78 protein-coding genes and 1 other annotated feature (1 of these 79 only partly in view) are annotated in these 108,905 nt (G+C 40.6%); of the genes, 19 read left to right on the top strand and 59 right to left on the bottom strand.

What is annotated here, in order from left to right:
- The 37 genes from LJD61_RS06375 to LJD61_RS06205 all read right to left on the bottom strand — a co-directional run.
- Positions 1-189 (bottom strand): hypothetical protein (locus LJD61_RS06375; RefSeq protein WP_255226687.1); only part of this gene is annotated, 189 nt, incomplete at its 3' end.
- Between the two features lie 238 nt (positions 190-427).
- Complete coding sequence (locus LJD61_RS06370) at positions 428-4,201, bottom strand: S8 family serine peptidase (protein WP_255226686.1); 3,774 nt, start codon at positions 4,199-4,201, stop codon at positions 428-430.
- 191 nt (positions 4,202-4,392) lie between these two features.
- Positions 4,393-5,520, bottom strand: a complete 1,128-nt coding sequence (locus LJD61_RS06365) for a DegT/DnrJ/EryC1/StrS family aminotransferase (protein WP_255226685.1) — start codon at positions 5,518-5,520, stop codon at positions 4,393-4,395.
- Positions 5,520-6,173, bottom strand: a complete 654-nt coding sequence (locus LJD61_RS06360) for an acetyltransferase (RefSeq protein ID WP_255226684.1) — start codon at positions 6,171-6,173, stop codon at positions 5,520-5,522. Before LJD61_RS06360 ends, LJD61_RS06365 begins: the two co-directional genes overlap by 1 nt.
- Entirely contained in the window at positions 6,173-6,793 is a 621-nt protein-coding gene (locus LJD61_RS06355; RefSeq protein ID WP_255226683.1) for a sugar transferase, read from the bottom strand. The genes LJD61_RS06360 and LJD61_RS06355 overlap by 1 nt, the downstream gene beginning before the upstream one ends.
- A 27-nt stretch (positions 6,794-6,820) precedes the next feature.
- A complete protein-coding gene (locus tag LJD61_RS06350; protein WP_255226682.1) occupies positions 6,821-8,041 on the bottom strand; it encodes a glycosyltransferase family 4 protein in 1,221 nt (406 codons plus the stop codon).
- The gene (gene asnB, locus LJD61_RS06345) at positions 8,019-9,869 is read right to left on the bottom strand and encodes an asparagine synthase (glutamine-hydrolyzing) (RefSeq protein WP_255226681.1); all 1,851 of its coding nucleotides are present in this window, start codon (positions 9,867-9,869) and stop codon (positions 8,019-8,021) included. The genes LJD61_RS06350 and asnB (LJD61_RS06345) overlap by 23 nt, the downstream gene beginning before the upstream one ends.
- An 18-nt stretch (positions 9,870-9,887) precedes the next feature.
- Positions 9,888-11,102 (bottom strand): glycosyltransferase, encoded by a 1,215-nt coding sequence (locus LJD61_RS06340; protein WP_255226680.1) that lies wholly within the window; start codon positions 11,100-11,102, stop codon positions 9,888-9,890.
- A 13-nt stretch (positions 11,103-11,115) separates the two neighbouring features.
- Positions 11,116-12,996 carry an asparagine synthase (glutamine-hydrolyzing) gene (gene asnB, locus LJD61_RS06335; protein WP_255226679.1) on the bottom strand — a complete coding sequence of 627 codons (1,881 nt, stop codon included), beginning with the start codon at positions 12,994-12,996 and terminating at the stop codon, positions 11,116-11,118.
- A gap of 57 nt (positions 12,997-13,053) precedes the next feature.
- Positions 13,054-16,212, bottom strand: a complete 3,159-nt coding sequence (locus tag LJD61_RS06330) for a 6-bladed beta-propeller (RefSeq protein WP_255226678.1) — start codon at positions 16,210-16,212, stop codon at positions 13,054-13,056.
- 29 nt (positions 16,213-16,241) lie between these two features.
- Positions 16,242-19,517 carry a D-glucuronyl C5-epimerase family protein gene (locus tag LJD61_RS06325; protein WP_255226677.1) on the bottom strand — a complete coding sequence of 1,092 codons (3,276 nt, stop codon included), beginning with the start codon at positions 19,515-19,517 and terminating at the stop codon, positions 16,242-16,244.
- A 32-nt stretch (positions 19,518-19,549) separates the two neighbouring features.
- The gene (locus tag LJD61_RS06320; protein ID WP_255226676.1) at positions 19,550-21,010 is read right to left on the bottom strand and encodes a glycosyltransferase family 4 protein; all 1,461 of its coding nucleotides are present in this window, start codon (positions 21,008-21,010) and stop codon (positions 19,550-19,552) included.
- Positions 21,007-23,238 (bottom strand): methyltransferase domain-containing protein, encoded by a 2,232-nt coding sequence (locus LJD61_RS06315; RefSeq protein ID WP_255226675.1) that lies wholly within the window; start codon positions 23,236-23,238, stop codon positions 21,007-21,009. The genes LJD61_RS06320 and LJD61_RS06315 overlap by 4 nt, the downstream gene beginning before the upstream one ends.
- Complete coding sequence (locus LJD61_RS06310; RefSeq protein ID WP_255226674.1) at positions 23,228-25,087, bottom strand: ABC transporter ATP-binding protein; 1,860 nt, start codon at positions 25,085-25,087, stop codon at positions 23,228-23,230. Before LJD61_RS06310 ends, LJD61_RS06315 begins: the two co-directional genes overlap by 11 nt.
- Positions 25,080-25,868 carry an ABC transporter permease gene (locus LJD61_RS06305; protein WP_255226673.1) on the bottom strand — a complete coding sequence of 263 codons (789 nt, stop codon included), beginning with the start codon at positions 25,866-25,868 and terminating at the stop codon, positions 25,080-25,082. The genes LJD61_RS06310 and LJD61_RS06305 overlap by 8 nt, the downstream gene beginning before the upstream one ends.
- Before the next feature lie 26 nt (positions 25,869-25,894).
- Positions 25,895-26,980, bottom strand: coding sequence for a non-hydrolyzing UDP-N-acetylglucosamine 2-epimerase (gene wecB / locus LJD61_RS06300; RefSeq protein WP_255226672.1), 1,086 nt, complete (start codon positions 26,978-26,980; stop codon positions 25,895-25,897).
- Positions 26,981-26,998: 18 nt separating this feature from the next.
- Positions 26,999-27,739, bottom strand: a complete 741-nt coding sequence (locus tag LJD61_RS06295) for an acyltransferase (RefSeq protein WP_255226671.1) — start codon at positions 27,737-27,739, stop codon at positions 26,999-27,001.
- Positions 27,740-27,754: 15 nt separating this feature from the next.
- Positions 27,755-28,849, bottom strand: coding sequence for a Gfo/Idh/MocA family protein (locus tag LJD61_RS06290; RefSeq protein ID WP_255226670.1), 1,095 nt, complete (start codon positions 28,847-28,849; stop codon positions 27,755-27,757).
- Between the two features lie 10 nt (positions 28,850-28,859).
- The gene (locus tag LJD61_RS06285; RefSeq protein ID WP_255226669.1) at positions 28,860-30,176 is read right to left on the bottom strand and encodes a nucleotide sugar dehydrogenase; all 1,317 of its coding nucleotides are present in this window, start codon (positions 30,174-30,176) and stop codon (positions 28,860-28,862) included.
- 27 nt (positions 30,177-30,203) lie between these two features.
- Complete coding sequence (locus LJD61_RS06280) at positions 30,204-31,298, bottom strand: DegT/DnrJ/EryC1/StrS family aminotransferase (RefSeq protein WP_255226693.1); 1,095 nt, start codon at positions 31,296-31,298, stop codon at positions 30,204-30,206.
- A gap of 33 nt (positions 31,299-31,331) precedes the next feature.
- Positions 31,332-31,838 carry a winged helix-turn-helix transcriptional regulator gene (locus tag LJD61_RS06275; RefSeq protein WP_255226668.1) on the bottom strand — a complete coding sequence of 169 codons (507 nt, stop codon included), beginning with the start codon at positions 31,836-31,838 and terminating at the stop codon, positions 31,332-31,334.
- A gap of 94 nt (positions 31,839-31,932) precedes the next feature.
- Complete coding sequence (locus LJD61_RS06270) at positions 31,933-33,795, bottom strand: polysaccharide biosynthesis protein (protein WP_255226667.1); 1,863 nt, start codon at positions 33,793-33,795, stop codon at positions 31,933-31,935.
- Positions 33,796-33,886: 91 nt separating this feature from the next.
- Positions 33,887-36,349, bottom strand: coding sequence for an O-antigen ligase family protein (locus tag LJD61_RS06265; RefSeq protein WP_255226666.1), 2,463 nt, complete (start codon positions 36,347-36,349; stop codon positions 33,887-33,889).
- Between the two features lie 246 nt (positions 36,350-36,595).
- Positions 36,596-38,188 carry an IS66 family transposase gene (gene tnpC, locus LJD61_RS06260; protein WP_255226665.1) on the bottom strand — a complete coding sequence of 531 codons (1,593 nt, stop codon included), beginning with the start codon at positions 38,186-38,188 and terminating at the stop codon, positions 36,596-36,598.
- A gap of 75 nt (positions 38,189-38,263) precedes the next feature.
- On the bottom strand, positions 38,264-38,620 hold the full coding sequence (gene tnpB / locus LJD61_RS20700) for an IS66 family insertion sequence element accessory protein TnpB (protein ID WP_408614915.1): 357 nt from the start codon (positions 38,618-38,620) through the stop codon (positions 38,264-38,266).
- A complete protein-coding gene (tnpA, locus tag LJD61_RS06255; protein WP_255226664.1) occupies positions 38,617-38,931 on the bottom strand; it encodes an IS66 family insertion sequence element accessory protein TnpA in 315 nt (104 codons plus the stop codon). The genes tnpB and tnpA overlap by 4 nt, the downstream gene beginning before the upstream one ends.
- Before the next feature lie 215 nt (positions 38,932-39,146).
- Complete coding sequence (locus tag LJD61_RS06250) at positions 39,147-42,983, bottom strand: Ig-like domain-containing protein (protein ID WP_255226663.1); 3,837 nt, start codon at positions 42,981-42,983, stop codon at positions 39,147-39,149.
- A 406-nt stretch (positions 42,984-43,389) separates the two neighbouring features.
- Positions 43,390-43,863, bottom strand: coding sequence for a four helix bundle protein (locus LJD61_RS06245; RefSeq protein ID WP_255226662.1), 474 nt, complete (start codon positions 43,861-43,863; stop codon positions 43,390-43,392).
- A 40-nt stretch (positions 43,864-43,903) separates the two neighbouring features.
- Positions 43,904-44,137: a type II toxin-antitoxin system HicB family antitoxin gene (locus LJD61_RS06240; protein ID WP_255226661.1), complete on the bottom strand. Its 234-nt coding sequence runs from the start codon at positions 44,135-44,137 to the stop codon at positions 43,904-43,906.
- 15 nt (positions 44,138-44,152) lie between these two features.
- Positions 44,153-44,590 (bottom strand): hypothetical protein, encoded by a 438-nt coding sequence (locus tag LJD61_RS06235; protein ID WP_255226660.1) that lies wholly within the window; start codon positions 44,588-44,590, stop codon positions 44,153-44,155.
- Between the two features lie 134 nt (positions 44,591-44,724).
- Entirely contained in the window at positions 44,725-46,329 is a 1,605-nt protein-coding gene (locus tag LJD61_RS06230) for a CTP synthase (RefSeq protein WP_255226659.1), read from the bottom strand.
- 373 nt (positions 46,330-46,702) lie between these two features.
- Positions 46,703-48,100 carry a S41 family peptidase gene (locus tag LJD61_RS06225; protein ID WP_255226658.1) on the bottom strand — a complete coding sequence of 466 codons (1,398 nt, stop codon included), beginning with the start codon at positions 48,098-48,100 and terminating at the stop codon, positions 46,703-46,705.
- A gap of 623 nt (positions 48,101-48,723) precedes the next feature.
- Positions 48,724-50,178 (bottom strand): S-layer homology domain-containing protein, encoded by a 1,455-nt coding sequence (locus LJD61_RS06220; protein WP_255226657.1) that lies wholly within the window; start codon positions 50,176-50,178, stop codon positions 48,724-48,726.
- A 190-nt stretch (positions 50,179-50,368) separates the two neighbouring features.
- Positions 50,369-53,347 (bottom strand): S-layer homology domain-containing protein, encoded by a 2,979-nt coding sequence (locus LJD61_RS06215; protein ID WP_255226656.1) that lies wholly within the window; start codon positions 53,345-53,347, stop codon positions 50,369-50,371.
- Positions 53,348-53,582: 235 nt separating this feature from the next.
- Complete coding sequence (locus tag LJD61_RS20695) at positions 53,583-53,699, bottom strand: GxxExxY protein (protein WP_408614932.1); 117 nt, start codon at positions 53,697-53,699, stop codon at positions 53,583-53,585.
- A gap of 31 nt (positions 53,700-53,730) precedes the next feature.
- A complete protein-coding gene (locus tag LJD61_RS06210) occupies positions 53,731-53,949 on the bottom strand; it encodes a GxxExxY protein (RefSeq protein WP_255226655.1) in 219 nt (72 codons plus the stop codon).
- A 59-nt stretch (positions 53,950-54,008) separates the two neighbouring features.
- The gene (locus tag LJD61_RS06205; protein WP_255226654.1) at positions 54,009-60,263 is read right to left on the bottom strand and encodes an IPT/TIG domain-containing protein; all 6,255 of its coding nucleotides are present in this window, start codon (positions 60,261-60,263) and stop codon (positions 54,009-54,011) included.
- A 267-nt stretch (positions 60,264-60,530) separates the two neighbouring features.
- Between LJD61_RS06205 and LJD61_RS06200 the strand changes: the two genes are divergently transcribed.
- The 9 genes from LJD61_RS06200 (at position 60,531) to LJD61_RS06160 (ending at position 71,014) form a co-directional block, all read left to right on the top strand.
- Positions 60,531-60,629: a putative holin-like toxin gene (locus LJD61_RS06200; RefSeq protein ID WP_255226653.1), complete on the top strand. Its 99-nt coding sequence runs from the start codon at positions 60,531-60,533 to the stop codon at positions 60,627-60,629.
- A 308-nt stretch (positions 60,630-60,937) separates the two neighbouring features.
- Positions 60,938-61,447, top strand: a complete 510-nt coding sequence (locus LJD61_RS06195) for a DUF6036 family nucleotidyltransferase (RefSeq protein WP_255226652.1) — start codon at positions 60,938-60,940, stop codon at positions 61,445-61,447.
- Entirely contained in the window at positions 61,440-61,784 is a 345-nt protein-coding gene (locus tag LJD61_RS06190) for a hypothetical protein (RefSeq protein ID WP_255226651.1), read from the top strand. The genes LJD61_RS06195 and LJD61_RS06190 overlap by 8 nt, the downstream gene beginning before the upstream one ends.
- Positions 61,785-61,812: 28 nt before the next feature.
- Positions 61,813-62,883: an SGNH/GDSL hydrolase family protein gene (locus LJD61_RS06185; RefSeq protein WP_255226650.1), complete on the top strand. Its 1,071-nt coding sequence runs from the start codon at positions 61,813-61,815 to the stop codon at positions 62,881-62,883.
- A gap of 187 nt (positions 62,884-63,070) precedes the next feature.
- The gene (locus LJD61_RS06180) at positions 63,071-64,360 is read left to right on the top strand and encodes an MBOAT family O-acyltransferase (protein ID WP_255226649.1); all 1,290 of its coding nucleotides are present in this window, start codon (positions 63,071-63,073) and stop codon (positions 64,358-64,360) included.
- Positions 64,361-65,408: 1,048 nt separating this feature from the next.
- Complete coding sequence (locus LJD61_RS06175; protein WP_255226648.1) at positions 65,409-65,651, top strand: acyl carrier protein; 243 nt, start codon at positions 65,409-65,411, stop codon at positions 65,649-65,651.
- Positions 65,652-65,657: 6 nt separating this feature from the next.
- A complete protein-coding gene (locus tag LJD61_RS06170; RefSeq protein ID WP_255226647.1) occupies positions 65,658-67,178 on the top strand; it encodes an AMP-binding protein in 1,521 nt (506 codons plus the stop codon).
- 775 nt (positions 67,179-67,953) lie between these two features.
- The gene (locus tag LJD61_RS06165) at positions 67,954-69,159 is read left to right on the top strand and encodes a PKD domain-containing protein (protein ID WP_255226646.1); all 1,206 of its coding nucleotides are present in this window, start codon (positions 67,954-67,956) and stop codon (positions 69,157-69,159) included.
- Between the two features lie 51 nt (positions 69,160-69,210).
- Positions 69,211-69,429, top strand: a binding site (T-box leader).
- A 43-nt stretch (positions 69,430-69,472) separates the two neighbouring features.
- The gene (locus LJD61_RS06160; RefSeq protein WP_255226645.1) at positions 69,473-71,014 is read left to right on the top strand and encodes a sodium-dependent transporter; all 1,542 of its coding nucleotides are present in this window, start codon (positions 69,473-69,475) and stop codon (positions 71,012-71,014) included.
- A 174-nt stretch (positions 71,015-71,188) separates the two neighbouring features.
- On the opposite strand, the gene LJD61_RS06155 is transcribed toward LJD61_RS06160, so the two are convergent.
- The 6 genes from LJD61_RS06155 to LJD61_RS06130 all read right to left on the bottom strand — a co-directional run bounded on the left by LJD61_RS06155 (position 71,189) and on the right by LJD61_RS06130 (position 78,414).
- Positions 71,189-72,610, bottom strand: a complete 1,422-nt coding sequence (locus LJD61_RS06155) for a carbon starvation CstA family protein (protein ID WP_255226644.1) — start codon at positions 72,608-72,610, stop codon at positions 71,189-71,191.
- Positions 72,611-72,737: 127 nt separating this feature from the next.
- On the bottom strand, positions 72,738-73,478 hold the full coding sequence (locus LJD61_RS06150) for a LytR/AlgR family response regulator transcription factor (protein ID WP_255226643.1): 741 nt from the start codon (positions 73,476-73,478) through the stop codon (positions 72,738-72,740).
- A gap of 2 nt (positions 73,479-73,480) precedes the next feature.
- Entirely contained in the window at positions 73,481-75,151 is a 1,671-nt protein-coding gene (locus tag LJD61_RS06145) for a sensor histidine kinase (RefSeq protein ID WP_255226642.1), read from the bottom strand.
- Positions 75,152-75,187: 36 nt separating this feature from the next.
- Positions 75,188-76,204, bottom strand: coding sequence for an alpha-hydroxy-acid oxidizing protein (locus LJD61_RS06140; protein ID WP_255226641.1), 1,017 nt, complete (start codon positions 76,202-76,204; stop codon positions 75,188-75,190).
- 91 nt (positions 76,205-76,295) lie between these two features.
- Complete coding sequence (locus LJD61_RS06135; RefSeq protein WP_255226640.1) at positions 76,296-77,729, bottom strand: sensor histidine kinase; 1,434 nt, start codon at positions 77,727-77,729, stop codon at positions 76,296-76,298.
- Positions 77,719-78,414 (bottom strand): response regulator transcription factor, encoded by a 696-nt coding sequence (locus LJD61_RS06130; RefSeq protein ID WP_255226639.1) that lies wholly within the window; start codon positions 78,412-78,414, stop codon positions 77,719-77,721. Before LJD61_RS06130 ends, LJD61_RS06135 begins: the two co-directional genes overlap by 11 nt.
- Positions 78,415-78,744: 330 nt before the next feature.
- Here LJD61_RS06130 and LJD61_RS06125 point away from each other — a divergent pair, with 330 nt between their 5' ends.
- Positions 78,745-79,182 carry a DUF2680 domain-containing protein gene (locus LJD61_RS06125; protein WP_255226638.1) on the top strand — a complete coding sequence of 146 codons (438 nt, stop codon included), beginning with the start codon at positions 78,745-78,747 and terminating at the stop codon, positions 79,180-79,182.
- A 92-nt stretch (positions 79,183-79,274) separates the two neighbouring features.
- On the opposite strand, the gene LJD61_RS06120 is transcribed toward LJD61_RS06125, so the two are convergent.
- The 10 genes from LJD61_RS06120 to LJD61_RS06075 form a co-directional block, all read right to left on the bottom strand.
- Positions 79,275-80,861 carry a PucR family transcriptional regulator gene (locus LJD61_RS06120; protein WP_255226637.1) on the bottom strand — a complete coding sequence of 529 codons (1,587 nt, stop codon included), beginning with the start codon at positions 80,859-80,861 and terminating at the stop codon, positions 79,275-79,277.
- 63 nt (positions 80,862-80,924) lie between these two features.
- A complete protein-coding gene (locus LJD61_RS06115; protein WP_255226636.1) occupies positions 80,925-81,680 on the bottom strand; it encodes a hypothetical protein in 756 nt (251 codons plus the stop codon).
- 90 nt (positions 81,681-81,770) lie between these two features.
- Positions 81,771-83,177: a uracil-xanthine permease family protein gene (locus LJD61_RS06110; RefSeq protein ID WP_255226635.1), complete on the bottom strand. Its 1,407-nt coding sequence runs from the start codon at positions 83,175-83,177 to the stop codon at positions 81,771-81,773.
- Positions 83,178-83,200: 23 nt separating this feature from the next.
- Entirely contained in the window at positions 83,201-84,088 is an 888-nt protein-coding gene (locus LJD61_RS06105) for a carbon-nitrogen hydrolase family protein (RefSeq protein ID WP_255226634.1), read from the bottom strand.
- A gap of 463 nt (positions 84,089-84,551) precedes the next feature.
- On the bottom strand, positions 84,552-85,340 hold the full coding sequence (locus LJD61_RS06100) for a cyclase family protein (RefSeq protein WP_255226633.1): 789 nt from the start codon (positions 85,338-85,340) through the stop codon (positions 84,552-84,554).
- Positions 85,341-85,493: 153 nt separating this feature from the next.
- A complete protein-coding gene (locus LJD61_RS06095; RefSeq protein ID WP_255226632.1) occupies positions 85,494-86,738 on the bottom strand; it encodes a YlbE family protein in 1,245 nt (414 codons plus the stop codon).
- Between the two features lie 41 nt (positions 86,739-86,779).
- The gene (locus tag LJD61_RS06090) at positions 86,780-86,953 is read right to left on the bottom strand and encodes a fdrA domain protein (protein WP_255226631.1); all 174 of its coding nucleotides are present in this window, start codon (positions 86,951-86,953) and stop codon (positions 86,780-86,782) included.
- Between the two features lie 145 nt (positions 86,954-87,098).
- On the bottom strand, positions 87,099-88,652 hold the full coding sequence (gene fdrA, locus LJD61_RS06085; RefSeq protein ID WP_255226630.1) for an acyl-CoA synthetase FdrA: 1,554 nt from the start codon (positions 88,650-88,652) through the stop codon (positions 87,099-87,101).
- A 459-nt stretch (positions 88,653-89,111) separates the two neighbouring features.
- Entirely contained in the window at positions 89,112-89,513 is a 402-nt protein-coding gene (gene mce / locus LJD61_RS06080) for a methylmalonyl-CoA epimerase (RefSeq protein WP_255226629.1), read from the bottom strand.
- A gap of 248 nt (positions 89,514-89,761) precedes the next feature.
- Positions 89,762-90,949, bottom strand: coding sequence for a CaiB/BaiF CoA transferase family protein (locus LJD61_RS06075; protein WP_255226628.1), 1,188 nt, complete (start codon positions 90,947-90,949; stop codon positions 89,762-89,764).
- A 484-nt stretch (positions 90,950-91,433) separates the two neighbouring features.
- On the opposite strand from LJD61_RS06075, the gene LJD61_RS06070 reads away from it, so the two are divergent.
- Positions 91,434-93,038 carry a SulP family inorganic anion transporter gene (locus LJD61_RS06070; RefSeq protein ID WP_255226627.1) on the top strand — a complete coding sequence of 535 codons (1,605 nt, stop codon included), beginning with the start codon at positions 91,434-91,436 and terminating at the stop codon, positions 93,036-93,038.
- A gap of 36 nt (positions 93,039-93,074) precedes the next feature.
- Here LJD61_RS06070 and LJD61_RS06065 read toward each other — a convergent pair whose 3' ends face one another.
- Positions 93,075-93,500 carry a tetratricopeptide repeat protein gene (locus tag LJD61_RS06065; RefSeq protein WP_255226626.1) on the bottom strand — a complete coding sequence of 142 codons (426 nt, stop codon included), beginning with the start codon at positions 93,498-93,500 and terminating at the stop codon, positions 93,075-93,077.
- Between the two features lie 223 nt (positions 93,501-93,723).
- Between LJD61_RS06065 and LJD61_RS06060 the strand changes: the two genes are divergently transcribed.
- From LJD61_RS06060 to LJD61_RS06035, 6 genes are all read left to right on the top strand, one after another.
- Positions 93,724-94,797, top strand: a complete 1,074-nt coding sequence (locus tag LJD61_RS06060; RefSeq protein ID WP_255226625.1) for a hypothetical protein — start codon at positions 93,724-93,726, stop codon at positions 94,795-94,797.
- Positions 94,798-94,822: 25 nt separating this feature from the next.
- Entirely contained in the window at positions 94,823-96,406 is a 1,584-nt protein-coding gene (locus LJD61_RS06055; RefSeq protein ID WP_255226624.1) for an ABC transporter substrate-binding protein, read from the top strand.
- Positions 96,407-96,473: 67 nt separating this feature from the next.
- Positions 96,474-97,427, top strand: a complete 954-nt coding sequence (locus LJD61_RS06050; RefSeq protein WP_255226623.1) for an ABC transporter permease — start codon at positions 96,474-96,476, stop codon at positions 97,425-97,427.
- Positions 97,428-97,444: 17 nt separating this feature from the next.
- Complete coding sequence (locus LJD61_RS06045) at positions 97,445-98,425, top strand: ABC transporter permease (protein ID WP_255226622.1); 981 nt, start codon at positions 97,445-97,447, stop codon at positions 98,423-98,425.
- Positions 98,426-98,441: 16 nt separating this feature from the next.
- The gene (locus LJD61_RS06040; RefSeq protein WP_255226621.1) at positions 98,442-99,422 is read left to right on the top strand and encodes an ABC transporter ATP-binding protein; all 981 of its coding nucleotides are present in this window, start codon (positions 98,442-98,444) and stop codon (positions 99,420-99,422) included.
- Positions 99,423-99,435: 13 nt separating this feature from the next.
- Positions 99,436-100,401, top strand: a complete 966-nt coding sequence (locus LJD61_RS06035; RefSeq protein WP_255226620.1) for an ABC transporter ATP-binding protein — start codon at positions 99,436-99,438, stop codon at positions 100,399-100,401.
- Positions 100,402-100,434: 33 nt separating this feature from the next.
- Here the strand turns inward: LJD61_RS06035 and LJD61_RS06030 are convergent, their stop codons facing one another.
- Positions 100,435-102,009, bottom strand: coding sequence for a ClC family H(+)/Cl(-) exchange transporter (locus LJD61_RS06030; RefSeq protein ID WP_255226619.1), 1,575 nt, complete (start codon positions 102,007-102,009; stop codon positions 100,435-100,437).
- Positions 102,010-102,226: 217 nt separating this feature from the next.
- Here LJD61_RS06030 and LJD61_RS06025 point away from each other — a divergent pair, with 217 nt between their 5' ends.
- Entirely contained in the window at positions 102,227-104,140 is a 1,914-nt protein-coding gene (locus LJD61_RS06025) for an aldehyde ferredoxin oxidoreductase family protein (protein WP_255226618.1), read from the top strand.
- Positions 104,133-104,381 (top strand): MoaD/ThiS family protein, encoded by a 249-nt coding sequence (locus LJD61_RS06020; RefSeq protein WP_255226617.1) that lies wholly within the window; start codon positions 104,133-104,135, stop codon positions 104,379-104,381. The genes LJD61_RS06025 and LJD61_RS06020 overlap by 8 nt, the downstream gene beginning before the upstream one ends.
- Positions 104,382-104,501: 120 nt before the next feature.
- On the opposite strand, the gene kamE is transcribed toward LJD61_RS06020, so the two are convergent.
- The 4 genes from kamE to kamC form a co-directional block, all read right to left on the bottom strand.
- Positions 104,502-105,284, bottom strand: a complete 783-nt coding sequence (gene kamE / locus LJD61_RS06015) for a lysine 5,6-aminomutase subunit beta (RefSeq protein ID WP_255226616.1) — start codon at positions 105,282-105,284, stop codon at positions 104,502-104,504.
- Between the two features lie 18 nt (positions 105,285-105,302).
- Positions 105,303-106,979: a lysine 5,6-aminomutase subunit alpha gene (gene kamD, locus LJD61_RS06010; protein WP_255226615.1), complete on the bottom strand. Its 1,677-nt coding sequence runs from the start codon at positions 106,977-106,979 to the stop codon at positions 105,303-105,305.
- Between the two features lie 410 nt (positions 106,980-107,389).
- Positions 107,390-107,674 (bottom strand): GIY-YIG nuclease family protein, encoded by a 285-nt coding sequence (locus tag LJD61_RS06005; RefSeq protein WP_255226614.1) that lies wholly within the window; start codon positions 107,672-107,674, stop codon positions 107,390-107,392.
- A 265-nt stretch (positions 107,675-107,939) separates the two neighbouring features.
- Positions 107,940-108,905, bottom strand: the 3' portion of a protein-coding gene (kamC, locus tag LJD61_RS06000; protein ID WP_255226613.1) for a lysine 5,6-aminomutase reactivase ATPase KamC. Its footprint extends 648 nt past the window's final position; 966 of the gene's 1,614 nt are visible here — the last part of the coding sequence; its start codon lies off the right edge, out of view; its stop codon occupies positions 107,940-107,942.

Raw genomic sequence — 108,905 nt, 5'->3', positions numbered from 1 at the left:
TATGTTCTCATCCGGAGTAAATTTATCATTCTCTTCTTTAATAAATGAAATATAATCGTTAAGAAAGTCTTTGTCGATAAGCTTTTCTGCCCAGTGCCCGGAGAGACTTGTATCAATATCAGCAAAAATTAGAGGGCACATCGTAAATATGACTGCAATGACCAATATGGGTATTAAAGCCTTTTTCATCATAATATCACCATATTAACATAATTTTATATATTTATAATGTATTTTTCTATTTATAGTAACCTTTTTCTTATTTTACATTATTTTCATAGCTTATTCAAGTTATACTTGTCGATTTGAATAAATAAATTTTTTTTCCCTCAATCGCTGCAGAGCTTAATGAAAAAAATCCATAAAGCAATGTCATATAGCAGAAGATATAAGCATGAGGGAGCGGCAACCCGCTCCCTCATGTTCTTTACTCTATTGAAATTACCTTAAACATTCTGCCTCTTTGATAAATATTGAAGCCGCTCTGGAAATACCCTTTAACTTTTATTTCCTTTCCAACCATATTGCCCAGCATTTTATCTGTTGCCCTGTCCTTTTCATCCGCAATCAATACATATATGCCTTCACTGGTCTCAAGCTCATAATGCCTGCCCTCTATATCGCTGATTACAAGCTTGCCGCTTGCCATAGAAGGCAAATCAATTAGCCCCATGCTTTCCATTATTCTTCTCACCATCACTGCGGCCTCAGCCCTGGTCACATATTTTTTGCCGCTGAAGTTGCCTTCGCCGTCACCTGTCATTATGCCTTTTTCATATGCTGCGGCAACATCCTTGGCAGCCCAGGCAGATATCTGCTCTTTATCCTTAAAGGCCGTTTCCGAAACATCAAACTCTGGTTTTATGTTTATCATCCTGGCTATCATGGCTGCCATCTCTTCCCTGCTCACAGGCTTCTCAGGCCTGAAGGTGCCATCAGATAGCCCTGTTATTATCCCTTCCTGCACTGCTGCTCCTATATAGAGACGATCTTCACCTATTACGGATACATCCTTAAAGGATACCGAGGCTGCATCTGAAAGCCTTATATTCCTATGGGGCGCTTGCATTAGCACCTTTACCAGCATCTTGACAAGCTCTTCCCTGGTAATATATTCATCGGGCTCAAACTTATCATTCCTGCCCTCTGCAATATGCTTGAAAATCAAAATGTCAATGTCATCCTTGGCCCAGTGATTTTTGCTATCCTCAAAATCTTTGGTGTAGGCCATCACTGCATATTTGCTGAAATGATCGGTCATGAAGGTTATGGTATTATTGAATGAGTCATATACACCACCTGCATAATCCCATCGCTTGGCCTTTTCATCAAATCTGTATACACCTAATTTATTTCTCCCGTATTTATCAACATCTTTGCTATCCAGCTTTATGCTCACTTTGATCTTTTTATTGAAGCTCTCTATTTTTTTATTCTTGCTGCCATCCTTAGCCGATGCTGTAAAATCAAACATCTTTCCGTCTATAGCAGCAAGCTCTTTGGCGCCAAGGAGCTTCTTTACTTCTTCGGAGCTTAACTTTAGGGCTTTGATATTAAAAATAGATGTTTTGCTTGATAAATAATCCTTCAGTTCATCCGTTTCAAAGGCAGCCGGAGGTATATCGAATATAACGTCATTTCCTCTTATATTAAGCCTCTTCTGCAGTTTGGTCAGCTTTGACAAGATATCAAAGGATATAGAAGCAGACTGGATATCACTGCTGCCATGGGCCTTTACATCCACTATATCCGATGAATTGTTTAGCTGCTTAGCAATATCCTCATCCAAACTGTCGGTCGGCTTAGCTTCAGTCGCAGCGGTGCTGACGCTGCTCCCGCCACCTCCTCCACCGCCGCCTCCGCCGGAACTTCTGCCACCAGAACCGCCAGAACCACCACTACCGCTGCCATTGCTGTTTCCGCCCGGCGTTGGAGTTGCAGCAGATGTATCAACAATAATCTCGGATGCTGATGCATTTCCCCATTTATCAATTGCCTTTATCTTATATGTATATCTAGTATCACTTGCCAATCCACTATCTGTGAAGCTATTATCTTTAGTCTTTAAGAACTCGGCATAGCTTCCGCTCCCCGTCTTTCTCTCTATGATATATTTCTCAAAGTCTCCTGCTTTAACTCCACCCCATGTAAGTGTTACGCTTGAACCTGATTTAGAAGCTTTGAGATTTGAAGGCTTTTGAGGTGCTATGGCCTTCAACGCTGCAAAAGCGTCTGCCATTCCTCCGGCAACTGTTTTACCTTCTAAGCTTTTCAATGGTTTTACCGTATCCATTATGGCAGCTTTGATCTGAGCCGGTGTCAGATCAGGATTCTTGCTCAACAGCAATGTGGCTATACCCGATACATGCGGAGCTGCCATGGAGGTGCCTTGCATGTAAGAGTAGGGGTGCACCACAGGCACATACTCCATAACTGGCTTTACATATTCGCTTGTATGAATAATAATATCTCTCCACTGGTTCTCTATGATATCATAAGACTTGCCTTGAAATGGTTCATCATTCCATTTTACTTCCTCATTGATGCCAAATTCCATACAATCGTCAATTTTCAAATATTCCTTAAATAATCTGCTGTCTTCTATGCCTAATAAAGCGTCTTCTCCTATCAATATGAACTTTTTATTATCCTCTAAGTATCGTATTATATTGCTCTGATCATTCTCGGTAAGCGTTGTTATACCTTGCTTGGGGTTTCCGAATGCTTTACCTGTGAGCCATATAACAGCACCATATGCTTTCATATCCTCATAGAGCGGCCCATCAGCATATTTCATTACATCATTGCTTTCAGTTATATTTAAAAAGCCTAATCTATGCAAAATATCTAAATAGACTTTACATGTATCAAGACCTTCCATATCGGTTTCATCATCATCTACTACCAATATCTTATCGTTTACATTAAGGTCCATCACTCTATTGCTAACTACTTTTTCGATGAAATCTAATTTATCATTCTCTACTATAAAATCACTGATATCAAAGGAAGAATAAAAAGCTTTATATCCATATACTGCATCGGTAACAGTTATTGCCGCGGTACCTCCTATGCTGGGCATAGTGCTTAAAATTCCCCACCCAGGTGCCCCTATGTCAACCGATAAAGAGCCATAGTTAGAAAAATCAGCCTTGTTGCCTCGATTATCCACTGCCCCTACAGATATAATATTTTCGCATTCAGAAGAAGCAGGATAGACAGGCTTATTGTCATTATCGTTATTATTATTCCCTGCAGCAAAAACGAATAATAGTCCTGATTCTTTTATAGCATTTTCTAATGCTTCATCCTTAGATTTTCCTGGATCTCCGCCCCAAGAACAATTTACTATATCAGCACCATTTGCTGCAGCATACTTTATTGCAGCAACCGCATCTGATGTATAACCCAATCCATTTGGTCCCAAAAATTTAAGAGGCATTATCTTTACATTGGGAGCAACCCCTATTACACCTATGTCATTTGCCGATGCAGCAATGGTTCCGGCCACATGGGTACCATGAGTATCTCCATCTCGTTCATCGAACACTGTTTTATCACCATTATAAAAGTCCCAGCCATTGACATCATCTATATACCCATTGCCATCATCATCTATGCCATTACCGGGAATTTCATCAGTATTAACCCAAATATTATCCTTCAAATCCGGGTGATCAATATATATTCCCTCATCAATTACCGCGACAACAATATCGTCTCTGCCCGTAGTTATATCCCAGGCTTCCGGAGCCTTTATATCAATACCCTCTTCTCCTGCTTGTCCAAGTATCGTCTGGCCCCTATTATTAAATCCCCAAAGCTCATTATAGCGACTGTCACTGGGAACTATTAAAGGTTTATATATGTAGTTAGGCTGTGCATATTCCACTAAACCGCTTTTCATAAGCGATTTTACTGCGCTATCTACACTCATGCCTTTTCTCAGCTCATAGACTTCAATTCCATCATTCTCAAAAGATTTTTTTAGTCTTAGTCCTTTGCCAGATGAAAAAGAACTCATCTGGCCAGCTTGTACATCATCTTTGAATTTTACAATGATCTCTCCATCTTTATAAGGCCTGCTGCTTTTTTTGTCATATCCGGCTCTATCCGCAACAACAAAACTGGAAAGCAATATTGAAAATACAAAGATTAATACAATAAACAAGCTTAACTCTCTTTTTCTTTTTGCCAGCATGTCCCATGCCCCCTTAAAATTGTGTACTAAAATAATATCATTTTCTAACATTCTACCGTAATTGCCAAATTGCTACAACTATATTGCAAAAAGCACCATATTAATACAAATATGGTGTTACCTATGAATTGTGTGTCCTAATTAATAGCTCATAAGGCTAAAATTAATACTCTCTAAGTATTTCATTTTAGCTATACATTACGTTTTATAGACTTCTTTACGCCCTCAGATAAAACATCTGCAACGTAATCTATCTCCAAATCTCCCAAATCATTATAAAAAGGTAATGCTATGCAGCTTCTTCCGGCCGCAGCTGTGTTGGGATAATCCTCTTCCTTATAGCCAAACGATTCAACCATATATGGTTGAACATGTATAGGTGTAAAATAAGGACGGCAAGCAATGCCATTGGCTTTAAGATATTCCATTACATTATCTCTATCAATGCTTTCATCTAACCTTATAACATAAACAAACCAGCTCATCACAGTAGTATGTTCAGATGTATATGGAAGCTTAACACCCGGAATCCCCTTTAGCTTTTCATTATATTTATTAGCAACCTTATTTCTTCGTATAATAATATCATCCAGCCTATCCATTTGTACTGATCCAATAGCGGCATTTATTTCACTCATCCTATAGTTATAGCCTAACCTCTCATGATGAAGCCAGAATCCTGTTATCGCCCTTCCCTGAGATCTGTAGCTTCTACATAGCTCAGCTATATTATCATCATTAGTGACAATCATACCGCCTTCGCCCGTAGTAATCTGCTTATTAGGGTAAAATGCAAAACAAGCCGCATCAGCTAATGAGCCCGACTTAATGCCGCCATACTCAGATCCGATAGCTTCGCAAGAATCTTCTATGAGAATTAGATTATGCCTATCAGCTATCTCTCTTAACTTCTTCATATTCATTGGCTGTCCAAAGACATCAACAGCGAGTATAGCTTTTGTCCTTTCAGAAATATGCTCTTCCACTTTATTTATATCCATTTCAAGGCTCTTAGGATCAATATCTACGAATACAGGCTTTGCTTTCTCAAATAAAAAGCAATTTGTAGATGCAACAAAACTAAATGGAGTAGTTATAATCTCATCGCCTTCACCTATCCCAAAAGATCTAATTATCAGATGCAAAGCACTAGTACCGCTATTGACTCCTATGGCATGTTTAACTCCTACGTAATCAGCGACTTTTCTTTCAAACTCTTCAATTTTAGGACCTATGCTGAGCCATCCTGACTTCATCACTTCCACAACTGCATCAATTTCAGCTTGAGTTATATCCGGTCTAGCCAATTGCACTTTCATCATATGTACTCCAATCTATTTTTAATTGGCTTTGCTGGGCTCCCTACAGCAACGCAGTTAGCCGGTATGTCATTTATAACAGTAGCATTAGCTCCTATTACTGACCACTCGCCTATTCTTTTATTTTGTATAACTGTAGTTTTTGTACCCAACACAGCTCCTTCTCCTATTGTAACAAATCCTGACAAATTTACATTCCAATACAATGAAGCATAGTCTTTTATAGTAACATCATGGCCTATGCCGCATTGAGGATTCAATTGAACATGATTTCCTATCTTTATATTGCTGGTAATAACACAATTTGCTTGAATAATCACGCCTTTACCAAACTCAACATATTTAGATATAACGGCGCTAGGGTGGATTAAATTAGGATACACTACATCAGAATTTTGTATTTTATCAAGGATTTTCTTTTTTATCAGTCCATCTGAAATAGTACAGATTGCATATACTTCAGCCTTGTATTCATTAAGTATATTAATTCCACCCAATACAGTATGACCATGTATAGTCTTGCCATGTATAGACATGTTATCATCGACAAAGCCAATAATATTCCACTCATGATTCTTGCTGTTAATATCATCTATAAGGCATATTGTTTCACGCCCAACTCCGCCAGCACCTATTATGATAATATCCTTCATCACATTCCAACTCCATTATCATTGTATCCTTGAAACTTCTCCATTGTAGCATGGTTTTCAGATGATATGCCATCTCTTCTGAAAACCTTAATAACAGTCATAATCAATATCTTAAAATCAAGCCATAAACTCCAATTGTCAACATACCAAACATCCAGCTTAAACTTTTCCTCCCAGGATATTGCATTTCGTCCATTAACTTGAGCCCAGCCTGTAATACCAGGTCTCACTTCATGCCTTCTTGCCTGCTCAAGTGTATATTTATCTAAATATTCAACAAGCAGAGGTCTTGGGCCTACAAGGCTCATATCTCCTCTTAACACATTAAAAAATTCTGGAAGCTCATCTAGGCTTGTACTCCTTAGAAACTTACCAACAGATGTCAACCGTTCAGCATCAGAAAGCAGATTTCCATTCCTATCATTTGAATTTAACATGGTTCTAAACTTATATATATCAAATATTTTCCCATATAAACCTGGTCTGCTCTGCTTAAATAATATCGGAAAGCCAAAACTGAAAGCAACTACTATTGCCACAATGAAATATACAGGCAATAATAACATAATCAGCGTAAATGATGCGACTATATCAAAAAACCTTTTGAACTTTGACTTCATAAAAATGCTCCTCAGTATATATTAAAATTAATTAATGCATTCTTCTAATTTATCCACTAATATATCTATTGAATGGTACCTTTTAACATAAGCCAGCCCATTTCCCCCTATTTTTTCTCTCTCATCTTTAGGCATTTTATATAAGCTTATAATTGCCTCAGCCATAGCTTCCGGGTTTTCCGGAGGAATAGATATTCCTGCAGCTGCTTCAGAAACTATATCATTTCCACACTTACAGGCAAATACTATAGGTTTGCCAGAACATAGGTAGTCAAATAGTTTATTAGAGCTAATACCATATTTGAAAACATCTACACTCTTAAGATTGAAAATTTGAATATCGGAACTTATAAGCAAATTTGGTATATACTTTTTGTCTATATGCTCAATAAAATTTATATTGTTTATTTCTAATTCTTCAACTAGCTGTTGGATTTTGTGTTTCTCAGGCCCATCCCCTACCAGATAAATCCGAATATCTTTATAACCTTTATCACAGATTATTTTTGATGCATATATTAAATTATCCAGCTTGTTTGCCGGACCAACTGAACCGGCATATATACAGTTAAAAAGTGTTTTATCTACTATATTAAGATTGTTGCTCAAATCCTGAGCGTTTTTACTAAACTGCTCTATATTTATACCATTTGGTATGTATACTATTTTGTCTTTGCTGATATTATATTTTGATATATATTCATGTGCTAACGGCAATAAAACAATTATCTTTTGAGCTTTTTTATATACAAATCTCTCTATAAATCTAAAGAATACAGCTACCGGATGATTGTTTGAAATAGCACCCATATCAATTAAAGTTTGAGGCCATAAATCTCTGATTTCGCAAATAAATTTAGCACCGGTAAATTTCGATACAAAATATGCTGCTGCACATGCAAATAGATGAACCGAAGAACCGATAACAACATCAGGTTTCTCCATTTTTTTATAAATTCTCAAAGTGCCTATAAAATATGACACCATATTTAGAAATCTTTTAAATCCATTGCCCTCATACCTAGGGCTTGTCCTTAGAAACACGAACCTGACTCCATCTATATCCTCTATAGAATAGCTTCTCTCATCAATTATATAATCCTTTTTGTTAAAGTGATTATATGATGAAGCAAATATCGTAACACCATAACCTCTATCAATGAGCTCAAGGGCGAAATCATAATGTCTGGTACCTCCTCCCTGGCCTGGAGGGACAGCGTAATGATTAAAAATCCATAATCTTTTCATGTTGATCTACTCCATTAAAAAAACATCTCATCCATAATTCAAGGCTTATCCATCTCCACAGATGATTATAGTTGTTACTATTAATAATATCATAAAAGTCCTTATAAACTAAAGATGGATTGATATATTTGCTTGATAAGAACTCTTCTTGATTAAATATGCTTCTAAAGAACGCTGCTTGCTCTAATAACCACGTCTTCTCGGCAGTAGCAAAGCCCATTTTGTCCTTTCTAAGCCTTATGCTATCCGGAAGTGTACCTTTCATGACATCCCTGAGTATTGATTTTGACCATCCGTGCTGCAGCTTATATTTATTGGGAATCTGCTTTGCAAACTCTACAATCCTATAGTCCAAAAATGGTAGTCGTGTCTCAATAGAAAAAGCCATAGAATTTTTATCTTCATATCTCAAAAGGGCTGGTAGGGAAGTTCTTGTCAAATCCATATACATTGCCTCTTCTAAGGATTTTGGTGAAATCATACTTATTTTTTGAGAACTGCAACTGCTAATAAAATCACTATTATAATAGTTTAAAATACCTGCATTATTACTTTTAAGACCAAAAATTTTCTTTATCTTGTTCAAATCAGCCTTAGCATTATAGGATAAATTTGTTTGATCTATGCCCTTTATTATTTGAATTAGAATTTCACTAAAGTTTCTTTGAGTATATAGCTCTTTTATATAATAGAGTCTATACTTCCTATACCCTCCAAATATTTCATCAGCGCCCTGTCCATCTAATATAACCTTTACACCTTCATCTTTTGCCTTCCTCATCAAGCACCATTGTGCAAAAACACTTGTGCTTAAAAATGGTTCTTCTTGATGGTAAACAAGGTTATAAATATCTTTTATCAACCCTGATGAATCAGGAAATAAATAATTTCCGTTTATATTTTGTCTTCTCAATACTTCTTCAATATATTTTCTTTCATCATAAGCCTTATCCTCTGAGCACGATGAAAAAGTATTGACAACACTGCCTTCCAATATATCACTCATAGTACATACTATAGACGATGAATCAATACCCCCGCTTAAACAGCTGCCAATAGGTACATCAGATCTAAGCCGCAGCTCCACAGAGCTTTTAAAAAGCTTTGAAAGCTTATTCTTGCAGTCTGCATAATTCATCGCATTCTCTTCTCTTATGCTATCTATATCCCAGTATTTAATCATATCAATTTTTTTATCATAGCTTACTGTGGCATAATGGCCCGGTTTTAGTTTATAAACACCTGAAAAAAATGTTTTATCATCATAATCTACATATCCATTGATAAGATACTCATAAATGACTTCATCATCCGGCTTAACTTTATATTTCATATACTCTAAAATAGCTTTAATCTCGGATGCAAAAACAAAAACCTCATCATCTTTAAAATAATAAAAGGGCTTTACTCCCAGTCTATCCCTTGCGCAGAAAAGCACTTTGTCACAACTATCCCATATTGCAAAGGAAAACATACCATTTAACTTGCTTAAAAAGCCTTCTTTCCATTCAATATAAGCGTTCAGCAGCACTTCAGTATCAGAATCCGACTTAAACGTATATCCTAAAGACTCCAGATCGCTCCTTAATTCCTTATAGTTAAATATCTCCCCATTGTAAACAATAGCATATCTGCCATCTTGTGAAACCATAGGCTGCTGTGCATCCAGCGATAAGTCTATGATTGAAAGCCTCACATGCCCTAATCCAACCATATCTTCGTCAAAATATTTTCCGCTTCCATCGGGTCCTCTATGTTTAAGCTTGTTAATCATTCTCTCAATAACTTCTTCATCTTTTTTGCCGATCATTCCGCAAATACCGCACATATAAATCACCCATCCACTTTACTTTTCCAGTAGAGTATTGTATAGCCCCAGCAGCTTTTTTTCTTCATAATCCCATGAATATTTATACTTGTTATTTTTCATATTAGCTCTATATTTTTCAAGCAGCTCACTTCTGGCAAATATTTCATCTAATTTCTCTGCTACTATATCAGGTTTAGTAAAATCAACTGTTATTCCAAAGCCTTCTCCTTCAACTATTCTTTCAAGTTCAGGCAACTTATTTGCAATTATCGGAAGCTCCGCTGAAATAAACTCGAAAAGCTTATTAGGAGTACAGTAATAATTATTTAAACAATCTCCTGCATATGGTATAACTCCAATATCAGCAGATTGAGTATATGCTAAAAGCTTATCCTGACCAACTTCATCAATAAAATATACCTTATCATTCAAATTTAGTCTTCTTACTAAACTAATAAGATTACCTCGATAATCACCACTACCCAGCAATACCAATACTGCATTACTTTTTAGATGCTTCATGGAGTACACAAGTTTTTCAATATTCCGTCCTCCAACTATACCTCCCTGGTATAATATTATCCTGGTTTTATATTCTAGTCCCAGTATATCATGTATAATTTTTGATGAAACTTTACTTATATCAGAATATCCGTCAAGCTTATTCATAACAACTACTGCGCTTACTCCATAGGTACTGCTCAAATAGTCCGCAGCAGAATCATTTACTGTAATTATTGCATCAGCACTTTTTATATACTCCATCTCAAGCTTATGCCACTTTCGCTTTTCCATGTAACCAAAGCCTTGCTCACAGTATATCTCATGTGAGTCATATACCACCAAAGAATTATTGATCTTAGCAGCTTTGACGGCTGAAGTAAGCGAAGGCAAATCATGAGCATGGTATATATCAGCCTTCTCCATGACAGCTAATTCCAGTAGGTGACTTTCAAAGTATCTTTCGACATCAATGAAACAGCCATTTACTATATTTCTACTAAAAAACATAAGCTTTGGATGCGAAAACAAAAACTTCTTTAGATGAGAGTACACTTTTCTTAGTATATCGAACCCATTAGATTTTAAATTACTGTTATATCTAAGCACCTTTATGCCCTCATAAGAATCAAGGCCTTCCCAAGGGAAAGCCACGATACTTACTTCAAAACCGTTATCAGATAAAGTTTTCGCTTCTTGTATTATCCTTCTGTCAATCTTCCTATCATGGGTTATCATCGTAATCTTCATTTTTATCTCCATACTAGTCAATAAATGTTCTAAACCAAAGCTCAAGGCATAAAAGCCCCCATGTTACACGGCTAAACTTGCCTTCTCTTCTTACCAAACCTTCAATTTTCTCTGTATTAAATAAGCCTCTGCTTTTAGTCCTATCACTAAGAAGAATATCTTCTACATAATCCTTCAATGAATCTTGATACCATTCAACCAAAGGTACTGGGAAACCCATCTTGTCCTTACGATTTAAAACCTCAGAAGGTATTATGTTCTTAATTGACTCCTTAAACAGAGCCTTGCTCTTTCCGCCTTTAAACTTTATAACCGGCGGTATTGTTGCCAAAAGCTCTGCAATTCTATAATCAAGTAAGGGTAATCTTGATTCTAAGCCGACTGCCATGCTTGTCCTATCCTCAACATTTAGCATTGCCGGCAAGGAACCCTTCATATCAAAATATGTCATTCTGTTAATATATGAATGTACATCTTCTTTATCAAATATAGACTTAAACTCTTCATAAGGTGAATAGCTATAGCTACTCAATACTTCCTGATTAAATATATCCTTCATTCCTGCGCTTCTATCTACCAGCCTATAGTAACGCTCAGCCTGAGAACCAAATAAACCGTCCTTCCAGAAATACTGCAGCATAGGTTTATATGAATGAAGAAGGGGTAAATTCGGCACTATAGAATTCAGGTCAACAGCGTATTTATCCTTATCAGCAGTCTCCCATATAGCACCCCTGATGCATTCCTCCAGGTAAGCCACCAGATATCTGGCATATCCCATGAATATTTCGTCACCGCCCTGACCACCTAAAACAACCTTAACATGCTGACTTGCAAGTTTCGAAACAAAATACTGAGGGAATACCCCAGGGCCTGCACCTGGTTCATCCAAGTAATATATAATATCAGAGAGCACATTTTTAAAATCATCTGCATTAGGAATTATCTCATGATACTCTGTATTAGCAAACTTAGATACGATCTTGGCATATTCAGTCTCATTATACTCCCTGCCTTCGTTAAAAGCACCTGTAAAAGTTTTTAGTCCACCTTCTAGAAGGCTTGAGGCAATACAAACGATAGTACTGGAATCAAGCCCGCCGCTCAGATGGCTGCCAAGGGGCACATCACTTCTTAATCTGATCTTTGTGGCGTCGCTCAAAAGGAACATAAGATTGTCCACAAAGTAATCCTCTGTATGATATGTATCATAATTAAACTTAAGATCCCAATACTGTTGAATTGTGACTTTCATTCCCTGATTTAAATCTAATTTGAGCCAATGTCCCGGATTTAACTTCTTTATACCTTTAAAAAGGGTCTTCTCTCCCAAGGTAAATTGAAATACGATATAGTCTTTAATCCCGTCATAATTTACTTCTTTATCTACAAGGCCTGTAGCCAATATTGCCTTTATCTCAGAAGCAAATATAAACTTGTCCGAATCAGTATAATAATAAAAAGGCTTTACTCCAAATCTATCTCTTGCAGCAAATATTTCTCTTTTTCGCCTATCCCATATAACAAAGGCAAACATACCGTTAAACTTATCTACACACTTTTCACCATATTCCTCATAAGCATGTATAATTACTTCCGTATCAGAGTATGTCTTTATCTTGTGCCCTCTTTGCAAAAGCTCCTGCCTCAGCTCAAGGTAATTATATACTGCTCCATTGAAGGTAATCCATACTGTCCCATCCTCATTGCACATAGGCTGATGTCCCCCTTGAGGGTCTATAATGCTAAGTCTTTTATGAGCAAGACCTACATTGCCATCTATATGATATCCTTCACCATCTGGGCCACGATGGGCTATGGAGAGGAGCATTTTATCTAAAGTTAATTTTTCAATATTTATATTTTTGTTAATCAGTCCTGCTATTCCGCACATAATAACCCCTCCTAAAAACGCTGAAAACTAATTTATTTTTTGACCTAAATGCTATCTTTACTTAAATTGCTCATTAACTCTTTTTATATTGACTATGCTATTAAATCTATCAATAAACTTACTTGTAATTATTGAAATAGTGATACTGTCTTTATCTAGCATCTCACCCCAATACTTGTTCTTACCGATAACTTTTATTGGATTTTCATATATATAGTTAAATGTTTTAATTCCGTTTTCATATAAATCTTGCCCATATTCTTCACATTCAGAAAGAAAAACTAAAGACCAAATAAATGGTTGGATATCACATAAAATATTCTCTCCCACATTGTATTCAGTATAAAATCTATTTCCATTATCTAATATCTTTAATGTTCCGCCATCTTCTTTCATATTTCCTATCACATTAAGTGATTTCATAGCTATATCCATGTAATTTGATGACATTTCTTTATTAACATATCTTGCAGCTTTTATTAGTACTGCTGCAGAACTGGCTTGTGAAGTGCTTGAAATAAAAGGCTTTGTTGCATCTTGCCTGTTAATTTCTATATTGTTTAGCCAATATGCTTTATCTTCTTTGACAATCGCATTATCGTACAACCACTTAGCATGGTTCATGAAATCCTGTTTTTCATTTTCATCTCCAGTTTCTTGCCATTTATAATATGATAGTAAAGCTTTGTGCCCTACACCAGTTACCCAAATGTGCGCCCCATATCCCGGAGGTACAGGCACTTGAAAATTAACGAAAGAAAAATTGAAATCATATTTTACTATACTATTTTGATCTTTATAATAATCCCAATAGGTTTTAGCTTTGTCACTTGTCCCTCTATACATCTCTAAAAAAAATGATTTTGTACCTTTATAAGTATTAATTGATTCTATAGTTATCATTTTCTCTTCCAACTGCACATTATTAGTCAACATGCCTTGCTTATTAATAATGGCGCAAAGGTTCTCTATTATTACAACTGAACTTGGTGTACATACATATAAATTTCCTAATTTATCAATTTCTAAACGCTTTGGCTTAATGATATTTTTGTACATCTTGTTGGTCAAACATCCAATATATCTATAATTGGAATCAAATATTTGTAACCTATCTTTTTCAGGCTCGCTTACAACTAAGAATTCACCATCCTTGCTATAAGAAATATCATACGGTTTATAGAACCCAATGGGGGATATGATATTATGAGCTGTATTAGTCTGTAGATTTACCTTAAATACAGAGTTATTAAACATATCACATATTACTAGATTGTCGTCATTTGTAAAAACAATACTTGTCGGCATAGAACGCATACTTGTCTCACCAGATAATTTTATTAACTTTTGTACATCACCATATGGTGATGTTATAACTACATTCCCCGGCAAAGTATTGGCCATGGCAATTTTATCCTCACTAATATCAAAATCTTGAAGTCTATAAGTAAATGTGTTGATTGGATTTGTGGGATCAAACTGATGTGTAGTTAATCCCATATATAAATCCATTAATCCGCTTTTATTATAATAATTCAAGCTCCCAGGCTCATCCAATACAACTATTTGATTATTCTTTAATTTGAAGCTCCAAGGGTATATTAAATCTTTAACCACTTGACTTAATTTATTTTGCCGTACATTATATTTATCAACCACTCCGCTATTACTTTTTAGCATATATAGATTAGATTCATCATCTATTTCCAAATCATCTACACTCAATTTTAGTTCTTTTGTTTTGATCCCAGAAATCTCATTAACTATGTCATGTTCTTGCTCATCCAATGCCAGTTCTTCGCCAGCTCTAACAATTGAATACATATAGTCTCCATCAGCATGAAATCTTTGTATTCTATGATTATGTGTATCTCCAACGACAATAGTTCCATCAGTATCCACTGCCACGGCATAAGGGTAATAGAACTGACCTTTTCCTATTCCAAACTCTCCGATACTCTTTTTAAAACCGCCTTCTTTGTCAAATATCTTTATCTGGTGAGCTACTGCGTCAGCTACGTAAACTCTACCACCTGAAACCCAAACAGTAGTTGGGTATTTTAAGTTGTCTTCTTTTTCAATGCTATATCCAAAACTTCTAAGATAATTACCATTTAAATCATACACTATTACAGACGGAACTCCATATAATTCGGTTACATATACCTCATCATTATTAATAAATAAACCGTGAGGGCGAACTAATTTATCCTTAAAAGAATTATTCCATGATTTAACTAATTCTCCAGTACTATTAAACTTCAAAATATACCCATTACCATAAGATGCAACATAAATATTCCCTGCATTATCACAAGATATACCTTCCGGGTCACTCATTAGAGTATTTGTGAACTCACCTAGATAACTATAGTTTTTTGAATCAAGGATGACTATCCTATTATTTCTATAATCAGCTACATATAATTTATTCTTGCATTCAACAATAGCCGCAGGAAGTCTAAAGCTTACATTCTGATTCATCTTTAAATTAGTTAATATTCCCTCAGTAAGTTTTGAAATCCCTGTAGAGAGGTCAACCAAGAATAGCCCTCCCTCTGAATTATAGCAGAAGGCATTCGGGTTAAATATATCTTCATTTATATTATACTTATTTATCAAATCATATCTCCAACTGCTTTTTTTAGCCTTAAATAGTCCAGTGTATGCTAAATCCTCGTATGCTTCAACATAATATATGTTTTTAAAAAACATGTCACTTTTATATACTTCGTGCCCTTTACGCCCTGAAAACGTATCATTAATCGGATTTTCAAAAGAATGATTTAAATCACTTATAGATTTATTATATACCCACCCATTTAAAGGATCAGCCAGTAACCATCTATCACCCACCTTAACTTCTACCATAGCATGATTAAGAGCAAGTCCATTACCAAAAGTTGACTTAACATCTAAAACTCTGAATGGAATATTATTTTGATCAAGATAATATGCAAACCATAGAGCAGTATGACTGCAATTGCCTTTTTTACCGTCTATTACATCCCTTATTGTCATGTCCGAAAACAATGGTTCTGCTGAATATTCTTGAAGTCTATTAAAAATATCCTCTTCTAAAATATATATTAATCTGTCAATAATACTATCTGTATCCTTTTCTCTATAATCTATATCAGAATATATTTGGGTTGATATAATGAAAAATGACAAAAGTAATATTAGTAAAAATAAGCATGTCCTTCTCAATTTCAAAGTTTTCCCTCCTTATAAAATACCATCTCTTATAGCAGTACATTAATTTTTATTTGCCTTAGTAATATTCTGTTCTGCCCATTAGTTTTATTAATTATAAATTTAATTTTCTCACCACTAATATTATTGGGCAGAATAATTTTCTGGTATTGGCCATTTTGATTAACTATATCTTCTTTATATTTAACTTTATCATCTTTTTCTGTGATTTCAATTGTATAGCTAACACCATAGTTTGATTCACTTTCCCATATTAACTCGATCTCTTTAATTTCCTTTTTATTTGATATCTCTAATATGAAAAATTGCGGGAGAATCCCTTCAATTCCTGCAGTATAATCATCATTAGGATTCCCATCAAGTGAGTTTTCGATTTCAAACCCATCATACATTGGAGAGCTATTAATTACTTTTACTTGGCTGGAAATATCTATTAATTTAAGTGAATCGCTTTCTTCAATTACAGGCTTCTTATTTTTATATTGTGATAAATAATACTCCCATTTTTCAGTATATTGTTCAAAGTACCAATCCTTAGTTATATCAGCAATCAATTTAAGTTGATCAACATGAAATTTTTGATAATCTGAACCCATATACCAGCCTAAATCTTGAGGTCTAATAGTTATTGCAGCGGTTTTCCATTTCCCGTCTCCTACACATTCAACAATTGCATTTCTAAGTGGAATAAATTCTAGATTATTACCCTCAGAAATTGATTGAGCCTTTATAGAAAATGTTCCCTTAACATCATCCTTATAATTTATCAATAATTTATGACTTGGTACATCAAAATAATCATCAAACTTCTGCTCTGGTAAAACTCCAAAAAAATATACATTATGTCTTGTAGCGTTCTTTATTGGCTCTTTATTAACCTTGTATCCATTAATAAACCTTCGTGCAGTCTTACCATCAACATTCTCTACTGAAGACCATTCACTACCTGATATTCTCGGATATCCAGCAAAATCATTTGAAGATCCAACATCAACCCTAGTAGCAGTATTCGTTTGTGGGTTTAATAATTCTATGGTGTCAATAGCGGGAGATTTTTCTCCCGAAATCCAATCTATCTGAAACAATATCTCCTTTTTAGGATTATGATCATACTTTGACCAATATCCGGTATCATAAGTATAAAGGTATTTTTTTAAGCTTTTCAAGCCGTCTTCATAAACATCTCCTATAATACTATCATTTAAATACTCATACACATTGTTTAAAGTTACAAGACTTGTCAAATGAGCATTCAAAATATGAGTGTTGTTAGGCACTTCTTCAAACCATATATTATTATTCTTATCAAGTGAGGATATTCCTCCAACTGACGTTGGGTATTTATAAGCATATGCAGCTTTCTTTACAGTTTCCTTATCATTAATTTTCATATATGCATCTATTATATATTTTTGAGAAAATGCGGATTGCCATCCAGGCTTCTGATACACGTCATTATACGCATTTTCAAAGGAAAACCTCCATGTATATCCATCCTTTATTATCACTTTATTTTTATTAAGCCAATTATACGCTGATTCATTACTTATGGTATTAACATTTTCATTAGTTATCCAATTATACTCTCTCCTATAATTTTGACTAAAATTGTTAAGTAAGCTTTTATCCATAAAAAAGTTGTCTGAAAAATATTTAGATCCTTCAATTGCTTGAATAGCTATAGTGTATGGAGAATATCCTGGCTCTCCGCATTCACTTTTCCCATCCCACATACCATTAATAAATTTTGTTCTTTTACCTGCTAAATGCTGACGAACAGCACCTTCTTTATCAAGTGAAAATAAAGGTATGGACGGTGTCTGTTTTAGGACTTCTTGAACATTATTTTTAACATACTTTATCTTTGTTAAATCTATAGAATTCATATTAAAATAAGCAGTAGATATATTATACCACGCACTAAGTTCATCATAGTACTTCGTTAATTCCTTTAAATATAAAACATGCTTATCAGAATAAAAACTTCCAGTCCAAAATCCCAAATCAGATGGTCTTATTGGAATTTTCCATTGTCTCCACTTACCGGAACCTGTCAATAGTAAATCTCCATCCCGTAAATCTCTAAATGCAGTTCCTTCGCAAATTGAACGCATTTGAACTGAAAGATTACCTTGTATTTCATCTTTATACTCTATCGTCAGCTCAAGCCAGTCTTCTCTTAGGTTATCAGTCCACTCCATAGGCAACTTTAAATAAAAGTAAGTATATGGCGAATGCATTTCTCCATCATTTCCTTCAGCAACCGATACAGGAACTACAGGTTTTAACCTTCTTACCGTCCTTCCATCTATTTCTTCTATCTGTCCCCAATCATTACCTGCTATTCTGAGTTCTCCTTCTGGGTCACTATTTCCTACATCTAGTATGGCTTCCTTGCCGCTTATTGGATCTCTATGAGTAATTTTATCTATCGGAATATCTGCAAGCTTGTATCCATATGGATTTGTAAATCTAAAAAGAAGCTCATTCTTCTTAGGGTTAAGGTCATACCTTAACCAATATCCGTTATCATATTTAGGCAGCCATCTATTTAAAGTTTCAGCTCCTTTAGATGCCCACTCGTCAATGATCTTATTATTGCTGGCAATAGCCAATTTCTTAAGTGCTATTACAGCTCGCATATGTCCATTTAACACATGAGTAGGATTTTCAGCAGGAACTGGTATCTCCTCGAACCATATATCGTTACCTTTCTGAAATAGCAATCCACCGTCATTAATGTCTCTATATAAAACTTTTGATGCTTTCTCAGCTATCTCTAAATGCCTTATATCTTTATCAGTATCATAAGCTGCCACAAGAGCTTCAATCCCCACTGCCTGTGCAAAAGCACTATACCAAGGTGCTTTGATATTCACATCGTTATATGTGCTGTCAAATTTGTATAGCCATACATAATCACCATTCGAATTCTTTTCTAAATTCTCCTCTAACCACTTTATGCATGCTTGAAACTTAGTTAAGTCCTTATCAACTTCTTTATCATAAAAAGATTCATTACCCGAGTATTGTAATGCATACATGCCTACCCATCCAGGATGTCTTACTTCTCCTACTCCCTTTATTTTTAATATAGGAACTCCGTTTTTATCAACTGAATGCTCAGCATTATTAACATCTGTTTGATTCATAGCTATGTCGTCTTTTACAATCCCCCCCTTAATTACACTATTTGCATCGGAACAAGCTGCAAGCGTAATGGATATAAGTATTACTGAAATCAAAATAAATGCAATTTCATACTTTCTAATTTTATTATTTCTTATATTATAAAAACCAAACATATTAACATCCCTCATAACTATATTTATGTATATTACATTGTAGATACTTTTTCAAATTGATTGAAATCTTTTATGTATTTGCAGTATTCATCTATAAGTTTCTGTTTTTCAGCTTCCCAACAAACTAAATCCGATAATTTATTTAAGTTATATCTATACTTCTTCAAATCTATTTCATCACTAAAGATTGAGTCTATAGCCCTTGCTATGTTTCGAGGATTAGAAAAATCTTCTACCTTCCCTATTTCATTATCTTCCAGTACCTTTTTTATGAAAGGTAAATCATTAGCCAATATTGGCAATCTCGCTTGGATATACTCATATAACTTATTTGGTGAGCAATAATATGTATTTTTATCTACTGCAGGATATGGAATAATACCTGCATCTGCCGAACATGTATATCTTAATAATTCCTGCTGAGGTACAGCATCCATGAATATAACTTTTTTATCAAGCTTACTCCTTCTTGCTATATTTTTTAAAACTTCTCCAAAACTTCCAAAGCCTAACATCACAAGTACTACGTCAGTGTTCATTACATACTTCATACTCTTAACTAAATTTTCAAGGTTTCTTTTTGCTAAAAAGCCACCTTGAAACAAAAGAATTTTTTTATTCTCACCAATACCCAATTTCTTTCTTAAAATATCATTATCTTTGCATGTCTCATATTCATTCCACCTATCTATAGCATTTTGTATAACCAGAGGCTTGTCTATATTCTTTTTATATTTATTCCCATATTTCTCTATCATACAATTCCCTAAAAGTTCATTTGGAACAATCCAAAAATTAACATTAGGTAATATCTCCGCTTCAACTTTTTCTAACTGTTTGGCATACTTTTTCATAAGAGTGCATTGTTCTGTATAATTCTCATGTGCATCGTATATTAATGGAATACCTTTTTCTTGAGCTATTATAGAGGCAGCTTTAAGTGATGGCAAATCATTGGCTATTATTATATCAGCATCTTCTTTGATACCAGCATTGAAGAAAGCCATATCAAAGTTTGGAAAAAAGTTAATTTTTAAAAGCCTAACAAAAAATAAAGCTATTCTGTATATGAAATTTACTAATTGTTGCATAAATACAATAGTCTTTGTGCTAACAAAATTCATAATCTTAATGTTTAATGAAACAACTTTATTATTCATATGCTTTATAGGTTTAAGACTGCTTGTCTCATCAATATATATAGCACTTTTGTTATAATATGTATTTAATGCTTTGTTTCTTTTAACCGCTAAACTATTGATATCTGCATGAAATTTCTTATATAGCTTGACCAACAAATTATCATAATTTATATCTTTTGAATCTATTCTTTTTACTCTTATATTATCAGAAATATATCCTGACAAAAAATTATCTCCTTGATAAGGTACCCCAACTATTGTAACCTTATGCCCAAACTCCACTAAAGCATTAGCCTGAAGCACAATCCGTCTGTCAATGTCAGTATCGGGAGTTAAAATTAAAACATTCATGCTTGCTCTCCCTTCTTAAAAATAAAGTCACATAACTTTCTATTATTTAGCTTTTCAATTGTTTCCTTCATTCTTTTGATATCACTATCTTTTTCTTTTATTTGATATATAAAATCTGACATTCTTAAGTCAAGTTCTGCAATTTTATCTTTTAGATCTTTTATTTCAACACGGCTTAAACTTAATTCTTCATTAAGCGTAGCTATTCTATCCCTATATTCCTTTGAAACAATCTCATAATTGCTATTAATTCTATTTAAATCATCCAACATTTTTATCATAGCATGTAACTCGGATTGCATTTTTTCTTTTTCTTCAAATTCTTTTAAAATAATCTCATAATTGCTATTAATTTTATTTAAATCTTTTAGCATTCTTATCATAATTTGTAACTCGGATTGTATTTTCTCTTTTTCTTCAAGCTCCTTATTTCTCAATTCATGCAACAAGTCAATAATAGTTTTGGATTTATCATTTATGCTTGATGCTAAAACTCTATTACCTATGAGACCCTTATTGCATACCTCTTTAAGTAAGTTATAGTCAAAATTATTCTGAAAAAGTTTATAGACCTTAGATTTCATATCATTATTATATATCTTGCTAGCGTTTATGGCTTCATTAAAATACGGATCATTAAATACCCATTTATATATATGTGTTTCAAATAAGCCATCATCTATTTTATATTTATCAAGATTTACTACAATATTTTCAAATAATAAGCCAAACCCTTTTGCATCATTTATGCCTTCTACATGTATAATAGTATCACTTAACATTGCTTCATTTAGCTCTAATTCATAAAACTTATACATATCATCAGCAAATTCTTTATCGCATAATTCATTTAATGTATTTTCAAGAATGTAACTTCCATCAATGAGTATCTTATCTATATAATAAGTGGGCTCAATCTCTTCATTATAACAAACAAGATCAAATATATATCCTTCATCTAAACAATCAATGTTAGGTGGAACACTGAATACAGATGTTTTCCACATGGAATCATTTTTGCATTCAAGGTCACCCAAGCGTATATAAGAATCATTTTTATCATAAACTTGAAGAGTAAGCGGTACTTCAGAACAATCTTTGTAGGATATTGTAATATTGAAACCGTCCTTTGTAAACTCAGGAATGATAAAAACAGCATGATTAGGCGATTCATTTTTTTTAATATACCGCCTAGCTAATCTGTCATCTATTAGCTGGATGCTTCCCCAATTTATATTTTCATTATCAATTATATAGGGATGAATACTAAATTTCTTAGTATCTAACCTGCTATTATAATTAGAACCAATAGCTATATCATAGCAACCCTTGTGCATTAATCTAGCTTTACTATCAATTTTCTCATTTTCTCTTTTATCAGTTTTTATGTAAAAAAACAACTTATCTTTATCAAATCCATCATTCCAACCGCTATGGCAATTCTTTGCTTTAAATAGTAATAGCATCTCATTTCTTGTTGGCATGTAATTAGAGTTCATTCTAAGGTTTTCATTAAAACATTCTTTTCTTAATTTATCTAATCCCCCTATTGCCTCAATTCCTTGCTTAACAGTTTCAGATGAGCTGCATAAAGGGCATACTGCTCTATCCCAGATATGAAAATTATTATTCGCTATACGATCAACTTTATCCACCGCATCACAATAAAATGGCCAAGAATCACCGCTGAATCCTATGCTACATAAACTAAATTTTTTTGTTCCGATTTCATCTACAATTTTCTTTATATCCAATGAACGCAAATGCCAATTTATATGGTATTCGCAACCACATTCTGAGCATTTTGCTTTTGCAAGCTCTAAGTCCTCCATATATGGGGCAGCTATCATTATGTATTTTCTTGCAACTCTTTGCATCTCATTCAATCCATTACGGTATATGTCAATTGACAAATGTTCAATCGTATCAGTCGAAAGAAGCAAATCAAAAGCATCATCATCAAAAGGCAGTTTATCTATTGAACCTACCTTCGTGTCTCTATCCACATATTTTAGAGCTTCGTCGCTTATATCCAACCCACACACATGCTTATCATTGGGTAGCTGATTAGTAATTACTCCATTACCACAACCCACATCTAAAATTGATTCAATATCTTCAGGAAGCATACTTAAAACTTTGTCTAAGAGAAGCTTTTGCTCAGGAGCAGCATCACCGCTCCATAATTCTGAAGCATTATAGTATTTTAATGTATTATCATTCAACATATCTTATATTCCACCTTACTGGATGATTTATTAGGCCTAACTCTGTATTAATACCAAAAGGCTGTTCAATTTTTAGTTTGTACTTTCTATCATGCAAATCATAGGCTTCCGGTTCTGCCGCATCAAGAAGATTAAGCTCTTTAAAAATTGCTATTGATATTATGTATTCACCTCTGCCAATCAAAAGAGGATCAAATATGACATCAACAGATCCTCTGCCATTTAACTTGTCAATAATAAAATTATCTTTATTAGAAATAAGTTGTGATATACATGTGCCATCGTATTTATATAAAGCAACTACGAAAACAGGGTTAATAATATTTTGAGACGCAATATACGATATTCTACATATCATCTTTTCACCAGTTATAAAAGTATATTTAGGAATTTCATTTTCATCCATAAATTTAACATCACCTATTATTATTTCTCCGCTTCCATATATATCATTAGTATTTCTATCAATTTTATCAAGACTCTTTTCTTTTATTATATTATTATTCTTAACATTGACTGTTTTATGACTTTCTTCTTTTACTACCTCTTTGTTTTTATAGCCTAAATAAATAGAATCAATACTGCATTTGCTTTTTTTCCATTTGCCATCATTTATATTCTGTAGCTCACCTATTTTCACATAGGATTGCCCATTATATAATTCTAGTATTACTTTTTCGTTTGTAACATCTTTATATCCAATTTCAATTTCATAGTTTGATTTGTCTAAAGCATTACTATCTTCTACAATATTTACAACGAACACAGCATGCTTATATATACCGCCAACATTTTCAAAACTTCTAATACATCTACCATCATATTTTAGTGGTTCAGACCAGTTTATCGTCCCTTTGCTAGTGAGAAGAAAAATACTTCTAGTGTTATCATTATCCATGGCATCTCCTAGTATTAACTCATCAATCATAACACCGTTCTTATATAATGATATTTTATTTATTGGATGTTTTTCTTTAGGCTCTCCATCTTGAGTAATGAAATGAAATAGAAGCTGAGTAGAATCATTATTTTCAAAAGCCTTTACAACATTTCTTTTGAGTTTCATATTTTCTGCCTTTAACCTTAGTTCCTCTTGTTTACGTACTGAGGCTAAGTAAGCTTTTGAAACATCTATAATATCGCCTTGCATTAATAGCTTTCCATTGTCAATCCAAATTGCATGGGTACACATCTTCTGAACAGAAGAAATATCATGAGATACAAATAAAACAGTAGTTCCACCTTCCGTAAGCTTTTTCATTCGCTCTATACATTTATTCACAAAATAAGTATCCCCTGCACCTAAAACCTCATCAATTATTAAAATTTCAGGTTCTATTGATGTAGCTACAGAAAATGCCAGCCTTGCATACATTCCAGCTGAATATGTTTTTACAGGTTTATCTATAAAGTCTTCAAGCTCAGAAAAATCTAGTATATCATCATACCTCTGTTCTGCCTCTTTTTGATCAATACCCATATATGCTAATGAAGCATATATGTTTTCTCTGCCAGTAAATTCTGGATGGAACCCTGTGCCTAATTCTAGTAAAGCTGATATTTTACCATTTATTGTTATTTGCCCGTTTGTAGGTTTTATATTACCGGTTATTATTTTTAAAAGGGTACTTTTCCCTGCTCCATTCCGTCCCAAGATACCTAATTTCATACCCTTAGGTATCTTAATGCCAACATCTTTTAAAGCCCAAAACTCATCATAAGAGTTTCTGTCCATAAACAGTTTTAGGTTCAGCAAATCAAGTATACGATCTCTTTTTTTGTGATAAATTTTATACATTTTTGACAGATTTTCTATAGTAATAGAATAATCATCATTAGCCTTATACATAATCAGCAAACACCACTTTCAATCGTGAAAATACAAAGTACCCCAAATAAAATACAAATACTGAAACTGATAAAAATATTGAGAAATCATATATGCCAGGCAGTCTATTAAACATTAGAATATCTCTTAACATAGTTATCAAATAATATAAAGGATTTGCCTTCATATATGGTAGAATCTGAGGAGAAATCATTTCATTCGTATATGCTATAGGTGAAACCATCATAAGCATTATTAAAACAACTGTAATTATCTGACCTATATCTCTAAAAAAAACATTTAAACTTGCTAATATCCATACTAAACCAGTAGAAAAAACAATCTGTAATATTAATAGAATGGGCAAAGCTAATACCGCTAAACCCATATATCCTTTAACTATAAGTACTAACATAAGCAAACCCATTCCAATCAATTGAGATATCATACTTGCAAATACAACTTTGACAGGAATAAGTTCAACAGGAAACAATGTATTCTTCAAAAGACTTGAGTTTGAAGTAACTGAATTAACTCCCGTACCTATTGCTTCTGAAAAACCGAACCATGGAATTAAACCACAAAATATCAGCAATACATAGTCAAAAGTGCTCATTGTATTTAGTCGTATTTTAAATATAACAACATACACGATAAAGTAGACACTTAAAAATAGTATGGGATATATAAAAGCCCATAGAATACCTAAAAAAGATCCTGCATATTTAGCTTTTATATCGTTGATTGTTATAGATTTAATTATTTTTCTATACTCCCATATGAGCTTAAATGGTTCCAGCAATTTATGTCACCTCTTTCAGGAAAGGATTACTTTAACCTAGCCTCAATTATATCTCCTATTATTCTTGAAGCATCTCCATTACCATAGCAATCAGTATGTTTCAGAGTATTAAAATTCCTCGTTTTAAACATACTTGCTGCATCTTTAATAGTCTCTGAGTTAGATTGAGATAAAATATTCCATCCACTTTCCACCGTCTCTATCCATTCAGTTTCAGTCCTTAGTGTTATACATGGTGTCTTTAAAAAGTAAGCTTCTTTTTGTACGCCACCGGAATCAGTCATTATAATCTTTGCATGCTTCATGGCCATTATCATATCTAAATATGCAAGAGGTTCAATTATTTTTATATTTGAGTCATTAATAAATGCAAATAAATTAGCATTATTCTTTATAATGTTTCTTGTCCTCGGATGAAGCGGAACAATAATAGGCCATTCCAGCTCTGAAAATGCTTTGAATATATTAGTCAAATTCTCAATATTGTCTGTATTCTCGGCTCTATGTATTGTGGCTAAAATATATTTTTGGGGCGCAACATTAATATCTGCTAATATATTTGACTTAATCTCGGCTATTTTCAGGTTATAAAGCAATGCATCAAGCATAACGTCTCCTACATTATAGACGCCTTTCGTTATTCCTTCTTTTGCTAAGTTATCTACAGCATTTTGTGTAGGGCAAAAAAGCATCGTAGCCAAGTGATCTGTAAGTATACGGTTTTGCTCCTCCGGCATGTGCATATTATAGCTTCTAAGACCTGCTTCTATATGTATCACAGGTATATGCAGTTTGCTTGCAGCAAGTGCGCCTGCCAATGTGGAGTTTGTATCACCATACACAAGCATTGCGTCAGACTTTTCATTTAACAGAACTTCTTCTATCTTCATAAGCATTTCGCCTGTCTGCTTGCCATGATGACCAGAACCCACATTCAAATTATAGTCAGGTTTTGGTATGTTCAACTCTTCAAAGAATATATCCGACATATTCTTATCGTAATGCTGTCCTGTATGTACAAGTATTTCTTCATGATTTTTTCTTAGCTCTCTCGAAACAGGAGCAGCCTTTATAAATTGAGGTCTTGCACCTACAACTGTTACTATTTTCAAGTTCTACACCTCAGCTATTCATTGATTTTTTAAAAGTTGGCTGTCAGGTACTCTTTTATATGGTTTTGCAGGATTACCGACAGTTATTTTTTCAGGCTCTGTATCTTTAGTTATTACACTGCCTGCACCTACCAGACTATCTTCCGCAATTACTTTCCCTGGCAGTATTGTTGCTTGAGCACCTATTCTTCCGCCTTTTCTTACTGTCACACCTTTAAAATGCTTAAATCTTTCTTTGTCTCTGCCTGCGTAGTTATCATTGGATGTAACTACACCCGGAGCTATAAATACATAATCTTCAATATCTGAATACGCCGTAATGTATACGTTTGTTTCAAGCTTGCAATAATTGCCTATGTTACAGTAGTTTTCTATGGCTACACCTCTGCCTATAATAGTTTTTTCTCCTATAGCCACGTTTTCCCTTATTGTCGATAGATCAGCAATCAAGGAGCTTTGTCCAATTATACAGCCTGCATAAATAACAACAGATGTTCCTATTATCATGTTATCTCCTAATCGGCATGGAGGCTGCAGCTTATCATCTGAGGTTGCAGAGGTCACGGCTTTCATCGGCTGCTTCCCTATTACCGTATTATCATCTATTCTTGTATTACATCCAATAATGCTGCCCTTATATATGGTTACATTATTACCGATTATACAGTTGTCACCTATAGTAACATCATCCTCTATAATTGCAAAATAACCAATCTTAACATTTTGTCCTAATTTCGACTTTGGACTTATAAAGTTCATATGGCACCTACCTCTTTATCTTATATCACTATTTTTCATTTCTATTGTTGAGAATTCCAACCCTTCATATTTTATAGGCATTCCGGTTTTCTGGGATTTATATGCAGCTAATATTATCTGCATGGCTTTGATCCCTTCTTTTCCGCTTATCAAAGGCTGCTTATTCATTATGATTGCATCAATGAAATCTTTATATAAAGGAATATGCCCAAAGCCATAAACAGTGTCCGGATCATCATCCTTAAATGAGGTAAGTGCTACTTCATCCTCTAATTCATCAGCAAATTGCCATGTTTCAATCTTGTTTACAGCTAGTCCGCCAATACATACCGTACCTGTTTCACCAAATATGCTTAAAGTTTCTTCCAAATTTTTAGGATAAACGCAGGCAGTGCCTTCGACAATACCAATAGCTTTATTCTTGAATCTAATAATGATAGCGCCAAAGTCTTCTGCATCTATGCTCCTGATATAGTTGCCGGTTTGTGCATAGATTGTATCTATTTCTCCACCCATCATCCATTGGAGAAGATCAATATTATGTATGCATTGATTCATTAGAGTACCGCCATCTTGCTCCCAAGTTCCTCTCCACGGAGCTTGCTTATAATAGCTCATATCCCTGGACCAAAGTATCCTTGCTGTTCCATTTATCAGTTTTCCAAAGCGTCCTTTATCTATGGCTTCTCTTAGCTGCTTTATAGGCAAATTAAATCTATTTTGGTGGCATACTGCTAATTTTACTTTGTTTTGTTCTGCTGCAGCTATCATGTTTTTTGCATCAGCAGTTGACAAGGCCATTGGTTTCTCAACAAGCACATGCTTGCCTAGGTTTAAACAATATATTGAGATTTCTGAATGATAACCGCTTTCTGTAGTTATTGCTATCGCATCAATAGGCACTTCATCAAGCATCTTTCTATAATCGTTATATACAAGGGGTTCTATTCCGCATAAGTTGTAATATTCTTCTGATCTCTTATTTGCTCTTTCTATAACGATATCGCATACAGCAACTAACTCTGCTTCTTCAAAATTCTTCGCTAAGCCTTCTATATGCTTGTACGATATTCTTCCGCACCCTATTATGGAAAATTTCAATTTCTTCATTACAAACCTCCTAGAGCAGCTCTATATTTTCTCTTTCTTCTACGTTCTTCATAGCATTCTTGGTATCAAATATGAACTTTGAGTTCTTTTGTATAAATTCATAATCATAACAGCTGTGCATTGTTGTTATAACAACCAAGTCAGCACTTTGAAGATTCTCTGCAGTCAACTCAACAGAACAATATTCACATGCTTTATATTTACAAGTTGGAATGTATGGGTCATTATATACTACTATTGATCCTTCTTTTTTAAAATTTTCCATAACCTTCAAAGCTGGACTCTCTCTGCAATCATCGATATCCTGCTTATATGCAACTCCTAATATAAAAACCTTTGATCCATTAAGGGGTTTTCTAAATCTATTCAATATTTTAGAGGCTCTCTCTACTACATATTGAGGCATGAAGTTATTTATCTCACCTGAAGTCTCAATAAGCCTTGTGTGATAATCATATTCTCTAACTTTCCATGTTAAATAATATGGATCTAAGGGTATACAATGACCACCTAAACCAGGTCCAGGATAGAATGCTTGAAATCCATAAGGCTTTGTCTTGGCAGCTTCTATTACTTCCCAAACATTTATACCCATCTTGTTGCATATTATAGCCATTTCATTTGCTAGTCCAATATTTATATTTCTATATGTATTCTCAAGAATCTTTTCCATCTCTGCTACCGCAGGGCTTGACACCTCAAATACATCTGTTTGGAGTATGTTCCTGTATAAAGCAGCTGCTATTTCCGTGCTATCTTTGCCTATACCGCCAACTACTTTAGGAGTATTTTTAGTCTTATATTGGATGTTTCCCGGATCTACTCTTTCCGGTGAGAAAGCCAAAAAAAAGTCTCCCTCACATTTGAGTCCTGATGTCTTTTCTAATATAGGTTTTAATAGTTCCTCTGTTGTCCCGGGATATGTAGTGCTTTCAAGAACAACCAACATACCTCTATGCAAGTATTTAGCAACGTCTTCAGTTGATTTTTTTACATAAGTGATATCAGGCTGTTGATACTCATCTAAAGGAGTAGGTACACATATTGCTACACAGTCAACATCTTTGATGAATGAAAAGTCTGATGTAGCCTTTAGAAAGCCTTCTTCTACTGTGACAGCTACTTCATCATCTAATATATCTCCAATGTAGTTATGTCCTGAGTTGACAAGATTAACCTTTGATTCCTGCACATCAAATCCAATAGTCTTATAGCCGGCTTTGGCTTTCTCAACAGCCAGCGGCAGTCCTACATAGCCAAGACCAACTACGCCTACAATAGCGGTTTTGTCATTTATTTTCTTAAGCAACTGCTCTTTTATGCTCATTTAATTATTTCTCCCATCTCAATTTGTCTATTTAAAGAAGTTATTAATAGTTGCAATTACATGTTCCTGTTCATCTGCTGTCATCTCAGGAGATATTGGGATAGATATTACTCTTTTGCAGGCTTTTTCTGTATTGGGAAAATCACCTTTTTTATAGCCAAGAGACTTATATACCTCCTGTAAATGCAATGGAACAGGATAATATATACAGGTGCCTATTCCATTGGCTTTCATATAATCTTCAAATTGTTTCCTGTCATCAACTTCTATGGTATATTGATGATAAGTATGATATTGCTCATATGTTGCTTCTTTTGGCACTTTCACCTTTAATTTTTCATTATACCTATGAGCAATCTCCCTTCTTCTTCTGTTCCACTCGTCAAGATATTTAAATTTAACATTTAAAATTGCAGCCTGCAGCTCATCTAAACGACTATTATACCCGAACATGCTGTGATAATATTTAGGGTTAGAACCATGCGCTCTAAGTATCTTTAATTTAGCTGCCAGTTCTTCATCGTCAGTAACTATCATGCCCCCATCACCATATCCGCCTAAATTCTTAGTAGGATAGAATGAAAAGCATCCTGCTATACCGAAGCTTGAGCTCTTCTTCCCCTTATATTCACTACCGATTGCTTGACATGAATCTTCTATTATGTATAAATTGTGCTTTTCAGCTATTTTCATCATTTTGTCCATATCACACATTTGACCGAAAATATGTACAGGAATTATTGCCTTTGTTCTCTCTGTTATCTTTTCTTCAATTTTATCTACATCTATCAGGTATGTATCAGGATCTATATCAGCAAAAACTGGCTTAGCCCCTACTTTAGATGCTACCTCTGCAGATGCAATAAACGTAAATGGCGTGGTAATTACTTCATCGCCTTCACCAATATTCAAAGCTTTTAATGTTAGCTCTAGAGCATCTGTTCCATTAGCAACGCCTATGCCATACCTTACATTGCAGTAAGCCGCTATCTTATTCTCTAACTCTTTCAAGTTAGGACCAAGTATAAATTGGGTTGATTCCAAGACCCCTTGAATTGCTTGGCCAATTTCATCCTTTAAATTAGTATATTGTCTTTTGAGATCTAAAATCGGAATATTAATAACAATCGCCCCCTTATATAATATGAACTAAAGCTACAGTACCTGAAGCAAGTTTTGAACTCTGCAGCCTTTTTCTAGAAGTTCCAAATATCGACTCTCGTTAAGTACCACAACATAACAATGTGTGTAATCATCTATTTTGTTGACACATGATATATCTCCGGCTCCTAATTCCTGTATGGCTGTTCTGGTTATCTCACTTAACTCATCGTTTTCCATCAAGACAGTCACTTGCCCTACTTTTTTTGATAAAGAAAGCAAATAAGATTTTATACTTTCTTTCGTTTTGTTTATATAGTTATAATGAATTTTTATATAATTATAAGTCTTGTTAACCTTTTCAAGCATGCCCTTCGGAGTTAACATATAAACTATACGGTTAGCCGGTATCTTCTCAATCTTAATTAAGCCTTCTCTGACCATCTTCGATAATAAAATATTTACACTGCCTAATGATAGCCCTGTGAGCTTTGAAAGCTGTCTTTGGGTAATATTATAATTCTCGTGAATGCTCTCAAGTATTATAAATTCTCTATCCATATTTTATCCCCTCGTTCATGTTTTGAACACCTAATCCTATAATATATATAATCAGAATATTTGTCAACAAACGCTAAAAAAATATATCATTATTCTAATGAGTCCTATTATCCTTCGTTGCAGCAGCTTCTATATTATCGTTACTAAAGGTGGGGACAATCAGCATAAGCTGGGAAATAAGTCTGTCCGGAGAATTTAAGTTCTCCTTAAGTTTATCAATATCCTCTAGAAGTTTGTAATAGTCAATATCAAAAGCTTTTCCAATAAATATCTGTGGATGCAAGGTACTCTCAATTCCCTCTTCATCCATTAATAGCTCTTCAAATAGCTTTTCTCCTGGCCTTAACCCTATGTACTCAATCTTAATATCTACTTCAGGCTCAAAGCCAGAAAGTCTTATTAGATCGCAAGCTAAATCATATATTCTTACCGGTTCTCCCATGTCCAGTATGAAAATTTCTCCTCCCTTTGCCATTGAGCCGGCTTGTATAACTAACTGAACTGCTTCGGGTATGGTCATAAAATATCTTGTTACATCAGGATCAGTTACTGTCACTGGCCCTCCGTGAGCTATCTGCTTTTTAAACAAAGGTATTACGCTTCCATTACTACCAAGCACATTGCCAAAACGCACTACTGCATATTCAGTTCTACTTATTTTTTGAATGGATTGAACAATCATTTCTGCTAATCGTTTGGATGCACCCATCACATTTGTGGGATTGACCGCCTTATCCGTCGATATAAGTACAAACTTTTCTGTTTTATATTGATCTGCCGCCTGAGCAACATTTAAAGTACCTATTACATTATTCTTTATAGCTTCTTCGGGGCTTTGCTCCATCAAGGGAACATGCTTGTGGGCGGCAGCATGAAAGACAACTGTAGGCCTATATTTTTCAAAAACTTCTTCAATTTTATGCTTGTCCCTTACAGAAGCAATTATTACCTCAAGCTCAACATCACTTTCATATGTATATTTTATTTCGTTATATAGCTCGTAAGCATTATTTTCATAAATATCAAGAATAAGTATTTTCTTCGGAGAGAACTTTGAAATCTGCCTGCATAGTTCTGATCCTATAGAGCCTCCTCCGCCTGTTATCAGTACAGTTTGATCCCTCAAAAAGCCGGATATCCCTTGCATCTCTAAACTTATCTGATCTCTTCCCAGTAAATCTTCTATTTGAACATCTCTTATCTGATTAATATTAATTGTTCCATCGACAATTTGATAAAGATTAGGTAGTGTTCTTAGTTTGCAATCAGTCTCTTTGCATATTTGAAATATTTCTCTCATGTCATTTTTAGCAGCTGAAGGTATAGCAAATATTATTTCGTCTATCCTCTCTCTCTTTACAGTATCTATTATGATAGATCGATCACCTAAAACCGGAACGCCATTTATGGTAGCGTTATGTTTCCTGCTATTGTCATCTATAACTCCAACAATGACAAAATCAGGTTCTTCATTTTTCTTCAACTCCTTTATTAACAATGAACCTGCTTCTCCGGCTCCTATAATGAGGATTCTATTGCCGCCTTTAACCGTTTTAAAGCTTTTATTTCTTATTCTTCTTAGTATCCTATAGCTAAATCTGAAACCTGATAAGAATAAGAATGTCAATATCCACCCCATGAAATATACAGTTCGCGGCAATCTATTCCCACTTATAATACCAAATCCAAAGGAGAAAATGCTATCCAGGCAGGTGGCATAAAAGATTTGTATGAGTTCATCTATTCCTGCATAGCTCCATAAGCTATTATATAATCCCATAATCATATAAATTGAAATTTTAATTACTGTAAGACTTATTGCAGTTTTTAAATAAGCTATCATAAAACGATGTTCTATAATACCATCGAATCTAAAATATAATGCTAATAGTATCGCAAAATTAACAATTATAATATCAATAATTAACAAAAATAACTTACGGGTAAAAGCTTTCATGATTACCTCCAAAAAAGGCGAGCCTATAATTATTATACAAAGCTCGCCAAATCTGTATATAATTAAAGACTCCAAAACCTAACTTTATTTTTTATTTTTTTATTTTATTTGCCTGTTCTATCCAATTAAGTGCTAAATCTGTTTTCATATCAAAGCCTTCGGGAAGAGCTATAGGTTTTATAACTTTACTGTTTCTTTTATCATATTGTTCCTTAACCTTTATCATATTTTTAAGATACGGTATGGCTTTTTCATGTTGGCCATTCTCAAAAAAGTATTTTGCTATTTCATAGTTCAAATCTATATTTATCGCATAAGATTGACCAACCATAGGTTCATTTTTTAGTTTATCATCTGCCATAGCCACAGCTTCATCAAGCATTCCATTTGAAATTAGCAGATTTACCAATACAGGCATATATTTATAATTATATGGTTCATACTTCTTGATATTAGCAATCTGTTTCAGCATACTATTGTAATACTTGGTATCTCTCGTTTCTTTAAACTTATTGTTCATAATCTGGGCATAATCTGCCCTGTAATCACTATTGAATCTATCATATTTCATTGCATTTTCATAAAGCCGTATAGATCTATCTAAGTCTGAGTTTCTAATTATTGCTGCTTTATTTCCTAACCTAATTGCATAGGCTATAGACGAGGAAGAAACCAATATAACTATAGAAAAAGCAACCGGAATCATATGTAGCCATTTATTTTGCAATAAGGTTATTTGTTTTATATTACTATCTGTGTTTATAATTCCTATAAGCAACCACAATATATATGACACAGCAACAAGTGACAGGTTGAAATCTATAGTCGAATGTAAGAATACCAATAGAACAGCTAAATATACATATAAGTAATTGGACTTTCTCCTAATATTCTTTGCAAAGCCTATAAAAAGCTGAATTATTAAAGCAACTAAAGCAAGAAGCCCTACTAACCCTACTTCTATTGTATATTGAATGAAGAAATTATGAGTTTCCGTTGAATCATAAGGCATTGATTGATATCGATGATAAAGATTCTTCCAGCCACCGCCACCAGCTCCTATTAAAACATTACCTTTAATTATTTCCATGCCATCTTTAGCAAAAGTTATCCTATACGAAGCGCTCTGGGTTTCTAAATTAATATCTGATAATCTGTTAGCTATAAAATCAGGTATATACTTATAACGGTCTTGTTTTTTTACAATTTCACCATAAGAATTTTTAAGCATTATATTTTTATATATTGTATAAGTATTTGTTTCGTAATTGTATAAGATCACTTGTATTTTATCTGTATCTTCTAAGGTAGTAAAATCTATTGATTTATGTTCAAAATTTTGTCCGACTGACTTAAACTCATTGAAAATATCTTTAAACTCTTCTTTTAGATTATAACTTCTTATTGTCAGCCCATAGCTATTTGGATTCTTAAGAGAAGATTTTACATCAAAGTCAATAGTATAATCCGTATAAGCTTCAACATCATTAATATAAAAGCTTTCATACTTCCAAGATTGCTCTTCATCACTCCTGTGTTCTATTCTATACTCAATTGGCTCTTTAACACTTAGCAAAAAAATTATAACTATAATAAGGACTATAATAACTCCAATAAGAACTATATTTATTGCTTTTTCATTTATACTTTTAAAAAGATTTTTGCTCAAAATATGAAATAATACTGTAAGACCAATACATATTACCAGACTTAATACATAATTTGCTAATATATGTTCAAACTCTGCCTGGCCGTTAGTAAAATATTTATAAACTAGGAATAAATTGGATAATAGAGATATGAAAAAGTTTACAACAAATCTTAATTTAAACTTTGTTTTTATTAGAATAAAATTTAGTAATAGAATTCCTGCAAGAATAACAAAAGCACCACGGGATAGAATAAATGCAAAATTACTTATTAAAGTTGTTAATACTATTTGATATGCTAATTTATATTTTATATCAGTAGTATTAATAAGCATGCCTATTGTAAGAATTATTCCAATAGCAAATACAGATGCGGTAGTATTGGTATATTGATATAATCCAAATAATCTGCTATCTACAATAACCCCGTTTGGTGTTATAAAATCAGATAATGCAAGTACAGAAGTAAAAGCAGTGATAAAAGTACTAGCGATAATAAGGTTTAGCAAAATATTCTTTTTCTTTTCATCATTCTTTGTTATTTCCGACGCTATCCTATATATCATAAAATAACTGGCATATATAAGTACTGCATCCAGTCCATCCTTTGCATTAACACCAAATAAAAAAGATATAAAATAACATATTGGAATAGCTAGCACTGCTAAATCAAGATATGTATCAATAATCTTATAATCTTTATGTAAAAGCTTGTACACCAAATAAGCAAAATATAATAAGCTTATAAAAGCAATAGCAGGCATATAATTTTCTCTAAAAAATAGGCCTCGATAAAATGGGATTATTATCATAAAAACCGATATAAGTGCTAATAGTATGTATTTTATATATTTGTCTTCAATTAAAAACGTTTTTTTCTTTGACACTAATGATTTTTTTGCCATCAAGTGCACTCCTGTTCTAGTTTATTCTACAATAACTATAATATAACATTTAGTGTAGTTTTGCAATTGATTAAAGAAGGAATTGCTTTATCTGTCAAGGTTTTTTACGGCGGTAATGATTTCAAAAATAAGCACAAATGGGAACATATGAAATGTTCCCATTTGTTAGTAAGCGTCAAAAGCAGCACACATACAAAAAGAAGTCCCATCTATGAGATAATTGTCGTAAGTGGGACTTTGACATTTTTATAATTTCTTTTGCAATTTACACTCTGCAGGTATTTCTTCTGACCATGGCAGCAAATGATCTAGGGCCTCTGGACGGTCAAGCCTGGTATTGGGGAGCTGTTCGAATAGATATTTCATGTAATAGAATGTATTCAGTCCATTCAGTTTTGCGCTCTCTGCAATACTGTAAGCAATAGCGCTGGCCTTTGCTCCGTGAGGCGATTTTGCAAAGAGAAAGTTTTTTCTTCCAATAACGAAGGGTTTTATTGCCCTCTCTGCACGATTATTACTAAGTTCACATTGCCCATCCTTTAAGTAGTTTGTTAATAACTCCCAATTTGATAAGCTATATGCAATAGCCTGTCCCAGCTTGCTCTTCTTAACTACCTTTGGCTCAGCTTCCTGAAGCCATGACAAATAAGCCTCGAGTATAGGCTTGCTTTCCTTCAGTCTGTTTTCATATCTCTTTTCTGCACTCAGTTCGTTCCACTGACTTTCAAGGGTGAATAATTTCTTAAAAAATTCAAGCGCCTGATGTGCATAGGTGGATTCAATGGAAACCCCCTTCGGAATCGCTTTCAGCGCATCCGTATAATACCTTCGAGCATGGGCAAAGCAACCTACACGGATGACATTTTCAACGGAGTTATATCCACTATAGTCATCACTTTGAAGTAGCCCGGAGTATCCTTCAAGAAAGCGCTTGGCATGCTTGCCCGATCTGGATGGCTGATATTCGTAGAGTGCCATCTTCCTCCCATATCGGCCAGTTGCATAAAGCCACATATACGCTTTGCTGTCGGTAGGCTTCCCATCCTTTGTCAATACCCGCATGGGACTCTCATCTACATGCAGGAATGTCTCTTTAAGCAGATATTGATGCATTCTATCGTATAAAGGCTCTAACCACAGTTCTGCGCCCTTTATGATCCAGTTGGCCATGTTCTGTCTTGATATATCAATGCCATATTCTTTAAATATTTGCTCCTGCCTGTGCAATGGCAGTGCGGCAACATATTTCTGATGCATGATAAAAGCAAGCAGGCTTGGTGACAAAAAGCTGCCGGATATTACCGGCGCCGGCATAGGTGCTGTAATAATCGGTGCCTTTTCCTCGGCCTTTTCGCAAGCTCTGCAAGTATATATTTTTCTGACATGCTCAACAATGCTCACCTGTGCTGGTATCACCTTAAGCTCTCTTCTGACTTCCTCAGACATAGAGTGCATCGTCCCATTGCAAACAGGACAGATTTGCTCATCAATAGGCAGGTCATATTCTATCCGCTCAACAGGAAGATCCGCAAAGGAATCCTTGTTGGTTCCTCTCTTTCTCTTCTTTCTTTCATAAACTATTTTCTCAAGCTCCGGCTCTTCAGCTTCCGGTCTTTGAGCTATTTCAGCCTCGTTTAAGAAGGAAATCTGTTCTGTGGGTACAGTGTCGCTTGATTTACCGAAACGTTTTGCCTGGTTGAGTTTGTATTGTTCCTCATACCATTTCAGTTTTGCCGTCAGAATTTCATTTTCATGCTGAAGCATGGCATACTTGTTTTTCAGTTCTTCAAAAGACGCGCTATTTTGTTGTAAATCCTTGCTTTCAATCATTTCACTCATGATATTATTATACCATAAAAACGGATACAAAAAAAGCCCCAATCCATTGAAATTGAAGGCTTTTTAAAACTTTTTTCAGATTAAAACCCGCTCCAATGCCGGCTTGTGTGCTGAGTCCTGATTTATGCTCATTCCATCCAGCAACCAGCGGAATTCTCTTTCAGAAAGCGATAACGATAGACATTTTTCCTTTGAGGGCCATTTGAAATGCCCTTTCTCAAGACGTTTGTAATGCAGCCAGAAACCATTATTATCCCATACCAATATCTTTATCTTGTCTTGGCGTCTGTTACAAAATGCAAAGAAGTGGGTTGAAAAGGGATCCATCTTCAGGATGTGCTGGACAATGAGTGCAAGCCCTTCCACAGACTTGCGAAGATCAGTGGGACCTAATGCAAGATGGACTTTTTCAATATGAAGTTGGTTTATCATAGCTGCTGTAATGTTCTGATAGTCTTTAAGAGTAACTTCTCGTCAAAATCTGTGTTTAGGTGAATTTTAACTGCCCCAAATTCCAAGATTATGCTTTTTGCAGAGCATGTATCGGGAACATTAAGACTCGCAAATTCAAAGATTCCAGCTTCTGCACCAGAATCATCCCTGGAATTTAGTTTCCTTAGCCAGTACCCAAGCGCAGACAATTTTATTTCGTTTGCCTTGCACCATTGAGACTGGTTCATACCGCTCTCACGGAATGAAGCCACTCTTGTCACCCATAGCTCTCTGTTTTCCTTATAGTTCAATGAAAAATGCACCTCCTATTTTATTCTTTGGTGCATTATCTCATATCACTATGTTGTTGCCCATGTGGGTTATATTTGACGGATACGCATAAAAAAACTGGATTCCGTTTTTGGCGAAATCCAGTTCAATTGTTTTTATTTTTGTCCTGTCTACTTGATAGGGGGTAGTTCACTAGCGGTTTTTAACCGCTAGTGCGACAGCCCCTTTTTTTAAACTAATTTAGAGCTGGCTCTTCAGCTTCAGGATCATCTAATAATTCTAATAACTGAGTTCTGCTTACTCCATCATAACCTAGTATAGCAGAAACAGCCGCATCCTCAGCTTCTTCTTCAGCATCTATTAATTCAACATTTGTTGGATCAGCTAATAATTCTGCTCTAGCCTCATATGCTGCTAAAACTGCTTCAATTACTTCTTCTAAATCAGCGTCTGTATAAGTATACAGAACTATGCCATCAACATCATGTCTTACGTATGCACTTAATATAACTCTGCCTAATCCACCGTCTACAGCTGCTATTTCGCATGCTGGCTCATCAACAGTTCCAGCAACTGTCTGGCTTATTGAAGCTGTTCCTTCAAGTTGACCACTACCATCTATATTGTAAACTGAAGCATATACCTTATGGTCATCTTTTACCATATCGGAATATGTGAATACATAGTTATCATCAGTTATAGGAGTAGTAGTTTCATTATCATCATAATCAACTGTCAAATCATCTTCAACAATACCATCGAAAGTAAATGAACCCGATATACCGTCAATTGTCAATGTATATGTTTCATCACTTCTTAATGGTTCAGATGTTGTAATTGTTACTGTAGCTGAAGTAGTTGCTGGAGCTGCAATAGGAGCTACACCTGCTTCAATATCTACTTCATCTTCATTTTCTAAAGTTACATCAGCACTTGTCAAACTTCCAAGAGCCTTAAATAACTTAGCTTTTATCTCCATTCCATTTACAAACTCAACACCTATAATATAATTATCTATAGGTCTTATGTCTGATCCAGTGAATGAATATTCTTCGTCTACATTATCAGCACTGTTGTTCGCAACATCATATGCACTCTTAGTTACTCTTAATGTATAAGTGTATTTGGATTCAAGTGTAGCAGTATTCAAGGTTAATGTAACAACATTATCATCAATAGATGACTTCATTGAAGTTGGTGAAATAGTTACCTCTTTATCCTTGTCATTGTAGTATTCAATTTCATATGAGCCTGCTTTTTCAATATCTTCATTGAAAGTAACTTCTATAGTTTTTCTATCAATTGCTTCTACGTTTTCAATATATGGTGCTTCTTGATCGTCTAGGTCAACAACAATGATAGTTTTCTTTCCGTCATCTTCCCAGTTTGCAATCTTAGTACCATGATAATTCTTAAATGCATCACCTATGCTATCTTCATATTCCTTACCATATTCAAGTATCCTTGTAGAAGTTAAATATCCTATTGTTTCATCATCAGCATCTACACCTGAAGTTAAGCCATCAAATGCACCAACTTTTTGAACTTTCTCGCTAAATGTTAACTCAAACTTCTTTGCAGATACCTGAGTTACAGAAAGAAGTTCAGGAGCTTCAACGTCAGCAGTTGTTGCATAGAAAGTTATTGCATCACTATCAAGAGCAGCTTTGTATGCATTACCGGCTTTATCTTTTGCATCAAGTGAAGTTATAACATACTCTTTTTCATCGGTAAAAGTAACTCCGCTAAATTCTACTATTGTATCGCTTTCATATCCAATTTTAGCGTTTAATGTCTTTGCAGTAGTACCCGTTATAGCATTGCCATCGGAGTCAAATCCTTTAAATTCCTTTATTACTAATGTTGCAGATGTTGGATTTGATATAGTTTCATCAAATTCTATTCTAACAACATTCTTATTTAATGCTTCTACATATTCAATTGTTGGAGCATCTATATCATTCTCTGAAGTATATCCAACAAATTTAACATCAACGGCTTTTACATTATTGCCTGCTATATCTTGTACATTATTTAATGTAACTTTGTATGTCTTTCCTGCAACCATTTCTGCTAGTGTAAGTGTAACTTTGTTCTTGTCAGCTTCATATTTAACGGCTGAAGGATTACCTATGTCATTGTTTACTGTATAATTTCCTAAAGCTTTAGCTGTATCTGCATTCAGATATTTTGAGAATTTTATCTCTACTTTTGTTGACGATATAGCCTTTACGCTTGTTACGCTTGCTACTGCAAGGTTATCAGCACTTACTCTTTTTGCACCCGGAGTAGCCTTCTTCATTACATTGCCATATTCGTCTTCAACACCCTCAACAGTCAGCTTATATGACTTGTTTAATGAAATCTCTGAAACAGTCAGCAGAACTGATTTGAAATCAGCTTTTGTTCCTGGAAGCTGTTCAACTTTTTCAACTGCTACATCTTCATTGAATGTATAATTGTTTGGATCAAAAGCAGTAGCTTGATCTAATCTACTAGCTTCATCAAATGTAACTACAACGTTATTTCTTGATACATACTCATAGGATTTAAACTTAGGGAGTGTCTTATCCTGGTTCTTACCTGTAAAGCTAAGCTTTGAAGCTTTTGTCATCTTGTTTGCCAATACAGAATCGTCAACCAAGTTGTTTGCTGATACTTCATATCTTATAGCTTTTTGAGGAGCTGTTGTTACTTCTGCGATAGTATAGTCATCATCATCAGTTGTAATATCTTCAACTTTCAAAACTTCAAGTTCAGTTGAACCTGATTTAACTGTATAGTTTGCAACATCCTCTACTGATTCCTTAGTCACATATTCATTAAATTCAATTTTGAATCTTGTATATGTGTCTGCTACTATTTTTGACATCTTAGGCGCAACTGTATCGCTAACAGCTACAAAAGGTTTTGAACCTGATTTTAATACTCCGCCGTCTACTGATTCAATGTTAGTAACTTTTACAGTATAGGATTTTCTTGCTGTCAATCCAGTTACATTCAAAGTAACAACTTTCATAGCTGAATCAAATTCTGCTGATTCAACAGTAGCACCAGCTATTGAATAGTTAGCAACGTCGAGTGCTGAAGCGTCTAATACTTTATCAAATGTTAAATCTACTAATCCAGTATCTGCACCCTTAGCTGTCTTAAGCTCAGGAGCACCTGAAACTTTTGCTATACCTGTAAAATTAACTTTAACTTCTCCAACAACTAAAGTATATAGCTTACCACTTGTTTGAGCATCTGTCTCCAAAAGAACTGAGTCTTTGCCGTATACTGCCGCTGATTTAACTTCAAGTCCTTCTACAGCATATAATTCGACATTCTCAACTGCTGAATTTACATCTCCATCAAAAGTAACCTTAACTGTCGTATTTCCCATTGCTTTTGCAGATTCAACTGCAACTGCAGGAGCATCAGGCATAAGTTCAGCTGCTACAGCTTTAGCTTTGTCAACTTTTCCGCTTTCAACTAATACGTTGATAAGAGCTTTGCCTTCTTTTACATTAGTCTTAAGAGCTGCTACTGTAGCTTTTGCAAGTTCATCAACTGTGAACTTTTCAGCTTTAGCAGGCTTTAAGCCTATGCTTTCAGCAAATGTAAGAACTTCTTCCCAAGCAAAGTCTCCAGCTACTTCAGCTGTAGTCTGCTTGTATCCTAATGTTTCAAGCAATACTTTGTAGTAAGATTGCTCATTGATGTTGCCATTAGGATTGAATTCGCCCTTTTCGTTTCCGCCAAAGCCTAATCCAGGATTAGCCTTTAGGTATGCAAGAATGTTCTTGCCTTCTTCCCATTTAACTGCATCTACATCTGCAAAATTAGCATCGGCTTTGAATGCTAATGCATCGTTGTAGAGTCCTTTAAGTTTTAAAAGTGATATAGCGGCTGTGAATCTAGTCATTTCTTTGGCTGTGTATTCAGCAGTCACGCCATTGCCGTCGCCTTCAAGCATGCCAACTGTGGCAAGGGCCTTAGCTTCAGCACTAACTTCTGGTTCAGCAAATGCTACTGTGATGGTTGAAAACATCATAGCAAATGCTAAAACAAGTGCTAACACTTTTTTCATTTTTTCTCCTCCTTGTGATTATAATTTCTCGGGAGTGTATTGTAGCATGAACCCCCGTATGTATTTCAACCCCGGATGGGGAGGGCTACCTTATTTTAGAGCTCAGGGTTCAGAACTCAGGACTCAGGAGTTTAGGTATTACTTTTGGGTCTTTGTATTAGAGTTCAGAACTCAGAACTCAGGAACTTGGGTATTCCTATAGAGTTATATTTTAGGGTCTTGCTCTGAGGTCTTAGGTTTATTTCCCATGGTAGAATAGGAAATATGGAGCAACACTGTGCTCTCCTTCACATTATAGCAACTTCCACATATGGAGTCAATTAGTGGTAAGTAAGTGTAACATTAATGTAATAATTAGAGCTCAGGGTTCAGAACTCAGGAGCCAGGTAGTATTCCTTTTGGGTCATCATTCCAGCTTAGATTTACTTTTTATTAAACCTACCAACATCTTCATAATCTCTGTGTATTTCTCATAAAACATCCTGTATTGCTGTTCATTTATATATCCAATTTCTTTAGCAATAATCAATTGTGTTAGTAGCTCAGCTATAGAACCCTTAGCAATATTAAGATACCTTACATAGTCTTTACTGCTACTCTTCTCACTGCCTTCTGCTATGTTACTGGCTATGCTTACGGCAGCTCTTCTTATTTGATCCTTAAGGCCGAAGTCTCTGCTCAGCTCGCCATCCATTGTAAGCTTATATATTTCTACAGCTAAATCTTTTGAATTATTCCATACATTTAATTTCATATAATTAGGAGTTTCCAAATTATAACCCCATTTCAGATAATATGGATAAGTTGAGATATTCGACATAGTTGAGGAAATTCCTTGTTGATATGTTGTGAATAGCCTGTGGATATAAAAAACTTCCACAGAGTTTATCTCCGTGGAAGTTTTTTATTGATTTTCTTATTCAGTTCCAGTCTATTTTTGAATGGTCTATTGTTTCACCATTTATGATTTCTATATCAGCTTTAGCTAGCCGTTCTCTTTCAAATGGTGTCAGCTTGGTAAAATCGCTGTCCCATGCAAGTACCATTCCATCTTTATTTTGTACTTCCAAGCATAATTCTATTGCTTCCTTTATGTTTGCCATAAGTTCTGCCATGGATTCTCCCTGAGTGTGGCAGCCTTTTAATTCCGGCACAGATGCTACGGGGTTCTATTTTATTGATTTCAATCTTGCTATTTCAGTCCAATTTTGAGAAGTTACTAATTCAACAGTATTAATATTGTTCCTCATATTCTTAATCTCGCCTTTAATTTCAGCAATTTCATTTATTATATTATCATGTTCAGCCTTGTTTGTGTGTGCCGCATGTTCAAGAGCCGTTAGTATCTGTGTATTCTCCAAAACTTGAGTTTCTACCCTGATTTGGCCCTCTTTTAAGCTGCTTATGTCTACTTTCATAGTTTTTATGTCTGTCTTTATAGTTTTTACCTCGTCTTTTAGTCCGTTTATATCCGTCTTTATGGTTTTTGCCTCGTCTTTTAGCCCGTTTATATCCGTCTTTATGGTTTTTGCCTCGTCTTTTAGCCCGTTTATATCCGTCTTTATGGTTTTTACTTCACTCAGTATTTCGTTAAGTATTTTTTCCATAAAATCACTCCTAACATTCATTGACTTTATTATATCATAAAAATTGAAACCTAGCGGAGAATAAATTCTCCGCTAGGTTATAGACGTATATGATACAAATATTAGATCCTTCGGGCGTAGTCCTCAGGATGACGTTACTTGCATTCCAGAGCTGCTTTTATGAAGTCTCTGAATAGAGGATGAGGCCTGTTTGGCCTGGATTTGAATTCCGGATGGAATTGGCAGCCGAGGAACCATGGGTGGTCCTTGAGCTCTATTATCTCCACCAGTCTCTCATCGGGTGATAGGCCGCTTAATATGAGGCCGCTTCCTACTATTTGCTCCCTGTATTCATTGTTGAATTCGTATCTGTGCCTGTGCCTTTCAAATATGAGTTCATCCTTGTATGCGTCATAGGCTCTGGTGCTCTCGCTGATCTTGCAGGGGTAAAGGCCCAGTCTCATGGTGCCGCCCAGGTCATCTATGTCGGCCTGCTCAGGCATGAGGCTTATGACTCCGTAGGGAGTATCTGGATCCAGCTCGGTGCTGTGAGCTCCTTCGAGCCCTAAAACATTTCTGGCGTATTCTACTACTGCTATCTGCATGCCCAGGCATATGCCGAAATATGGCTTTTTGCTCTCCCTGGCATATCTTGCAGCGAGTATCTTGCCTTCTATGCCTCTTGTGCCGAAGCCGCCGGGCACCAATATGGCATCTGCATCCTTCAGTTCTTTTTCGTAATTATCTGCATTCAAATCGGTAGAGTTCACCCATTTGATATCTACTTCCGTATTATTGGCTATGCCTCCATGGCTCAGAGCTTCCGCTATGGACAGATAGGCATCATGAAGTTCTACGTACTTGCCTACCAAAGCAATTTTCAACTTATGCTTCGGATTGAGTATGGTGCTGACCATGCCTTTCCATTCTTCCAATTCCGGCTCGCCGCATTGCAGGTCAAGCTTTTTTACTACCAACGAGTCTAAACCTTCCTTATATAATAGAAGGGGAACTTCATACAGCGTATCGGCATCGGTGTTTTGCACTACAGATTCGCCGTCTATATTGCAGAAAAGTCCTATCTTGTCTTTCAGCTCTCTGGATATTGGTTTTTCCGTCCTGCAGACTATGATATCCGGCTGGATACCAATGCTTCTGAGTTCCTTGACGCTGTGCTGAGTTGGCTTGGTCTTCAGTTCTCCTGCTTTGCTGAGATATGGGACCAAAGTGACGTGAATGAAGAGTACGTTTTCTCTGCCTACTTCGTATTTTATCTGTCTTATGGCCTCTAAGAAGGGAAGGCTCTCTATATCGCCGACGGTGCCGCCGATTTCGGTGATGACTACATCAGGGCTGCTTTCTTTGCCTACCCTGTATATCCTGGATTTGATTTCGTTGGTTATGTGAGGGATTACCTGTACGGTGCCGCCGAGATAATCGCCTTTTCTTTCCTTATTAATAACGGACCAGTATATCTTGCCCGTCGTTACGCTGCTGTTCTTGGAAAGGTTATTATCTGTAAATCTTTCATAGTGGCCCAGATCCAGGTCCGTCTCTGCTCCGTCATCGGTGACGAATACTTCACCATGCTGGTATGGCGACATGGTGCCCGGGTCTATATTCAGATATGGATCGATTTTTTGCATGCTCACTTTGAGACCGCGGTTTTTAAGCAGTCGTCCCAAGGAAGCAGCGGTTATTCCTTTGCCGAGGGAGGATACGACGCCTCCGGTGACGAAAATATATTTAGGTTCGGACATATTAATTCACTCCGTTCATTAATTTGTTGCGGGTTTCGAGTTACGAGAGCTCAAGTATTTCTTTTGTGTCCTGGCACGTGGTTTAGGGCATGCCGCTGGGGTCTTGGATTACGGGAACCACTGAAAATCACGGAAGGGTTCACTAAATTTCACGGAAGGGTTTTTTTGCATTATTGATTCTTTAGTGGTTTTTGGTGCTTATTCGGTATTTCTTTTTTTAGTATTTCTCCGCAGTATTTGAGTGTGCCTCCCAAGCCCTAGGTTTCTATTTTTTAAACATTTATTCTTTATTATAACTTATATATTTTACATTTATGAAATAGAAAAATCAATATGAAAAACCGACATTTTTCATATTGATTTTGTAAAACTGCTATTTCAGAAGTTTTTGAAGTTCGGCAACGGCTGTTTCAAGTTGAGTGTCTTTGATGTTTTTGCCGGCATTTTGGGTGTAGATTTCAAGGATTTTTTGCTGAGCGGCTTTGGTCAGCGTTTTTACTTCCGGCAGCTTGTTGTCTGCGAGAAGCTTATTTGCTGCAGCCAGGGTAGTTTGGCCCATGACGCCGTCGGCTTTCATTGTGTAGCCTAAGTTGTCGAGGCGCTGCTGGATGCCGTATACGTCGAGTCCTACGGTGCCTACAATGATGTCTCTGTCCATCTTTACTGGTGCCAGGTTTTCTTCTGCAGACAGCTCTGCCACTACATCCGGTTCAATGCCTTTGCCGTTTATATGAATTTTGTCTCTTGTCATGTATTCCGCCACAGTTATTTTCATACCGCCGCCGTTGGTCAGGTACAGTATATCCTGGACTGTGCCTTTTCCATAGGTTTTGGTTCCTACTATGATCCCTGCTTTGGAGTCCTTCACCGCTCCCGTAAGTATTTCCGATGCGGATGCAGAGCCTCCGTTGACCAATACTGCAAGCTTAAAGGGAGGATTCTTGAGGGTTGAGCTGTAGGTTGCATCGTTTTCTTCTCCCTTGGCATCGATGTGGACTATGGGGCCCTCGGGTATTATTTCCTTGCATATATCTATTACTGAGCCCAAAAGTCCTCCGGGATTATTCCTGATATCTATTATGAGGCCTTTCTTGCCTTCTTTTTTATATGCTTCTATGACGTCTTTGAAGTCGTAATATGTGTTTTCACTGAATTCTGTGAGTCTTACGTAGCCTATATTTTTATCCTTTATAGCATCTTCGACTTTTTTGCCAAAGGGTGTTTCTTTCTTTACGGACTCCACCTTTATGAGTTCTCTGGTAAACTCTATATATGTCACTTCTGTCTTGCCGGCTTTTTTGATGCCCAGCTTTACTTTGGTACCCGGATCACCTTTTATGAGAGATACCGCCTTATCAAGAGTGTAATCCGATATATCGGTACCGTCAACGGATACAATGACATCTCCCGTGTCCAGGCCTGCCTTATGGGCTGGGGTGCCTTCTACAGGTGATACTACCGTTATGGCATTGTCTTTTTTCTCTATGGTGACGCCGATACCGCCGAATTCACCGCTGGTAAACGTGTTGAGCTCCCGGAATTCCTCTTCGTTCATATAGTTGCTGTGAGGGTCCAGGGCATTGAACATGCCGTCTATAGCTCCGCGGATGAGGGCTGCATCGTCCACATCCTTGTAGTAGTCGGATTTGATGATGTCCATGAGGGATTCCAAGGTTTCTATCGTATCCGGGTTGGCGCCGGGGGCTGCAAAAGCGGCTCCTGATAGTGTCATGGATATTATTAGGATTAGGGCCAGGATTTTTTGTTTCATTCTATCACTCCTTTGGGGTATTGCTTTGGGGTCAGTCTCTAGCTTCTAGCCTCTGGCCACTAGCTTCTGGCCTCTGGTGTTTGGGTATTCCTTACGGGTCTGGGTCTAGAACTCAGGGTTCAGAGCTCAGAGCTCAGGATTTTAGGGGATTCCTCTAGGGTCGTGGGGGACGGGAACCACTGAAAGACACTGAAGGATTCACTAAATTTCACGGAGGGTGATTTTATTTTTCTTTGCTTACTTATCTTTCATTTGTGTTATAATATAAATGAAGGTAATCAGCACCACATGGTGCGGTTACCAAGATTGGTTAATAATTTTTATAACCACCCTGGTTCCAGCAGGGGGTTATTTTTTTGTCAAAAGTGATAACCACACCCTGCTTTATCCGATTACCTTCACTTGTATAATATCATAGTGAAATATCATCATCAATATAAGATTCTAAGATCCTTCGCTGCGCTCAGGATGACAGAGCTGGGCTCAGGATGACATTTGCGGAAACAGAGCTGGGCTCAGGATGACATTTGCGGAAACAGTTATGAATAGTTTCCTACTGCCCTCTGTGTAATTCCGTGTGATTTCAGTGTTAATCCGTGTTCTACGTTCTTCTTTCCGTTCTTTTAGTTAAAGTTTACCACTCTTTCGCGGTAGTCGGTTTTTATTTCTTTTTGCAGGTAGGTTATAAAGCGGTTTATCAGGTTGGCGGCTTCGCCTCTGGTCAGTTCCTTATTGGGCTGGATCATGTTGTATTCATTGGTGTCGATTATGTTCAGTTCTTCCGCTACATATATGGATTTTCTGGCCCAATCGGGAATTTCGGTTTCATCCGCAAAGGTTCTGCCCAGATTGAAGGTCCTTATGTCCTCAAGTCCCAGAGCCCTTATCAGTATTGTCACTGCTTGGGCTTTGCTGAGGTGCTCTTCGGGGCCGAAGGTATTGTAGCCTGTTCCCTTGATCAGCTCCAGCTCTGTAACCCTTTTTATGTATGGGTAGTAGGGGTGATTGGGGTCTACATCGGAGAATATTATATCCTGCTGGACTTCCTTTTTGGATTTGGGTTTTGTGTTATCCAGATTTTCCTCCAGGCCGCAAGCCTTTACCAGAGCTCTGGAAAATTCCGCCCTGTTCATCGCCGTTCTCGGATTGAAGTATTTGCTGTCTCCTGCCAGCACTCCGAGGCTGAACAGCCTGTTTATATCTCTTTCTGCCCAATATCCTGTAATATCTGTGTAAGATGGTATGGGCAACGGAGTCAGCTTGGGCAGGGTAGTTAGCTTGAAGCTGCCTTCTCCGTTTTTCCTGCTCGTGGTCCTTGAGCTTGTTATAATAGGCATATCATAGCTGTATGCCACTGTATTTTCTTCTTTTTCGCTTATCATATAGCTTTCTTTAAAGCTTATCTGGTTAGGCAGGCTTTGCTGGGATAGTATTTCCTTCTCCCTGATATTTGTCACGCCGTATTCCACGCTGCCGGTGCTTTCCTGCCTGTTGTTTGAGCTGCCGATGGTATTGTAATAGGTTATGACATGCCTTATCAGGGCTGTCTCCACTGTGCTCCATTCGTTGTCATATTTATAGCTTTCTCCGTATATATCAACGGTGATATCATTATTTCCCTCTGTATACTTTTTCACGCCGTTCCATTTTCCGCTTGTATATTTGATGACGCTCTTATCCTGGGTATTGGAGGCTTTGTTCAGTATTTGCTCCTGAAGCACATAGGTTTTATTGCCAATGGTAATCCTTTCCGATACCTTGGCCTTCGGGTCCAATACTATTCCTAAGGCTGTTTGCTTCAGCTCCGGATCCGTCTCCTCGTCAACAAGATATACCACCTTCCTTGTGAGAGTGGCGCCGTTGGGTCCGGTGAGATTATAGTCATAGGTATGCTTTATGACGTTTTTGCTGCCGGATGTAGTGATCTTGAGCCTGCCGGTGAATTCCACGGGCTGGCCTGAGAGGAATATGACTTCCTTGTATTGGCTTTCGTTGCTCACTCCCGGCTCCAGGATGTCCGCATAGGCAACAGTGGATAGCAGTATTAAAATTATTAGGGTTGTGATCAATCGTTTCATAATAGATGCTCCTTTTTGGGTATTGGGTGGACGGGAACCACTGAAGGTCACTGGATCTTACACTGAATTTCACTAAAAGGATTTTATATTTTGTACATGGTTATATATTGCAACTTATATAGTTCATTCCTTTCGTGCTTTTCCGTGAAAATTCCGTGTCTTTTCGTGGTTTCCGTTCCCCGTTCTCCTCTTATTCTACAAATAGGATTATGCCGCTGTTTTGGTCTGTGACGGCGTATATCTTGTCGCCCGGGTACAGTTCGCTCAATGTCACTGCTTGTTCATTCTTTATTATCAAAGCTTTTTGAGTGTTTATCACTGCCTTTGAGCCTGTAGGCTGCCATTGGCTGTAGAATTTGCTGTATTCCTTCACATCGGTGAGCGTAAGCTGGGTATAGCTGCTGTTGCTGCTTACCACTTCTCCTGTAATGAGGTTTTCTTTGAATGTCATTTCTTCTTTTCTATAGTCGGCGTCCTTCTTATAGATATTTATGGCAGTAGCTTCTCCGTCCTCATTTACAATTATATATGCAAGCATATGCTGGCTTCTGCATTTTTCGTAGTGAGGGCCTTTATCGTCCATATAAAGCCTTGGGTCGTGTATTGTATATTTTTTGGGATCGGTGCTGGTTTTGGGTTTTCCATTGCTCCCTAAATCCCAGAATCTGCTTTCTAAGAAAGTATCTCTTGTTATGTAGCTGCGCTTTAGCACATTGTCCAGAATCCTGCCGTCCTTGCTGACATAAAAATAGTTTTCATCACCATAGTGATAGTCCCATTCATTATCCACCAAGTTTGCATAGCTTTCCAGAGAGAAATTGTCTTCGCCCATGTCATGGATATAGCCCCGGACTACATTCCTATAGTCAAAGCCGTTGCCGTTTTCCATGGATACCAGCGCCGCATAGTTGCTGCCTCCGGGAAGCTTATTCTTTACTACAAAGGCTTCGTCATTGTAGGTCAGGTCTGAGGTGTCCAAAAGCCTTCTGTCCTTTATTATTATAGTTCCGTCATCAAAGCTGAGTTTTTGTCCGTCAGCCAGCTTGATGGAGTTGTCCGTCCATTGGGCATCGAAGGTCCCGCTGAAGGTTGAGTCCTCGCTGACGCTTTTTAATGTGATCTTGGCTATGGTTTCTTCTCCGAAGTCCTTTACCGTCACTATATAGGCTTCTACATTTCTTTGCTTGTCAAGATCATCCAGCTTAAGCTTCCTGCCGTCCTTATATATTTCTGCATCCCTTTTTACCGGAAAGGTTTTTTCATCATCCAGTTTGGACCAGCCCGGATATTTGTAGGTCTGTATCTGGGATAATGCCAGCCTGTATTGTCCCGGAAGGGTGTTGAGTATCTTTGCCTTGTATACCTTTTCCACTCTCTGCCTCTTGGTCATGAGCTCGATACTGTCGGCCCTGTCCTTGCTGTTTTCATTGGTCTGTATCTTTACCAGGTCTCCCACCTTCACATTATAGAGCTTGATAGGGTAGCCCAGATATGTGATGGAGGTGATGCTGTCGGTTTTGAAGCTCATGAGATTCTGCCTGTCCTCCGGCCTGGTGACCTTTATCGTATCGCCTTCGACAGCCCTGACCCTCAGGACGGCAAGGTAATCCTTGCTTGCTTCCTCTCCGGGGATGGTAAAGGCTTTTATGGCTTTTATCGTTCTTCCGGATATTTCAAAGGTGGCATCCTGCTCTGGCTGGAGGTTTTCCAGGGTTTCATAGTAGTCATTGATGCTGACTATGACCCTGTCGTCCAGTCCGTAGGTGCGGAGGTTTCCGTCATAGTCCTCCAGCTTCACGAGCCTTCCTGCCCTGTCTATGTATTTGATTATGCCGTCAATATATTCGGTGTCCGCATAATAGTCTGCGTTTTCCTGTATGTCCAGCCTGCTTATGATATTGCCCTTGTACAAGGCTTTGACATCTTGCCCCGGTATGAGGCTTGCAGCCCTGGCAGGCTTGCCGAGAGCTGTTATTATAGTATCTGCTCCGAGCTTGAGCTCTGTGATGCCCTTCTGGCTGTCCTCTATCCTTATGTTTCCATCTTTATCATGATAGCTGAGTGTTCCCTGGAGAAAGCTGTAGTCGCCTAAGGCGGCGTATAGCATCTGCCCGTCCCTTAAGGCATATTCTACAGTGTCCCCTTCTCTCAGCAGGTTATGATCATATACTCTGCCGCCCTTTATAACGGGGAGTGCCTGGTCTGCTTCCATCTTTGCAGTGAAGCCTGTGCCATCAAAGTTTTCCAGGTTGTAGGACAGGCTTTGGGTATCCGATGCGGACTGCATATTATAGCCCATGTTTGCTTTCAGCAGCCTTGCCACACCGGTTTGTATACCTGTCAGATCCGGATAAGCTTCTACTATATTATTGAAAGCTTCTGCTGCCTCACCGCGGCTTACACCGGCTGTAGGAGCATATTTGTCCTTGGCGGCCGATCCGAGGATGCCTTTTTGCAGCAGGGCTTCCGCCGCACTGAGCCTCTCGGGCTTGATGCTGCTGTAGTCGCTGTATTTGTAGACATAGTTTATATCCTTGGAAGGTATCTCCTGGAGCTTAAGGGCTCTGAAAAGCCACATAGCCAGGTTCTGGCGGCTTATTGCCCTTTTCATTGATTTATTCTCAAGCTGAGCCGCTGCAGTCTTTTCATTCTTCAGGGCGTCCCGCTGAGCCAGTGTCATCCATTTTCTCTTTGCTTCGGCCTTCACCTGGGTGTCAATGGCATCAAGCTGGGCCCTGCTCAGTGTCTCCATCTCCCTGAGCTCTGTCGCTGTCATTATGCCTTGCGCCAGGACCTCTTCCATATAGCCTACCGCCCAGGTGTCCGCAGCATAATTGGGCTTTGTGCCTCTTTGGGCCATGGCAGCGGCTTTTTCCAGTGCTGCCTCTTCCATGCCCAAAAGCCTTATGAGATAGGCAGCCGCTTCCTGGTAGCTGATATTGTCATTGGGCCTGTATTTGGCTCCGTTGCTGCCCTGGATTATGTTGAGCATGCGCAGCTTGAGTATATCAGCTGCCCTGGGGCTGCCGGCTATGTCGGTGAAGCCGCCTTGATCTACCAGGGCTCTGCCGTAGGCAGGGACCGGATAGATGGGGCCTTCGGCGAAGATAGTGCCGGTCAGCAGGGATATCGTTATCAGTATGGTGATGTAACGTTTTCGATAGTTCATTGAGATCATTCCTTTCGGGTGTTGCTCCGAGGGTTTTTTTAACCACTAAAAGTCACGAAAGGGATATTAATTTGACATATTGCTTCTTTAGTGGTTTTTGATAGTTACTCGATATTCTTTTAGTATGCCTTCGGAGTGTTGAGTATGCCTCTGGAGGCTTGGGGTGCGGTAACCACTGAAAGTCACTGAATCTTACACTAAATTTCACGAAAAGGAGTTTATATTTTGTACATGGTTAGTTTATTATTCTTTTTATCTGAATTTTACTGGCTCCAAAGTTTATAATAAACCCTAATTTTTTTCTCGTTGTTTTTAAGTAATTCAATAGCTGTGCAAAGTGCTTGTCTTCTATCCCTGAAATTGCTTTTATTTCTAGTATTATTTTATCTTCTACTATTTATATCAGCTATGTAATCGCCTACCATATAATCTTTATAATATACTTCCAATGGTACTTGCTGTTCGCACTTTAGATTCTTGCTTTCCAATTCCTTAATAAGCGCATTCTCATATACTTTTTCTAAGTATCCGCTCCCAAGAAACTTATGAACTTCATATGCTGAATTTACAATAACCTTTGAAATATCTTGATAAAGCAGCATAGCATGTCCTCCGTGAAATTCAGTGGCTGTTTCCGTATCTTTCAGTGGTTTCCGTTCTCTTAGCGGCTAATAATCACATATTCTCCGGGGTTGGTAATTTTTGCATTTATTACGGCTTCACCGGATTTCTTGGTGAAGTTTACCTTTTCCAATTTATTAGACGGTATATTGTAGTAGTATAGTTCCAGGTTTTCTTTATTAGCATATTTTGAGTCTATTACTATAGCGGCTTCCATAGGCTCTGTGAATTGCTTTAAGTTCTGGGTCTTGTCCTTGTTCTCCAGTCTGAAGCCTATGCCTATGAGCTTTATGGGCTTATTTCTGCTGCCTAGGAGCAATGCGATATCATCATATCTTTGACCCTTTGGCGAGTATATTTCCAATACGGCAGCCGCATCTTCCTTATCGCTTATATTCATTATTTCGCCGGTCCTCAAGGCTTTGGTGTCAAATTTTACAGATACATCCTTGTCCCAGATCGCATAATACTTGTCATAGCTTCGGACAAGGTTTACAGGTATCTTTATCATGCGTGAAGCCGAGGCTCCTGCATTCTTGTTTCTTAATTCTATCTGATAGTATTGAGCACCTTCCTTCAGGCTTCTTTCACCGATGTTGTATATGAATTTATCCTTGGTGCTTTCAGTCCAGTCCGTCCTGCCTGCGGGGTTTATATATTCGTCATTGTATTTAGCTTCGGAGCGTATGGTGTCGGGAGTCTTTACGCTGTTGGATTGACCGTATTGAAGAGACACTCCAAAGTCATTGACGGCGTATATCCTGAATCTATACCAGGTCTCCGTCGCAAGGCCTCTCACATAGTATCTCAGCTTTTCTTTATCATATCTTTCCGGCTCAACTGTAATTATATAGCTGTATTCACTGAGTTCCTTGGAAGAGTTCTTCTCTCCGAAGGAAGCAAATATCTGGTACATCTGGGCGGTTCCATCCCATTCCAGCTTTACCGTATCGCCGTCCACCGCTTGTGCCTTGACGCCTGAGGGTTTGCCCGGCAATGGGCGGATTACTTGTATCTTTACTTCCTCCGATACTCCCCCGTCCTTATTTATGACGATTATGGATATATCTCCTTCCGGCATGGCAGGTGTTGTTACATATATGAGTGTTCCGTTTTCCACCTTGCTCACTGTGCCGGCGGTACCTCCTACCACATAAACCTCTTCATCTCTGATATTGGTTCCCGGTATCCCGGACTCGCCTTCTGCTTTGGGTTTTATTTCCCCGCCGAATATGATCTGGGCTCCTTCTTGGAACTCGATGCCCTGCAGTATTATGTTCTGGCCCCCCGTCATATCCAGGACTCTGGGGCTCAGGCTTATTCCCTGCTCATCCAGTATGTCCTGTATTTCGGGAGAGCTTATGATGGTTATGGCATCCTTCTTCTCATCTGCACCATAGTCTGCGTTTTGAACCATTACCGAAGCTTTGCCGGGTATGAGTCCCAGAGGCACCCTCACCCTTATCTTTTCCGTGCCCTGAAGCTCTACTACTTCTGCGGCCACTCCTCCTATGAAGACCTTTATACCGGGCCTGAAGTCCATGCCTATTACGGTTATGATGTTCTGCCCCCTGCTGGAGGTCTTATCCGGTATGACGCTGTCGATCTTAGGGCCGCTGAGGCCTTTCTGGTACATCACAAAATACGGGGCTTTCATCTTATAATAATCACCGGGTTCCCTGGTGCTGGTAACACCGCCGTCACCATTGTCCACGGTTATAGGTTTTTTCGATCCTATCTGGCTTTCATCCCCAGGCGGTATCACTACCAGCAGCTTATCATCGTTAGGGCTTCTGTCCAGTATTTGAAGTTCCTTGTCATCCAGATATACCTTGGCAGTCCTCTTAAAGTTGCTTCCCGTAATGGTCAAAAGCACACCGCCGGTAACGGATACATAGGTATAATATTCTTCATCATCATCGGAAGGATTGTTGTCGTAGTCTATTATCAAGCCGTTCTTTAGAACTTTGTTTATAGGCTCTATAGAGGCTATTACCGGATAATCGTAAGGATTCATGTATTCAAAGGCTATAGCAGCCTTTCCCTTGTCCGGGTTTATCAGCTCCACAGGTATATTGTTCCCGATGGTGTGATGGGTGGGCACCGTCACAAAAACTTGGGTAGAGTCAATGTATCTCACATTTTCCGAGTAGCCTGTATCTATGAGGAGCCTTCCATCCTCTACCTCTACTCTCACAAGGCCTGTACCCTCGAATTTCTCTTTAGAGCTAGTCTCCATAAGCTTCAGAGGTATATATTTTACGGTGTCGTCATAGCCGTTTATGACTGCTTTGTAGATCTTGTCATCCACGACCTTGCTCATGGTGAGCTTGGTATTAGTGCTTGATGCATCGTATTCAAAGCTCATTTTGTTAAGTTCAAATCTTACCGTAGTCCTTTTGTTGTCTATCCTTCCGGAGTTGTCCAGTTCCCTGGCTATATTCCGGTTGGTAAGGCTTCCGAATCTTACTGCCGCCATCTGCTTTACATCATATAAGGATATTCCGGCAGCATCCGTACTTCCATTGTAAATATCCATGTCAGTTCTGGCAAAGCCGGAGCCTAAAAGCTCCGTAGTGTCTCCTCCCTGCATCTTGCCTACTCTGGGGAATATCCTGGTGATCTTGGGGTTTGAAGCTTCATAGGTATAGGTGACCTTATCGGAGGTTCCCGCATCATTGTTCACTACATATACCTCTGCCTTGCCCGCATCTCCCTCCGGAGTGATCACCTTGAGGTAGCCACGGGAAAACTCCACAATCTTGGCCAGATTATCGCCGAAAAATACTTTGGGCAATATGGGGGAATCAAGGTATTTTTCAAACTTTGGATGATTGATCTCTGCATATTGTATCCACTCATCATAGTTTGTCTCACTGTCCCATTTGCCGTTTCCGTTTATATCGGTGAAAGGTTCGTCGTCATCCCTCTTCCCGTCCCTGTTGCTGTCCTCATAGGGCTCAAAGAAACGGAAGTCGGTACCGGTGATTTCCACCACTTCACCGCCGGCAGCAGTACCTTTTGCCGGAACGATCTTTACCAGCTTGGGGTGACTGGTAGGAACCAGATAGGTGAAGCCGCCTTCCCGGCTAACGCTTCCCCCGTCAGGGTTTACCACCACCACCGGTACCGCATACCGGTTGGTCCCCTTTTCTTTAAACAGATCTCCCGGATATTTGGGCACTCTTTTTACAGTTATTGTCTTGCCGTTTGGGCTTACCTGGATATCGGCCGCCGGTACCTGTATACCGTTTATGAACACCTTGGACTTGTCTATGCCTATATCCATAAAGTCATTGCCCTCTATATCTATGGCATAGCCGCCGTCGGTAGTGCCTTCGCTGGGCACAATCTTATCTATTTCCGGCTTGCTCTGAGGGTGAGCGAAATAGTAGAAACCGCTTGTTCCCTTCTTATCATCCCTCTTGGTATCCGGATTCAGCACGGTGAGATCATAATATCCGTCGGCAGGAAGAGCAGGCACTGTAAAGTATATGGTGTTCTTGTCCACTACCTTTACCCTGTTGCCTATTATTTTTCCCTCCGCATCGGTTTTATAGGGAGTCATCATCTTTAGTGAGAGTATGACAGATGCTCCATCGGATATCATTATGCCTTCTTTATCCGAAGATAAGTCATATATAGAGCCGTCTTTTTTATCGGCCTTTATCTGGCTTCCCGAAAGCTTCAGAGTATAAGTATTGTGGACTCCGTCGCTCAAGCTTATCCTGCCTGCCCCATCTATGGTGATGGTATAATAATTGTTGTCCGCGTCCGCAAACATTACGGAATGGTAGTATTCGGCCACCTTTATGGAAGTCAGGCTTCCTGCAGTCGCTATATCTATGACGGGTTCTCCCGATGGGTCCTTATAAGGCTTGAGAACTATCCTCTTATCATTGTCCAGTTCATAATCATTTATATCCACGCCTCCCAAGAGTATCCTGGTGCCTATAAGCTTGTGCTTCAGCTCGGTTTTGTCCGTCGGGTCCGGTGGAATAAAGTTATCGCCCTTTACCACCACAAGAGTGCCCGTATTGCCGGATTTGGGCGCAAAATCAAATATCTTGGGGTTTGTATAGGTCTTTACGTAATTGAAATGCCATGTGGCAGCTCCGCCCTCCGGATTCATGACCATTATCTGGGTGGTGCCTTCTCTCCCCTTTGGTGCGGTGAAGGTTATTTCCTTGCCGTCTTCCGCTCTTTTTATATTTTTTATTTCTTCTCCGTCCAGGAAAAGCCTTACTCCGCTCATGAAGTTATTTCCCGTGGCCTTTACTTCGACGCCGCCCTCTACCGCTACGGTATCCGGGTTTACGCCGCTTATTATGGGGTTTTTGTTGTCCTCTACCAATACGAATTCCACTCCGTCTACCTTGGTGCCCACCAATCCGGGAGCCATTGAGTTTCTTATGGGGTTTGTAACCTTTATGAAGGTTTTGCCTATGTTGCTTATGGGTCCCAAATTAGCAGGAAGGTAAAATAGTATTCTGGTGCCTATTTCATTCCCGGCAGAACCGTCCAGCTCCTCTCCATAGGAGTTTAATACCTTCATTTCCAATATCTCTTTTTGTACCGGATCATTGGGGTCAAGCTTTATATCAGGCCCCAGCTCTATTATGGGATATCTCACTATATCCTTTCCTGTGGAGTCTGCATATTTATGTACCATGAAATTCTTGCCGTATATAGCCATCAGCCTTTTAGAGTCAGTGGTTTTATAATTATCATCATTGGTCTTTATGACCTGTATCTTGTCCGGTGTTATGCTGTCCACCACAGGCTCTACCTTGCTGGGTATATAGGTATATCCCTTGGCCAGCACTGCCCTTTCCGTTATGGTCTGGACAACGCTGTTATCAGACAGCCTGGTTATCGTTGTCTCTGTCTCTATAACCACGTCTTTTACGGGATTGCTATCCGCATCGGTGATCTGGGCAGTCATGATGTTTATGATGTCCAGATCCTTTGTAAAGCTCACATCAGGATCACCTGAGGTTTTTTTCATAAAGGTGGCCTTGTCTCCTATTATTATCCTGATATTCCTGACTGCTTCATACTGGCTTGAGCTGTCATTTTTATATGTGCCGTAAACATAGTTCACAACCAATTCCCTGTCACCGTCAGAGAAGCTGTAGGTCTTATCGTCGCTGGCAGGGACAAATTCCGGTATGTTCAGCGTGCCGGTGAATTGGGAGGATATGGTCGCTTTGGAGCCCGTATCAGGTCCCGTCTTGGGATTGATGCTGATTATCCTCGATTTTATGTTTGCGTTTATTACGGTGAATTTTTCATCCAGGGCCTTCTCCTGTGTTACCTCCAGCATGGGGTCCATGTTCTGGGCCACCGCATTGGTGAGCACCACATAGTATTCTCCCTCTATTATATCCGGCACAGTGACCGTAAGAATATCTTTTCCGTTTATATTCTGCTGAAAAGTCTTATTCTGGCCTTTGTTTTTATTTGTGTAGGGGTCGGTGCCGTTGGTTTCCTTCAGGAAAAATACATCATAGGAGTCCAGCGTACCTGCATCAGCTTCAAAGTATACCCTATCACCCTTCTGGCCTCTGTTGGGGTACATTCGCAGATTAGATACGTTTATGTTTTGATATAGTCTGAACTGATCTTTATATGTATATTTAATGTTTACATTAACATTAACAGAAGGGTTTTTAGCATTGAAATATACATTGGGTATCTGCTCGCTCTTCTCAAATATTATATTTTGAAGTCCTAATGCGCCTGTAGGCTTTTCTATGGTAACTTGCGAAGGATTATTAAACTTAGTATCATCCATAGGCGTATAGGCTCCCTTATGCTCATAGCCTGCCTTGATGTTGGCTTTATCCATTATATTATTAAGCTTTGTGCCCTGGAGTATCAAATCGCCTGCTCCCTGCTCCACCCTGCGGTTTACTCCCGTCAAGGTAGGCATTTCATCTTCGTTCAATAATATTTCCTTTCCCTCTATTCGCAGGGAGTTGCCGAGCTGATTATCATCTATGTCAAACTGGAGCAGACCTTCGGTATTATCGGTCCTTTTGGTAAGCCTTTTATAGCCTTCGCTGGTCACAATACCTACATCCGCATCCTTCAGGTATCCTCCCGTGATCAGCACTCTGCGCTGCACCGCATTTCTGTCTTTGTCATATATTTTAAATATTGTTACGGTATCCACCCAAAATTCCCCCGGGTCAAAGGCGTGGACCCTGAGGATCTCATGGGGCAATAGATTGAATATCATTATAAGAGCCAATATTATAGCTGCTTTTCTTTTCATTTTACTGATGTGCATGCTGTTCACTCCTTAGTTTTAAGTTCTAAACCCTATATTTATATTTCGGCATTTTTAGCCAAAATTCTTAGTGGAAATATTTACATTATACCATAGATGTCATAAGAATTTAATGCATCAAGAGGACCTATTTGATAAAATATAAATTAGAATTCAGGGTGCAAAGCACAGATTTTCACGGAGGTTTATTTGCCGCTAATATGCTATAATACATGTAAGACCGTTGCAGGTGTGGTTTGCCTCCTTTTACTAAGGAGGTGGTGAAGCGTGAATACATACGAAGCGTTGATTTTGATGTTGACTTTCGGGTTATTCATAGTGGCTTTGCTATCTTTGATAATAGCGATTTTTACAAAGAGAAAGTAGCAAAAAAAGAAAATCACACCGCAATTGCCCTTGCAGTGTGATGAAGTAAATTAACACGTGTGAGGCAACCACATTTGTGGCGGTCTCTTTACTATTATTATATCAAACTCAAATTATTAATCAACAAAAAACTATAATATGCTATAATAGCTATAACACTGAACTAACCCGCCCTAAGTCCCCCGCCTTTATAGGCGGCATGTGACAAAGGGCGGCTAAGTCCAGTATGGACTCGACTAACATTCAGCGGGGGCTCATCCCCCTCTGAATGAAGTCTCGTTCAATAATTCCGTTAAGTGGTGATAATGATGGAAATAAAGAAACAATTAGAAAACAAAATCTCAGATATGGAAAAGGTAGCTCAATTATTTGAAATAGATCCTTTTGATATATATTTTTTAGGCGGGTCCGCATGCATATTAGGGGGCTATACAGAAAGGGCTACAAGAGATTTCGATTTTATTGATCTAAACTATCCTTCAAAGCTAGGTAAGATCTTTGTGCAATTAAGAGACTTTGATTTATTGGAATATGAAAGCACTATAATATCACCTACATATAAGGAAAGAGCTATTAGGCTTAATAATTTTCATTATCTAAACATCTACATACTTTCAGCAGAAGATATAATAGTTAGCAAAATAATAAGGCTGCAGCAGAAAGATTTGGAGGATTTAGACGGGCTTATTAAGGTAGCCGATAAGGAGCTTATAAATAAAATAATTTTAGAGGTTTTGAGCAGAAATGATTTGTATGAGTCAAAGAAAAGTCAGTTTATAAAACAACTGCCAGTGTTTAGGGAGAGATATAATGTATAGAATAGTATGCGAAAGCTATAAAAAGTATATGAATGATTTTATCCCAAACGGCACAGGAGATTATCGTTATCAAGTTATGCTGCCGTTTAGGTTAATCTTAGATCCATCATTATATGAAAATGAAAAATTGAAAAGCAGCTTGGATTATAAGAAGCTGGAAGATTTCCTTTGGGTAGTAGGACAAAATAAAGATAACTATCCAAACCTTAAATCAATGCTATGGAGTTTGGAGTCTAGAGGCATCATAGGTAAAAACCATGGCGTATTATCTGATGCAGAGTTTTCAGAGCAGGTAAAAATCATAAATATGTTTTTAAAGCTGGCTTATTGGAATTGATTTCTTTCAAATATTCGGAGGTAAATAGATGAAGCGTTTCAGTCTCATATATAAGTTGATAATCATATATATATTGGCCAATTTGTTGATCTTTGTGCCTATAAACAAATACATATACAACAATATCGGAAGCTTTTATACTATTTTTCAGGATAACAGCAGATTATTCAAATATGACAGGATGCCGGATTTATCCATGAAGGGACATTGGATAAACAAGTATCTTGAAGGCAATAAAAAAAATATCATAATGATCGGCGACTCTACTGTGGAAGATTTCTATGTGAAATACGAGGATTCCATAGGAGGGCTTCTGGATAAAAAGCTATATGGCGAAGACGGCAGGCCCAATGTGTTCAATTTCGGCAGCAGCGGCACCAAGTCCGTATATGCTATGGAGCGCATAAAAAAGGCAGCGGCCTACAAGCCGGATCTGATCATATGGCAGATGGGTGCAGGCAGCTATACCGAGATAAATTGGGTATTCCCCCCCTCTCAGGAGAGCTATGATTTGAGCCTGGGCGGCGGCCTGGCAAAGGCTTATGGAAATATATTGAAGATGAACAACGAAAATGCATATTTCATATCCCGTGAGCTGAGGGGAAATCTGGTGCCCCTCCACAGGTACAATGAATTTTATGCAGAGTATATCAAGGGCCTCAAGGCCCAAGCCACAGGCACGCCTCTTCCCTACCCCAACGACAGGCATATGAAGGTCCAGATAGGAGATGTAAAGATCACGGAGAAATTCTACGGCATCCCCTTTGGCGAGTCCACCAGGTATTTTGATGTCATAGGTCAGGTTTGCAAGCATGTCAAGGAAGAGAATGTTCCTATGATGATTTATGTGGCCCCTATAAACCAAGGCATCCTGGCGCAAAAGTATGAGCCGGGATATTATGATAAACTGCTTGAGGTCATTAAGGAGCAGGCAGAGCCTTACGGCGTGCCGGTGCTGGACCTCAATGATGCGGTGCCTGATGAGCTTTTCATTGACGGAGGCCATCTGAAGGAAAAAGGGGACAGCATCGTGACAGATAAGCTGTATGATTTTGTTATAGAAAAGTTTCCGGAATTAAAGGGAGACGGAAACCACTGAAAGACACGGAATTTTTCACGGAAAAACACTGAAGTTTATTTATTAATTGATAATCTGTAGCTTTTAATTACTGACTTTTATCATTTGTCTATTCCGCTAGAGTTCAAATTAATGGTTTCATTTAACTTTAATATATAAAAATTTTAGTGTTCCCCGTTCCCCTTCACAATAGCAAGAGGTGATTATATTGATAGAGAGTATAAAATTATTGATCAGGTTTTTGCCTATACATTCCATAGTGCTTTTTACGGCGGCGGGCCTTCTGCTTTACTACGGCTGCAAACGCGGCAAGGGAAATAAAAGCGGCAGCTCTTCTTCTCCCGGAGAAGCAAAAAGAACCGTCCCCGCTGCTTCCGCAGTGCTCGTGCTCTGGGGATTTATTTTTGCTGCAGTGTACGGCCATCCTGTGTTCGCTTTGCTGACATTGGCTTTGACCATAGCCATATATGCAATCGCCAGGATGCTGCTTAAGATAAAGGATAAAAAGCTGAAAAAGCTGCTCTTATATTTGGGCATTTTAGTTTCACTGGGTACCCTGGCGTTGTTCAAATATCCGGTTTTGAAAAATGAGCTGCCGACCTTTATACAGGTAAAGGCTTTGGGAATTTCCTATTTTACTTTTAAATTTCTCCATGTTTTGATAGATACCCATAGGGGAAGGATAAAGGAGCTTGATCCATTGAGCTTCTTTGCTTTCATATTCTTCTTCCCCACCTTTTCCGCAGGCCCCATAGACCGCTACGGTCGCTTTAAAAAGAATTTATCCGAAGCATCAGGTACGCTGCTTGCCAAGGAGGATGTGGATGCAGGCATCACCCGCATCATCACCGGACTGTTCAAGAAGTTTATAATAGCCGACAAGACGGGTTCTCTCATTGGTGCTCTGGCTCCCGATATTTTGAAAGCATCAAGGCCGATCCTTTGGCTTGTGCTTTTCCTATATTCCATAAGGGTTTATTATGATTTTTCCGGATATTCGGATATTGCAATAGGTTTGGGAAGGCTCTTCGGCTTCAAGGTGCCGGAGAATTTCAACAAGCCTTATTTGAAGCCCAATTTGGTGCTTTTCTGGCAGAACTGGCATATGACCCTGACCTCCTGGCTGAGAGAATACTTGTTCATGCCTCTGGGCAAGCTTATGATGGGAAAGGTGGGCCCGGGACATCCCTGGCTTATCAATACCGTCTGCCAATTGGTGACCATGGCTGCAGTAGGCATCTGGCACGGGTCCACCATGAGCTTTTTGATATGGGGTCTCTACCAGGGTGCAGGGCTTTCGTTATATAGGATATATTCGGATATGCTGAAAAAATACGGCTCAGACAGGCTCCTGGGATGGATGTCAGAGTCCAAAGCCGTTTATTGGGCCGGTGTGGCCTTGACATTTTTGTTCATCAGCATAGGCTGGGCGTTCTTCATATATAGGTGGGACACAGCGGTAAAGATTGTAATTAAGCTTCTGGCCGCTGGCTTCTAGCCTCTAGATTAGGGTTGGGCTCTGAGGTCTAAGCATAGAACTCAGGATTCAGAGCTCAGAGCTCAGGATTTTGGGTAGGACGCTGGGGGCCTGGGAGACGGGGGAACGGAAACCACGGAAGGACACTGAAGGGTTCACTAAATTTCACGGAAGGGATTTATTTTGCATTATTAGTTATATAGTGGTTTTTGGTGCTTATTCGGTGCCCTTTTTTAGTGGGGCTTTGGAGTATTTAGTGTTTCTCTGAGGTCCTGGGGGGCGGAGAACACGGATTTGCACGGATTTTTTCACGGATTAGCACGGAAGGATGGGCGTATAGGGGAACGCAAAGACACAGAGCTTTTCATGTTCATTTAATCCGCTCATTATTCGCTCATTAATTCGCTCACTATTCCAATCATCCCGTTTCATGCTATTATCTTTTAACTGCTAATTCTAAAGCTTTGCTTTTAAACTATACTTTAGGTTAAAATAAGTATGTGATATTTTTCTATACATTTATTTTTAGATTGGAGAATCATCATGAAAAATGAGTGGATAAAAGCTGCAATTTTGTTTATAATGCTATATGCGGTGCTGTCTTTCGGCAACTTTGGCACCGGATTTCAGTATGTTGGATTCTAGGGTATTCCTTATGGGTCAGCTACTAGCCGCTGGCCTCTGGCCTCTAGCTTTGAGTATGCCGCTGGGGTCTGAGAATAGAGCTCAGGGTTCAGAACTCAGAGCTCAGGATTTTGGGTAGGCCGCTGGGGGCCTGGGGGACGGGGGAACGGGAACCACGGAAGGCACTGAATTTTCCACGGATTAACACGGAGGGGAAATTATATTTGATTTTACTGCAGTAACCTAATTTAACCTGCTGCCTGACTGATAAAAGAGCGCATTGTGAAGGGGCTTAGAGTTTGTTAGTTTTGACGCAACCCTATGCAAGCTTACAAACTCTTAGTGCCGGAGCTTTCGCAATCGTTATCAGTCAGAACAACTAAGGTGATATGAACTGCAGAGAAGGTCCAGGCACTCGCGATTAATTTTAGAAAGGTTGAGCTTAATGGATAAAAAAGAAGCTATAAAGGAATTTTTGTTAAAGAATATTATTAAGGGCAAGAAGAGCTTAGATTATAATGAATCGCTGATAAACAGCGGCCTTGTGGATTCCTTCGGAATCCTGGAGCTGGTGTTCTTCATGGAAAACACCTTCGGCACCAGAGTTGAGGATTACGAGATATTGGATGCAGAGGCTGATACAATAGATAAAATCGTTGCTTTGTTGGAAGAAAAGGCCAACGAGTAGCAAGGAGTGATCTTTATCAATATTTCAGATTTCATATTTGATAAAAACGCAGAAAATATGAATAACAGGGCTCTGCTGTATGTGGACCGGCAAGGCAGAGAGGAAAACTGGAGCTACATGGAGCTTGATGTCATGTCAAATAAGGCGGCCAATCTCCTGCTTTCCCTCGGAGTAAAAAAGGGTGACAGGGTTTTTATATATCTGGAGCGCTCCCCCGAAACCTACTTTTTTATTCTGGGCATTTTTAAGCTTGGAGCAATCTACTGCCCCCTCTTTCCTTCCTTCGGCCCCGATGCCATAAAGGAAAGATTCGATGATTGCCAGGGTTCGCTGATAGTAGCTGAATCCAGATTGGCAGAGAATCTTGGAGATTTGCCTCATATCCTGGTAGACAGAGAAGGCGGATTCAGAAGCAGGCTTGCTGCTATGGAGCCGGATTTTCAAGCTGTACCGGTCTCCGATGAGGATTATGCAATAATTCATTATACATCAGGCACCACAGGAAAGCCCAAGGGGGCGGTCCATCGCCACGGCGCCATAGTCAGCCATTGGCAGACTTCAAAGGATATCATAGGCTTGCGCCCCGGCCTCAAATGCTGGTTTACGGCGGACCCGGCATGGGTCACCGGCACCTCTTACGGCATATTGGGACCTCTCAGCACAGGCGCAGATATTCTGGTGTCTGAGCCCGGGTACAGGGTAAATCAAGTGTTGGGGCTTTTGGACAAATATGATATAGAAATCTGCTATACGGCTCCCACTTTGCTCAGAATGCTGATGCGGGAGGACCCGGCCAAAGCAAAGGCATTCAAGCTCGAAAGCTTGAAGAAAATATTCAGCGCCGGCGAGGCCTTAAATCCTGAGGTAAGGCGCTGGGCTGAGGAAAACCTGGGCTTGACCGTGCATAATCAATGGTTTCAAACGGAGACAGGGTGCATAATCATCGGCTATGACGGCAGTTTCCCCAGAAAAGGCGATGATTCTATGGGCAAGGTGCTGGTGGATATAAAGGCGGAGATACTTGACGACAGCTTCAACCCCTTGCCTCCCGGAGGGAAAGGCCATCTGGCGCTGATGCCTTCCTGGCCTTCAATGTTTTTGGATTATTGGGGGAATAGGGAAAAGTATTTGAGCAGATTTAAAAACGACTGGTATATTACCGGGGACCTGGCTTATAGAGATGATGAGGGTTATTTCTACTATATGAGCCGGGAAGATGATGTAATAAACACAGCAGGGCATCTGGTGACTCCCTTTGAAGTCGAAAGCATATTGATGACTCATTCTACTGTGGCAGAGGTTGCCGTAATAGGTATCCCCGATAAGCTGATGGGCCAAGCAGTGAAAGCATTCGTGGTTTTGAAGGAAAATTGTGAGCCGACGCCTCAGCTCCAGATGGAGTACCGGGCTCTGGTGCGAAACAGAGTTTCACCCTTTGCATCACCCCAGGCTGTAGAATTTATAGATGCGCTGCCCAAGACGGAAAGCGGAAAGATAATCAGGAGGCTTCTGGCCTCTGGCTGCTAGCTTCTGGCTTTGGGTATGCCTTTGGGGGCAGAGTCTAGGATTCAGAACTCAGGGCTCGGAGCTCAGGATTTCAGGGGATTCCTCTAGGGTCGTGGGGGACGGGGGACGGGAACCACTGAAGGACACGGAATTTTTCACGAAATCTCACTAAAGAATCTTCTTATCCTTAACGCAGTGAATATGTCATTCTAAACGACAGCGAAGCATCTTAGAACCATAAGTAATACGTGAAGGCTTAATCCAAAGAGCAAAAGATCCTTCGCTGCTCTCAGGATGACGAAGCCGAGGCGTTGAACAATCTAAAATTAACGAGATTCAATAGGTATCTAATGCTATTAATCAGCTAAACGTGTAAAGTGAACCCTTCCGTGTTCTCCGTAACCTTATATGCATTTTCATTCATTATTTTTCATATATATTCGTATGCCTCGAATTTTACGCTATTATGCTTCAATATGCGCATTTCAGAAAATTCAGTGGTTTTATAAGTATGATATTTGATTATCATCGAATAATATAAACCAAATCTACATCATTTTTATATTTTCTTATAATGTCTATTGCATATTAATGCTATATATAATATAATAAAATTGTATTTAACCCCTGAAAGTCTCACATTGTTAGAGACACAATCGTTAACCCCACTCAGTATTGCACCCCCAAAGGGTGCCTTTTTTTTTATGAAGAGGCACCCTTTTTTTATGCAAATTATGGAGGATCGTGGAGGAAAATTTTGCTTCATGTAGAATAATATAGCTTGGAGGTGAATAAATTGGAGCAAAAGATCATAAAAAGCAAATACGAAGTAATAGATACTCTATATTCAGATGAATTACAATCAATTTACATATGCAGCATTACCTCTGGTGATAGTGAAGAGAAATTCATCCTTGGCGAATTTTCCGACGAGGATATCAAAGATGTAGTCAAGAGCAGCTTTTTATCCGGCGGCAGTGCGCCCAAAAGCCTGCTGGATTCTTTTGAGATAGATGATAAGTTCTATGTCTTATTCCCCATGGTTGCCGGAATATCCCTGGAGGAACACCTCTCCAAGCACAGCATCACCTTGGCGGACAAGATGCTTCTCACTGAAGAGCTATTGAAAAAATTTATGGAGATAGAAAAGTTCAATCCTTTGATTCAATATATTCTTTCCGACTTAAACAATTTGTCCGTCACAAACAGAAAGTATTTAAGCTTTAATAATCTCTTCTGCTTTGACAAGAGCAAGCTTGATATAGATTTAAGCTCGGTTATAAAGAGGCTTGGACATATTATATGCTGTATTTTTGCCAACAGCCCCGACGGCGATATCATCAAGGATAAGGATGCACTGCCTCCGGCTATATTGCCCATTGTATCCAAAGCTCTGGAGGGTTCTTATGAGTCAGCGGACAAGATTTATGACGACTTTAAGAAAACCTTGCTCTATACAACCTTTATAGGGAGTGCTTCATTGGATGATCAGATAAGAAGCAAGATAAAAAAGGCTCAAAAAAGGTACGTCATATATTGGCCCAGATTGATCGCATCCCTTGTATTGATTGCAGCTTTGCTGGGAGGAGGCTTCTTCCTGATAAAAAAGGCTATTCCTGCAATAGGGTCAGGGAAGCAAAGCCCCAATGTCACGGATAAAAAAAATAACGCTCCCATCGCAGAATTCTCTATAAGCATAAACAAGATTTATTCAGGGGATGATGTGACCTTTGTAGATGAATCTTCTGATCCGGACCCCGGAGATGCTATCAAATCAAGGCTCTGGACTGTGGAGAGGGACGGCACCGTAGTGCTCAATTCCGATGGAGAGTCCCTTAATTATATTTTCGCTGAGCCCGGAGATTATAGCATTTCCTTAGTAGTACAAGACACCAGAGGCGCCGGCAGCCAGCCCTGCAATTATAAGCTCAAGGTGCTGGAGAAGCCTGAGGTGCCCCAGGACAGTCCCGGTGCTTCCGACAATTCCGGGGATATGAAATAATAAAAACGATTTGACAACTTATACTTTGTAATGTATAATCTATCATAAATATTTAAAGCTATGACGAGAACTAGTAAAAGGAAAGACGCTGAAAGAGAAGAAGGCCCACTGGCTGAAAAGCCTTCTGAGATTATTTCTTTTGAACCCATCCTCCAAGCTGCAAATGAAAAGTTTGTCCGCATTGCCGGCGTTATGGGCATTAAGAGGGATGGATATGTATTGCATATCTATTCAACTTGGGTGGTACCGCGAATTGCCTTCGTCCCTTGTCTGGGATGAAGGTTTTTTATTTTTATATGGAGGAGGTTTTATTATGAGTGAAAAAAGAGAAACTTGGGCATCCAGAGTAGGCTTTATAGCCGCCACAATCGGTATGGCCATAGGAACGGGGAATATCTGGCGATTCCCTCGCGTAGCAGCAAACAACGGCGGAGGCCCTTTCATTATCGCATGGACTGTTGCATTATTTGTATGGGCGATACCTCTTCACATGGGCGAAATGACGATGGGACGCAAGACCGGGCTGGGAACCATAGGTGCCTTCAGGGATTTCATGGGCAAAAAATATGCCTGGATGGGCACCTGGATCGCAATGGTATGTTTATTATTAATGTCCTATTATTCGGTAGTCATGGGCTGGTGCCTCAAATACTTCACTTTGGCTGCAACAGGCACTTTTAAGGCAGGTCTCACCACAGAGCAGACAGAAGCCATATGGAGCAATTTTACCGCTTCCGGCGGTGAAGTGGCAATATTCCATTTCATCTGCATGGCTATAGCCGGATATATTATCTACAGAGGGGTTCAAAACGGTATCGAGAAGTTTTCAAAGGTCATGATACCAGTCCTCTTCCTGCTGCTTGCAGTTGCTATGGTCAGAGCTGTAACTCTGCCCGGTGCCTATAAAGGCCTCGAATACCTGTTCAACCCCAAATTTGAAATGTTGAAAAATCCGAAGATCTGGCTGGAAGCCTTTACTCAGGTAGCCTGGTCCACAGGTGCCGGCTGGGGCTTCATAATCACCTTGTCTACCTATACCAAGAAAAAGGAGGATGTGCCCGGCAACTGCTTCACAATGGGAATCAGCGACAACGTGGGCGCGTTATTGGCAGGCATGGTAGTCCTTCCCGCCATATTCGCATTATCCCCAAGCATGGAGTATACTACCCAAGCTTTGACCTCCGGCAATACGGGCCTGACCTTCATATATCTGGCCCAGCTGTTCGGCAGCATGCCCGGCGGCTACATTATAGGAACCTTATTCTTCTTCTCAATGGCAGTGGCTGCCCTGACCTCTTTAATACCTATGATCGAGGTTGTTGTGAGAAATATAATGGACACCGGCGTGCCCAGGCATAAAGCTACCATAATCGTTTCTATAATAGGATTTGTATTTGGTTTGCCTTCCGCACTAAACGTTAATTTTCTGGATAACCAGGACTGGGTATGGGGAGTTGGGTTATTGGTATCCGGCCTGTTCGTTTCCTTCGCCTTGATGAAATACGGCGTAGAGCAGGCAAGGCAGAATGTTATAAATACTCCTTGGGCGGATTTCAAGATAGGGAAATGGTGGAATATCTGCATATATGCTTTCCCGGCAATATTTGCAGCCTTGTTCGGCTGGTGGATGTGGCAGGGCATAGTGGGTTATCCGGACAATTGGATGAGCCCCTTCGAGACCTTTAATGCAGGTACTATCATAGTACAATTCGGTTTGCTGATACTGTTCGGCATCCTCACCAACAATTATTTCTGCAGGAAGATTGGAAAAGGCAGAGACATCACTCAGCTTGATGAAGATGAGGATGAAGCAGTTGTAGTGAAAAATACAGGCGCTGCAAAGGAGGCGAAATAATATGTCTACCAGTTCAATCGTCATGATGGTCATAACCTGCGGAGGTTATCTCATAGGCTTTGGATATCTTATTTCGTTGGTAATGAAGCCTAAAAAATATTAGGAAAAGACGTAAGAACCGTCTCCGGAGCACCGGGGACGGTTCTTTTTGTGCAGTATTTAAGGATAATTTTGTTATGCTTTCAATGCTTTATTGCTGTATGCTTTTGATGCCGAAAAGAGGAACCAGGCCAGGGCGCCTGCTGCAGCTATCAATCCTATAGGATAGGATATGGTTGTGGGCAGGCCCAGCCCTTCTTGTGCCTGGAATATATATGTTATAGTAACTGCCGTCATAAAGGTGGCAGGCACTGTGCAAATCCAGTGGTTTTTGCCGCTTTTCACCAGATATACTGCCGAAGCCCAAAGCATTATCATCGCAAGGGTTTGATTGGACCAGGCAAAGTATCTCCAGATTATATCAAAGTTTATCTGAGAAAGAGCTACGCCTATACCTATTACAGGTATGCTGAGATATAATCTTTGTTTCAACGGGCCTTGATTTATTTTGAATGCATCGGCTATTGTCAATCTTGCGCTTCTAAAAGCAGTGTCGCCTGAGGTTACAGGGCATACGATAACGCCAAGAACGGCCAGTACACCTCCGACAGGTCCCATAAGGGTTTTGGATATTGTATGGACTACCGCACCTTGAGCGCCGTTTGCCAATGCATCTGCAAGGCCCTGGGTGCTGCCGTAGAAGGTCATGGCTGCTGCCGCCCAGATAAGAGCTATTATACCTTCGGCTACCATCGCACCGTAGAATACCGGACGGCCGTATTTTTCATTGGTCATGCACCTGGCCATCATGGGAGACTGGGTTGCATGGAAGCCGCTTATTGCGCCGCAGGCTATGGTGATAAACAATGTAGGCCATATGGCCAGGGATTTCGGATGGAGATTGATCAGAGTAAGGTTAGGAATGTCATATCCTCCGACAACAAGACCGCCTCCGATTCCAATAGCCATTATGAGGAGGACGGCTCCGAATAGCGGGTATATCTTTCCTATGAGCTTGTCTATAGGAAGAAGAGTAGCCATGAAGTAATAGATGATTATGATAACGAGCCAGAAGTTAGTATTTAAGTTTTCGGGAGTAAGGCTTGCCAACAGCTTTGCCGGACCTGTCATAAACACCGTACCGACAAGTATCAATAGAATTACGGAGAATACTCTCATGATCTGCTTTGCTGCAGGCCCCAAATAAATGCCTACTATCTCGGATACTGAAGCTCCATCGTGCCTGATGGACAGCATACCGGAGAAAAAGTCATGAACTGCACCGGCAAATATGGTTCCGAATACTATCCACAAAAATGCAGCCGGTCCCCAAAGCGCACCGGATATAGCTCCAAATATGGGGCCCAGGCCGGCAATGTTTAAGAACTGGATGAGAAACATCTTCTTCCATCCCATGGGCACGTAGTCAACGCCGTCGGCCATGGAAACGGCAGGTGTAGGCCTGTTTTCGTCGATCTTGAAGACCTTTTCCACAAAGGCTCCATAAATAATGTAACCAAGAATCAGAATAATAATTGCGCCTAAAAAAGTTGCCATTTATAAACCTCCTTTTGTTTTTCTCAAATCAATTATGGAGTATTTAACCTATAAAACGTTAAAAGGATGTATGAAAGAACAAAAAACAGGTCTGAATGACCTGTTTTTGATGCTGAAAATTCTTCTGCTATATGCCAAGGATTTCCTTAAATTTTTTTACTTGTTTTTTGCTGATGATTATTTCATCATCGGCTTCTCCAACTTTAGCCATATAGGCTCCATTGAACCATGGCGAAATCTCATTTATTTTATTCATGTTCACCAGATAGCTGCGATGGGTTCTGAAAAAGCCCTTTCCCTTCAGCTTTTCCTCCAATTCATGCAATGAGTGGCTTGACAAATATGTTTCTTTGTCAGCCTTGATAAATATATCCCTTCCTTCTGTATAGGCATAGATAATGCTGTCTATATCAACCAGTATCAATTTATCGCCTTTCCATAAAGGAAGCTTATTTAAAGAAACTGCATTGCCCGGGTTGTTGGCAGCTTCACCGCTCTTGTTCTCAAGGATGTTTTTTATTCTTATAATAGCTTTTGCGACCCGCTCTTCGTCATAGGGCTTGAGTATATAATCGATAGCGTTCACTTCAAAGGCCTTGATGGCATATTGGTCATAGGCTGTAGTAAAAATAACCTTGCATTTGATCCCCAGGCTGTTTATTTCATTTATCAATTGTATGCCGGTGATATCAGGCATCCTGATATCCGTAAGCACCAAATCCGGCCTGAGCTTCTTTACCAGCTCCAGGCCGTCAAGGCCGCTGCTCGCTTCCCCTACTATCTTTATAAAGGGCATCTTTGATATGAGAAATTTTAATTCTTCTCTGGATGGATATTCATCATCGATGACAATAGTGTTTATTTGCAAAGCTATGCACTCCTTTTGGGTATATCGATGGAGATCTTGGTGCCCACATTTCTTTTGCTGTCAATGCGCAGGCCAAAATCGTCGCCGTATATGGATCTAAGCCTTTTGTCCACGTTTTTGATGCCTATTCCGTCTCCCTTAGGATTGTTTGCGGGATAATCGAATCCCACACCGTCGTCTTCTATTTGAATGCTATATGAGTAATCGGCCTCAAGGGTTTGTATCTTGATGGTGCCTCCCTCTCTCTTCGGGTATATACCATGCTTAACTGCATTTTCTACCAATGGCTGGAGTGTGAGGTGGGGCAGCTGGAAGTTATCGCAGTGAATATCATACTCGACCTTCAGCTTGTCGCCGAATCTGGCTTTTTCAATCTCCAGATAGGCCTCCACATGATTTATTTCATTTGTTATGTCCACAATATCGCTGCTGTCCTTAAAGCCTTCCCTGAAAAAATTGCCCAGATTGATCAGCAGCTTTCTGGAGGTCTCCGGGTCTATCCTGCATACGGAAGCTATGGTGTTCAAAGCATTAAAGAGAAAATGAGGGTTGATTTGAGCCTGCAATGCCTTCAGCTCAGCCTTTGACAGCAGCTTCGCATTATAATCGATCTCCGCCAGCTCTATTTGTGTGGAGAAGAGCTTTGCCAGACCCTCTGCCAGCTGGGCATCCACCTTGGTTATCGCATTCTCCTTAGTTTTATATATTTTTAATACCCCGATGACCTTGTCCTTTTTTATCAGCGGAGCAATTGCCGCAGATTTAAGCATACAGTTTTCATTGGAGCAGTCGATCATCCCGCTTTCTGTTGCGATGACAGGCTCCCCTTTTTCCAGGGCCAGCTTTGTTGCGTAGGTTTTGATATTTTCTCCGGGCAGATGGTGGTCAGAGCCTGCGCCTACATGTGCCAATATCTCCATTCCCCGGGTTATGGCTACCGCATCCACCTTTGCCGCATCATATATTATGTTGCAGGCGGCCAGTGCAGTCTCCCTGTTGATCCCGTTTCTCAATATAGGCAGGGTTTGATCTGCAATTTTCAGCGCCAGCTCGGATTGGATGGCGGCTTCTCTTTGCTGCTCTCTATAGATGCTTTCCAGCATGATTATGAAAAGGGCCACTCCTATGGAATTTATTATGGTCATGGGGATTGCAATCTTGTTCACCAAAGTCGCTGCAGCCGAATAGGGCCTGGCTATAGCCAGTATTATGACCATCTGCATGATTTCTGCAATCACCGTTATGATAAAGCCCAGGAGCCATTTGTGCTTAAATTTCTTCGAATATTTGTAGCCTAAGCTCCCCATTAAGCCTTCCACAAGGGTAGATACGGCACAGGCAAAGGCTGTAAATCCTCCGATGTCAATAGCCCAGCGGTGGATGCCGGCAATAAGCCCTGCCCCGATACCCGCAATAGGCCCGCCGAGAAGCCCGGCTACGATCACCGCTATAGCCCTTGAATTGGCAATAGCTCCGTCTACCGGAAAGCCGTTGTAGGTTCCGAATATGCCGAATGTGCCAAATATTATTGCCAGAAATATTTTATGCCTGATGGGATTGCTGTCAGAAAAAAACAGATTTTTAAAAGCCTTGGTCTTAGTCAGCAAAAAAGCTATGACAAACATTAAAGAAAGACTGTTCACCAGATTCAAGGCTATTTTTAGTATCTCCATACTCTACCTCCTATAGAGTCACATGGTTGCTCAGATTTATTTGTTCCACAATACTGAGGAATCTATATCGGAAAGGCTTTGGCAGCCTGTCATGATCATTGTTTGTCTGAGTTCCGCTCCTATACTCTCGGTGTACATGGCTACGGCCTCTTCTCCTCCGCCATAGGCGGCTATTGCGTAGGGTCTTCCGATCAGCACCCCGTCGGCGCCGAGAGCCAAAGCCTTGAAAACATCTATGCCGCTCCTTATACCGCCGTCAATGAGTATCTTCATCCTTCCTCCCACTGCTTTAACTATATCAGGAAGAACCTCAACAGTGGCCGGAGTGTGATCCAATACCCTGCCTCCGTGATTTGACACCACGATTCCGTATATTCCTGCCGCCAATGCTTTCTCAGCGCCTTCAGCCGTCATGACACCCTTCAGGATGAAGGGCAGCCTGGTGCTTTCGGCGATACGGCGCAAATCCTCTACAGACTTTGCTCCGATATTCTTATCTTTTGCCATAACAGGCAAGCCGGCGGCATCTATATCCATCGCCACAGCCGGAGCTCCGGCCTCTTCTGCCGTCTTGATCTTTTGTATTACATCCTCTACAGCCCAGGGCTTTATGGTAGGTATGCCCCAGCCTCCGGCAGATTTCACGGCACTGATCCCCATGGTGTAGCATTCCTTATGCTCCCCATCTCCGGTAAATCCTATGACGCCTGAGGCTTTGCATCCATTTACCACGGCTTTGCTGTAGCCCTCGTCATCATAATAGTCGAAATAATGAAGCTTCACTGCAGATATGGGCGCAGCAAAGAAAGGATACTCAAAGGTTTTGCCAAACAGCTCCGTCTGAGTGTTTATAGGGCTTTTATGATAAACCAGATCCATATTTATTTTTAGCTCCTGGAGCTTCTGATAATTTCTCATAAAGGATGATCCGCTGCCCTTGCCTCCGGGACCCGGCAGCTTCCCTCTGCATGCCAAACCATTGCAGTCCTTGCATACAAGGCATCTTCCGCCCATGTTTTGTCTTGCATTTTCCAAAATCTGATCATAATTCATCACAAAGTCCCCCTTATTTTTTATCCTTTAATAAATTATATCATAAAAAATAAAAAGAAAGAGCCATCTTCAAACCGTCTCCGACGGCTCATTAAAATACAAATCGGAACTCCGTTCCTTCCTCCAGTTTGCTGCTCACCGAAAGGCGTATATTATGCCTTTCGGCGATCTGCTTCGCAATGGCAAGGCCCAAGCCTGTACCATTTTTATTCTCCGAAGACTTCACTTTATAGAACCGATCGAATATATAAGGCAAATCTTCAGCAGGGATGCCCATACCCCTATCGCCAATAATAATTTCATTGCCTTTCAAAGATATTGCAACAACGCCCTTTTGCGGAGAGAATTTTACAGCGTTGTCAATGATGATCAGCAGCATCTGGCGCAAACGGCCATAGTCTCCGGTGACCGCACACATCTGTGTATCCTGCTCCAGCTTAATTTCAACTTCCTTCGGCTGCGCCATATGCTTTGCGCTTCGCACTGCATCATTGAGCACTTCACAGAGATTCAGCTCCTGCATCTCTATCCGAAAATCAGCATTTTGCAAGCGTGATAGATCCAACAGGTCGTTGACCAGCCTTTCCAGAAATATGCTTTCATTGAGCATTTGCCGGTGATAGCTTGCAACCTGCTCCGGCTCCGTTACAACCTTATCGCTAAGAGCCTCAAGCGAGCCACGAATCACGGTCACCGGCGTTCGCAGCTCATGGGATATATTGGCTACAAAATCACGGCGAAGCTTCAGCAGCTTCTCGCTTTCGTGGCTCGCTTCATCCAGCCGCCGGCTTAGTACATCTATTGTATCGGCAAGATCCCCTATTTCGTCATTTTGCTGCACCCCGGTTTTGGCTGTATAATCCCCGGCAGCGAGCTGCATAGCGGTGCTCTTCATCTTTTTCAGCGGCTTGGTGAAGGAAAAAGCAAGCACGGCAGACAGGAGGACGGCCAGCACAAGGGCTGCCGCCATACTGACTGCAAGGATGCGGAAGCCTTGGGATACGGCCTCATTCATTCCCTCAACGGGAGAATGGAGCAGCAGTGCGCCCACTACCTTGTCTCCGGACATAATGGGTGTGCCTAAAGTCAAAGCAGGCGCATTCAGCATATCACTGAAGCCTTTGCTATAGGTCGTTTTTCCTTGAAACACTTCTTTTACAACGCTTTCAGCGTCCTGGGGCAGGTCTGAATAGTTATACTGGCGACTTGCCATGGGTCCTGTCATAGCCAGGTTAAGATCTTCATCCACTATCCATACATCCGCCATGGCAATGTCATCCAAATAACGAAGATATCCGCCATAACCGCCCTGCCTGCCCATCATCCCTTGGCCCAAGCCCGCGCCGCTCATGAATTCAGAAAGAGTGCCGGCTATGGCGGTTCCACGCCTTTCCAAATCTATTTTGTGGAGCTCTATAGTATGATTTCTAAAAAGGGCCATAAAAACACTACCGATGATAATAGAAAAAAGGAGCAGCGCGGCAGAAAAATACATTGTGAGCTTAAAAGCTATTTTATTTTTCATCCATATCCCCCTCAAATTTGTAACCCACACCCCAAATGGTTTTGATCTGCCATTTTTTATGATCAAATTCATCCAGCTTGGCTCGAAGCCGCTTAATATGTGAATCGACAGTTCGGCTGTCACCGAAATAATCATATCCCCAAAGACTGTTTAAAAGATTCTCACGGGAGAATACCTTGTTTTTATTGGTGGCAAGAGTCCACAAAAGTTCAATTTCCTTTTTAGTCAGTGATATGTTCCCACCATCAATGGTTACTACATAATCATCCATATTGATCGTTAAATTATCAAATGAAAAAAACTGCTGCTTCTGATCTCCATCTCGTGCAATTCTTCGCAAAATTGCTCTTACTCTGGCCATGACTTCACCTGGCGAAAAGGGCTTAACAATGTAATCGTCGGCACCTATGTCCAGCCCCATTATTTTTTCAAAATCTTCGCCTCTTGCAGTGATCATGATTATGGGAACATTGGAGGTTTTGCGGATTTCTCGGCACACCTCAAAGCCATCCATTTTGGGCATCATCACATCCAGCAGTACAATATCGGGCTGAAGCTTTCTAAAAATCTCTATTGCTTCAAGTCCATCCAAGGCAACCTTAGGCACATAACCTTCTTTTTTTGCATATTCCTCTAAAATTGAAGTAATCTGCTTATTGTCATCAGCAATTAAAATGGTGGACATAGAATCACCTCCAAATTTTAACACTTAACTAATCCGCCCTAAGTCCAATGCCCCAAAACACCCTCTCTTGCCCTTGCTTGGCAATTCACCTTGCATGGACTCGTCTATCATTCAATATTCTGATTATAACATATTGAGAAACAAAGAAACTTTCATGCTGCAATTGCTTTCTTTATTATAAAAAAATGTTGTGGCGAAATTGTGGCATCGGATAAAATAATTATCACGAAATCGATGAATCAAAGACATAATTTTGCCATATTCCAAGTTTATTATAAACCCATAGCAGCAAACAAACTGCTGAGAAAATTCATAAGGAGGTCCTTTAAAATGACAAAGCTAAAAAAATTAGCTGTTATCGGAACAATGGTGCTTACACTTGCTGCAACTTCTGTAACTGCTTTTGCAGCAGCATATGATTCTCCTGCTGATGTAGTGGCAGGCTTGACAGGCAAAACTGTTGAAAGCGTAATAGCTGAAAGAAGAGAGACAAACAAAACCTATGGTACAATAGCTAATGAAGCCGGAAAACTGGAAGAGTTCAAAGATAAGATTCTTGAGGCCAAGAAAGCCATTTTGGCTGAGAAAGTAGCAGCCGGAACAATGACACAGGAAGAAGCCGACAAGATAATTGCTGCATTGGAACAGAACCAAGCCCTATGTGACGGCACAGGCTCAGCAAGGATAGGCCTGAGGATGGGTGCAGGCTTCGGCAGGATGAATGGCGGCGGAAGAGGTATGGGCAACGCATTCGGCCAGGTAAGATAGAATCAATTACGGGGATATGAAGACATCGCGGGACAAAAAAGCATATGAGCCATCGGGAACCCTCCCCGTCCCCGATGGCTCATTTTATATGCTTAAAGATCGAGATAATGTTTCAGTTTTAGGGCTATTTCCACGTTCAGCTTTTCATCGGGGTTGCTCAAATCCACCTTCAGCAGCTTTTGTATCTGATCCATGCGGTAAATCGCCGTATTATAGTGTATATACATTTTTTGAGCCACCTGCTTTATATTACCGTTGGATTTAAAGTATTCTTCCAGGGTTTCCATAAGCCTGCTGTCTTTTCTCTCATCATATTCCGCAATAGGAGATATGATATTGTCCACAAAGCTCATCCCGTCGCTGTTCAGTTCCTGGAAAAGCTGAAATATACCCAGGTCTTCGTAGTACATTACATTTTTCTTGCTGTACATGGCTTTGCTGATCTTCAATGCTTTTTTAGCTTCATTAAAGCTTTTGTACAATTCTGCAGGGTTGCCATAGGACCTGCCTATACCTATGTTTACAAGAGTATCTATTTTCAGCTTTGTATATTCCTTGGAAAGATAGTTTCCGAATTTTATCAGCGCTTCCCCAGATTCCTTGGCATAGAACATGCACAGCTTCTTAACGGGCAAGAGCATCAGTATGTTTGCTCCGGCTATACCCATTATGGGCTTCTTCTCAAAGGCCTCAATGGCAGATGAAGCGATATCATACATCTTGTTGAGGAATTCCTGGTAGTTATTTATTCCGGATACTTCATAGGAATTCATATTGCAGTCCAAAATCAGAATCGCGTATTCCTGCTCCAAGTCCCAGTTGAGCTGGCGGGCTCTCTGGATTATCTGCTTCACATCCGTTATGCTGCCGCTGGTGAGCTCTATCAGGAATTGATCCTTGTAATGCCTTGCGATCCCTTTGATTTTTTCCTGGTGCAAAAATTCCAATGCTATGATGACCGTCGCTCTTTCCAGTGTGAGCATATCGGTTTTGGATATCCGGCCGTTGAGTTCATAGCATTTCAAATATCCTAAGGTGTTGTTCAAAGCTATTATGGGAAGCTTGATGGGGATTATCTCCTCATTGTTTTTCTTCGCCTCGTTTATCCTCTCTTTTCCTTCCTCGGTTATGCTGGTGGCTAATGGATTATTGTCTGCGTCATCTATTTCCACAGGATTTCCTATCAACTCTTCCACTGTATGAACTACTTTATTTAAATCATTATAGTTCACCATGATGTCCATCAGCCGAGTGTTGGCATCCCCTATTTTCCTTAGAACCTCCGCCTGGCGATTGGTGATGTAACCCAATATGGGTTGAATCAAATCGGAATAAGACATATGCTGAGGAAACTCTATTATGGGAAAACCAAGGGACTCGGCGGTACGTATCATTTCATCGGTATAGCCCGTCAAATACCTTTTCGGCTTTATGCCCAGACCGGCAAGCCTTTTTGAATTCAAAAGAGGTATCAATCTCTCCAATGCATCCTTATCATCTTTTATGGCATAGCCGGTTGTCAAAAGCAGTTCTCCGGCCTTGACCCATTTCTCAATGTCCGGCACCTCCATGATGTTTACATTGACAACGATTCTGTCCAATCCTTTCGAGCCTGCTACGACTTTTACACCTTTCAGCTCCTCGCTTTCCAATATTTCCTTTAGACTGATTCCGTACATGTTTATCACCTCGCTTGCTTTGTTATAAGTTCACAAATAGGCTCGTAATTATATTTTAAAGCATTATTCCCTATTAATCAAGAAATTTCGGCGTTTTTCGGCAATCTTCCTGCCTATGGGACAGATGCCTTGGCATAGCGCGCATTGGCAATAGTCCATATGATTTTGACATTTTACGGGATCTATCAGGGTCCTTTTGCCAGCCTCATCAAATCCCAGAGCATTTACCGGGCATGCATCAATGCATATCCTGCAGCTCCCGCAGACCTTTCCCGGTGTCTTATCCTTAGGCTCATCAGTCTCCATATCCATATCTGTTATGATGGTGCCTAATCTGACCCGGGTACCGAATTTTTTTGTTATGATTATGGAGCTCTTGCCCGCATATCCCAGGCCTGCAGCTATGGCCGCCTTCTTGTGGGAGAAGTAGCTCCACAGATAGCCCTTTTCTCTTATTTCGCTCCTGGCTTGTATGGGATATGCATCATAGCCTGACCTTTCTATATATTTGCTGGCAGAGGCGGCTATTTCATCAAGCTTATCATATGCATAATGCAGCAGATAATTTTTGAGATTATGTGAATGGGGGTCTTTGGTTCCTGTCAAATTATCCATTATGCTGTCCGCTATCTTCACCCCGACTACTATAAGAGTCTTGGCACCCTTTATATAGTAATCAGGATGCTCGCTGCCCGACCTTATGCCAAAAATACGGTTATAGCTTTGGGCAGAAGCAAAGCCTGTTATATCCGCTCCCAAAGATTCTAAATATTTTTCCACCATCCTTCTATTTTCTGTTCTTCTATCCATATCATCCATATGAATCCTCCTTTTATATGCATTCAATAACAATAGAGGAAAGAAATGCGCCATTCCTTTCCTCTATCTTCATCATATGCTTTATTAATATTATTCTTCTATTTCTTCCTGTTCGCCTTTGAACGCTACGTTTAAAAGGAGGTGGAGCACTATACCTACTAAAACAGCGATAACAACTGTGTTTGTCAAGAAAAGCTGTATCAAAGGAGTTTGTGCCTTTGTCCATTCGCTTATGCCGTATGTTGCATAAACCGGTATGCCTACTGCAAAGAGCATTGTAGTGCCGACCAAGAAGGAGTTGGCTGTTGTCGGTTTAGCAGAGCTTACAAGCTGAATGCCGGAGGTCACTATAGAACCGCATACTATTACGAATACAGCGCCGATAATGGATCTTGGAATAGCAACCAACAATGCACCGAATTTCGGGCTTAATCCGTATAGAAGCAATATGCAGGCTGAAACTTTAACAACATACCTTGATGCAATTTTAGTTGTAGATATTATTCCTATATTCTGTGTATAGCTTGATACAGGTATGCCGCCAAAAATGCTGGCAATGATGCAGCCTAATCCTTCAGCCATTATGCCTTTGTTCATATGTTTTACTCTATATGTTTCACCGCTTACTGCACAGGTTGCAGCATAGTCGCCTATGGATTCAACTATTGATCCGAGATATCCTACGAAAACACCTATTATGGCTCCGCCTATGAATTTCCAGCCAAAGCCGGGTCCGCCATAGGGGAAGAATCCGGGAAACGCAAACCAAGGTTTTGAGGCAACCAATGCCCAGTCAACCTTGCCCATAACTCCGGCCAGGCCTAAACCAATAATCCAGATTGAGAAGAATATGGAGCCTCTGGATATGATACCGTTTGCAATATTCTTAGTTGTGAATTGGAGTATGAATATCAATAATATTGTTGCTGCCGCCAATATGAAGTTAGATGCCGAACCATCTCCGATCATCCAGCCGACAGCTGTTCTGCCCAGTGAGTAGCCTATGCTCATAACAACTACTCCGGATACAACAACGGGGAACATTTTTCTTAATACACCCAGTACCCTTGTTGCACCAAGAAGCATCTCAATTATACCGCCAACCAATATTGCGCCCCACATAGCAGGCATGCCATATAGTGCTACAACTGAAGTGAGAGCTCCTGTAACCGTAGCGGATGGCCCTTGTATTATTGGAAGCTTGTTGCCGAATGTGGTCTGTAAAAGTGTTGCCAGGCCCATGCCGAAGAGTCCGCGGCTTACCCATACAGCTCCTTCGTCCGGTCCTAAGCCTGCTGCAGTCGCAACTAATAAGGGCAATACGAAAGGTGAAATGTCTACCAAAGTGTGCTGCCATCCGTATAGAAGGCTTTCCCACCATGTGTTTGGCTTGTCGTCTATGCCTAAAATGGGTTTTACGATTCTTGGGTTTTCTTCCCAAACCGGTTGTTCCTGGGGGTCTAGAACAGCATTTTTATTGAGCTCTGCGTTTGACATGAATTTACCTCCATTTATTTATTCTATTTTTTTCTTCCTTTTTCCCATATATCCCTTCCGCTTATAGGGAACTGACTCTTAGCTTCTTCTAAAATTCCTTCATATACTTTGAGGTTTCTGTCCTCTAAGTGATTGAATATCATAGGATTTCTTACTCCATAGCTGATGTATTTCAGCGGATCCGGATCAAGCTTTGCTGTGATTATTGTTTCTCCGGCTGTTGCTAATGCAAGCTGCTCAGCAATAGGGCTTACTATCATACTGTTTCCAAAGTTGCAATTGCCGCATGCATCCATTCCTGTTAGATTTATACCTGCCAGATATACATGGTTATCATAAGCTCTTGCGTGATTTGTAAGCTTCCAGATTTCGAAGCTTCTTACCAATGCTGAAGGTCTGACTATTATTTCTGCGCCCTTCATTGCCAATATGCGGCTTAATTCCGGATAGTCTCCGTCAAAACATATTATCATTCCGATCTTTGCAAATGGCAATTCATACACATCTGCCGTATTGCCCGGCAATGCCCATTCTCTCTCAGCGTAATAGATGTGAGTTTTGTTGTATACTCCTACTACATCACCATTGAAGCCTACGAGTATGCTGGAGTTATAAACATCTCCCCTTTTTTCTCCTCTGGTGTAGCTTGGAAATACCACGTGGACTTTATTTTTTTGTGCAGCCTTGCTGATCTCCTCACTTATTGCGGGGACTGTATCCACCAGATCCCACAAGCCTTCCCTTGAGAGCCCTGTTTCAAATCCTGTAGTGACAGTTTCCGGGAAAACTATAAGGTCCGGATTGTATTCTTCTGCTGCTCTGTTGAGCCACTCTACTGCTTTCTTGATATTCTTTTTTACATTATTGGGTTCAATGGCTATCTGAACACCTGCGATAATTGTTTCTTTCATTTCTTCACCCCAAGTATTATTTTTGAGCCCAGGATACTCTGAATCTTTAGTTATTAGTATATCTAAGCAGGAATTAATGCTGCGAGCCTAAGAGTGATTTCACTGCAATAATTCTTTACTAGCGTTTTATAAATTTCTTGCCACTTTGGGCAATTCATCTTAGTTGTGCTGGCTGATAAAAGAGTGCATTGTGAAGGGGCTTAGAGTTTGTTAGCGATGTATAGGAAAAGTTGCATCAACTGTTTGAGCCTATATGCTGTTAAATTAGAAAATCTCATAACTTACTTTAGTATCAACAGTAATGACAAACGCTATATGCGAGTTTTGATGCAACCCTATGCAAGCTTACAAACTCTTAGTCCCGGAGCTTTAGCAATCGTTATCAGCTAACACAACAAGACTGAAACAAAGTTATTGCAATAAAATCAAGATTCAGAGTCTCCCGATGGCTCGTGTGATCAGATTAGTCTTCTAAGAAAGCAACCATTCTGCAGAATGCAGCTTCGCCGCCTTTGAAGTTCCATGGGAAGCATCCCAATGTAAGTCTCTTGTTCTGAAGCTCAGGAGCTCCGATCTGTCCGCCGAGGTTCTCAGCATGTATGCAGTCGTTTTTGAACAATGCATTGTGAGTCAGCTGATAGTCTTGTTCCGGGAATAATTTGTCTACAACTTCTTTTCCGCCAAGGTTCTTTTCTGCCAATGCTCTTACTCTGTCGCACTGTCCGAATGTGCCTTTTCCTAAGAATCTGCCTATGGGAAGGTTCATCGGATGGTCAGTGGAAACAGCGTCTACGCACCAGAGCTTTATTTTCTTCTTTATCAGCCAGTCTACCATGTCCGGGTGTGCGCCGGGATGAAGATGGATGTATCTTTCTTCGTCGGGCTCAGATCCGAATGTGGCATATTTGTACCAGCCTGTGTGAAGAACGAGGATATCTCCTTCTTTTACTTCTACTCTTTTTTCGATCATTTCGGGAGTGTATGCTGCAAGGTCAAACATTTCATCTCTCAGGTCAACGATAACGCCAGGCCCATATAACCATTCCAAAGGAATCTGGTCTATTGTCATACCGTCAGTGATAAAGTGTCTTTGTGCATCCAGGTGAGTTCCAATGTGGTTTGATGTGGAGATATACTGAGCGTTGACTCCGTGCTCAGGCTTTCTCTTGAAGTATTTTGCCTCAAATGGCGGATAATAAGGCCAGAACTGAACGTCAGCATTTAAAGGTTGTGATAAATCATAAAGTTTCATTATATAAACCTCCAATTAAATTATTTTTGTATTATTTTTGACAATTATAAATTTCAATCTTTTTCGGATATTTACCTTTGTGTGTGCTTCACAAATAGTTGAAGCAGTTTTTGTTAATATGTGTTAGCAATATCTGATATTGGTTAACTGTTGCTATTTGTTTAATCCCTTTTCTACCATGAATCTTGCGGCTTTCTTGAAGCAATCCATAGGAGCTGTTACCAAGCCTGCGCCAACCTGGCCGACTCCGGGGTCCTTGTGGGCCATACCTGTGTTTATTCTTGGTACAAGGCCTGTTTCAAGCACTTTTACCATGTCTATGCCTGTGGGAGTCCCTCTGAAGTCAAGTGTTGGAATCTTGAAGTTCTTGTTTTCTGCCCCTGTGATTTCATACATTTCTTGTGTAAACTTAACAGCATCCTTGTATGTGCCGCCTACGAAAGCAACTATGGCAGGAGCTCCGGCCATTGCAAATCCGCCTATGCCTGTGGTCTCCGTTATTGTGCTGTCGCCGATATCCGGGTTTGCATCATCTTGTGTAAAGCCGGGGAAGAACAATCCCTTTGGCGTATTAGCAGGTGCTGTGAACCATTCGTCGCCGAGTCCGCTGATCCTGATACCGAAGTCCACGCCGTTTCTGCACATAGCCGTAACGATGGTGCTGCCTTCGATGTTGTGCGCTGCATCGGTGATGGCTTTGCACATTGCCATGGTTATATTGATCGTGAAGTGCTCGTTGCCGTTGATGAATTCAAATACCTTTGATATTTCTTCCTTGCTTGCACTCACCTTGCTGAGGTATTGGCCTATCATCTTTGCAAACATTGCAGTAGCTGCTCTGTTTCTGTTATGGCAATCGTCACCCATTTGAAGAGCCTGGATAACAAGAGCTTTCCAGTCGATGCCGCCGGATAATTCAACAGCTTCCTTCATTATCGGGTACATGTTGTCTTCCATCCAGTGCAATCTTTCAACCACTGCGTCGGAGAAAGCACCGAATCTCAAGCATTTTCCTAAGCCCTCGTTCATATTTGTGTATGAGAAATTGCCGTATTTTTTGTTTTCCATTATGAAAACAGGCATGGATGCCGACATAACGCCTGCCATGGGGCAAACTGCGTTGTGGTGGTGATTGGGCTCGAATTCGATTTCTCCGCTTGCCGCAAGCTTTCTTGCGGAGGCTTCGTCTGCAGCCATTCCTTCATATATCAAGGCACCTATAACTGCCCCCTGCATCGGCCCGCACATCCTGTCCCAGGTTATCGGTGGTCCTGCGTGCAATATGAGGTTCTTTTTCATGCCGGGAACTACGTCTATTGCTTTTCCGGCTCCAACTAAATAAACATCTGAGTCTTGTAAGCGCTTTAGCGCTTCTTCGTTAGCTAGTTTTCTATCCATTTGAATTATCCCTCCTATAATTTAACCGTGAAGCACGGTTATTAACCAAGTAATGCGGCCAATAAATCGGCTGCTTCGCTGTCTCCGCCTGCCGGCGGCCTCCAGTCCATTTGTACGGATATCACATTTTGATCCTTCAGGTCCTGGCAGAATTGTTCCAGACCGATGTTTAAAACCTTAAGCTCCTTGCCGAATATATCATTAACTCTTTTCATCTTTTAACCTCCCCGATTATCACTTAACTAACCCGCCCTAAGACCCCCGCCCATATAGGCGGCGGGTGCCTAAGGGCGGCTAAGTCCAGTATGGACTCGACTAACATTCAGTGTGGAGCAAATCCCCCACTGAATGAAGTCTCGTTCAAAGTGCCTTCATGATCATGCCGGCCAATTTCGATGCCTTGGCATTGCTGCTGACCACGATGGCCCCTGCATCCTCAAGCTTAGCTTTCTGCAAAGCCCAGTTCTGAGGGTCTTCTTCGGTACCGCAGATGTAGCAAATGACAGGAATGTATATACCCTTTTTCTCCATTTTTTCCCTAGCCTGCTTGATCCTCTTTGCGAAGACTCCGGCCGGGTCGGCATGGGTGCCATAGCCTATGACTATGTCAAGAAGTATGACCGCTACATCCTCTTTTTCCACCTCGTTCATGAATTCTTCTTCCCTGAGGGTAGTATCGATCATCGGATGAGCTCTGCCTACCGTGAACTGGTCATCACCGTAGTCCACACAGCAGTTTTCCTGCATTATATTGGCATCTGCAAGCTTCATCTTCTTGTTCAGCGGCGTATTGGAGTACACGTCTCCTATATAGTCTCTGAGAACGAGCATGCTTTCGTAGCATAGCGTACCGCCGCTGTATAGGCCTCTCAGATATTTTTGCCCGGGCTTTATCGATTTGGCTTGTTCTTCTGCTATAGCTTCCAGTTCATCATTATTTTCCATGCTGTATTTCGAGCAGCAGGAGGCCTCGGCAAGCTTGACAGCTTTCACAGCCGCTTCTTCCAATGTAGAGGCTGCCGCTTTGCCTATTGCCTCCACCTTGTTCTTATCTCCGCCTATGAAGTTTATCACAACAGGCTTCTCTACATTTTCCTTTATATAAGCCAGCATCTTATCGGATATTTCTTCTGCCGGCGGTTTGGATATGACTACTATCACTTTGGTCTCAGGGTCATTGTTTAGGGCTTCGATTCCCTGGAGCATCGTGATGCCCCCGATTTCTAGGGACAAATCCCTTCCGCCGGTACCAATGGCCTGGGATATGCCTTCGCCTAATTTGTGGATCAATACCATGACTTCCTGCATTCCTGTCCCTGCAGCCCCGACCATCCCTATGCTGCCTTTCCTGACCTTGTTGGCAAAGCCCAAGGGGACATTGTTGATCATTGCCGTGCCGCAGTCAGGTCCCATGAGAAGCAGTCCGTTTTCTCTGGCATAGGTCTTGAGCTCAAGCTCTTCTTCTTTGGTCACGTTGTCGCTGAAGAGAAGAACGTGCATATCATTTTGGAGAGCTTTCATCGCTTCTCTCCTGGCATATTTTCCGGGAACGGATATTATGCAGAAATTCAGGCCGGGAACTGCCTTCAGCGCAGAATCAAAGGATTTTGGCTTGTATTCCTCGCCATCATCTCCGCCGCCATGCTGGTTAAGCAATCCGTCTACTTCAGCCAATGCCTGTTCTATGGCTTCTTGTGTTTCAGCACTGATGGCTATGACCAGATCTTCGGGAACCGCAGCTTCTGATTCCGGTGTCAAAAGGCCTGTTCTTTTGAGAACCTCTTTGTTAAGGTCGGAGCCCATCAGAATCGCTGCTTCTGTTACGCCTTCAAATTCCGAAAGCTGCTTGGTCGCGATCATAAGCTTAACTGAATCATAGTACTCGCCAGGTCTGATTACAGTTTTAATTAACATCGATTTACCTCCTTAGTTATATGTCAAACGAATCATCAAAGCTTGTTGAACGAGACTTCATTCAGTGGGGATGGGGCCCCACTGAATGTTAGTCGAGTCCATACTGGACTTAACCGCCCTTTGACATTCACATCCTTTCGAGGCGAAGGGCTTAGGGCGGATTAGTCAAGTGTTAATCTCTTAACTGATGTTCTGAATAAAAGAATTCAATTTTCATGGGATTTTCCCTTTGGTATGTGATTATGAACATTTAGTCCTAATGTTGTTATGGTTTTATAGAAGCGAATTTTGAGGCTGAGATGTTTTTTGGGTGAATGTAAAAAAAGAACCGAGGCTGCTCCATACAGTTTGGGTTCTTTTTCTCATATTTACATAATTCTACTGCAATAATTCGTTGTGCTAACTGATAACGATTGCGAGAGCTCCGGGACTAAGAGTTTGTAAGCTTGCATAGGATTACTATTCACATTGGGATAGTTCCATGAGAATATTGCCGGTACATTCAGGCTTCATAAAAATTATCCTCCTGGACCTGGCGCCTTTTTTCGGTTCATCCTCGATAAACTCTATTCCTTTGCTCTTCATGTATTCGACTGCCTTATCGATGTCCTCCACCTGGAAAGCCAAATGCTGCAAGCCGTTTCCCCTGCTCTTGAGGAAATAAGCAATGGTACTGCCTTCGCCTGTCTCTTCCAAAAGCTCCAGATCTGTTTCCCCTATGGGATAAAAGGCTACTTTGAGTTTTCTTTCGGGCACTTCTTCTATTCCCGTCAGGGGAATGCCCAGCACATTCTCTAAAAAGCTTCCCAACTCCTCGATGTTGTCCAAGGCTATTCCAATATGATCTAAACCTATGATCATCCCTCAACCCCCTCTATCCGTGTAGTATACTATTATATCATATTCTTATTGGATAAGCTATCTAATAAGAACGAGACTTCATTGCTTGAAAGTCCAGCTCTATTGTCATCCTGAAGGCTTTCATTGCTATTTCAGTGATAAGGGGTTTGAGAGTGATGCCTGAATATAGAAAAGCCCTGAGGGTCAATATTAGGAGGCATATAGGCAAGATTGACATCACCTCAGGGCAGAACCAGCTTTGCTCTGTTTTAGAATATTCCTTTTTCTTTTAATGCTTCAAATTCATCCCGGCTTATTCCGAGAAGCTCTGAAAGCAGCTGAGCAGTGTCTTCTCCCAATACAGGAGCAGCTTTCTTTATTTCTCCCTGGGTTTCACTCATCTTGATGGGCACTCCCGGGATTTTCAGAGGACCGGCCACCTTGTGCTCTACCTCCACTATCATGTTTCTGGCGAGGACCTGAGGGTCTTCCAGCACCTTGTCCACAGTATTTATGGGACCGTTGGGAACGCCTGCTTCATCCAATATATCCTGCCACTCCTTCACGGTTTTGTTCAGCATCTTTACCGCTATAAGAGGCCTGAGCTCTGTATAATGGTCATTTCTCGAAGGATTGGTCTTATATTCATCGATTTCAAGAAGCTCCCTTCCATCTATGGCATTGCAGAACTTTTCCCACAGCGCATCATTTCCTGCTGCCACCATGATCTGCCCGTCTCTGGCATCAAAGGGCTCAAAGGGTACAATAGACGGATGCCTGTTGCCTTCCGGCTTTGGAGCCTTGCCTGTGACCACATATCTTGATATTGCATTCTCAAGGATGGCCACCTGGCAGTCAAGCATTGCCACATCAACCTTTTGGCCTATGCCGGTCTTTTCCCTGTAGTTCAGAGCCGCCAATATTCCGATGGCAGTAAATAGCCCTGCTACAATATCTCCCATGGAAGTTCCCACCCTGGTGGGCTGCCCGTCCTTTTGACCGGTTATGCTCATTATTCCGCCCATGGCCTGAACCACTGCGTCGTAAGCTGCCCTTTTGCTGTAGGGCCCGCTGTGCCCAAAGCCGGAGCAGGCAGCATATATTATTTTGGGATTGACCTCTTTCAATACATCATATCCCAGGCCCAGCTTTTCCATAGTGCCCGGTCTGAAATTTTCTGCCACTACATCCACGTTTTTGATCATTTCAAGAAAAAGCTCCTTTGCTTCAGGCTTTTTCAAATTCATGGTCATGCTCCTCTTATTCCTGTTAAGGCTCATGAAATAGGCGCTTTCACCTTCCACATAGGGTCCGAACTGCCTGGAATCGTCTCCTGTAACAGGCTGCTCCAGCTTTATCACATCGGCTCCCATATCGGCCATTATCATTGTAGCATAGGGTCCTGAAAGCACTCTTGTCAGATCCAGGACCTTGATGCCTTCTAATGCTTGATTCAAAATTATCCCTCCAAAATATCCTCATGCGATAAACGTTATGGTCTTAATATTTCTTCGGGAGTCGCTGTGAAACCTTTATAACGATATCCAAATATTATACACCTTATTAGTTACTGTTTAATAACATACTCATCGGGCTCTTATTGTGTGAGCCATCAACATATGTTAAAATATTTGTGTAACTATTAAAAAAATATAATATAATCTGTTGTGATAGCTGATAACAAGTATAAAGCTTCGAGGCTAAGACTTTGTAAACTTGTATAGGGCTGCGTCAAAACTCGCATGCAGCGTTGTCATTACTGTTAAAATTCAAGTAAGTTATTAGAGCTTTAGATTTAACAGCATATAGGCTCAAACAGTTGACGCAGCTTTTCCTATACTTCGCTAACAAACTCTAAGCCTCTTCACAAAATACTCTTTTATCAGCTATCACAACAAGTTAATATGTATTACATATGTAAATTGAAAGGAGCATTTATAAATGCAGGTTTTCAGACCAAAATTCTTTACGGTGATCAAAAGCTACAATACAGATCAGTTCATCAAAGACCTGACAGCCGGAATTATCGTAGCCATAATCGCCCTTCCTCTTTCTATAGCGCTGGCCATAGCCTCCGGCGTTTCCCCGGAAAGAGGGCTCTATACAGCCATAATTGCCGGCTTTCTTATTTCATTTTTGGGCGGAAGCAGGGTTCAGATCGGGGGACCTACAGGCGCCTTTATGATAATCGTATATGGAATAGTCACAGAATACGGCATGGACGGTCTTATAATTTCCACCATCATGGCGGGCATACTGCTCATATTGATGGGCGTGCTTCAGCTGGGAAATTTGATCAGATTCATACCTTATCCTATTACGACGGGCTTCACCGGCGGAATAGCTTTAGTGATTTTTACCGCTCAGATCAAAGACTTTTTAGGCATATCCGCAGAAAACCTGCCTGCAGATTTTATAGGAAAGTGGATGGCATATTTCAAAAATGCGGGATCATTAAATTGGAACAGCGTCATCCTGGGAATAGTATGCATCATGATAATTGCTCTTTGGCCCAAATTCAATAAGAAAATCCCGGGTTCCCTTATAGCTTTGATAGTGGCTACAGCAGCGGCATATTTCTTAAAGCTTGATATAGAGACCATAGGCAGCAAGTATGGAGAACTGTCTTCATCCTTGCCGATGCCTTCACTCCCGGCCATAAATCTTTCTACTGTAAAGATGCTGATACGGCCTGCCGTAACCATAGCCCTTCTGGGAGGCATAGAGTCCCTGCTGTCGGCAGTGGTAGCCGACGGGATGATAGGAGGCAAGCACAGGTCCAACACCGAACTCATCGCACAGGGCATCGCCAATATTGCCTCCGGAATCTTCGGCGGCATACCTGCTACGGGAGCCATAGCCCGCACCGCTGCCAATATCAAAAACGGCGGCCGCACGCCTGTTGCAGGAATGGTGCATAGCTTGGTCCTTCTTTTGATCATGCTCATGTTTATGCCCCTTGCAAAGCTTATACCGCTGTGCAGCCTGTCGGCGATTTTGATGGTGGTGGCGTACAATATGAGCGAATGGCGGGCTTTCAGGGATATGATAACTGGAGCGCCCAAAAGCGATGCATTTGTGCTTTTGGTCACGTTTATACTGACTGTGGTATTGGATCTGGTAATTGCCATTGAAATAGGCATGTTCATAGCAAGCCTGCTTTTCATGAAGAGGATGGCCGATACGACTAAAGTAAACAGCATAGATGGAGATGTACACCAATTGTCTGATGATGTTTTAGTATATGAGATGACAGGCCCCTTCTTTTTCGGTGCAGTCGATAAGTTTATGGAAATAATCGATGAATCTAAGAAACCCTGCAAAGCCCTTATCCTCAGCATGAGCCATGTTCCTGCCATGGATGTATCGGGCTACAGGGCTTTGATGAGCCTATACCTGAACTGCAAAAAGCATGATATCCGCCTGATAATTTCCGATCTCCAGGCTCAGCCGTACTCCGTATTGGAGAAGGCAAAGTTTATCGACAAGCTTGGAAGTGAAGGAGTCTGCGAAAGCCTCGCCAAGGCAGCAGAAATGGCGTCATAGACGCATGATGAGCCATCGAGAACCATCTCCGATGGCTCATCCCTTTATATGTTTTTTATAGGCTTTCCTGTACATCTTGATATATTTCATATATTCGGAGTATTGTCCCTTCTCCTTCATCACCACGGCCATATTATAATAAGCCAGATAATAGTCCGGGTCCGCAGCCATTGCCCTTTCATAATATTTCACCGCAGCTTCCATATCACCGGCTTCCTTTGATATGCTTCCCATGTTCACGATGGACGGCGCATAGTCTTTGTCTATGGCTAAAGCCCTCTCAAAGCAAGCTATGGCTTCATCCCTTCTGTTTTCTCTTATGCAAGCGACGCCCAGCTTATTTATGGCAGGGCAATGGTCTTCCCGCTCCTTCAGTATTTCTTTGAAGCATTCCGCTGCCTCATGGTTTTTGTTCCTTTCCAGAAGTCTGCAGCCCTTTTCATACATCTCATCCATGTTCATGCCGATAACCTCACACATTTTTCTGTGATTTCATGTTAGCATTGGAAAAGTATGCTGTCAATAAAAGCAATCATTAACATTTCTATAGAAAAACAGCAAAATTTCGGTATTCCATATTAATGACATTTCATTTTTGTGGACTAATAATTATATTATTAAACATAATTTTCCCATTGGACAAATAATCATATTACTGGAATATAATTTTAAGGGGGTTAAGCAATTGAAAAAAACATTATCATTCCTTATCATTGCGGCTTTAATATTATGCACTATGATTCCTGTAGCTGCCGCAGAGGAAACAGTTGAGGGGGTTGTCAAGGATTTCTCCGGTAATTCCATAACCATCGCTGCAGATGGTAAGATTCTCACCTATTCAATAGACTCAAACACCAAAATTTTGCTGAATGGTATGCCCTCCATTCTTTCAAATGCAGCTTATAAGGGCGTCAAGGTTCAATTCAAAGCATCCGGGCAAAAAGCAGCGGAGCTGAATTTCAGCGAGATAGGCGACCAGCACCAGGGGTATATGACTATGGCAGTTATATATCCCCGTGAAATGATCACGGACACCAATACGGATTTATACTACAGCCCTGCAATCTCCACTGCCTCAAAGACGGAAACAGGGGTAGAAGATGAGAGCATATATACCGTAAGAGACTCAAAAACAATAGACCTGGGCAGCATCGATTTGGTCAAGGATTCATTGAAGGTGGTTCTAAACGGCAAAGAATTAAAGGTTATATATGATGAAGCAGTCCAATTTGATAAGTCGGCAGACAATGACGAAGTAAAGATAAGTTATGATACGGAAAGCGAAAATGAGCTTTTGCTGAATTTTGAAAAAGAAATAAGCGAAAAAACCGAAGACATCGAAAAAATCCTCAAGATCAATTACAAGAAGAAAATGTATAAAATCTCCGTAAAAGAACTGTACAATTTTATCCTGGATGAAAATGTACATGTAGAGCTGAACGGCGTTGAAACATCCGTGCCGAAGGCGATGAACAGAAGCACTTATGCTTACTATATATTGAATCCGGAAGGAAGGATCATCTATATAAACTCCTTCTATCAGGATCTGGAATGTGTGATCGACAGCATAAACGGCAATAAAATAAGCATATCTGTGAACATATCCGATAGAGCACCCTTTAAGGATACCGTAGAATTATCTCCGTCGGTATCGATAAACGGAGGAGCTCTTTCAGTAAATGATTTAAAGGTCAAGGATGCAATAAAGCTTACCATTGATCCCTATGACGCCTATAGGGTTACCAGCATCGTGAAATAAATGAATTTTGATAGGAGGGTTAAGCATGAAAAAGTATAGATTATTGATATCAATGCTCATGGCATTTACACTGGTATTCTCAAGCCTTGCCCCCATATGGGCGGACACGGTAAAGGGAAATGTGATCGTCGACAGTCAATTTGCCGACCCAATGAGCCTGGTTCCCGGATGGGGCACCGACCAATCCACATCGGATCTCGGCGGCTTTCTTTATGCTCCGCTGCTTGGCAATGATGAGAAATTGAATCTCTATCCTCTGGTTGCAGAATCCTATTCCGTATCCAAGGATCTCCTCTCTTACACCGTCAAGCTTCGAAAGGGCTGGAAGTGGCATGACGGCGTCGAGGTCACCGCCGAGGATGTGAAATTCACCTATGACACCATTTTGAATCCTGATGCAAATGCTATGAGAAGGCCTGATGTCCTCGATTCCAAGCTCAAGAGCGTAGAAGTAAAGGACAAATATACGGTAGTTTTTCATCTTTCAAGCAAGAATATATGGTTTGAATACGCCTTAAATGATAATTACTGGCTCCCTAAGCATATACTTGGCAATGTCCCTGTAAGGGATATTCAAAAGCATGATTACTTCCAGAAGCCTATAGGCAACGGGCCCTTCAAGTTTGTAGAATATACCCATGGTGAAAGGATCGTATTTGAGCCCTATAAGGATTATCCGGCACAGTTCAAGCCGAAGACCCCTTCAGACAGGTATATTTATCAAATAGTTCCTTCACAGGCTACAGCACTGCTGAAGGTGCAAAAAGGGGAAGCAAACTTCACCTTTTGCTCAGCTGCGGACATACCGGCCACAAAGAAGTTTTCTAATCTGACAGTCAAAGACTTCCCTGATGCATCTATAATGTACATTTCCTTCAACCAGAGAAGGCCATTCTTCTCCGATAAGAGGGTGCGCCAGGCCATAGCTCATGCTATCAATAAAGATGCTTTATCAAAGGGGGTATATAAAGGATATTACGTCCCCGCGGCTTCCTACTATCCATCACTGCACTGGTTCCATAACCCGAATGTCAAAACATACGATTATAGCCTCTCCAAAGCAAAGCAGCTTCTGGATGAAGCAGGCTGGAAGGTAGGCAAGGACGGCATAAGGGAAAAGGACGGAGTAAAATTCAAATTCACCTTGCTGGCTTTGAAGGGCAATGTAGGCAGAGAAAAGACTTGTGTTTTCATTCAAAGCAGCCTGAGGCAATTGGGTATTTCTGTAGAGGTAAGATCCCTTGAATGGAATACAATGAATACAAAGTACATCGATGCTAAAAACTATGATGCTGCATATATAGCTTTGGGCCAAAGCTTCATACCTCTTCCCGGATCTTCCTTTGGGAAGGATGGAGTCTTCAACAGCGGAAGCTATTATAATGCCGAGGTTGAAAAGCTGATCAATATAGTAAATGAAGCAAACAGCAAGCAGGAGGCAAAGGATGCCATGTTCAGGATGCAAGAAATCGTCCAGGAGGAGCTTCCGGTATTGACTTTGCTCTATCCAAGCAATACCTATGCTATGGATAAGAGGCTCCGGGATGTAAATCTCATATACGGCAATTACTTTGAGCCTGCCGAATGGCATGTAAACGCCAACTACTAATATCAAATCACCTATAAGCAGTGGGGGTATGCGAGAAATCGCATACCTCTATTTAGGAGGAATCAAAATGGTCAAATATATTCTGAAAAGGATCATTCAATCAATACCGCTGTTGCTTCTCATAACCATAATCAGCTTTCTCATAATCAACTTGGCTCCGGGAGATCCGGCCGCCATGTTCATAAACCCGGAAAAGATGACAAAGGTAGATATAGAAACCATCAGGCATAACCTGGGCCTGGATAAGCCCCTTCATATAAGGTATATATTGTGGCTGAAAAATATGTTGAAGGGAGATCTGGGCATTTCCTTCTTTAAGAACAGGCCCGTAACGGAAATATTGATGGAGGCTCTTCCCAATACCATAGTATTGTCTATTGCGGCAACTCTTCTTTCAATAGTCATCGCCATACCGGCAGGCATCATTTCAGCCCTCAAGCGCAATACAGGCTGGGATTATACCTTCTCCACCATATCCTTTGTGGGGGTGTCCATCCCGTCCTTCTGGTTCGCTCTTATGCTTCTATTGGTCTTCGGTGCTAAATTGGGCTGGCTGCCCATAGGAGGCATGAGAACAAATTATGAAGAGTTCGTGCTGGCGGATAGATTGAGGCATCTCATACTTCCTACGATAGTATTAGGATTCGGCAATATGGCTACGGATATGAGGTATATGAGAAGCGCCATGCTGGAGGTCATAAGGCAGGATTATATAAAAACAGCCCGAAGCAAGGGACTGGCGGAGAAGGTCGTCATATTCAAGCATGCCCTTAGAAATGCCCTGCTGCCCCTGATCACCCTTTTCGGCTTTATGATCCCGGGGCTTATCGGCGGGGCTGCCATAACAGAATCCATCTTCGCCTGGCCCGGCATAGGGAGGATAGTCGTTGAGGCCAACTTCACCAGGGACTACCCGATAATCATGGGAGAGCTGGTCTTTACCGCTGTCCTCGTGGTATTGGGCAGCCTCATCGCAGATGTGCTCTATGCCATAGCAGACCCGAGAATAAAATATGACTAAAGGAAGGAGGGGTTGTAATGGCTGAGCTAAAAATAAACAACAAAAATGAGATAAACGACATATTGGCTGCAGAGAATGCAGAATACAGCGATACCCTCAGCAAGAAGCTGAAGATCATCTGGAGAAGGCTTAAAAAGAATAAGATGGCTGTGCTGAGCATTATTGTGTTGATCATACTGTATTCTTCTGCAATATTTGCTCCTCTCATAGCTCCCTATGATCCGGAAGGCACCGCCGACGATATACTGCAGGTGGATAGAGCACCCTCCTTCAGGTCCTATGAGGATTATACCATGGAAGGCGAGCTGGTAAAGTTCAGGCCCAATCTTTTCGGCAGGGATGAGCTTGGCAGGGATGTGTTCTCCAGATGCCTTTATGCCGGAAGGATATCCCTGTCCGTAGGCTTTGTATCCGTGGGCATTTCAGTGATCATAGGAACCATATGGGGATGCATAGCAGGCTATTACGGCGGCATAATCGATAATATAATGATGAGAATAGTAGATGCCATAATGGCCATACCTACATTCATATTGCTGGTAACAGTAATGGCTCTTTTCACTCCCAACATCTTCAACGTTATGGTGGTGTTAGGCCTTACAGGCTGGACAGGTATAGCCCGCCTGGTGAGAGCCGAGTTTCTCAGCCTTATGCAGAGAGACTTTGTGGAGGCGGCAAAATGCATAGGAGCGAGAGACAAGCGAATAATATTCAGGCATGTCTTGCCAAATGCAATCAACCCTATAATCGTTTCCGCCACCATGGGAATCGCAGGAGCGATCCTGGCGGAATCCGCACTGAGCTTTTTCGGTCTGGGTGTCCAACCCCCTACAGCCAGTTGGGGCAACATGCTCATGAATGCCCAGGAGCTCAACACCATGGTCAATACCCCATGGAAGGCTTTTTATCCCGGAATGCTCATATTCATCACCGTATTATCCTTTAACTTCTTAGGCGACGGGCTCAGAGATGCTTTGGACCCGAAGCTGAAGCAGTAGCAATGGGGGTGGAGAAATGGAAAAACTGTTGGAGGTTAAAAATCTGAGAACCTATTTCTATACCGAAGACGGAGTCATACCTGCCGTCGACGGCGTAGATTTTTATATAAAACCCGGTGAGACCCTTGGAGTAGTGGGTGAGTCAGGATGCGGAAAAAGCGTCACCTCTACCTCCATATTGAGGCTGGTGCCCAATCCCCCCGGCAAGATCCTGGAAGGCAGTCAAATAAACTATGGAGGAAAAGACTTGTTAGCCTTGCCGGAAAGCGAAATGAGAAAGATCAGAGGCAATGACATATCCATGATCTTTCAGGAGCCTATGACCTCTCTGAATCCGGTCTTCAGGATAGGAGACCAGATAAGCGAAGTGCTGCTTCTGCATCAGGAGATGAATAAGGCCCAGGCAAAAGCAAAAGCCGTAGAGATGCTGAAGCTGGTGGGCATACCAAGGCCGGAAAAGGTAGCGGATGATTTTCCCCACTCCTTAAGCGGCGGCATGAGGCAAAGAGCTATGATAGCCATGGCCATGGCCTGCAGCCCCAAGCTGTTGATCGCAGATGAGCCTACCACTGCCTTAGACGTGACGATACAGGCCCAAATACTTGAGCTCATGAACAAGCTGAAAAATGAAACCAATGCTTCCATAATGCTTATAACCCACAATCTGGGAGTGGTAGCTGAGACCTGCCAGAGAGTGATAGTGATGTATGCCGGAAAGATCGTGGAAGAAGGGGATGTCTACTCCATATTCGAAGATCCCAAGCATCCCTATACTGTGGGACTGCTTAAGTCTATCCCCTCCGTGGAGGTCAGACAGAATAAATTGGAATCGATACCCGGCATAGTGCCCAATCCTCTCAACATGCCCAAGGGCTGCAGATTTGAGCCGAGATGCAGCAAGGCTATGGATATATGCAGGACCAATCAGCCCAAGATATCCGTCCTCGGCGATGAGAGAACCGTGAGATGCTTTCTATATAGTCAGGAAACAGAGTAAGGAGATTTGAATTATGGATAATTTGTTAGAAGTAAAAGGCCTTAAGAAGTACTTCCCCATCAAGGGAGGTTTCTTCGGCAAAACCGTCAATAATCTTAAGGCAGTCAATGATATAAGCTTTTCCATAAAAAGAGGGGAAACCCTGGGCATAGCGGGAGAATCAGGCTGCGGCAAATCCACTGCCGGAAGAGCTATACTGAGGCTTCATGAGCCTACTGCCGGGAAAATATATTTTGAGGATCAGGAGATCACCGCCCTGGATAAGGAGAGTTTGAGAAAAAAGCGGAGGGAAATGCAGTTCATATACCAGGACCCTTATTCTTCCCTCAATCCCAGGATGACCGTAGGTGATATCATCGGCGAGCCCTTTGAGGTCTATGAAAGTATGTCTTCGAAGGATAAGATGGATAAGGTCAAGGAGCTTCTCAATATGGTGGGGCTGAGCCCCTACCACGTGAGGAGATATCCTCATGAATTCAGCGGAGGCCAGAGGCAGAGGATAGGAATAGCCCGGGCGATAGCTCTAAAGCCTAAATTCATCGTAGCTGATGAGGCGGTGTCAGCTCTGGATGTATCGATACAGGCCCAGGTGATAAACCTTTTTGAAGAGCTCCAGGAAAAGCTGGGCCTCACATATATGTTCATATCCCATGATCTAAGCGTTGTAAAGCATATATCGGACAGGATAGGTGTCATGTATCTGGGCAAAATCGTTGAATTGGCCGATTCGGAGGAGCTTTTCAGCCATCCCTTGCACCCCTATACCATAGCGCTCCTGTCTGCTGTTCCCATAGCCAATCCGAGGCGCTTGAAGGATAGGGTCATACTCCAGGGAGATGTGCCGAGCCCCGTAAACCCTCCTTCGGGATGCGTATTTCATACCCGCTGCAGCTTTTGCATGGATATATGCAAGAACATTGTACCGGAATTCAGGGATGCCGGCGGCGGCCATCATTTAGCATGCCATCTGGTAAAGTGATATGAAAGAAGACACCGGCAACCGGTGTCTTTCTCATACCTGGGGCTTGCTGCTCATCTCCAATAATTTCTGCTTTATTGGAGCCGCTTCATCTTCATTTGCCAATACTATCAAATCATCTCCTGAACAGAGCACAGTGCCGCCTTTAGGAATTATCTCCTTATTTCCTCTCCTTATGCTGACTATAAGACAGCCCTTAGGCAGCTCCAGTTCTTTCACCCTTTTGCAATCCATGGAGGAATCTAAAAAAACCGGTATCTCCAGCATGACCTTATCCTTGCTTTCAGCTTCCGGTTCATGCTTTCCCTGGTTTTTCAGCAGCCTTTCCAGCAAGGATTCATAAATAGGCTCCGATTTGAGCAAATCCGCAGTCGCATAGGCTACAATGCTTACAAGGCTCAAAGAAAGCAGGTGCGATAAGGAGCCTGTCATCTCCGTGATCAAGATGCTTCCTGTTATGGGTGCTCTGACTATGGCCGTGAAATACCCTGCCATTGCCAGGATTATGAAATTGCTGATATATTCGGGTTCAAAGCCTAAAAGGCTTGTCAAAGCGCTACCATAAATGGCTCCTGTCAAAGCTCCCAAAACCAGGAGCGGGAAAAAGATGCCTCCCGGTGCCCCTGAGCCAAAGCTCAGCATCGAAAAAGCAAACTTTACGGTCAAAACCACCAGCATCATTTTCATAGTATAGCTTCCCCGGATCAGAGAATCGATAATGGGATGCCCTCCTCCAAGAACCTGCGGGAGAATGAGGAGAAGAAAGCCTGCCGCAATAAACGGTATCACAGGTCTGTACTGCACCGGAAGCCATTTCTGCCCGGCATACAGGCTCTGGGTTTTTAACAGGACCTTATTATATAGAGCGCCGCATAAACCGGCTATGACTCCTAAAATGATTATATAGCCATAGCTTTCAAGGGGCAGGGGTGAAATCCTCTGGAAGTTGAAAACCGGCTTCAGTCCATAAAAATGCTTTGAAATAAAATCGGCGGTTAGGGAAGCCGACATGGCGGACAGCAGTATCAGCGGCGAGAAATGCCTGTGAAGCTCCTCCAGAGAAAACATCACTCCCGCCAAAGGGGCATTGAAGGCTGCAGCCAGACCTGCGCTGGCTCCGCTTGTGATCAAGTATTTTTCTTCCACCTTAAGCCTTTTAAATATCCGGCTCACGCCTTGGCCCGCCGCAGCCCCCAACTGTATGGACGGGCCTTCTCTTCCCAGCGATAATCCGGAGCCTATAGCTATAACGCTGCCGGCAATTTTTCTTATCATTACCGACAGCCAATTCATTTCAAGCCTTCTTTGCAGCACGCCTTCTACCTGGGGAATGCCGCTGCCGCTTATAAGAGGCTCCTTTTTCACCATATATCCCACTATCACGCCGGATGCTATTAAAACAGCAAACCATATCGGAATAAACTTCGGGTTTGCAGAAATCAGATCTGAAATGCCATGCCTAAGCTCCTCGGCTTTTTCTAATGCGATCCTGTAAAAAACAACTAAAAAGCCGGAAAAGACGCCTACAAGGACGCCTTCTGCCATGAGCTTGAGCTTGAAGCTTCTTCCATGAGCTAAAATAGAGTAGATTCCTTTCTTGTCATTCATATATATCGTCTCCATTAATCTAATGAGTTAATTATATCATAAATCAAGGGGACAAAAATAAAGGTTTTTACCCTTGTTTGGAGAATTATATATTTGGCAATAAATAGAATTTCCAAAATATATATTTGTATGTTATATATGTATGATCTTCAATTTTAGCTTTATATCAAAGCTTTTCAATAAGAAAAGATTATCTAAATAAAAAGGGGTGGTAAAGATGAACTGCAGCTATGGGGGGTACATGGGAAGAGTGCTGAAGATAAACCTGACCGAAAGGAAGATTGAAGACTATCCATGGACCGACAGGGATAGAGAAATGTATTTGGGCGGGAAGATCATGGCGGCTAAAATTCTCTATGATAATCTGGATATCGGAGTGGAGCCTTTGTCTCCGGATAATTATTTGGCGATCACGACAGGCCCCCTCACAGGATCGGGAGCCCCAATGTCCAGCAGATTCAACATCTCCACTCTTTCTCCTCTTACAGACTTCATCGCTTCTTCAAACTGCGGCGGCAGCTTCGGGCTGGCGCTAAAAAAGGCCGGCTATGATGCGCTGATCATAACGGGAAAAGCTGCTCATCCTATTTGGATCGAGCTCAGCGAAGGTCAGGTTTCCTTTCATGAGGCTGATGTCCTATGGGGCAAGACCACCGATGAGACACAGGAAGCCCTGGGAAAGGACGGAGGTAAAATAGTCATAGGCCCTGCCGGAGAAAACCTGGTAAAATATGCGGGGATATTCAGCGACGAACGCACTGCAGGAAGGGCCGGAGTCGGTGCGGTCATGGGCTTTATGAATCTCAAAGCCATAGTGGCCAAGGGCAGCAAAAGACCGGAAGTAAAGCAGCCGGAGAAAGCAAAGAAAGTTTTCAGCGAATGGATAAAGCTTCTGAAATCTAATCCACTGACGGGAGAGCAGCTTCCCAAGCTGGGCACCGCAGGCCTTGTCTCCAGCATGAATGCCCATAACATATTGGCGACCAGAAACTACAAATATGGAAAATACGAGGACTTTGAGCTGGTTTCCGGCGAATACCTGGCGGAAAAGCATCTCGTAAAGAACAAGGGATGCATGACATGCCCCATCCAATGCGGAAGGCTTGTGGAGGTTGACGGTAAAAGGGTAAAGGGGCCCGAGCTTGAAACCATCGGACTTTTGGGACCGAATATCGAAAACAATGATCTCGAGCTGATCTTGAAATGGAACCTGCTCCTTGACAAGCTGGGCATGGATACTATCAGCACGGGAAGCACCGTTGCTTTTGCTATGGAATTGAATGAGAAAGGGCTATGGGACAATGGACTGGAATTTGGAAAAACAGAGAACCTGTCCAAATTATTTGAAGATATAGCCTATAGAAGGGGCATAGGTGATCTGCTTGCCGAGGGCACCAAAGCCCTGGCGCAAAAATTCGGCGGAGAGGACTTCGCCATCAACTCCAAAGGCCTCGAATTGGCCGCCTACGAGCCGAGAAGTGCTGTAGGCCAGGGCTTGGGCTATGCTGTGGCCAACAGGGGAGGCTGTCATTTGAATGCGGGGTATTTAGCCCTTTTCGAAGGGTTGGGCTTGAATATAGATCCTTATACTACAAAGTCAAAGGCGGTCTTAACGGTTTTATCACAAAATCTGATGGAAGCCGTATCCGCAGGGGGAAACTGTCTTTTTTCCCTATATGCCATGATACCCGGGACTTTGGTTAGGAAGCCTTATAGTATCCTCACACGGCTGGTAAACAAATCCATACCTCATTTGGGAGGTATCCTGAATATGATAAATAAATCGAAGGAAAATGCATTGCCTATACATCTTCCTATGATCCCTCATACAAGGGCTTTGGAAGCCGTAACGGGAATGAAGATGAATTTCGGCAGGCTGAAGGCCATAGGTGAGCGGGGCTACAACCTGGAGAGGATGTTTAATTTGAAAAGGGGATTGACCAAAAAGGATGACGGCTTACCCAAAAGGCTTACCCATGAGCTTAAGGATAGTGAAAATCTGAAGAGCAGAGTGCCTCTGGAGAGCCTGATAGATGATTACTATAAGGCCAGAGGCTGGAACAGCAAAGGAGTTCCCCATGCAAAGACCTTGAAAAGGATCAAGATGCAGGAGGTAAGTCCGGGTGGTTAAAGTAAGATTTTTTGGTATGATCAGAATGAAAATCAAGGAAAGCTCCCTTGAAATTGAAGCGGACAGCGTATCTGAGCTTCTAAAGAAATTGCCCATGATGTTCGCTGAAATAGCACCGGCAGATTTAAAAAACTGCATCATATATGTAAACGGCACAGATATCGTCAAGCTGAAGCTTTATGGTACGGCTTTGAAGGAAGGCGATGAGGTTCAGGTATTTTCCCCTGTCGCCGGCGGCTAAGTCCGGCTTAGTTGTCATCCTGAAGGCTTTGCCTGAAGGATCTTATTTAAGATTCTTCAGGCGCTTTGCCCCTTCAGAATGACAGTAACTGCTTCCGTTTATCACTGAATCAAGTCTCGTTTATTTGCGGTTCACTATTTCTTCTACTATAAAGGATGCCACATCATCTGCGTAGGTGCCTGAGCCGAAGCCCGCATCATAGCCCAGTTCCTTCGCCAGCTCATGGGATATCCTGGGTCCTCCGCAGCAGACTATGAATCTGTCCCTCAGCCCCTCGGCTTCAAGCAATTCGATAAGGTTAGTGAGATTTTGTATGTGGACATTTTTCTGGGTTACGGTCTGAGAAACCAGGAGAGCATCCGCATTGAGCTCTACCGCTTTCTGGATAAATTCCTCATTGGTCACCTGGCTGCCCAGGTTGTGAGCCTCCACCATCTCATACCTTTCAAGGCCGTAATGTCCCGCATAGCCCTTCATGTTCATTATGGCATCTATTCCTACGGTGTGAGCATCAGTGCCTGTTGAGGCGCCGATCACTACAACCTTTCTTCCTATGTTGTCCTTGACGTATTGGTCTGTCTCTTCCATGGACATAGTGGTGGACTCAACCTTTGTAACCTTGATATTGGTAACATCTATCGTGTGGCTGCAGCTTCCGTATACCACGAAGAATGCATAGCCTACTCCCAGGTCCTGGGTGAGGACCACATTGGGCTCCTCTATGCCCATCTTCATGGCATAGAGCTTCGCAGCTTCCTTGCCTGCTTCATCCGCCTTGATGGGCAGTGTAAAGCTGAGCTGCACCTTTCCGTCATTCATCGTATCCCCATAGGGCCTTACCCTGGTGGGGTCAAAGGTGGTATCATAATCTCTTTTGCCGGTTGAATATAATCCTGAACTCATTTCTCTGCCTCCTCTCGGCTATTTATTGAACGAGACTTCATTAAGGGGGAGTTTCGACTCCCGCTGAATGTTAGTCGAGTCCATACTGGACTTACCCGCACTTTGGCACCCGCTTTCTTCTGAGGCGGGGGACTTAGAGCGGGTTAGTTCAATGTTGAGCATCAAGGGTATAAAGGGATTTATATATTTTTCGTCTTTCATCACTACGCCGTCCAAGCCCTTTCCGCCGGTCCTGCTTCTCTTCACTCCACCGAACTTGCCTTGCTCAATGGTTGCAAACAGGCCTTCTTCTTCTATCTGAGCCAGCATATCGGCCGCTTTTTGCAATGTCTCTGCAGCTCTGGTCTGAATCATTCCGCCTTCTTTGAATTCAACCTCATCGCCTATATTTCTCATATTGTTGAAGATATACCTGGCATTTTCTATGGACAGAGCCCTGTCAGACATAAAGGGAGTGTGTATGGCCTCCGTCATCATGCCTAAGAGCTGTAAGCCCTGGTGAGTCCAGATGGATATCATGTTGAAAAGAGCATCTTGAAGATGGCCCTTAAATATATTGCCTGTCATGAACTTGGTCGGAGGCATGTACTTCAGCGGAGCCTTCGGGAAAATCTCCCGGGCCATCTGAGCCTGGGCCAATTCCATGAGGAAGCCGTTTTCTATATTGGGATCCATTTCAAAGGCATGGCCCAGGCCCATTTGTTCCTCGGGCAAGCCTGCCTTCAAAGCCAGCTGCTCGTTCATAAACTGTGAAGCCAATACGGTATGGGCCTCCTCCACCGCATCTGCAGTTGTGAGGTAGTTGTCCTCACCTGTATTGATTATGACTCCCGCAAAACCATTTATCGTTCTGGAGAAAAATTGGTCAACAAAGGTCCTTTGCATGTTTATATCCCTGAAAAGTATGCCGTATAGGGCATCGTTCAGCATTACGTCCAGCCTCTCAAGAGCTCCCATCGCCGCGATCTCGGGCATGCAGAGGCCGGAGCAATAATTGCAAAGCCTGATATATCTGCCCACTTCTTCCCCTACTTCGTCCAGAGCCTTTCTCATTATCCTAAAATTTTCCTGGGTCGCATAGGTGCCTCCAAAGCCCTCAGTAGTGGCACCGTAAGGCACATAGTCCAAGAGGCTCTGACCTGTAGTTCTTATAACGGCGATTATGTCTGCACCCTGCCTGGCTGCAGCCTGGGCCTGGATTATGTCTTCGTATATGTTGCCTGTGGCAACTATTACATAGAGGTATGGCCTTGGACCTTCTCCAAGGGTGGATAAATATTCGTCCCTTCTCGCCCTGTTCTTCTTCACTCTTTCTACAGAGCTCCTTGCCATTTCTTCAGCTTTGGCTTTGATTTCTGCCTCAGGCTTTAAAGGCAGCTTGGTTATATCCAGCTCTCCTGCTGCGATTTTTTCGCCTATTTCCTGAGGGTTGAGATGAGTATTGAGCACTGCATTGGCCATGAAATATGCAATTCCGGCAGATAGTCCGCCGGCCTTTTTCAAATTGTCTATTATTATATTGGGCAAAGGAGTTCCGATTTCATCTGTGCCATCTACGCCGTAAAGCCTCAGAATGGTTCTCTCCACTGCCACAGTGGTGTGTTCATCTACAAATCTTTGAACTTCCTCTGCGATATTCCTTGCAGAGCTTCTCGCCTTGTCTATCAAGCTTTGATTCAAGTTCAACTTGCTCATGTTTTACCTCCTTTTATGAGTATTTAGGGTCTGAACTCAGGTTTCAGAGCTCAGAACTCAGGGGTTAGGGTATGCCGTTGGGGCTAGGAATACGGGGAACACGGATTGTCACGGAAACTAATTGCTAAAGTTATTCTCCATTGTCATCCTGAAGGCTTTGCCTGAAGGATCTAATTTAAGATTCTTCAGTCGCTTTGCTCCTTCAGAATGACAGGAAATGTTTTCGTTTATCGTAGTGTGGGTACCACATGCTAATTCTGAGCGGTAGCGAAGAATCTATCCTACGTGATTATTGGGTATTCCTTTCGGGTCTGAGATCCTTCGTTCGTGCCTCACTCAGGATGACATGCAATAGGACAATACTTTGGATAGCAGAAGCGCAAGCGTCATTCTGAGCGGCAGCGAAGAATCTAGCTCCAAAAGTCCTCTGATAAATCCTTCCATTCCGGATTCATACTCTCTATTAACTCAATCTTTTTTAGGCGTGTCCAACCCTTAATCTGCTTTTCCCTTGCAATTGCAACTTTTACATCAGTAGTACTATCAAAATATACTAACTTATGAACATTATATTTTTCTGTAAAACCCTTGACGAGCTTGTTTTTATGTTCATATACACGCCTCTCAAGATTATTGGTTACTCCTGTATAAAGTACCTTATTTGAATAATTTGTCAGTATATATACGTAGTACATGCAATCACCTTTCTATGAGATTCTTCATTTCACTGCGTTCCATTCAGAATGACTACGCGTTATCCGCACCATGATAAACGAAAACATATCTGGTCATTCTGAGAGCACAGCTCGAAGAATCTCAAATTAGATCCTTCGGGCGCAGCCCTCAGGATGACAAGAAAGCCGGTCTTTCATAACAATGACATGAAACAGATCTCCCTCCGGTGTCTTTCAGTGTTCTCTGTAACCTTTGACCCGGAGCTCGCCGCCCTAATCCCAGCGACTAGTGACTGGTGACCGGCGACTCTAATATACTTTCTGCTTCTTTTAGGATTGCTTCGGGCACACCGATAAGCCGTGAAATATTTATGGCATCCTTAGGCACTCCTGTATTACCTATTATTTCAACCAAGGAATAATCCATGTATTGAGAGATGATATCCGGATCACCCAGTTTGTCATAATCTACATTTCTAAGGCCCTTGACCTGCAGGTGCTTGACGCCTTCTCTGATCAGGCCGTCAAAGTGAGTGGTGATTAGGGTTATACAAGGTTTTTCCATTAAATAGCTTATGATTCCGTAAGATATGGCATAGCCCTCCCTTGGATTTGTACCCCTGGCCAGCTCATCAATGAGTATCAAGCCATGTCGATCAGACATATCGAGCATTTCCTTGATGCCCTGCATTTCAGCTCCGAAGGTTGACAGCCCGGAGTCAAGGGATTGTTCATCTCCTGCAGATATGAAAATAAAGTCGCAGAGGCTTGCTTCCATATATTCTGCAGGTACGAATAATCCATACTGCAGCATTGCCATAAGAAGCCCCACCATCTTCAAAGACACTGTTTTGCCACCCATATTTGCCCCGGTGATGACTGCAGCGCCCTGTCCAAGGTTAACGCTTATGGGTGTAAATACCTTGCCTTTTTTCTTCAAACCTGCTTCTACTACCGGATGCCTGCCCATTTTTATCATGCAGCATGTCTTTTCCGATATGACCGGCTTCACTCCGTTCATAGCTATGGCAAGATAAGCTTTTGCGATAAGCAGGTCAAAATGCCCTATGGCATCAATGTTCCTTAGAATGATCCCGCCCCGGGATGCGACCTTCTGGGATAGATCCTCCAAAACCTTCATTTCCTCGATGGCTTCTTTATCTTTCAGACTTTCGATATCCTTGAGCAAGGCCATCATACCTTCGTCAGGCCTCACTCTGAAGGTCACGTTTATATATGTTTCTGAAAAGAC

The sequence above is a fragment of the Lutispora saccharofermentans genome, assembly GCF_024363565.1.
GTDB classification, from domain to species: Bacteria; Bacillota; Clostridia; order Lutisporales; family Lutisporaceae; genus Lutispora; species Lutispora saccharofermentans.
This window is presented reverse-complemented; position numbering and strand designations above follow the sequence as displayed.

Coding starts and splice junctions, on each gene's coding strand:
- LJD61_RS06370 (WP_255226686.1), bottom strand. CDS start 4,201: ATGCTGGCAAAAAGAAAAAGAGAGTTAAGCTTGTTTATTGTATTAATC.
- LJD61_RS06365 (WP_255226685.1), bottom strand. CDS start 5,520: ATGAAAGTGCAATTGGCTAGACCGGATATAACTCAAGCTGAAATTGAT.
- LJD61_RS06360 (WP_255226684.1), bottom strand. CDS start 6,173: ATGAAGGATATTATCATAATAGGTGCTGGCGGAGTTGGGCGTGAAACA.
- LJD61_RS06355 (WP_255226683.1), bottom strand. CDS start 6,793: ATGAAGTCAAAGTTCAAAAGGTTTTTTGATATAGTCGCATCATTTACG.
- LJD61_RS06350 (WP_255226682.1), bottom strand. CDS start 8,041: ATGAAAAGATTATGGATTTTTAATCATTACGCTGTCCCTCCAGGCCAG.
- asnB (WP_255226681.1), bottom strand. CDS start 9,869: ATGTGCGGTATTTGCGGAATGATCGGCAAAAAAGATGAAGAAGTTATT.
- LJD61_RS06340 (WP_255226680.1), bottom strand. CDS start 11,102: ATGAAGATTACGATGATAACCCATGATAGGAAGATTGACAGAAGGATA.
- asnB (WP_255226679.1), bottom strand. CDS start 12,996: ATGTGCGGAATAGCAGGACTGATTAACAAAAATATAAATATTGAAAAA.
- LJD61_RS06325 (WP_255226677.1), bottom strand. CDS start 19,517: ATGTTTGGTTTTTATAATATAAGAAATAATAAAATTAGAAAGTATGAA.
- LJD61_RS06320 (WP_255226676.1), bottom strand. CDS start 21,010: ATGAATGTTTTAATTTTAACTCCCGATACTGACATTGACAGACGGATT.
- LJD61_RS06315 (WP_255226675.1), bottom strand. CDS start 23,238: ATGTTGAATGATAATACATTAAAATACTATAATGCTTCAGAATTATGG.
- LJD61_RS06310 (WP_255226674.1), bottom strand. CDS start 25,087: ATGTATAAGGCTAATGATGATTATTCTATTACTATAGAAAATCTGTCA.
- LJD61_RS06295 (WP_255226671.1), bottom strand. CDS start 27,739: ATGAACTTTATAAGTCCAAAGTCGAAATTAGGACAAAATGTTAAGATT.
- LJD61_RS06290 (WP_255226670.1), bottom strand. CDS start 28,849: ATGAAGAAATTGAAATTTTCCATAATAGGGTGCGGAAGAATATCGTAC.
- LJD61_RS06285 (WP_255226669.1), bottom strand. CDS start 30,176: ATGAGCATAAAAGAGCAGTTGCTTAAGAAAATAAATGACAAAACCGCT.
- LJD61_RS06275 (WP_255226668.1), bottom strand. CDS start 31,838: ATGGATAGAGAATTTATAATACTTGAGAGCATTCACGAGAATTATAAT.
- LJD61_RS06270 (WP_255226667.1), bottom strand. CDS start 33,795: ATGAAAGCTTTTACCCGTAAGTTATTTTTGTTAATTATTGATATTATA.
- LJD61_RS06265 (WP_255226666.1), bottom strand. CDS start 36,349: ATGGCAAAAAAATCATTAGTGTCAAAGAAAAAAACGTTTTTAATTGAA.
- tnpC (WP_255226665.1), bottom strand. CDS start 38,188: ATGAGTGAAATGATTGAAAGCAAGGATTTACAACAAAATAGCGCGTCT.
- tnpB (WP_408614915.1), bottom strand. CDS start 38,620: ATGATAAACCAACTTCATATTGAAAAAGTCCATCTTGCATTAGGTCCC.
- LJD61_RS06250 (WP_255226663.1), bottom strand. CDS start 42,983: ATGAAAAAAGTGTTAGCACTTGTTTTAGCATTTGCTATGATGTTTTCA.
- LJD61_RS06235 (WP_255226660.1), bottom strand. CDS start 44,590: ATGGAAAAAATACTTAACGAAATACTGAGTGAAGTAAAAACCATAAAG.
- LJD61_RS06230 (WP_255226659.1), bottom strand. CDS start 46,329: ATGTCCGAACCTAAATATATTTTCGTCACCGGAGGCGTCGTATCCTCC.
- LJD61_RS06225 (WP_255226658.1), bottom strand. CDS start 48,100: ATGAAACAAAAAATCCTGGCCCTAATCCTAATAATATCCATGACACTA.
- LJD61_RS06220 (WP_255226657.1), bottom strand. CDS start 50,178: ATGAAACGATTGATCACAACCCTAATAATTTTAATACTGCTATCCACT.
- LJD61_RS06215 (WP_255226656.1), bottom strand. CDS start 53,347: ATGAACTATCGAAAACGTTACATCACCATACTGATAACGATATCCCTG.
- LJD61_RS06210 (WP_255226655.1), bottom strand. CDS start 53,949: ATGCTGCTTTATCAAGATATTTCAAAGGTTATTGTAAATTCAGCATAT.
- LJD61_RS06205 (WP_255226654.1), bottom strand. CDS start 60,263: ATGCACATCAGTAAAATGAAAAGAAAAGCAGCTATAATATTGGCTCTT.
- LJD61_RS06195 (WP_255226652.1), top strand. CDS start 60,938: ATGGAAATAAAGAAACAATTAGAAAACAAAATCTCAGATATGGAAAAG.
- LJD61_RS06190 (WP_255226651.1), top strand. CDS start 61,440: ATGTATAGAATAGTATGCGAAAGCTATAAAAAGTATATGAATGATTTT.
- LJD61_RS06185 (WP_255226650.1), top strand. CDS start 61,813: ATGAAGCGTTTCAGTCTCATATATAAGTTGATAATCATATATATATTG.
- LJD61_RS06175 (WP_255226648.1), top strand. CDS start 65,409: ATGGATAAAAAAGAAGCTATAAAGGAATTTTTGTTAAAGAATATTATT.
- LJD61_RS06160 (WP_255226645.1), top strand. CDS start 69,473: ATGAGTGAAAAAAGAGAAACTTGGGCATCCAGAGTAGGCTTTATAGCC.
- LJD61_RS06155 (WP_255226644.1), bottom strand. CDS start 72,610: ATGGCAACTTTTTTAGGCGCAATTATTATTCTGATTCTTGGTTACATT.
- LJD61_RS06145 (WP_255226642.1), bottom strand. CDS start 75,151: ATGGAGATACTAAAAATAGCCTTGAATCTGGTGAACAGTCTTTCTTTA.
- LJD61_RS06140 (WP_255226641.1), bottom strand. CDS start 76,204: ATGAATTATGATCAGATTTTGGAAAATGCAAGACAAAACATGGGCGGA.
- LJD61_RS06135 (WP_255226640.1), bottom strand. CDS start 77,729: ATGAAAAATAAAATAGCTTTTAAGCTCACAATGTATTTTTCTGCCGCG.
- LJD61_RS06130 (WP_255226639.1), bottom strand. CDS start 78,414: ATGTCCACCATTTTAATTGCTGATGACAATAAGCAGATTACTTCAATT.
- LJD61_RS06125 (WP_255226638.1), top strand. CDS start 78,745: ATGACAAAGCTAAAAAAATTAGCTGTTATCGGAACAATGGTGCTTACA.
- LJD61_RS06120 (WP_255226637.1), bottom strand. CDS start 80,861: ATGTACGGAATCAGTCTAAAGGAAATATTGGAAAGCGAGGAGCTGAAA.
- LJD61_RS06115 (WP_255226636.1), bottom strand. CDS start 81,680: ATGGATGATATGGATAGAAGAACAGAAAATAGAAGGATGGTGGAAAAA.
- LJD61_RS06110 (WP_255226635.1), bottom strand. CDS start 83,177: ATGTCAAACGCAGAGCTCAATAAAAATGCTGTTCTAGACCCCCAGGAA.
- LJD61_RS06105 (WP_255226634.1), bottom strand. CDS start 84,088: ATGAAAGAAACAATTATCGCAGGTGTTCAGATAGCCATTGAACCCAAT.
- LJD61_RS06100 (WP_255226633.1), bottom strand. CDS start 85,340: ATGAAACTTTATGATTTATCACAACCTTTAAATGCTGACGTTCAGTTC.
- LJD61_RS06095 (WP_255226632.1), bottom strand. CDS start 86,738: ATGGATAGAAAACTAGCTAACGAAGAAGCGCTAAAGCGCTTACAAGAC.
- LJD61_RS06090 (WP_255226631.1), bottom strand. CDS start 86,953: ATGAAAAGAGTTAATGATATATTCGGCAAGGAGCTTAAGGTTTTAAAC.
- fdrA (WP_255226630.1), bottom strand. CDS start 88,652: ATGTTAATTAAAACTGTAATCAGACCTGGCGAGTACTATGATTCAGTT.
- mce (WP_255226629.1), bottom strand. CDS start 89,513: ATGATCATAGGTTTAGATCATATTGGAATAGCCTTGGACAACATCGAG.
- LJD61_RS06070 (WP_255226627.1), top strand. CDS start 91,434: ATGCAGGTTTTCAGACCAAAATTCTTTACGGTGATCAAAAGCTACAAT.
- LJD61_RS06065 (WP_255226626.1), bottom strand. CDS start 93,500: ATGAACATGGATGAGATGTATGAAAAGGGCTGCAGACTTCTGGAAAGG.
- LJD61_RS06055 (WP_255226624.1), top strand. CDS start 94,823: ATGAAAAAGTATAGATTATTGATATCAATGCTCATGGCATTTACACTG.
- LJD61_RS06050 (WP_255226623.1), top strand. CDS start 96,474: ATGGTCAAATATATTCTGAAAAGGATCATTCAATCAATACCGCTGTTG.
- LJD61_RS06045 (WP_255226622.1), top strand. CDS start 97,445: ATGGCTGAGCTAAAAATAAACAACAAAAATGAGATAAACGACATATTG.
- LJD61_RS06040 (WP_255226621.1), top strand. CDS start 98,442: ATGGAAAAACTGTTGGAGGTTAAAAATCTGAGAACCTATTTCTATACC.
- LJD61_RS06035 (WP_255226620.1), top strand. CDS start 99,436: ATGGATAATTTGTTAGAAGTAAAAGGCCTTAAGAAGTACTTCCCCATC.
- LJD61_RS06030 (WP_255226619.1), bottom strand. CDS start 102,009: ATGAATGACAAGAAAGGAATCTACTCTATTTTAGCTCATGGAAGAAGC.
- LJD61_RS06025 (WP_255226618.1), top strand. CDS start 102,227: ATGAACTGCAGCTATGGGGGGTACATGGGAAGAGTGCTGAAGATAAAC.
- kamE (WP_255226616.1), bottom strand. CDS start 105,284: ATGAGTTCAGGATTATATTCAACCGGCAAAAGAGATTATGATACCACC.
- kamD (WP_255226615.1), bottom strand. CDS start 106,979: ATGAGCAAGTTGAACTTGAATCAAAGCTTGATAGACAAGGCGAGAAGC.
- LJD61_RS06005 (WP_255226614.1), bottom strand. CDS start 107,674: ATGTACTACGTATATATACTGACAAATTATTCAAATAAGGTACTTTAT.